Source organism: Aeromonas sp. R2-3 (assembly GCF_040908375.1).
GTDB classification, from domain to species: domain Bacteria; phylum Pseudomonadota; class Gammaproteobacteria; order Enterobacterales; family Aeromonadaceae; genus Aeromonas; species Aeromonas veronii.
The window spans coordinates 149,762-255,562 of sequence record NZ_JBFODP010000022.1 but is presented as its reverse complement, the minus strand read 5'-3'; the positions used below and the strand labels follow the sequence as shown (position 1 = coordinate 255,562).

Sequence of the window (105,801 nt, the reverse complement as noted above, 5' to 3'; positions counted from 1 at the left end):
CCTGATCCCATGCCGAACTCAGAAGTGAAACGCGGTAGCGCCGATGGTAGTGTGGCATTCGCCATGCGAGAGTAGGACACTGCCAGGCACCCAATCAAACAGCGATGTGAAGAATCACATCACTGGCTGCGAGGATGACACCTCACTGACGCGGCAAACAATTTAGCGCAAGCTAACCGAATGCGGAGCGGTAGTTCAGTCGGTTAGAATACCGGCCTGTCACGCCGGGGGTCGCGGGTTCGAGTCCCGTCCGCTCCGCCACTAATTTGAAGGCCTTCCCTGATGGGAAGGCCTTTTTGCTATGGGCGATTTTTGCCCAGAGCCCCCCAGATTTGTACACTCGGCGAACACCAAAGCCCAGTCTCACGACCGGGTTTTGATGTTTTTAGCCTGCTGGTGAGCTGCCGACATCCCACCACGATGGCAATACCTTCCCCTGTTGGTGTTCTTGCTACTGTTTCCACCTCTGTATCGCAGCACATCCCATCTTGGCGATATTGTTCCGCTGCGAGCTGATAGAGCTTGAGGATTAAATCAGGTCATCTTGCAACGGTACGTCATCGCTTCCGCTTGTTTGTTTAATTCCCGTGTTTGTTTATGGATTTATCCCATTAAAACAGTCTCTTATCAAGAATGAGCTGTTTTGTAGCAGGAATACCACACGAGATAAATGATAATCATTATTGTTTGAATGATCCGGTCGGGGTCGTTACAATGCGGGCTGATTAATAAAGTGCTTTTCAAATGAGCCTTTTCTAACACTGCGTCTGGCCGGATGCCAGGGCGTTGTAATGAGTGAAGTAAGGGAATACGTCACCTTCCTACTAATAATGTTCAGGCTAAAACATGACAATTTTGAAACCGAACAAGCTTGCCTTGCTGATCTGCTCCCTTCTTACGACCCAGGCCTATGCTGCCGAACAAGAGGTTATGGTCGTCACCGCTTCCGGCTTCCAGCAGAAGATTGAAGACTCAGCTGCCTCCATCTCTGTGATTACCCGTGAGCAGCTGGAGAAACGGGCATATCGCGATGTGACCGATGCCCTGAAGGATGTTCCCGGTGTTGTGGTGACTGGCGGTGGCAGCAGCAGTGATATCAGCATTCGCGGTATGGGGTCGAAATACACTCTGATGCTGGTTGATGGCAAGAAGGTGGATAGCCGTGGCACTCGCCCGAACAGCGATGGTCCTGGTATCGAGCAGGGCTGGCTGCCGCCACTGCAGGCGATTGAGCGCATTGAGGTCGTCCGTGGCCCCATGTCATCCCGTTATGGTTCCGATGCCATGGGGGGCGTGATTAACGTGATTACCCGCAAGACCACCGGCCTGGCCTGGCAGGGATCGGTTCATGCTGATTCTACCTTCCAGGAGAACAAGGATGCCGGCAACAGCTTCCAGACCGATGCCTATACCGCAGGTTCACTGATCGATGGCGTGTTGGGGCTGCGTTTCAACGGTCAGCTTGCCCATCGTGGTGAAGACAAATTTACCCAGGGTTTTGCCGAGCAGGAGACTCGCAGTGGTACGGCGGTGCTCAGCTTCAAGCCTGATGATCATAACCGCTTCGATCTGGAAGCCAGTCGTAGTCTGCAGGATCGGGATCGCACGGCCGGCAATTCGCTGGCTGCCAAGGCGAAAGATAGCCTTAACCGCTACGAGCGCACCAACTATGCGCTGACCCATGATGGCCAGTATGATTTCGGCTCTTCCAGCAGCTATCTGCAGCAGGAGACCAACACCAATCCCGGACGCCAGATGGAGCTCATCAACACCATCGCCGATACCCATACCCAGTTTATTCTGGGTGATCACTACCTGAGCGTCGGTGGTCAGTATCGCTATGAGGATTTGCACGATCAGGGCAATACCCTGAAAGTGGCCAACCCTGCCGAGCAGCTGACCCGCTGGAGTTGGGCGATGTTTGTCGAGGATGAGTGGTCACTCACGGACAGCTTTGCCCTGACCGGTGGCGCCCGCATGGATCGGGATCAGAATTATGGCTCTCACTGGAGCCCGCGCCTCTACGGCGTTTGGCATCTGGATGATAGCTGGACCCTGAAAGGAGGCGTATCGACCGGTTACCGCTCTCCTGACTTGCGAATGTCGGCGGCCAACTGGGGTCAGGTCACCGGTGGTGGCAGCCTGGATGGCATGCTGGTCGGTAACCCGGACCTCAAACCTGAGACCAGCGTGAGTGAAGAGATCGGCCTGCTGTGGAACGGTCATCAGGGCTTCAACGCCGGGGTTACCCTGTTCAACACCGACTTCAAGAACAAGATATCCGAAGTGCGTCGTTGCACCAGCAAGAGCGATCCCGCCTGTACCCTCAATGGTCACAGCTATGACTTCATCAGTGATCGGGTCAACGTCGACAAGGCGAACATGCGCGGTGTCGAGGGGATGATGGATTGGGCCATCAATGAGGATTGGTCGGTCAGCTCCAGCTACACCTTTACCCAGTCCGAACAGAAGAGCGGTCCGCTGGCGGGTCATGCCCTCAACCAGATGCCCCGCCACATGTTCAACGGCAGCGTAGAGTGGCAGACCACCGAGCAGCTGAGCCTCTGGTCACGGGTCAACTTCCGTGGCGAGACCTCCGAGTACCTGAGTCGTGTGAAGATGGCAGAGGGGACCCCTTCCTATACCTTCTTTGACATGGGCCTGGTCTACAAGGCCAACAAGCATCTGGATCTGACCGCAGGGGTCTACAACCTGTTCGACAAGACGGTGGATTACAGCAGTTATGGCACTGTGCTGGATGGTCGCCGCTACAACCTGGGCGTGACCTACAACTTCTGATAGGGAACCAGTCATGCGGCCGCCATCTTCCGATGGCGGCCGTTTTTATTGCGCGTCCGTCAGGGGACTATGCCTGATAGGGGGCGGCTTGCCAGGTATTGCGCCCCCGTCCCTTGGCCTGATACATGAGGGCGTCAGCCTGCCGTAGTAGCTGGTCGGCATCAGCCTGCCTATCTGCGGCGACCCAGACTGCCCCGGTGCTGATGGAGAGGGTCATCTCGCCGCTGCTGGTGTGCAGGGTTTGCCGGTTGATCTCCAGGCAGATACGCTCGGCCCACTCTTCTGTCTCTGCCAATGTGGCCAGCGGTAGCAGCAGGCAGAACTCTTCGCCGCCGATGCGGGCCAGCAGAGCCTCTTCGGGCAACAGGTTGGTCACAGTCGTGGCCAGCTTTTCCAGCAACAGATCCCCGATGCCATGACCAAAGCGGTCATTGGTCTCCTTGAAGTGATCCACATCGAACAGCAGCAGAGCACAGGGAGCCCCGCTTGCCAGTCGTTGCTCCATGGCGGGCATGAATGCCCGTCGGTTGAGCAGGCCGGTCAGGGGGTCGGTACTGGCTTGTTTCTCCAGTCTGGCGTTGGCGCGGCTCAGCTCGGCGGTGCGGCTGGCGACGGCCCGGCGCAGTTGCACTATGTAGGCCACCATGATCAACACCCCGGCAAGCAGTAGCCAGGGACCGAGATGGATGGGGTAGACGGTTTCGACATGCATCCATTTGCGGATGATCCGCTCCCGATCGCTCTCTTTTAACTTGGCGAACCCCTCTTCCAGCCGGTGTAACAGGGCAAGGTCGCCCTTTCTCACTGCAAAGCGGATCTGGTCGGTATAGAGGTGGCGAACCGGAATAAAGCGGGTGGGATCGTCCGAGGTATAGATGTAGAAGTTGGCGACCTGCAGATCGGCGATAAAGGCCTTTATGTCGCCCCGAAAGGCCGCCGCCAGCAGGGTGTCATTGTCGTCGAAGGTCTGCAGTCTGGTGCCGGGGAAGTAGCGTCTGGCGTAATACTCCTCGTAGCCACCGGCTACCACTCCGACCGTTTCATGGAGCAGGTAGTAATGTACATCGGTGCCGCGCAGTTCGCTCGAGAAGAAGAGTTGGGAGTCGAGCTGGGCGAGAGGCCGGCCATAGTCGAACAGTTTGTCCCGCTCCGGTGACCAGAGCAGTCCGGCGTGAACGTCCGCTTTCCCCTCATGGAGCAGGTCGAGGGAGCCTTGCCAGTCGACCAGCTTGAACTCGATCTTCTGGCCGGTCACCCGGGCATATTCACGCCACAAATCGATCAGCAGGCCATCCGGCTGGCCCGACTCATTGATATAGGAGAAGGGCTGCCAGGCTTTGGAGTTGGTAATGATGATCGGCTCTTCCGGGGCTTTGGCCCATGCAGGCAGGGCAAGGGCGAGCAGCATGAGCCCCCACCCGATACTGACTATGACTCCTGTCCTGGAAGAGGCCATCCTTGCTCCAATCCGTTGCCGTATATCGTCACGTGGTCACCGATTATCACCGTCTTTCTGATCGAAGAACAAGCGCTCAAATGATGAAGTTTGCATGATGCAAATGGCGCCATGACAAGGCTGGCGGATAGAGTAACTACTTACAGCGGCAGGCTGATCCGCGCCTCCAGTCCCCCCTGTGGCCGATTGAGCAGGGTCAGTTCGCCACCATGCTGATGCACCAGGGTACGGGCAATGGAGAGCCCCAACCCCACGCTGCCGGACTCGGTGTTGCGGGCTTCATCGAGCCGCACGAACGGCTTGAACACATCCTCCAGCCGCGCCGGATCGATCCCCGGCCCGTTATCGCAGACCCGGATCAACAGCTCTTCCTTGCGCCGCTCCAGCGACACTTCGGCGCTGCCGGCATATTTGATGGCGTTGCCGATCAGATTCTGCAGCACCCGGCGCAGGGTGTTGGCCCGGCAGGCGTAGACCTCTTTGCCCTCCGCCAGACAGGTGACCGGCTGGCCGGTATCGGCATAGTCATCGCACAGGCTGACCAGCAGGCTGACCAGATCCAGCTCGCGGGTAGCCTCTTGCTGCCCCTCCTCGCGGGCAAAGCTGAGGGTGGCCGCCAGCATCTGCTCCATCTGTTGCAGGGTCTGCTGGATGCGCTCCTTGTCCTCGCCATCGGCCAGAAACTCGGTGCGCAGCCGCAGGCTGGTGATGGGGGTGCGTAGATCGTGGGAGATGGCCGCCAGCATCCGGGTTCTGTCCTGCACGAAGCGGTCGAGCCGGGTGTGCATCCGGTTGAAGGCCTGAATCGATTCGCGGATCTCGGTCGGCCCCTCCTCTTTCAAGGGCTCGATATCCTCGCCCCGTCCTAGCCGCTCCGCATTGCCTGCCAGCTGCTTGAGCGGGCGGGTGGCACGGCGAAACAGCAGCACCATCAGTCCGATCACCAGACTGGCGACCAGCATCAGGTTGAAGGTGGTCTGCCACGACCAGCTGCCCGCCTCCTTGTCGACCAGCGAGCTGAACTGCAGCCAGCCCCCCTGCGGCAGTTCGATGGAGCCGTAGAGCCGCATATCCCGCGGCGGGGGCGGTCCCTTGCGATCCCGCATCATGCGGGCATGATGTTCCCACGCCTTGCTGCGCTGGGTATCCTCTTTCAGCTCGGCGCTGATCTCGACGGTGAGGCCGGGGGGATAGTTGAGGCGCGAGCGTACCAGTTGCTCGAAGCGGGGGCTGCGGTTATCCGGTTGCAGCGGCTCGTCGGAGAGGCGCAGCAGCAGGGTCTCGCTGCGGCTCGCTTTGAGGATCTCGTCATAGAGGGACGGGGGGGAGAGGGAGAGCAGCCTGACCACCGAGATGATCCGCTGCATGGCGTTGCGGCTGTTGACGAAGCCGAGCGCCTCCTCCCGATCCGTGCGGTAGATCTGGATGCTGAGTAGCTGGATCAGGATCAACCCTGCCAGCGCCACCAGAATGATCTGGCCGGTTAGCCCCTTGGGCCACATCCGTGCCCACAGTCGTCGCAAGTTGCCCACTGCTTAAACCTGCGTCACGTCGGCGGAGAACATATAGCCGCCACCCCAGATGGTCTTGATCAGCTCCGGATTCTTGGGATCCCGCTCCAGCTTGCGGCGCAGGCGGCTCACCAGGGTATCGATGGCGCGATCGAAGGCTACCGCCTCGCGGCCACGGGCCAGATCCAGCAGTTGATCCCGGCTCAGCACTCGCTGCGGGCGTTCCAGAAATACCTTGAGCAGATCGAATTCGGCGGTGGAGAGGCTCAGGCCCACCCCATCCTCATCGACCAGCTCCCGGCGATTGACGTCGAGCAGCCAGCGATCGAAGCGCAGATCCCGGGTCAGGGTTTCGGCGGCGGGTTGGTTATCCGCCTGGGTGCGGCGCATCACCGCCTTGATGCGCGCCAGCAGCTCGCGCGGATTGAAAGGCTTTGCCAGATAGTCGTCGGCCCCCATCTCCAATCCGATGATGCGGTCGGTCTCTTCCCCCATGGCAGTCAGCATGATGATGGGCAGGTTCGATTTGACCCGCAGCTCGCGGCAGAGGGTCAGACCATCTTCACCCGGCATCATCAGATCCAGCACCAGCAGGTCGAACTCCCGATCCTCCAGCAGTCGCTTCATCTCCTTGCCATCCCGGGCGCAGCTGACCCGCAGGCCGTGCTGTTCCAGAAAGCGTTTCAAGAGATCGCGGATCTCGCTGTGGTCGTCGACCACCAGAATGTGGGTGTTGCCCTGGTTCATGAATACCTCCCCTGCTTGGCGTTGGCCCGAGTATACGAAAATCCGCCCGGCGGTTTGTGTCAAAGTGTGCCAGATCCGCACGATGCCACACTCTGCTACAAAAAAGGGTGATGCTGGCAAAGTTCAGACACCGATAGGGTGTTTACTTGAGGGCAAGGCAAGAGCGCCGAACCAGAATCATCCCTACAGGAGATAGACCATGAAAAAGCTGACCAAAACCCTGCTGACCGCCACCCTGATCCTTGGCCTGCCGCTGGGCGCCTATGCAGCCAGTGAAGCAGCGTCCACTGGCCAGCCCGGTGCCATGGTGGATTGCCCGATGGACGGTGGTGGCATGATGGGTGGCAAACACCACGGTGGTCGCCACGACAAGATGGCTCGTATGCAGAACATGACCCCGGAGCAGATCCAGGCCAACTTGCAGCAACGTTATGACCGCATTGAAGATCCGGCCAAGAAGGCGGAGTTCATCAAGAAGCTCAACGAGCGTGCCGCCGGCATGACCAAGCACGCCGAAGCGATGAAGCAGTTCGCCGAAGCGAACCAGTAACAACGCCAGCTGTTATCAACCCAAGGGTGGCCGAGGCCACCCTTTTTGTGTTTACTGCGTTTAGCAGCAGATTGGTTGAACGCTGGTGATTGCCAATAAAAGAGGGGAGCCCAGTGCTCCCCCTCTTGCTATCTGTGCCGATGCGGGTGTTCAGCCCACTCCACCGGACGAGCGAACTTAGCCCTGAGCCTTGTCGGTCAGCTCTACTTTCTTGACGGTTTCGCCTTCGAACTTGATGACCACGTTTTTCTTGGCGGCGTCGGTATCTTTCAGCAGGGTTTTGGTGGTTTCTGCCAGCAGCGGAGAGGCCTTGTTCAGGGCATCCAGATCATAGGTCCACACTTCCAGACCGGATTCGGTCTTGGTGGTGGCAGGAGCGCCCAGCTTCTCTTTAATAGCCTGCTTGTTGGAGCCGCCTTCCTTGATATCCAGTGCCTTCTTGATGGCTTCGTTGGATGCGCTGTCCACTGCACCGGATACGGCGGTATTAGCTGCATCCTTGACGCTGCTGGTGACGCTGTCGGTCAGCGAATCCATCAGGCCGGCATTGGCAAACAGGGGCAGGGTGGTGAGGGCTACCAGCAAACTCTTTTTCATTTTCTACAGCTTCCATGGGTTCAATGAGGCGGCTATGAAATCAGCAAAGATATTAGGTGTCAAGTGAGGCACTCAATTAACATTTCTGTTAACTGGGTCTCATTTCTCACCAGCTGCAAACAGTTTTGGTATCTCCCGCACCAGCCAGCTTTTGGCCTTGCCCATGGTGTCTCGCCGCCAGGCCAGCACTACTTGCAACTGATGGCGATATTCGGGGCTGATCACCTTGAGCTGTCCGGCCCGGATGTCCTCCTCAATCCAGCTCTGTGGCATGGTGCCGACCCCGATTCCTGCCAGCAGGGCATCCCGTTTCTCCGTCATGGTGCTGACAGTGAGGCGCGGCTGCTTGTCCAGCAGGCGGTAGGTAAGTACCGGTTTGCGCAGGGCGGTATCAGCGACCGCGATGGCGCGGTAGCGGCGCAGGGTCTCGTCGGCCAAGGGTTCGGGTTCCTGATGCAGCGGATGATCGGGATGGGCGACGTAGAGCATCACCTCGTCCTTGATCACCTGATGCTTGATGCCGGTCATCATGATGTCCGGGTTGATGGAGGAGATAAGCAGGTCGGCGCGACCATCTTCCAGACACTCCCAGCTACCCGCCAGCACCTCGGCCCGCAGCCGCAGTCGGGTATCGGTCTGCTCGGCCAGCTTCTCCACCAAGGGGTAGAGGGCCTGCACCGGGACCAGCGCATCAACGGCGATGGTGATGTCGGTCTCCCAGCCACGGGCTAGCGCCCGGGTCTCGCCCACCAGATGTTCGGCCGCTTCCAGTAGCACCCGGCCGCGCTCCAGCAGCATGCGTCCCGCCGGGGTAAATTTGGTGCGGTGGCCGCTGCGGTCAAACAGCATGGCATCCAGTTCGTCTTCCAGCTTTTGCACCGTATAGCTCAATGCCGAGGGCACCTTGCCCAGCTCGTCGGCCGCCGCCGCGAAGCTGCCACGGCGGTCGATGGCGTCCAGCACCCGGATTGCCTCCAGGGTCAGCGCCCGTTCCTTGTTCGATTCCTTGGCCATTCCTCACCTTCAATTTTTTTGAATATGTTTGCCAGTTTATCTCGCTAACAAGTTAGGTCATGTCACTTTAATATTCAATCAACGCTTAGGCAGGAACGTCGAGCGGCCAAATATGCGGGTAGTTCCGCACTGTGACACTCCAAATCGGTCTGTCTGACGTCGGTGAAAGAACAACACACTATTTGAATAACCTCTTGCATGGATGCATTGATTCTGGCCGAAAAGGCCTTGGCAATGACATATAAAACAAGAGAGTGAATGAACATGAAAAACGTAATCAAGATGCTGGCTGTTGCAGGCCTGATGACCACTGGTTTCGCCCAAGCTTCCGTACCGGCTGACTTCAATGCCATGCCCGGCGTGCTGTTTGTGAACTGGAACGCCACTGCCGCAATGGATGGCAAAGCCAATCCGATGCTGGAAGTGCGTGACGAGTCTGGCGATCTGCTGGCATCAGTCCACGCCAATCTGACAGGCACCCAGCAGGTGCGGATCCCGAGCCGTACCCAGGGCAACCTGACCGTCAGCCTGGCTGACCAGAGCAGTGAATACCGTATTCCGTTCGGTATCGGTAGCGGCAAACAGCGTTAATCAACCGTCCCGGTAGGTGAGGAGCAGACCATGATGCAATTGAGAGCCGCAGAAGCGCGGGGCAAGGCCAACTTTGGCTGGCTGGACGCGCGCCACAGTTTCTCCTTCGGTCACTACTATGACCCGGAGTGGATGGGACACTCGGTACTGCGAGTGATCAATCAGGATCTGGTTGCGCCGGGTGGCGGATTCGCCACCCACCCTCACGCCAATATGGAGATCCTCACCTGCGTGCTGCAAGGCACCATAGAGCACAAGGACAGCCTCGGCCATGCCGAGCAGATCCCGGCAGGGGATTTCCAGCTGATGAGTGCAGGCAGCGGGATCCGCCACAGCGAGTACAACCCCTCGCAGACGGATCCTCTCTCCCTGTTGCAGATCTGGATCGAGCCGAACGAGTTCGGCACGCCACCCGGGTATCAGCAGAAGAAGATCGAGTCCAGACCGGGCATGACGCTGGTGGCGTCACCGGATGGCGAGGCAGGATCGCTGCGGATCCGCCAGCAGGCCCGCGTATGGCGGCTGGAACTGGCCCCGGGCGAGACGCTCGAATGGGCACTGGCTGGCCGACACGGTTACCTGCAGATGATTTCAGGGGAGCTGACCGCCAACGGTCTGGCTGCCCGACCCGGCGACGGGGTGCTCAGTCGTGATGAATACCGGTGGGAGCTGGTTGCGACCAGTGCCAGCCAAGCTCTGTTATTTGACCTACCCTGAAGCAGTCAGCGGTGATGTGACACAAACGAGGAATATGAAATGGACAAGATGAAAGATGTAGCGCTGCTGGCGGGTCGTGTACTGCTGGCGCTGATGTTCGTGATAGCTGGCTGGGGCAAGATCGGTGGTTACGCCGGCACCCAGGGCTATATGGAAGCGATGGGGGTGCCGGGTTTTATCCTGCCGCTGGTGATCCTGCTTGAGCTGGGTGGTGGCCTCGCCATCATGCTGGGTCTCTTTACCCGCAGCCTCTCCGTGCTGCTGGCCGGTTTCACCCTGATGGCTGCCTTTATTTTCCATTATCAGCCTGCAGAACAGATGCAGATGCTGATGTTTATGAAGAACGTCTCCGTCGCCGGTGGTTTCCTGGCGCTGGCGGCGGCCGGAGCAGGGGCTTTCAGTGTGGATGCCCGTCTCGGCAAAAACTGGTAATGCCCTGAAGAGTCAAGTTTTCCAATGCCTTTTGGCCGGTGCCCTGCACCGGCTTTTTTCTGTCTGCGTTTTCCGGATAGGTGAGGTGGCGCGTCAAATCTGCGGCCCCCCTCATGGTTCAGCGGTTTGCCCGCCTGCTGGCCACAAGTGCCTTTTGCATCTTATCCCCCGATCCCCGACAATTCCCTCTCTTGTGAAGTGACGGAAATGGCTCGCCTTTTCCCTCGCCCCCTCTCATCCACAGGCGGGAATTGCTCATGTTTACCCTCTACCACTCCAATCAGCTGGATCTGCTCAAAGAGCTGCTGGTGAGCCGCATCCGGCAGGCCCCCCTCTCTCACCCTTTCGATCGGGAGCAGATCCTGGTGCAGAGTCCGGGCATGGCCCAGTGGCTCAAGCTGGAGCTGGCCAAGGCCTTCGGCATCGCCGCCAATATCGACTTTCCGCTGCCCGCCAGCTTTATCTGGGAGATGTTCACCCGGGTGTTGGCGGATGTGCCGCGTCAGAGCCCCTACAACAAGGGATCCATGAGCTGGCAGCTGATGACCATTCTGCCTGCCTTGCTGGATCGCCCCGCCTTTGCCCCGCTCGCCGCCTATCTGGGTGGGGGAGATGAGGAGGATCCCGCCAAGGATCCCGAGCAGGTGCGGTTGTGGCAGCTCTGCCAGAAGGTAGCGGATCTCTTTGACCAGTATCTGGTTTACCGGCCGGACTGGATCGCCCGCTGGGAAGAGGGGGAAGGATTGAGTCAGGATCTGGCCGGGGTGAGCGGTCAGGATTGGCAGCCGGAGCTGTGGCGCGAGCTGGTGGCTCGCACGTTGGCGCTCTCTCCGAGCGGTTACCACCGCGCCAACCTTTACGAGGAGTTTATCCACGAGCTGGCGCGTACCGCCGATCTGCCGGGCAAGCTGCCGCAGCGGGTCTTTGTGTTCGGCATCTCGGCGCTGCCGCCGCGCTATGTGGAGGCGTTGCTGGCCCTCGGCAGTCGGTCGGAGGTGGAGGTGCACCTGTTCGTCACCAACCCCTGCCGCTACTACTGGGGGGATCTGCTGGATCGCAAGACCCTGGCTCGGCTGGAGAACAAGCTCAAACCCGGTACCGACATCGAGACATTGCAAGGCCCCGCCAACCCGCTGCTCGCCTCCATGGGCAAGCTGGGGCGCGACTACCTGCATCAGCTGATGGAGCTGGAGGTGCCGCAAATCGAGGCTTTCGTCGATATCGACGAAGTGGATGGCAAGGGCAATGTCAGCCTGCTGCGCGCCATCCAGAAGGATGTGCTGGAGCTGGCCGAGCGAGGCGCCGGTCAGTTCGATCTCGACAGCAGCCACCACAAGAGCCCGATCGATCCGGCGGATGGATCCTTGCAGATCCACGCCTGCCACGGCCCGATGCGCGAACTCGAGGTGCTGCACGACCGGCTGCTGGCGCTGTTCGAGCAGGACCCGACCCTCACCCCGAAAGATGTGGTGGTGATGATGCCGGATGTGAACAGCTACGGCCCCTACATTCAGGCGGTGTTTGGCGCGCGCGGTCAGATCCCGTTTGCGGTCTCGGATCGGGCGGCGAGTCAGGAGAGCCCCCTGCTGCAAAGCTTCCTCGCCTTGCTCAGGCTGCCCAATGCCCGCTTCGGGGCAGGGGAGCTGCTCGCCATTCTCGAGGTGCCCGCCGTGCTGCGCCGCTTCGAGCTGGATGACGACGAGTTCAACCAGCTGCGGGTCTGGGTGCAGGAGACCGGCATCCGCTGGGGGCTGGATGACGGCTACCCCGTCCGGTTCGATCTTCCGCCCATGTCCGGCAACAGCTGGCTGTTCGGCCTGCGCCGCATGCTGCTCGGCTTTGCCATGGGGGATGGCGAGCCGGTGGCGGGCATCCTGCCCTACGCCGATATTGAGGGTCAGCAGGGGCTGGCACTCGGCAAGCTCGCCTGGTTCGTCGACTCGCTGGCCGAGTTTTTGCCTCGGCTGCAACAGGCGCAGCCGCTGGCCGAGTGGAACGCCTGCCTGCTGGCGCTGCTGGAGCGCTTCTATCTGGCCGACGAAGATGAAGAACGTCAGCTTCAGCTTATTCGCAGCCAGCTGGTCGAGTGGCAGACCCGGCTTGGCGAGGCCCGTTTCGAGCAGCCCATCACCACCGATCTGTTGCAGGATTACCTCGGCAGCGTGCTGGGAGAGTCCCGCTCCAGCCAGCGCTTCCTCGCCGGTCAGGTCAACTTCTGCACCCTGATGCCGATGCGCTCCATCCCCTTCAAGCAGGTCTGCCTGCTTGGCATGAACGACGGCGTCTACCCGCGCACCCTGGCTCCCATGGGGTTCGATCTGATGGCAGTGGCATCGCGGCGTGGGGATCGCTCCCGTCGCGATGATGACCGCTACCTCTTCCTCGAGGCGCTGCTCAGCGCCCAGCAGGGGCTCTATATCAGCTATCAGGGCTTCAGCGCGCAGGACAACAGCGACAAGGTGCCATCGGTGCTGCTGGCGGAGCTGATCGACTATGTACGACAGGGCTTCGTGCTGGCGGGGGATGAGGATCTCGACGACGAAACCTCCGGCAAGCGGCTGCTCAACCACCTGATGGTGGCGCATCCGCTCACCCCCTACAGCCGCAACTACTTCTACCCGGAGGCGGGTTCGCGCCTCTTTACCTATGCCGCCGACTGGTTGCCCGCCCTCAATCCGGTGCGTGGCGCGGCCAACTTCCAGAGCGGCGAGCTGCCTCTCCCCCCCGAATGGGGCAAGGAGCAGGGGCTGGAGCTGGCGGAGCTGCTGCGCTTCTATCGCCAGCCCACCAAATATTTCCTCAACCGCCGTCTCAAGGTGTGGTTTGAGCTGAACGAAGCCAACATCGAGGACAGCGAGCCGTTCGAGCTGGATGGCCTGCAACATTACCAGCTGAAAGATCTGCTGCTCGATGCCCATCTGGCGGAAGGTGAAAGTACCGAGCGTCGCGAGCGGTTGCAGCTCACCGGCCTGTTGCCGCAAGGGTGGTTCGGCAGCCTGCTGCTGGACGATCTGGATGCCGAGATGGGCAAGCTGGCGGATCGGCTGCGGCCATGGGTTGCGGCCAATGAGTCAGAAAAGCAGGCGGTGGAGATCGATATCTCTCTCACTCAGGGCCAGCTGCAAGGGTGGATCGACACTCAGAAAGGGCGCTTGCTGGTGGTCAAACCCGGCAGCTTCAACGGCAAGGATCTGCTGTTGGGCTGGATCCAGCACCTCTGCCTCTCATTGAGCAGCGCCCCCGGCGACACCCTGCTGTTCGATGCCAAACAGAGTCTGCGGTTAGCCAAGCTCGCTGCCGATGAGGCGCGCCCCAAACTGGCGGCGCTGGTGGCGTGCTGGGCGCAGGGGATGAAGCGGCCGCTGCCCTTCTTCCCCAACACCGCCTGGGATTGGCTCAAGGCGATCGAGAAGGATCCCGACAAGCCGGAGGCAGCCGACAAGGCGGCCCTCACCCGTTTCAACGGCGGCTGGATGATCAATGGGGAGGGGCAAGACGTTTACGTCGCCCGCTGCTTCCCCGAACTCGATGACGAGGTGCTTGGTCAGTTGCAGGCGCTGGCCCGCGAACACCTGACCCCGCTGCTCAAGACCCTGGAGGAGCTGAAATAATGGCTAACCCGCTCAATACTCTGCGTTTTCCCCTCCACGGTGAACGACTGATCGAAGCCTCTGCCGGTACCGGCAAGACCTACACCATCGCCGGTCTCTACCTGCGCCTGCTGCTGGGTCACGGCCCGCTCATTGAAGAGGGCGCCGATGCTGGTCAGCCGAGTGCCCACGAGCGGCCACTCTCGGTGACCGAAATTCTGGTGGTGACCTTTACCGAAGCGGCCACCGCCGAGCTGCGCGGGCGGATCCGCGGTCGCATTCACGAGGCGCGCCTCGCCTTTATGCGCGGTCATAGCAGTGACACCCTGCTGGCCCAACTGCTGGCCGAGGTGGAGGATCACGAACTGGCGGCCCGTCGCCTGCTGGCTGCCGAGCGGCAGATGGATGAGGCGGCGGTCTTTACCATCCACGGCTTCTGCCAGCGGATGCTCAAGCAGAACGCCTTCGAGTCTGGCGCCCTCTTTGAAACCGAATTTCTCACCGACGACAGCCAGCTCAGGCTGCAGGCGGTGAGCGACTACTGGCGTGCCGAGTTCTATCCGGTGGATAAACCCCTCGCCAGCGCGGTGCGCGCGCTCTGGCCGAGCCCCGCCGCCCTGCTGCGGGAGATGGGCAGCTGGCTCGACAACAGCGAGCTGGAGATCCACCCAGCCTTGGGGGACGAGACCCTCGCCGCCCGCCATCAGGCGGCCATGAGTCGCATCGCGGCGGTGAAGAGCGAATGGCTGGCGCAAGGGGACGAGATCCGCCGCCAGACCGACGGCCAGATCAGCCGCTACACCGGCAAGAACTACGAAGGGTGGCTTGCCAAGATAGCCGACTGGGCGCAGGACGAGAGCAGTGGTTACGCCATCCCGAAGGAGCTGGAGCGCTTCGGCCAGACGGTGCTGGAGGAGAACCTCAAGAAGGGGGGCGCTGTGCCGACCCTGCCACTGTTCAGTCAGATCGACCAGCTGTTGGCGAGCCGCCCAGGTATTCGCGACCTTATCCTGCAGCGGGCGGCCAAAGTAGTGCGCAGCCGGATGCAGGCCAGCAAGCGCCAAGCCCATCAGCTCTCCTTCGATGACTTGCTCAAAGACCTCGACGGGGCGCTTGGCTCCAGCCTTGGCGAGCGGCTGTGCGAGCGGATTCGCGCCACCTATCGGGTGGCGATGATCGACGAATTTCAGGATACCGACCCCCAGCAGTACCGCATCTTCCATCGGCTTTACGGTGGCCACACCGACACGGCGCTGTTGATGATCGGTGACCCCAAGCAGGCCATCTACGGCTTTCGCGGCGCTGACATCTTTACCTACATTCAGGCGCGGCGAAATGTGAGCGCCCACTACACCCTCGGGCGCAACTGGCGCTCCAGCAGTGCGCTGGTGGGGGCGGTCAACGGCCTGTTCGAGCGGGCCAAGGATCCCTTTATCTATGAGGCGGATATTCCCTTCCTGCCGGTGGAGGCGCAGGGCAAGAGCAAGGCGCTGCTGCTCGATGGCGTCACCGCGCCCGTGCTCCACTGCTGGCAGCTGACCGGTCAGCCCACCTTCAATCGGGGGGATTACCAGAGCAAGATGGCCCGCGCCACCGCCGCCGAGATCCACCGCCTGCTGACCCTCGCCCGCGAGGGCAAGGCGCTGATCGGTGACAAGGCGGTAAAGGCCGGGGATATCGCCGTGCTGGTGCGCACCGGCGTCGAGGGCAAGCTGGTGCAGCAGGAGCTGGCGCGCCTCGCCATCGCCTCCGTCTACCTGTCGAACCGCGAGAGCGTGCTGGAACAGACGGAGGCGCGGGAGATCCTGTTGATTTTGCACGCCTGCCAGAACCCGAGCGAAGAGCGCAGCCTGCGGGCGGCGCTTGCGACCGTGCTGTTTGATCTGGATGCCAAGGCGCTCGATGGGCTGGCCAGCGACGAGCGAGCGTGGGAGAGCGCGGTGCAGGAGTTTATGGAGTACCGCAAGATCTGGCACCGCCGTGGCGTGCTGGCGATGCTGCGGGCCCTGCTGCACCGGCGCAATCTCGCCTCTTCGCTTTTGGCGAGCCCCTATGGCGAGCGGCGGCTGACCAACTTCCTCCATCTTGGCGAGCTGCTGCAACAGGTGAGCAGCGAGCTGGACGGGGAATATGCCCTGCTGCGCTGGCTGGGGGAGGCGGTGAGCCGCCCCAACGGGCAGGATGCGGAGCAGGTACTGCGCCTCGAATCAGAGCGCAAGCTGGTGCAGATCGTCACCATCCACAAATCCAAGGGGCTGGAGTACCCTCTGGTATTCCTGCCCTTTATCTGCAGCCATAGAACCGCCGAGACCCCGCTCTATCACGAGGCGGACGAGGCGGGCAATCGCACCATTCTCGATCTGACCGGCGCCGACTCGTCGCTCGCCGAAGCGGACAGGGAGCGCCTTGCTGAAGATCTGCGGCTGCTCTATGTGGCGCTGACCCGGGGCGTCTACGCCACCTGGCTGGGGCTGGCGCCGGTGCGGGCGGGGGCTGGCAAGTCGGAGAAGACCGACCTGCACCACACCGCCATCGGCTACCTGCTGCAAAAGGGCGAAGAGGGGGATGCACAGACGCTGGCGACCGCCCTCACCGAGCTGTCGCAGGCGCTGCCCGGGGTGGCCGTCGGTGAGCCCTCGCTCACCCGTCCGGCCCCGCTGCCGCCAGAGGAGGAGCAGCTGGGTGAGCCGCAGGTGCGCCACTTTAGCGGTTCCCTTGAGCGGGACTGGTGGATCAGCTCCTACTCCGGGCTGGCGGCGCAGGGTCATGGTCACAGCAAGGGCGTGCTGGCCAATCCCGGCTTCGATGACGAGGTGGTGACCGAGGCGGCTGTATTGGCTTCCGAGCAACCGGAAGAGGCGCCCCAGCCCTCCATCTTCACCTTCCCGAAGGGGGCGCGTCCCGGCACCCTGTTGCACAGCCTGTTCGAGACCATCGACTTTCAAAGCGCCGCAGGCGAGCCGTTGGCAGAGCATATCGCCAGCTTGTTGTTGCAAGACGGCTTCGATGAGAGTTGGGCCCCTGTGCTGCAACAGCAGGTGGAGGCGGTGCTCGATACCCCGCTGGAGACTGGCTTTGGCGAGCCGGTGCGGCTGCGGGATCTGGCCCCCGAGCGTAAACAGGTGGAGCTGGAGTTCTTCCTGCCCATGGGGCGGGTGACGGCACCGGCGCTGACCGCGCTCTGCCAGCAGCACGACCCGCTGTCGCGGGGCAACAAGCCGCTCAGCTTTGCCACCGTGCAGGGGATGCTCAAGGGCTTTATCGATCTGGTGTTCGAGTGGCAGGGGCGCTGGTATCTGCTCGACTACAAATCAAACCACCTCGGCATGAGCCCCGCCGATTACAGCCGTCCGGCGCTGGAGCGGGCGATGGCCGAGCACCGCTACGACCTGCAATACCAGCTCTACTCGCTGGCGCTGCACCGGCTGCTCACCTTGCGCCTGCCGGGCTACGACTTCGAGCAGCACTTTGGCGGCGTTTTCTATCTGTTCCTGCGCGGCATGCCACAGGGGGGCATTTTCCATACCCGCCCCAGCCGTGAACTGGTGCTGGGGCTGGATAAGTTGTTTCGCGAAGGCAGTGAGCTGCCAGCAGCGGGATCTCAAGCATTAAACGAGGTAGAGGCATGAGCGGCACCATGATCAGCACCGCGACCAGCGCAATGATGGTTGAACGGCTCAAAACACTGGCGCTGGCTGGCCGCATCCGCCAGCTGGATCTGCAATTTGCCAGGCTGGTGGCCGACCTTGGCGGCAGCCCCGAGCTGGTGCTGGGGGCTGCGCTCACCTGCTTCGAACTGGGGCGTGGCCATGTCTGTCTGCCGCTGGAGATGCTCGCTGCCGGATCCCTGCGCCCGTTCGGGCTGGATCCCCAGCAGAGCCGGGATCTGTTGCTGGATCTGGCGGATCCTGCCCGCTGGCCCGCTCTGTTTGCGGCTAGTCCCTTGGTTGGTACCGAGCAGGATGAGGGGCTCGCCCCGCGCTGGCCGCTGCGGCTGTGGCACGGTCGGCTCTACCTCACCCGCTACCACGATTTTGAACTGGGGGTGGCCCGCCATCTGCGCGCGTTGAGTGAACGCGCCGAATGGCCGGAGATTGCTCCCGCCCTGTCGCGGCTGTTTGCCCGCGACTACGGCCTCGTGTTTGGGGCGCTGCTCAAGGCCCGCCTCGCCCCCGACTTCTCGGCCCGCCACTTTATCGAGAAGTATCTGGATCTGGTGTTCCCCAATGAAGTGGATTGGCCCGCCATCGAGGCGCTGCTCGCCAGTGCGCAGGCGGCGAGCGACCTGAGCAAGCTGGATACGCTGGTGCCCGAGGCGCTCTGCTGCAACGGCCAGAAGCTGGCGGCGGCCACGGCGGCGGCGCGCCCCTTTGCGGTGATCTCCGGCGGGCCCGGCACCGGCAAGACCACCACGGTCGCCAAGCTGCTCGCCATTCTGGTGGAGACCGGCCTGCAAGCAGGCAAGGCGCCGGCGATCCGGCTGGTGGCCCCCACCGGCAAGGCGGCGGCGCGCCTGACCGAGAGTATCGGCTCTGCCCTGCAAGCCCTCGATCTGCCCCCCGAGTGGGTCGAAGCGATCCCCACCGAAGCGGGCACCTTGCACAGGCTGCTCGGGGTCATTCCGGGGCGCAGCCAGTTCCGCCACCACGCGGGCAACCCGTTGCACCTCGACTTGCTGGTGGTGGATGAGGCCTCCATGGTCGATTTGCCGATGATGGCGCGGCTGCTCGATGCGCTGCCAAGTCACGCCCGCCTGATCCTGCTCGGCGACAAGGATCAGCTCGCCTCGGTGGAGGCGGGGGCCGTGCTCGGCGATATCTGCAGCTTTATTGAACAGGGCATCAGTCCGGCGCAGGCGGATTGGCTCTCCCGCCAGACCGGCTACCGCTTGCAGGGCACGCCCGCGGGGGCCCCGGTGCGCGACAGCCTCTGTTTGCTGGCCAAGAGCTGGCGCTTTGATCAGCATTCGGGCATCGGCCAGCTGGCGCGCGCCTGCAACAGCGGCGATGCCACGGCGGTGGAATCAGTCTGGGGCATGGGCTTTAGGGATATCAGTCTGCATCCCTGGGCCGGGGAGGCCTACGACGCTCTGATTGCCCAGGGGGTGGCCGGTTATGGTAGCTATCTGAAGGCGGCCCGCGCGGGGGAGGCGCCTGCCGCCGTATTCAAGGCATTCAACAGCTTCCAGATCCTCTGCGCCCTGCGCGATGGCCCGTTCGGCGTGCTGGGTCTTAACGAGCGGCTCGAACTTGCCCTGTCGCGGGCTGGCCTGATTGCCCGCGATGGCGACTGGTATGCCGGTCGCCCGGTGATGGTGGTGCGCAACGACCACGGGGTCGGCCTCTATAACGGCGATATGGGGCTCTGCCTGCCCGATGAAACTGGGCGGCTTAAGGTATGGTTTGAGCAGCCGGATGGCACATTGCGGGCCCTGCTGCCAAGCCGTTTGCCGCCCCACGAGACGGTCTACGCCATGACCATCCACAAATCCCAGGGTTCCGAGTTTGCCCATACCGTGCTGGTGCTGCCCGACAGCCCCAGCCCGCTGTTGACCCGCGAGCTGGTCTATACCGGCATCACCCGCGCCAAGGCCCGCCTCGATCTCTACGGCGATCGCGCCCTGCTGGCCCAAGCGGTGCGGAAAAAGACCGAGCGTTATTCTGGATTGGCGGAGAGGTTGGGGGAGTGATTGATGAAACTTAAAAGAGTTTATTTGTGAAAAATATTTTTCTTTCATTTATAGGTATTCGAGGGTGGGACATGGAAAAATTAGACAAGTCATATTTTGATAAAGAGAAGGAATTTATTTGGCAAAGGTTGTCTGAGCTAACTCAAGAGCTGAACGGGAAAGCCAACTCGGAAGAATTGAAAGCTCTTGAAATGAGTGTGCCCGAAAGTTTAAAAGATGCGGCGCAATCATCTAGAAAAACGTCCGAGTATAGAAATAAAGCTCAGAAAGCCAAGGATGAGGCGGAGCAGGCCAAGAGTATTATTGATACTTTCAAGTCAGATTCAGAGTCTGCCTATGAACGTATTAGTGAGATTGATAGTTCTTCAGAACTAATCAATGTCAAACTTCAAACGTTACTAGCTAATGCTGATTCTAAGTATGAAGATTTAGTTACTGCATATGATGAGTCCACTGCGGCTATTGGGAAAATAAAAGCAATAACTCAAGAGCATGAAGCACTTGTTGAAACGGTTAACTATATTCATGACTATAAAGCTGAGTGCGACTCAAATCATGGCAAGATAAAAAACCTGTTATCCCAATCAGCAGCATTGAAAAGAGAGATTGATAATGTTCATGATGAGATATTTGGGTATGAAAGTACGGATGCTGGTAGTGAAACGACAACTAGGGTTGAAGGGCTCCGTGACAAATTAGCTAAGACATATAAAGAACTGCGTGCTGATTTGTCTACATTATCAGCTGATATTGAAGAGCATAAGTCGAAAACAAGTGTATTTTTAAAAGAGTTAAAGTCTGATGCTGAATTAAAGTATGACGAATATGTTACTAACTGCAATGAATCTTATGAGGATGTATTGCAACGAATTAGGAAGCTATTGCCACAGGCAATGACTGCGGGACTTGCATCTGCATACAATGATAAGATAGAGACAGAGATAGCAGAGCAAAATAAACATGAAACGTCCTTCAACAAGGCAATACTTTATCTTTTCCTTATATCGCTTCTTCCTTTTGCAGTAAACGCTTATAGATTGTTTGCTAGTGAGGATGACCTAGTTACGATTATAAAGGATACGCCGTATTTGCTAAGTGCAATGTTACCATTGTATATTCCTGTTTTATGGTTGGCATATACAACAAACAAGAGTTATAAATTATCTAAGAGACTTATTGAGGAATATACTCATAAAGGTGTTGTAAGTAAGACCTTTGAAGGGTTATCTCACCAGATTGATGAACTGGAGGACAAGGCTATATCTGAGGAGCTCAGGGTTAAACTTCTCTTTAACATCGTATCTGTAAATACAGAAAACCCAGGAAAGTTGATTTCAAATTATGATAAATCAGACCATCCACTTATGGATGCGCTTGATAAAAGCGCGCAACTTGCTGACGCAGTGACAAAACTTTCTAAGATCCCGGGTTTCTCTGCTCTTGCTAAGAAACTAGATGAAAAGGCGAATCAGATTGTTGCAGATAAAGCCGATAAAATTAATTCTGTTCTTGACTCTGGCGTAGATGGCGGTGGAAAAGAAGATGCAAAAAATATTGCATCGAAAGATTCACGTCCAGATCAGGCTGCATAATGGCATCTCGTATGTTGGGCTTCGCAGGCTCAGCACCAACCTACCGATTGTGTAGGTTGTGGCTGAGCGTAGCGAAGCCCAACGTTTACCGCGTAATCTCTTTTTTCCTCCCCTCATCCCCGACCCTTCTCCTCCTTTTTTAATCAACGGGAGAAGGGAGTAATGCCGTCACCGCTTTCCGATTACGCTTCGCTAATCGAACCTACATGGCTGGTGATCATATTACCGATGCCGCTTTATCCCCTCTCCCTCTGGGAGAGGGTCAGGGTGAGGGGAGCGGGTTGGCACAATATGCTGCACTTGGTCACCCCTCTTGCGCCGCCCGATTATTCCATCCCCCAAATGACTGAATCGTGAGTTAAATCCGGTAAATGGGGCGCGCTTGAGCCACACTTATGGCCACCCTGACTCAGCCTGTGCCGTGAGTGGCCGATAACCGGGGAAACGGTGGTGCGGTGGGGTTCTGGCTGACAGATCTGTTGCAATATGCCAAGGTAGCGCCTCACGACAACAGAGCGATTCCCCGTGGTGGCGCGGGGCGGAAGAACAAGGATAACTGCTATGGTGCAGGACAGTGACACGATCAGGATCTCGGATGTCAGCGAGGCCGTGGTGCATGGCATTCTGGAGGTGACCAGCGATGGCATCTGGGATTGGCATGCCAATACCGGTTTTGTCTATCGCAACCCCGGCTGGTACCGGATGCTGGGTTACGAGCCTCATTCCCTCGGCAATACCGTCTTCACCTGGGAGAACGTGATCCACCCCGACGATCTGGCGGCAGTGATGGCGAAGTTCGATCTCTGCCTGAGCGGCAGCGCCCATGAGTATCGCGCCGAGTACCGTTGCCGCTGCCGGGATGGCAGTTACCTCTGGATTGAGGATTGCGGCCGCATCATTGAGCGCAATCCCGACGGATCTGTGGCGCGGATGATCGGCGCCCATCGCGATATCCACGCCAGCAAGTTGTTGCTGGAGCAGCTGGAGCGGCGCAATCAGTCGCTGGAGCAGCAGGTTGCCGAGCGCACCGCCGAGCTGGTGCGACTCAACGAGGCGCTGCAACAGAAAGCCGAGGAGAACCGTCTGCTGGCAGAGACCGATGCCCTGACTGGCGCCGCCAGTCGCTATCGGCTGGAGCGGGCGTTGCAGCTGGAGTGTGAGCGGGCGCGCCGCTTCCATCAGCCGTTTACGGTGATCGCCATGGATGTGGACAACTTCAAGCAGATCAACGATAGCTATGGCCACAACGCCGGGGATCAGACTCTGATCAACATAGTGGCGCTGGTGCGCCGCCATATCCGCGAGATCGATCTGCTGGCCCGCTGGGGCGGTGACGAGTTTATGGTGTTGTTGCCCAACACCGGCCGCGAGGATGCGCTGGTGGTGGCGAGCAAATTTCAGGCATTGATGGCGAGCGAGCCCATCTGCCCCCACGCGCCCGCTACCATGAGCTTCGGGCTGGCGGAGTATCAGCAGGATGAGCAGAAAGATAGCCTGATGGTGCGCGCCGATCGGGCGCTCTATCAGGCCAAGCAGTTGGGTAAAGACCAGATCTGCTAACGCGGGGTACGGAAAAAGAGCAGTAAAAAGGGCCGCAGGTTTGAAACCGGCGGCCCTTTTGTATTGTGACTGACGCGGCGCGACTTAGAAGTGGTAGCGCAGACCCAGCTTGAAGGTATCCAGAGAGTAGTGCTCGTCACCCAGGCTCAGGGCGTCGAACTGGCGCTCGTAACCGATACCGGCAGAGAAGTGGTCGTTGAAGGCGTAGTCCAGACCGACTTCCAGATTGGGGTGTACCTTGCTCTTGGTTGCGCTCTTGCTTACCTGATCGCTGAAACCGAGGAAGGTGGCGTTGCCGACAACTTCCAATTCGGTGCGGGTGTAGGCGATACCCGGTTTGGCATAGGCGCTGAAGCCCCAGGCCAGCGGCTGGCTCAGCTTGGCGGCCAGGCTGATGCTGCGGGTTTCGATGGTGGTGTCGGCAAAGCCGCTTGCAATCGGGGAGGTTACCCAGGTCAGCTGATCCATCTGCTGGGCGTGCAAGCCACCTTCAACCGCCAGCCAGGGTTTGAAGCTGTAACCCACGATCAGGCTGCCGCCGTCGAGCTGGTCGTCGATCACTTTGGCGTCATAGGCGTCTTTGGCCGCACCATCGAGATCCATCTTGGAGGTAGTCAGGTCCAGACCTGCATACCAGCCTTCGGCATGGGCGCCGCCATTCATGGCCAGAGCAAGCAGGGAGAATGCGGCAATTTTATTAAACTTGTTCATGGATAAATAACCTTGTGTTGCGTGAACTGCGTGTGATTTATATTGCTCAATCCATGAAGCTTTTTATATTTCCGTCATCGCTCTGCTTTCACAGAGGGGCCGCAGTATAGTCAGCGTATTTCTGAATAACAAGAGAGTGATTTCCCCATTCTTCTAAATATGACTGGCTGCAAGCAGGGGCATTTTGTTTAATAAATGGTGTTATTAGAGTTTTAGCTTTATTGAGATTTAAATAATTAACCGGTGAGGCGAATGACAGGCTGTGAGTTTGGTTTTGATTCCATGCAATTGATTTATAACAACATTTTATTTTAATTCTAGAGTAACCATGATTAGCTGTCTAAAAATTGGCATCTCAGATGTCACTGATTGGCATCAGGTTCTTTTCGATGATTTTTTGAACGTATCACAAGGTGAAACCGTGAGAAAAAAATCTATCTTTTTGCCTGTTTTTTGCTCTTTTTGAGGTTTGGGATTGTTCCCATCGTGGCTTTTGGTGGTCTTTTGAGGCTGTTTATGCATGGGCCATGTTGCCCACCAGATACGCGGATGGGTTCTTGTGGGTGACTTTTCATTTCTCCCGGCAGCACTCGTTGGGGTGGGCATGAGGTGCGATAAGCAGATATGGGTCGTGCGGTCTGATTAATTTCGTTTGCTTATATATACAAGCTATTTAAAAGATAGGTTTTTGGAGTTTTAAATAACTTTCTTATATTCGTTTTTATATTTAATGAAGCTTTCCAAACAGGCCATTTAAATATATTGAATGGCAATAACACGATATTGATGGCCGTTTAGGATACCTTGCCAGAGCGGTCGTGGTGGCTGGCGCATCAGTGGGCGGCGGGTGGCCGGTGACACTTCCCCTTGCCGGGGCCCTTGACCTGACCTGCGAATTCAGGGAAAAGAAAAGGGCGGTGCTATCAGCGCCGCCCAATGCCAGGAAAGAGAAAAAACCTTACGGTTTAAAAGATAAAAATTTGGAAGCAAACAATCGATTTCTCAACCAGGAAGGGTCTTGAATTCGATACGTTTCGATTATGCGCGATGTTCTATGCAGCACTAGCAAAATGTTTGCGGGTTGAAAGATATGCACTGTCTGGTGTCAGATTTTGCGCCCTCATCGTTCAACTGGTCTGTCCTGATTGATGTTGTAGGCGATTTTTTCTCTAGGCTGTTTTTTCGGTGTCAATATCTGAGCCTTGAAGGTAAAAACAGGTCAGAAGCTGACTCGGCATAACCATGCAATGAAAGTGCGATAACAAGGAAGAGTGGCATGACCTACAGCCAGACCCTGGCCAACAATATTCTCGACACCCTGAAGAAGACCCTGACCGACAAGGGGATCCGCTATCAGACCCTGGCAGAAGCCATGGGTGTCTCCATCGCGACCGTGAAACGGATGATGAACAAGCCCTCGCTGCCGTTCGATACTCTGCTGGAGATCTGCCATCTGGTGGGGCTCTCGTTCGAGGAGTTGCTGGATCGCACTCAGGACGCCCAGAGCCGCCGCGCCGTCTTCACTCAGGAGCAGGACGAGGCGTTTCACAACGAGCCGGGGCTCTACGCCTTTCTCGCCAATATCTTCTGGCGCGACAAGACGCTGATCGATCTCAAGCGGGAGTACGGCCTGACCGATGCCTCCTGCTACCTCTATCTGCGCAAGCTGGAGAAGCTCGGCATTTTGCAGCTCGGTATCGACAACAGTTACCACTTCCTCATCAGCGAGCGGATCAGCTTCGAGCAGCACAGCCGTTTCGCCCGCCAGCAGGCGCGGCAGGCAATGTCGGTGCTGGGGGAGTATCTGGTGGAGAACATGCACAAGTCGAACAACTATATGGCGCTCTGCCAGCTGCACCTCAACGAGGGAGAGGCGATGGCGCTGATCGACCGGATGAAGGAGTACTGGCATCAGGAGATCAAGCTCAACCGCCCCGCCATCGGTCAGCAGGAGCACGCCAAGACCTACACCATGTCGCTGCAACTGGCTGACTGCGGCTACCAGAGCTTTGACGACATGATCCCCAATATCGACAACTGATCCCGGCGGATCCTGCGGGATCCGCTCTGTTGGAGTCTGGTTATTCCGTGAGTTGAACGGTCTGCGATCTGCTTGCGACCGGTTGCAGCGCCCGGTTATCGAGGCAGATGCGGATCGCCACTGTGCTCGACAGTGCTCTGGATATTTTCCCTAATCGGCGACCCGGGTTTGTTGCAGTTTGCCTGCGAGCGGCTGCAATGCTCGCGTATCCAGACAAATGCGGATGGCATCCGGCCGCCAGTGCTCGATATCGCAATCCACCAGACCACCACGCTCGTCATAGTTGACCCGCACCAGCCGCAGCACCGCGCTCCCCTCCGCCAGATTGAGGGCGCGGGCGATGGCGCCCCGCGCCGCCGAGGGGGTGATCTCGAGACTCGCCCCACCCTGGCCTATGCCATAGCGCTGCTGATAGAGCTCGGTGAGGGAGCTGGCCAGCGGTGCGCTGGCGATATCGGGAAAGCGGCTCGCCAGCAGGTGGTGGCTGACATGCAGCACCGGGCGGCCGTCGATCAGGCGCTGGCGGCGGATCTCATAAAGTGGGGTGAAGGGTTCCAGCCCCATCCAGCGGCATAGTTCGCTGCTGGCAAGTTCGCTGCCGTGGGCCAGCACCCGGGTTTCGGCGGTGCGTTGCTGCTCGCCGATCCACTGGTGAAAGTGGGTGTGGATGGCGGGATCGTAGGTGAGGCGGGGTGGCGCCACAAACCAGCCGCGCCGCTCGGCCCGGTAGATAAGGCCGTCCGCTTCGAGGCTGGAGAGCGCCTCCTTGATGGTGATGCGGGTGGTGGCGAAACGCTCGCTCAGTGCCCGTTCGGCGGGCAGCTGCTGCCCGGCCCCCAACTGGCCGCTGCCGATATAGCGGCGCAGAGTCAGGCAAATCTGTTCGCACTTGGAGGAGGAGCGGCCATCGGCCATGCTCTGTTCGTTCACTCTCTGCTCGCTCAATCTCGGCTCGGTCACACTCTTGTCCCTGTTGCTTATTCAGAAGGCGGGTGGCTGGCCAATCCCTTACTGGAATAGTCCAGCCTCACTCGGGTTCAGAGTTGTAACTGCTGTGGATGACAGCGCCATGACAGGGTGATTGTCATCAAACTGCCATCAAAGCGCCCCGCCACCGTCACAATTCCCCTCTAGCATCCCTCTCGAACCTTAACTGACCTAGTCCAGAGGGATGGGATGATGAAAAGCGTGATCGCAAGTGCACTGGCCATGGTGGCCATCAGCCAACCGTTGTTTGCCACAAATAGCTATGCAGCCGAAAATATCGCGGATCTCGAAAAGGCCGCCCGTGGCGAAGGCCAGCTCCACAGCATCGGTATGCCCGACAGCTGGGCCAACTGGAAGGATACCTGGCAGCAGCTGGGCAGCATCTACGGCATCAAGCATCAGGATACCGACATGAGCTCAGCGCAGGAGATCGCCAAGTTCGCCGCCGAGAAGGCCAATGCCACCGCCGATATCGGTGACGTAGGCGGCGCCTTCGGTCCGGTTGCGGTCAAGCAGGGGGTTACCCAGCCCTACAAACCCTCCACCTGGGCCGATATTCCCAACTGGGCCAAGGATGCGGACGGTCACTGGATGCTGGCCTATACCGGCACCATCGCCTTCCTGATCAACAAGGATCTGGTCAAGGCCGCTCCCACCAGCTGGCAATCCCTGCTGGGTGGCGACTACAAGGTGACCCTGGGTGACGTGGGCGTTGCCTCCCAGGCCAACAACGGCGTGCTGGCGGCAGCCTATGCCACCGGCGGCAGCGAGAAGAATCTGAAACCTGCACTGGAGCTGTTCGGTCAGCTGGCCAAGCAGGGCCGCCTCTCCCTGAACGATCCCACCATCGCCAATATCGAGAAGGGCGAGGTGGAAGTGGGGGTGCTGTGGGATTTCAACGCATTGAACTACCGCGACCAGATCGACCCCAAGAAGTTTGATGTGGTGATCCCGAGTGACGGCTCCGTCATTGCCGGTTACACCACCATCATCAACAAGTGGGCCAAGAACCCCAACGCCGCCAAGCTGGCCCGTGAATACATCCTCTCCGATGCCGGTCAAATCAACCTGGCCCGCGGCTACGCCCGCCCAATCCGCAGCAACGTGACCCTGCCGGATGATGTGAAGGCCAAGCTGCTGCCGGCCGAGCAGTACGCCAATGCCAAGCCGGTGCAGGATCACGCCGCCTGGGAGCAGAGCTCCAAAGCCCTGCCGCGCCAGTGGCAAGAAACCGTCATGATCAACATGCAGTAAGGGAATCCAGTGCAACACAAGGTGATAGTGGTACTTGTGGATGGTCTGGCAGCCGAGGTAGCCCACACCATGGGCTACCTCGGTGGCATGGTGGAGGCGGGGCGGGGCCTGCATACGACCCTGAGTGCTGCCCTGCCGTCTCTCTCCCGACCCCTCTACGAGTGCATCCTGACCGGCGTGCCGCCGGTGGTGAGCGGCATCACCCACAACGGGGTGAGTCGCCTCAGTCTGCATGACTCCATCTTCCATCTGGCCCGCGCTGCGGGCAAACGCACCGCAGCGGCGGCCTATTACTGGGTGAGCGAACTCTACAACCGCAGCCCCTGGCTGGCTGCCCGCGATCGCTTTACTCATGACGAGCAGTTGCCCATCCAGCACGGCTGCTTCTACTGGGATGACAACTATCCCGACAGCCATCTGCTGATGGATGGAGAATGGCTCAGAACCCAATATGACCCCGATTTTCTGCTGATCCACCCGATGGGGGTGGACGATGCGGGCCACAAGTTTGGCCTCGATTCCCGCCAGTACCGCAATCAGGCGCGCCGGATGGACAGCCTGCTGGCCGATCTGCTGCCCCAGTGGCTGGCGGAGGGGTATCAGGTGGTGATCACCTCGGATCACGGCATGAACAACGACCTGAGCCACGGCGGTACCCTGCCCGAAGAGCGCACCGTGCCGCTCTGGCTGTTTGGCGATGCCTTTATCGAGCGCTGGCCGGATGGGGTGGCGATTGCCCAGACCCAGCTCTGCGCCCTGATGGCCGATCTGCTGGGCATCCCCCACGACAAACCGGCAGCGCCACCGCTGCTCAAGGCCGCCTTTATGCGCGAGGTGCACTGATGATGCCTGCAACCACCGAGATCCTCGCGGATCAACCCGTGGCAACCAAGCAGAAGGTGCGTCGCCACTGGCTGCCCGCGCTGGTGCTGCTGCCGTTTGTCCTCTTGATGATCCTGTTCCAGCTCGCTCCCATGGTGTGGGTGCTGGTGGGCAGCTTTCAGACCCCCGATGGCTGGGGTCTCGACTACTACCGGGAGATTTTGAGCTCCCCCTTCTACCTGCAATCGTTCGGCAACTCGTTGCGCATTGCCGGTATCGCCAGTCTGGCGGGGCTTGCCATCGGCACCCTCGGGGCGGCGGCGCTGCGCCACAGCGGCGAGCGAGTCAAGCGGGTGCTGTTGGCCTTTGTCACCATGACCGGCAACTTCAGCGGGGTGCCGCTGGCATTCGCCTTCATCATCATTCTCGGCATCAACGGTGCGGTGACCCTGCTGCTGAAATCCTGGGGATTGATCGACGGCTTCAACCTCTACTCGGGCAGCGGCCTTATCCTCATCTACACCTACTTCCAGATCCCGCTTGCCCTGCTGCTGCTCTATCCGGCCTTCGATGCGCTGCAGGATGAGTGGCCGCAAGCGGCCGCGCTGTTGGGGGCGAGCAAGGGGCAGTATGTGTGGCATGTGGCGCTGCCGGTGCTGACGCCTGCGCTGCTCGGCACCCTGATCATCCTGTTTGCCAACGCGGTGGGGGCCTATGCCTCTGCCTACGCCCTCACCACCGGCAACTTCAATCTGGTGACCATCCGGGTGGCCAGTCTGGTCTCCGGCGATATCTTCCTCGAGCCCAATATGGCGGCGGCGCTGGCGGTGATCCTGATGGTGCTGCTGGGAGTGGTGACAGCCGCCAACCAGTGGCTGCTGAAAAAGAGCTATGTGAACAAGGGGCAATCCCATGCATGATTTGACGCCGCGCTGGCCCAAGTGGGTGCTGGGTGGGCTGGTCGCAACCCTGCTGCTGCCGCTGCTGGCTACCTTTCTCTACTCCATCTCCACCCGCTGGGGGGCGACCCTGCTGCCGGATGGCTTCACCCTCGACTGGTATCTCAAGCTGTGGGGCGACCCGCGCTTTCTGGCTGCATTTGGCCGCAGCCTCCTGGTCTGCTTCGCCACCCTGCTGCTGGGCACCCTGGTGCTGGTGCCGACCGTGCTGGTGGTGGCCTACTACTTCCCAAAGCTGGATCCCTGGATGAACCTGCTGATCCTGCTCCCCTTCGCGGTGCCACCTGTGGTCTCGTCAGTGGGGCTGCTGCAGATCTACGCCGATGGCGTTCTGCCCATCATCGGCACGCCGTGGATCCTGATCGGCACCTGGTTCACCGTGGTGCTCCCCTTTATGTATCGGGCGCTGGCCAACAGCCTGCAAGGGGTACCGCTGAAAGATCTGATGGATGCCGCCCACCTGCTGGGGGCGAGCAGCACCCGCGCCTTCCTGCTGGTGGTGATCCCCTGCCTGCGCAAGGGGCTGCTGGCAGCGCTGTTTCTCTCCCTCTCCTTCCTGCTCGGCGAGTTCGTGTTTGCCAACATGCTGGTGGGCACCCGTTACGAGACCCTGCAGGTCTACCTCTACAACATGCGCGCCACTTCGGGCCACTTCACCAGTGCGCTGGTGATGAGCTACTTCCTGCTGACCCTGCTGCTCACCTGGGCGGCCAACAGATTTCATCGGTGATCCAAGATGTTCCATTTAGAAGTCAATCAGTTGCACAAATCCTACGGCGATACGCCGGTGTTTGAGGGAATCGAATTCGGCATTCGCAAGGGGGAGCTGGTGACCCTGCTCGGCCCCTCCGGCTGCGGCAAATCCACCCTGCTGCGGGCGCTGGCGGGGCTCACCCCGGTGGATGGCGGTCAGGTGCGGGTGGCCGGTGAGGACATCACCTGGCAGGAACCCCAGAAGCGCGGCATCGGCATGGTGTTCCAGAGTTATGCGCTGTTCCCCAACATGACGGTGTGGGACAACGTTGCCTTCGGCCTCAAGATGAAACCCCAGCCGGGGCGGGAGCTGGCGGCCAGCGTGCAGGAGGCATTGGCGCTGGTGGAGCTGACCGGTTTCGAGCGCCGCTATCCGGCCGAGCTATCCGGCGGCCAGCGCCAGCGGGTGGCACTGGCCCGGGCGCTGGTGGTGCAGCCGCGGATCCTGCTGCTGGACGAGCCGCTCTCGGCGCTGGATGCCCGCATCCGCCGCAGCCTGCGCCAGCAGATCCGCGAGATCCAGCAGCGCCTTGAGCTCACCACCATCTTCGTGACCCACGATCAGGAGGAGGCGCTCACCATGTCGGATCGGATCTTCCTGATGAACAAGGGCTCCATCGTCCAGAGCGGCACGCCGGAGGAGATCTATACCCGCCCCGCCAGCGAGTTTGTGGCGGGCTTTATCGGCAACTACAACCTGCTCGGCGCCGAGCAGGGCAAGTCGCTGTTCGGCCCCCGTTTTCAGGGCAAGCTGGCGCTGCGGCCGGAGTCCATCACCCTGCTGCCCGCCGGGGCGACCAGCAGCGAACCCAGCCTGCCCGGCATCGTTCGCCAGCAACAGCTGCTCGGCAACGTGATCCGCTATCAGGTGGAGTGCGAGGCGGGGCTGTTGACGGTGGATTGCCTCAACCGCTCGGCTGGCGATCTGCTGGCCACCGGCAGTGCCGTGACCCTGGCGGTGGCCCGGGATCAACTCTGTGAGGTAGCATGAGGCCGCATTTCATTTCCATTTTTACTGCGAGGAGCGCCCATGGCACTGGCACTGTTTGATCTGGACGAGACCCTGATTGCGGGGGATTCCGCCAGCCTCTGGCTGGAGTACATGGTGGCCGAGGAGCTGGCCCCCGCCAGCATGATCGCCGAGGAGCAGGCCATGATGTCCCTCTACCATCAGGGCAAGATGGATATGCACCAGTACATGGCCTTCACCCTGCAACCGCTGGCGGGCAAGACGCGCCAGTGGCTCGACTCGCTCTGTGCCCGCTTTGCCGAGCAGGTGCTGCGCGAGCGCCTCTACCCCGAGGGGTTGGCGCGTATCGAATGGCATCGGGAGCGGGGCGACGATCTGGTGCTGATCTCCGCCTCCGGCGAGCATCTGGTGGCGCCCATGGCGAAGATGCTGGGGATGGATCACTGCGTTGCCATCCTGCTCGATGAGGAGGAGGGGATGCTGACCGGCCAGACCCGCGGCACCCTCAGTTTTCGCGAGGGCAAAGTGGCCCGCATCAACCAGCTCTTTGCCGGCAGGGACCACCTCTGGCAGGGTAGCTTTGGCTACAGCGACTCCCACAACGATCTGCCCATGCTGCGTGCGGTGAGCCATCCCCATGCGGTCAATCCTGCCCCCGCGCTGCGTCAGCAGGCCGGGGAGCTGGGCTGGCCGGTGTGGGAGTGGCAGCGCTGAGTCGCGCGCCACACAGGCTTAACGTGCGGCAAGAAGCACGAAAAACAAAGAGAGAGGCTGGAGCCTCTCTCTTTGTTTTTACTGACGACGTTGTGGTTGATGCCGGCGGCGGTGGCTACCCCTCGTTGGTTTGTTGCCGGGGCTCGCCAAAGGCGGGCACTTCCTCCTCGGCACTCTGGTGAGGGGGGTGGCGCAGCGGGAAGCAGATACGGTTTTTCCCCTCCCGCTTGGCTTGATAGACCCCCTTGTCGGCCAGCTCCACCAGCTCTTTGGCCGAGAGCCCGGAGCGGCTGAAGGCCACCCCGCCGCTGATGGTGATGGTGAGATCGGGTTCGCGCCACTCCAGCTGCTCCACCCCGAGCCGGAACGCTTCCAGCAGGGAGGGAAGCATCGGCTGCTCTTCGCCGTAACGGAAGATCAGCACCAGCTCCTCGCCGCCATAGCGGCAGAACCAGCCCCACTCGTGGAACAGATTCATGCCCAGCTTGCTCACCCGCTTGAGCACCACATCCCCTGCCTGATGGCCGTGGGTATCGTTGACCCGTTTGAAATCATCCAGATCGAACATCACCACCCCGAAGGGAGCGCCACTGTTGAGCTGCTTTTGCAGGCACTCGTCGAAGAAGCGACGATTGTAGAGCCCGGTGAGCTTGTCCTGATGGGCTTGCAGGCGGATCTGGGCAAAGTCCTGGCTGGCGGCATCCATCTCTTCATAGACCTTGGCCAGCTCCAGCATGCGGCGGCCGTTGTAGGCGATACCGCCGGAGCGGCTGGCGCGGATCAGCAGGGTGATCTCCCCCAGCATGCGGCGAAAGTAGCGTGACCAGAGCAGGGCCAGCAGCAGATAGAGAATGCAGGCGACAGCAATCATCAGCTGCACGTTGATGGAGACGCTGTCGATCACCTGTTGCATGCTGGCAGTCGGCTCGACGCTGAGCAGGATCCAGCGCTGCTCGGGGATGCGGTAGTAGGAGACCATCAGGCCGCTGGCATCATCGAGGAAAAAGCCCTGCGGCTGTTGCATCCGGGCCAGCCAGTCGGGGTGGGCGAGGGGTTTGAATACCCGTTCACGATCCGGATGGGCCAGCACCAGCCCGTCATGGTTGAGCAGGAGCTGATAGCCATTACCCAGATGGTGACTCTGAGCATGCCGACTGTTTAGCCAGCTGGCGAGGGGGGTGAGCTGGGTATCCAGCGAGAGTACGCCAACCCGCTTGCCGTCAGGATCTTCAATCACCCGGGCCAGCGCCATGGTGAGGGTGCCCAAGGTGTAGTCGTAATAAGGATCGGTCCAGACAATCTGTCCGGGATGGCTGGATGCCAGCAGATACCAGGGGCGGGTTCTGGGATCGAACTTCTCGTCGGCCTGCCAGGAGGGGTGGATCAGCATCTTGCGATGCTCGGTGCCCACGTAGACGTAATCGAGCTCCATCACCTTGTGATAGGCCTGCCACTGTTGCAGGTAGCGCTCGCCGTTAAGGATCTCCGGGCCGCTGAAATCCCGATAATTTACCTGCTGATAAATGAGCGTAAACTGGCGTTTGAGGGTCGCCAGATAGGGTTCGATCAGGGTATGGAAATACTGGGTGTTGCGAGCAATCAGGTTCTGTTGCTGCTCGTGGCGCAGGGTGCGCTCCATATGCAGGTAGTAGATGCTGCCGAGCAGCAACACAGGGATAAAGAGCAAGAGGAGGCCCAGCCGCATGCGGGTGATCAAAGACCAAGTGTTCTTGGGCTTGGCGGGGGACATGAACAGATCCTTTTCGTCTCGGGTGGCACCAGCATATATGATGCTGTGCGGCTCGTCTAAAGGCAGAAAATGAGATGTTTCCGATGTTGAACCACACTCTGCTCTCAATGATTCATTATGGCAGCATAGCGGTACTGATCCTTGCCCTCTGTGTCGAGTATCTGATATTTAGGCGCGGCCTGAACATGCTGCGAGTGCGCCGCCTGCTGCTGGCAGATGGGGTGGCGGCGCTGGCGCTCTTCTCCATCTTTACCACCGGGTGTCTGCTGGCCCTTGAGCATGCCAGCTCGGTGGCAGAGATCTTTGCCCATCCTGCCCACGGCCTCAAGATGGGGCTGTTTCTGCTGATTGTCGGCTCCCTCGTTTATCCCAGCCGCCTCTTCTATCGCTGGCGTCGCGCCCTGCGTCTGGGCAAGGCGCCGATGATCTCCATTCAGCAGCACTTCCGGGTGGTGTGGATCCTGCGGGGCAATCTGCTACTGATTGCCCTGTTGGCCGTGTTCACCAAGCCTTCTTTGCTGTAACACTCGCGGTGCTCAAAAGCAGTGCGATGCAGACGTGGAGAGCGAGAGCGAAGACAAAGAGTGGAGACAAGAGGATAGGGAGGCGGGTATCTTGGATCGGATAACCCGTCACGCGCCGATTTAAGGAAGAATCGCCATGCGCTCCAATCTGATGTTGCTGATGGCTGCCACCATCTGGGGTATGGGCTTTGTCGCCCAGCGCCTCGGGATGGATCACATGGGGCCCTATACCTTCAATGGCCTGCGCTTTCTGCTCGGCGCCCTCTCCCTGCTGCCGCTGCTCTGGTGGCTCAAATCCCGACAACCTGTTGCCGTCGCGGGCGACCATCGCCAACTGCTGATCGGTGGTGTGCTGGCCGGGCTGGTGCTGTTCTGTGCCGCCTCCCTGCAGCAGGTGGGGCTGCTCTATACCACTGCCGCCAAGGCCGGTTTCATCACCGGGCTCTACATCATTCTGGTGCCGGTACTGGGGCTGCTGCTGCGCCACAAGAGTGGTCTCAATACCTGGATCGGCGCCGTCATTGCGCTGGCCGGTCTCTATGTGTTGAGCGTCACCGACGAGTTCACCATCGGCTTTGGCGATCTGTTGCAGGTAGTCGGTGCTCTCTTCTGGGCTGTTCACCTGCTGCTGGTGGATCACTACTCCAACCGGGTTGCACCCATCAAGCTCGCCGGGGTGCAGTTCGTAGTCTGCGGCCTGCTCAGCCTTGCCACTGCTTTTGTTATCGAAACCCCGACTGTTAGCGGCGCCGTGGCCGGTTGGCAGGCGCTGCTCTATGCCGGGCTGGTGTCGGTCGGGGTGGGTTATACCCTGCAGGTGGTGGGGCAGCGGGGCGCTCATCCGGCCCACGCCGCCATCATCCTCAGTCTGGAGACCGTCTTTGCCGCCGTGGGTGGCGTGTTGCTGTTGGGTGAGACGCTGGATGAGCGCGCCATCGCCGGTTGCGCCCTGATGCTGGCGGGGATGCTTATCTCTCAAATCCGGCTGCGCTGGTGGTGGAAGTCGCGCCGGGACAAGGTGCCCGCGACCAAGTAAACCGCAGCCCGCTGCATAACAAAAACGCCCCGACAGTCGGGGCGTTTTGCATGGTGGCGATTTGGATCAGGGGCGCTGATCCAGCTCGCGCTCCAGCTCTACCGCCTTCTGACGGGCCGGATGGGTATTGAGGCGCTGCCAGTAGGCTTGCAGGTGCGGGAAGTGGGCCAGCTGACCACTTTGCGCCAGCAGATCCACCAGGAAGGAGTTCATGATGTCGGCGCCGGAGAGGCGATCCCCCACCAGATAGTGGCGATTCGCCAGTACCTCATTGAGGTAGCCCAGCACCTTGGCACACTCCGCCTTGGCGTAGTCCGGCAGGAAGCGCATCGGGCTGCCATCCTTGCGCACGAACATGTCGAGCAGCAGCGGCAGAATGCCCGAGCTCTCGGCAAAGTGGAGCCACTGCAGATATTCGGGATAGTCGGGGCTATCTGATGCCGGAGCCAGCCGCTCGGCGGCGTAGCGGGCAATCAGGTACTCGGTGATGGCGCCCGATTCCGCCAGCACCCGGCCGTCGAACTCGATGACTGGCGACTTGCCGAGGGGGTGGATGGCCTTGAGCTCGGGCGGTGCCAGAAAGGTGGCGGCATCGCGCTGGTAGGCTTTGATCTCATAGGGCTGGCCCAGCTCTTCGAGCAGCCAGATGATGCGCTGGGAGCGGGATTTGTTCAGGTGGTGCAGGACTATCATAACGACCTCGATTCGGTGGCAGGGTGAGGTATACGAGTGGGCGAGGGGGGCGGTTCACCGGCAGTAAAAAAAGAGCGGGCTGATGCCCGCTCCCTCGATGACTGACTCAGGCCTCCAGTGCCTGATCCAGATCCGCCAGAATGTCCTCGATCGCCTCGATCCCGACCGACAGCCGGATCATCTCGGGTTTCACCCCAGCCTTGGCCTGCTCCTCCTCGCTCAGCTGGCGATGGGTGGTGGAGGCGGGGTGGCAGGCCAGCGACTTGGCGTCGCCGATATTGACCAGCCGTTTGAAGATCTTGAGCGCATCGTAGAAGCGCACGCCCGCTTCATAACCATCCTTCAGCCCGAACGAGAGGATGGCCGAGGGGCGACCGGCCATGTACTTCTCTGCCAGCAGATAGTGGGGATGACCCGGCAGACCGGCATAGCTGACCCAGGCCACCTTGGGGTGATGCTTGAGGTGATTGGCGACCCGCAGGGCGTTATCCACGTGGCGCTCCATGCGCAGGCTCAGGGTCTCAAGCCCCTGCAGCAGCAGGAAGGCGTTCATGGGGGCCAGCGCCGCGCCGGTATTGCGCAGCGGCACTGTGCGCACCCGGCCGATAAAGGCCGCAGGTCCAAAGGCTTGTGTGTAGACCACACCGTGGTAGGAGGGCTCGGGCTGGGTGAGCTGGGGAAAGCGCTCGGCGTTATCCGCCCAGGGGAACTTGCCCGAGTCGACCACCACGCCACCCAGCGAGTTGCCGTGGCCGCCGACATATTTGGTCAGGCTGTGTACGACGATGTCAGCGCCGTGTTCGATGGGCTTGCAGAGTACCGGGGTGGCGACCGTGTTGTCGACGATGAGCGGCACACCACGGGCGTGGGCCGCCTTGGCCAGCGCGGCCAGATCGACGATGTTGCCCGCCGGGTTGCCGATACTCTCGCAGTAGACTGCCTTGGTCTTGTCGTCGATGAGGGCGGCGATGGCTTCGGCGCTGTCATCCTTGGCAAAGCGCACCTCGACCCCGAAACTCGGCAGCATGTGGGCGAACAAGGTGTAGGTGCCGCCATAGAGCTGGGGCGTGGAGACAATGTTGTCACCTGCGGCGGTCAGCGCCTGAATGGCGTAGGTGATGGCGGCGGAACCAGCCGAGACCACCAGCGCGGCGATCCCCCCTTCCAGCGCGGCCATCCGCTGCTCCAGCACATCGTTGGTGGGGTTCATGATGCGGGTGTAGATGTTGCCCGGCACCGCCAGATTGAACAGATCCGCCCCGTGCTGGGCGCTCTCGAACTCGTAGGCCACCGTCTGGTAGATGGGCACGGCGACCGCCTTGGTGGTGGGGTCGCTGGAAAAGCCGTGGTGCAGGGCCAGGGTCGCATCTTTCATCACACACTCCTTGTTGGATGTTGCTTGTCGCAGTTATAGATGGATAGACGTCCAATCTATCAGGCCCGTGGCCGATGTAAACAGCAAGATCCGGCAAAGCAATGTCGCCCGCAGGGGATGCGTGTCCCGAGTGGTTGGCATGGCCCGCACTCAGAGACGACGGCGATACTCCTTGTCATCGATCTGGTTCATATCCCACTGCATCAGGCGGTTGAGCTGCTGCATGGGATCCTCGATGAGCGGCAAGGGGCGTGGCAGGATCCGCTTGAAGTAACGGCGCAAGGTCTGCTGGATCCGGTTCGGTTTGATGGGGTTGGCGTGGCTCATGATGGTGCTCCTCTGCTGTGGTTCTCACGTTCGCCAGCAGTATTGAGCTAAAATGCGGAAGTAAAAACTGATGACTTATAGCAACAGGATTTCCTCTTTTATGCCGACCGGTCGCCTCTACCAGCAATTTCAACGACTCGCCCAGCTGCTTGGTAGCGACGAGCGGGAGATCAGCCTCGCCGAGGTGGCGGATCTGCTCTGCTGCACCCCGCGCAACGCTCGCTTGCTGCTGCGGCGGATGCAGGATCAGGGCTGGCTCAGCTGGTCGGCGGAAGCGGGGCGGGGACGGCGCTCCCGGCTCACCCTGCTCGACAGTCAGGAGAGCCTGACCCGGCGCCGCTTGCGGGATCTGCTCAGTCAGGGCCAGCTGGCGCAGGCGGTACGGCTGGCCGAAGATCGCCTCGATCTGCTCACCCCGCTGCTGATCGAACAGCTCGGTCAGGCCACCCGCGAGGGGCGCCAGATCCTGCGGGTGCCCTACTATCGGCCGTTGCCGCAGTTGCTGCCCACCGGCCCGATGCGCCGCTCCGAAATTCACCTGAGCCGCCAGATCTTCAACGGCCTCACCCGGCGAAATGAGGAAAATGGGGAAATCGAAGGGGATCTGGCCCACCACTGGGAGTGTCTAGGCCCCTGTCACTGGCGCTTCTATCTGCGCCCGGCGGTGCGTTTTCACCACGGTCGCGAGCTGGTGGTGGAAGATGTGATGGAGAGTCTGCTGGCCCTGCGGGATCGCCCGCTGTTCGCCCATCTGGGTCGGCTGGAGAGCCCCTGGCCGCGCACGCTGGATCTCTATCTCGACAGCCCGGATCCCTGGCTGCCCCACCTGCTGGCGGAGCCGGTGGCGACCATTTTGCCGCGGGAGCTGAAGGGGGAGGCGGGCTTTGCCCTGCAACCTGTGGGCACAGGCCCCTACCGGGTGGCCGCCAACGATCCCCTGCATCTTTGCCTTGCGGCGTTTGACGACTACTTCGGCCTGCGCGCCCTGCTCGACGAGATCGATATCTGGATGCTGCCGGAGCTGGCGGAGCGGCTGGAGACCCACCTGCAGCTGGGGCGCGACAGCCCTGAGCTCGGCACCATGCGCGGCGAATCGGAGCTGGAGTCGGGCTGCTACTTCCTGCTGCAGGACGATCGTTCCGGATCCTTGCAGGATCCCTCGCTGCGCCAGTGGCTGGGCCAGCTGCTCAATCCGGTGGCTCTGATGGGGCGGGTCGCCCCCGAGTTGCAACGGGGCTGGACCAGCGCCCTCGGCCTGCTGCCCCACTGGCGCGAAGCACTGCCCGCCCCCTTGCCCACACCGGCGCAGTTGCCGACGACCTTGGTGCTTGCCTGCTTCAACCAGCATCTGGAGTTCAACGAGTGCGCCAACGCCATGAGCAGCCTGCTGGCCGAACAGGGGATCCGGCTGGAGGTGCGCACCCTCGATTACGGTCGCTGGGTGAGTGGCGAGGATGAAGACGTGGATCTCTGGCTCGGCACCCTCAACCTCGAACATGCCGGCCCCTTTGCCCCCTACGCCTGGTTGCAGGGCACCCCGTTGCTGCGCAAGGTGTGGAGCAGTCAGCATGAGTTGTGGCAAGGGTTGATGCAGTGGCGGGCCAGTGGTGAGGAGCCCGGCCCCCGCGCCCTGCTGGCAAGGGTGCAGCAGCAGAGCTGGTTTGTGCCGCTGTTTCACCACTGGCTGGAGCTGGAGAGCCGGGTCGGCGTGCACGGGGTGCGGATGACGGCGCTCGGCTGGTTCGATTTTCGCAGCGCCTGGCTGCGGCCCGAGCCGACCCATCAACCCGCAGAGGCGCCATAGTTCGTCCAATTTCTGTCGCGGCTGACGAGTGCTCCGTGGCCGCTTGCGTGAAAGATCCGTAAATCGGCCGCTGCTGCACAGTTTGTGTCACGCCTCTGTGCCATGCTGTTTCAGGTTATGGACAGCAGAGCAAATGAGGAAAACGATGAGCAACAATTCAGACAGTTCCGCAGGAAAATGCCCGGTCATGCACGGGGGAACCACCTCCGTCGAGACGTCCAGAATGGAGTGGTGGCCGAAGAGCCTCAACCTCGACATTCTTCACCAACACGATACCAAGACCAATCCGCTGGGGGCCGGCTTCAACTATCGGCAAGCCTTGAAGGGGCTCGATATGGCGGCCCTCAAGCAGGATGTGACCGCCCTGATGACCGACAGTCAGGAGTGGTGGCCCGCCGACTGGGGCCACTACGGCGGCCTGATGATCCGCATGGCTTGGCACTCGGCCGGGACTTACCGCATCGTCGATGGTCGCGGCGGTGGCGGCAGTGGCAACCAGCGCTTTGCCCCCCTCAACTCCTGGCCGGATAACGCCAACCTCGACAAGGCCCGTCGCCTGCTGTGGCCCATCAAGAAGAAGTACGGCAACAAGATCAGCTGGGCCGATTTGATTATTCTGGCGGGCACCGTGGCTTATGAGTCCATGGGGCTCAAGACCTTCGGCTTCGCCTTTGGCCGCGAGGATATCTGGCATCCGGAGAAGGATATCTACTGGGGATCGGAGAAAGAGTGGCTGGCGCCCAGCGGCAAGCCGGGTGGTCGTTACTCCGGCGAGCGGGATCTGGAAAACCCGCTGGCGGCGGTGATGATGGGGCTTATCTACGTCAACCCGGAAGGGGTGGATGGCAAGCCCGATCCCTTGAAAACCGCGCAGGATATGCGAGTCACCTTCGCTCGCATGGCGATGGATGATGAAGAGACGGTAGCGTTGACCGCCGGTGGCCACACCGTCGGCAAGGCTCACGGCAACGGCGATGCCAAACAGCTTGGGCCCGAGCCGGAAGGGGCCAGCCTCGAGGAGCAGGGGCTCGGCTGGAGCAATCACCACAGCCGCGGCATCGGCCGCAACACTGTGACCAGCGGCATCGAGGGGGCCTGGACCACCCACCCGACCCAATGGGACAACGGCTACTTCGAGCTGCTGTTCAAGTACGACTGGTGGTTGCAGAAGTCACCGGCGGGGGCCCATCAGTGGGAACCGATCAATATCGCCGAAGAGGATATGCCGGTGGATGTGGAGGATCCGTCGATCCGCTGTAAACCCATGATGACGGATGCCGACATGGCGCTCAAATTCGACCCCGAGTACCGCAAGATTGCCGAGCGCTTCCGCGATGATCCGGCGTCCTTCTCCGACGCCTTCGCCCGCGCCTGGTTCAAGCTGACCCACAGGGATATGGGGCCGAAGAGCCGCTATGTCGGCCCCTATGTGCCGACAGAAGATCTGATCTGGCAGGATCCGGTGCCAGCCGGACGTGCCGATTATGACGTGGCGGCGGTGAAGGGCAGGATTGCCGCCAGCGGCCTCTCCATCGGCGAGCGGGTGAGTACCGCCTGGGACAGCGCCCGTACCTTCCGAGGATCCGACAAGCGGGGTGGTGCCAACGGCGCCCGCATCCGGCTGGCGCCGCAGAAGGATTGGTCGGGCAACGAACCGGCGAAGTTGGCGAAGGTGCTGGCGGTCTATGACAAGCTGGCGGCCGAGTGTGGCGTCAGCGTCGCGGATCTCATCGTGCTGGGGGGCAACCTCGCCATCGAGCAGGCTGCCCAGGCCGCCGGAGTGACGGTGAGCGTGCCGTTTGCGCCGGGCCGGGGGGATGCAACTCAGGCTCAGACCGATGTGGCCTCGTTCGAGGTGCTGGAGCCGCTGGCCGACGGCTTCCGCAACTGGCTGAAGCAGGACTATGTGGTGACGGCGGAGGAGTTGCTGCTGGATCGCGCCCAGCTGATGGGGCTCACCGCCTGTGAAATGACGGCGCTGGTCGGCGGGATGCGGGTGCTCGGCACCAACCACGGCGGTGCCGGGCACGGGGTCTTTACCGATCGGGTCGGGGTACTCAGCAACGACTTCTTCGTCAACCTGACCGACATGGGCTACCAGTGGCTGCCGAAAGCGAGCAATCTCTACGAGATCCGCGATCGCCGCAGCGGCGGGCTGAAGTGGACGGCCACCCGGGTGGATCTGGTGTTCGGCTCCAATTCGGTGCTGCGCGCCTATGCCGAGGTCTATGCCCAAGATGACAACAAGGAGAAGTTTGTCTGTGACTTCATCACCGCCTGGAACAAGGTGATGAATGCGGATCGCTTCGATCTGATCGGCTAGTCCCCAAGCCGTTTAGCTAGCTGCACCAGCCCCGCACAGCCAAGATGTGCGGGGCTTTTTACTGCCCGCTTTTCTGTGCAGCCCTACCATCCGCCGCGCTGCGACACCTGCTGGCCGGTATCGCAGGGCCGCTGGCATCCCTGTGCTTGGGCCAGCAGTATCATGTAACATGCTGATCCGCTGATGATGCCCGGCGGCCACCCATTGGCCACTGATGTCCCATGAACGGACAAGGACAGAAACAAAGAGACAAGGAGTCAACCCATGCTGGAAATGCAGATCCAACCCCGCTTTCAGGAGACGGATGCCCTCGGCCATATCAACAATACGGTGCCGGCGGTCTGGTTCGAATCGGCGCGAGATCCCCTGTTCCGGATCTTCTCCCCGGATCTGGATGTGCATAACTGGCATCTGATCATCGCGGGCTATACGGTGCAGTTCAAACGGGAGCTGTTCTACGGCCAGCCGGTCACCATCAAGACCGGCGTGCGCCGCATCGGCACCAGTTCCTTTACGGTCTGGCAGGAGGCCTGGCAGGGCGGCGAACTGGCCGTCACCGCCGAAACGACCCTGATCCATTTTGACTACCGGGCCCGCCAATCCCTGCCCCTGAGCGATGCTCACCGGGAAGGGCTGCGGGCCTGGCTGACAGAGAGTTAACCACGGGCCGGATGGCCCATCACAGGAGTGTTATGTACAACTCAATGCGCAACACAGCGATCGCGCTGACCCTGGGATTCTGCTCCCTTCCTTCTCTGGCCGCTTCTCTCGCCGAGCAGTTTACCCTGATGGAGAAGGGGGCCGAGAGCGCCCTCGATACCCGTCAATTCAGCCATGACGGCGTCGATATCAAGGCCTGGATCGATGGCGCCCCCGTCATCATCGCCGTGCCCATCATGAACGAGCTGGGCAAGCTGGAAGGGGAGAGCCGCTACTACTTCAAGGGCGGCAAGCTGTTCGGGGTCAAAGAGCCCGCCGCCCAGTTCGCCTTTGACGACAGCGGCAAGCTGACCCAGTGGCTGGACGAGAAGGGCCAGCCCGCCGAGTTCGTCAGCAAAATGAGCATGCAGCAGCGTCAGGAGTGGCTCACCAAGCGGGCCGCCGAGCTGAGCAAGCTGTTTGTGGTGAGCGCGGCCGAGCAGAAGGCGGCCAAGGGTGGCGTCAAGCTGAAGGGGGCGGATCTCGCTCACTGGCTCTGCAACGGCAAACTGATGGATCTCGCCCACGGCGACAAGGTGCTCTTCGAGCAGGATAAGCTGAAGATTGGCGAGCAGGGGATCGAGGGAGAGGTCTCCCTGCGTCAGGATAAGGGGTGGCAGGAGCTGAGCCTCAAGTGCGAAGTGCAGGGCACTCAGGTAACCCGCCTCACCTGGCAGCCGCTGCCGGGTGCCAACAAGCCGCAATAAGCGCAGTAGCAAGGGGCCCATCTCGGGCCCCCTTCTCATTCGGCTTGTGGTTCCCCCAGTTTGAGCCGGGTGAGAGCCTCGACCCGGCGCCACTGTCCGGGTTCGAACCAGCGGGCCAGCAGCTCCTGCTGCTGTTCGGCCCTGGCCTCGTTCGGCAGTTGCCTGAGCTCGGCCAGAAAGCCGCGGAGCTGCTCCTCGAACCCTTGCCGGTTCTGCTCCAGCTGGCGCATCCGATCCACCGCTTCCGGCCCCCCTGTCTCCAGCAGCAGAGCCTCCCGTTTGTCTGGCTCCATCTGCGCCAGCTCTTGCAACTCCTCAAGCAGACGGCTGTTGGCCTCCGCCTCGCGAAACCAGTCCGGTTGCTCCGCCAGCCAGAGATCCAGCTCGCTGGCCAACTGCGACTTGTCGCTGTCTCTTGCCTCCGCCAGCGCCCTGCGGCGCAGGGTCAGCTGCTCCATCAGCCGATCCTCGGCAAACAGCTGGGCCTGCTCCGCCGGGGTAAAGCTCTGCTGGCGCAGTTGCTCCCGCTCGTCAAACAGGATCTGCAAGCTGGTGAGGGAGATCTCGGTGGGCACCGTCAGGCTGCTTTGGGCGGAGACAAAGGTGCGATAGCGCGCCTGCAGGGCATCGGTGGCCTCCTGCTCGGGATCGTGCGGGTGGCTCTGTGCATGCATGCTGGCTTGAGCGGGGGATGAGTCTGCCGTCGGTGCAGTGGGCCAGAGCAACACCCCGCCAAGTAGCAGGGTGATTGCGCAGGGCACGACGAGCAGGGTGGCTATCTTCATAGTCCCAGCTCCTTGAGACGGTTGGCATGCTGGCGATAGAGGGTGACCGGATCGGTCTCGAACAGATGGTGGATGCCGAAGGACTGGTTCACCTCATCCAGATGGTTCATCCGGTAGTCGGTGCCGATCACCTTGCCGAGGTGGCTGCTGCAGACCCCGACCAGTCCGTCATTGGGCTCCTTGAAGAAGGCGCCGGTCAGCGCCAGCGCAGGATCCACCGGATCCAGCAGATTGGTCAGGTTGCCGCGCCCGCTCCAGGAGAAGTAGTAGACGCCGTTGCTGGCCTGCATCGGCCCCTCGCCGCAATAGCGGCTGGGCAGCCCCTCCGGGTAGCGCTGGTTGAACTGGCTGGCCCCCTTGCTGGTGAGGGCATCGAGGGCGGCGACCGGATCTTGCGGCAGTTGGCTCCCGCCCGAGAGCAGTGAAATCATGCCGGAGAGGGCGTGGGCCGCGGCGGCCGCCAGCTTCTCGGCGGCACTGCCGGGGGCGGCATTGGCCCGCACCAGATCGGCAATCTCGGAGCCGTAGTTGACGCCGCCGACGCTGGTGGCGGAGGCAACCAGCTCGGGGGCGACCGAGGCGACATAGCGGATGGTGGGGCCGCCGTGGGAGTGGCCGATCAGGTTGACCTTCTCGGCGCCGGTGGCCGCCAGCAGCAGCTCGACCTGGGCGAGCAGCTGTTCGCCCCGTTGCTCCGAACTGGCGGTGGCCGATACCTGAGCCACGTAGACTTTGGCACCATCCCGGCTCAGGGCCTGGGGAATGCCATAGAAGTAATCGACCCCGAGCAGCTTGTCGAAGCCGAACAGGCCGTGCACCAGCACTATGGGGTAGCGGGTCTGGGTGTATCCGCTGGCGTGTGCCAGCATGGGCAGGGTGCAGAGCAGCACCAGAAGCCATCTCTTCATCATCAGCATCCTTGTTGATTCGTGAGGAACAGATTGTGTGGCGTACTCCATGTTCGCCGGTGCCAGTATGGTGGCTGCTGACGGGAGAGGCTGTGAGGGGGATCGCAACTCGGGATTCAAAAGGGATTCAGGGGGCGGGCGGGGAGGCTGAACTCCCCGCCCTGCGGCTTATTGCCACTCCACCAGGTGATACTGCTTCTTGCCCCGGCGCAGCAGCAGGTAGCGGCCAAACAGCCGATCATCGGCACTCAGCTGTTCATCCTGCTTGATCACACCATTGAGGCTGATGGCCCCCGCCGCCAGCAGCTCGCGGGCGATGCGTTTGGAGTTCGCCAGACCGCAGCTGACCAGCAGGCTGACCAGATCCGTCTCGCCGCTGACGGTGCTGCACGGCATGCCATCCTGCGCCAGCTGGGCCAGATCGCTCTCGCCGAGGCGGGCCACATCGCCGCTAAACAGCAGCTCGCTGATGCGCTGCACCGCTGCCAGCGCCGCCTTGCCGTGTACCAGCTCGGTCAGCTCGTTCGCCAACACCTGCTGGGCCTGCTTGCGCCCCTGCCGCTTCGCGTCTTCCGCCTCCAGTGCATCAATCTCGCTCAGCGACATAAAGCTGTAGTAGCGCAGGAAGCGGTAGACATCCTCATCCGCGGTGCCGAGCCAGAACTGATAGAAGGCGTAAGGGGAGGTGAGCGCTGGATCGAGCCAGACCGCACCCCCCTCGGTCTTGCCGAACTTGGTGCCGTCTGCCTTGGTGATAAGGGGCAGGGTCATGCCGTGTACCTGCGCCTGATGGAGGCGACGGGTGAGATCCATGCCGCTGGTGATATTGCCCCACTGGTCATTGCCGCCAATCTGCAGGGTGCAACCGAGCCGCTGGTGCAGCACCGCAAAGTCGTAGGATTGCAGCAGAGCGTAGGAGAACTCGGTGAACGAGATGCCCTGATCCGGGCGAGCCAGCCGCTGACGCACCGATTCCCGCGCCAGCATGGCGTTGACCGAGAAGTGCTTGCCGATATCCCGCAGAAAATCGAGGGCGGACATCTGCCCCATCCAGTCGCCATTGTTGACCAGTTGCGGGGCCGACAGGCCCTCATCGGCGGGCAGCAGCGCCCTGATTTGGGCCGACAGGCTGGCGACCCAACCCTGCACGGTATCGGCACTGTTGAGGCTGCGCTCGGTCGCCTTGAAGCTGGGATCGCCGATAAGGCCGGTTGCCCCGCCCACCAGTGCCACCGGGGTGTGGCCCGCCAGCTGGAAGCGGCGCAGCATCAAGAGCGGCACCAGATGACCGATATGCAGGCTGCCGGCGGTGGGATCGAACCCGCAATAGACGGTGCGTGAGGTGGCAAGATGATCGGCCAGGGCCGCCGGGTCGGAATTCTGGGCCACAAGGCCGCGCTCGGTCAGCTCATCGAGCAGGTGGGGGTTGATCATGGGTTCTCCAACAGCAGGGGGGAAAGCCGTCATCCTCGCCGTTCTGGCCGGTGGCGGATATGTCCCCTGAGGGACAGTTTTGCCACTCTCGTGCTAGCATTCAGCCATAGCGGGGAATCGCTCCCCGTCACCGGAAACGTGCCACCATGACCCAGCCATTCACCACAGATGCCTTGACCCGCTGCATGACCGAGGTGGTCGATGCCCTGCACAGCAGCGCCTTTGCGGCGGCGCTGGTGCGGCTGATCCAGCAACAGGTGGCGTTTGATTGCGCCCTGCTGCTCGGGGTGGGGCAGCGGCCCGTCTACCTCTACGACAACCTCAACCATCAGCGGGCTCTGCTGTTTGATCGCTACCTCACCAGCCACTTCAGTCAGGATCCCTTTATGCAGGCGCTGGAGCAGGGCTTGCCTGCCGGCGTCTGGACCCTGGCGCAGGTCTCCCAAGGGCGGCTCGATCCCGAATATCGCCACCACTTCTATCAGGCCACCGGCTGGCAGGAGGAGGTGGGGCTGATCCTGCCGGTGCGGGACGGACTGACGCTGATGCTGTTTCTGGGGCGACTCGACAAACGCAGTACCCTCAGCCGTGACGAGCTGGCGAGGCTGGAGCAGCTGTTCCCGCTGGTACATTCGCTCTGTCGTCAGCAGTGGCGGCAGAGCCAGCCGCTGTTGGCCCAGAGCACTGTGCTGCCAGACAGCGCCAGCCTCAAGAGCGCGGTGGAGCTGGCGATGGCGAGTGTCGGGGGCGATAGGCTTACCCGGCGCGAGCGGCAGGTGGCGGAATTGCTGCTGCAGGGATTGGATACCGAGGCGATTGCCGCGGAGCTCGGGATTGGCAGCGGCACGGTGAAGAATCACCGCAAGCATCTCTATGGCAAGCTGCGGCTCGGCTCGCGGGCCGAGCTGTTCACTCTCTTTCTGAACCACCTCATTACGGCGCCGCTGGAGGCATCACAGGCGTCATCGGCGGGAGATAAAGAGAACCCGCCATAGGGCGGGCCGGGGTTACTCGAGGCGCGGGAGGGTGGGAGTGGTTTCGGGCAGGATACTGAGCAACTGGTAGCGCTTCATCAGCTGCTTGTATTCATCCCCCTGTTTGACCTTGTCCAGCGCTTGTTGCAGGCGGGCAACCTGTTGCTTGTCTGCCCTCAGGTTGAAGGCGAAGCAGTTGTCCTGCTCTTCAATGATCGCGACGGTGACAAAATCCTCGCTGGGGAAACCCAGCTCTTTGGCCTGATGGCGCAACATCACCTCGTTGCCCGCCACCAGATCGGTACGTGCCATGATGAGCTGGCGCACCACCTGATCCATACGCTCCACCGCCATCATATTGCCCGGGCTGATCCCGCGGTTGAGTAGCAACTGCTCCCCGACATCCGCCTGCATCACACCGATCTGCAGCTTGGCGAGATCCGCTTTGCTGGCCACTTTGGGAGCATCCTGCTTGCGGCCGACCAGCGCGACCCTGGAGTGGCTGATGGGGCAGACCCAGAGGAAGTGGGGATCCCGCTCCTTGGTATGTGCCGTGGTAAAGAGCACGGCCTCTTGCTGCTGGGTCAGCAGATACCAGCCGCGGGCCCAAGGCAGAAAGTGGATGGGGTGCTCAGGCTCCCCCATTTCACGCCACATCAGGCGCAGCAACTCGACCGCCAACCCCACAGGCTGACCATTTTTATCCTGGCCATTGAGCGGCATGTTCTGCTCCGAATAGTAGATAAGTGCCGGAGCCGGGAGCGCGATAAACAGGGCGAGAGAAGCGAGAGCAGGGAGCAGACGACGCATGATGCACTCCTTGTGCGGGTAGTTACCTAACAGTCTATGTGGCCTTTTCCATAACGTCATGATCCGGTAGCGGGATAAAAAACAGGCCACCTTGCGGTGGCCTGTCGGTTTATTTGAGCAGGGCTTCCATCTCTGCTTCTGCCTTGGCGCGAGCCTTGGCTTCCGCCGCTCTGGCGGCATCGGCGACGCTCTCTCCGGCCGTATGGGATGCGGCACTGACGGCCTGCCGGGCTGGTTCGACAACAGCCTTGGTTGCCTCTTGCGTCACGGTAGAGGTGGCACTGCTGACAGCCTGTTTGGCTGGATCGGCAACGGCCTTGGTTGCCTCTTGCGTCACGGTCGCGGCGGCACTGCTGACTGCCTGTTTGGCCGGAGCGACAACGGCTTTGGTGGCTTCCTGTGTCACGGCCGCCGCGGCACTGCTGACGGTCTGTTTGGTCGGAGCGGTAACAGCCTTGGTTGCCTCTTGCGTCACGGTCGCAGCGGCGCTGCTGACAGTCTGTTTGGCAGGAGCGGCAACGGCCTTGGTAGCTTCTTGTGTCACGGTCGCAGCGGCGCTGCTGACGACTTGCTTGGCAGGAGCGGCAAGGGCTTTGGTGGCTTCTTGCGTCGCGGTCGCAGCGGCACTGCTGACGGCTTGCTTGGCAGGAGCCGCAACGGCCTTGGTAGCTTCTTGCGCCGTGGTCGCAGTGGCGCTGCTGACAGCCTGTTTGGCAGGTGTGACAACGGCTTTGGTGGCCTCTTGCGTCACGGTGGCGGTGGCGCGGCTAACCGCTTGCTTGGCTGGCGCAGTGACAGCGGTGGTTGCAGTGCGGGTAAGAGCGGTCGTGCTTTGGCTCACAGCTTGGGTGGCCTGCCCTGTGGCGTTGGCGGCTGCGCCGCTGATGGCCTGGCTGGCGCTGTTGGTCAGCGAGCCAGTGACGCCGCGGGTCACTGTGCCCAGCGCGCTGCCAAGGGAGAAGGGGGAGGCGCCACTCTGACTGGTTGCCGTACCGGTCAGGGCATTGGCCGCCGGGGTGAGCTGGTTGGTGGGGGTCTGCCAGCCCTGCATGGCGGTTGGCCAGGTCGGTGCCGTGCCCGCCAGATTTTCGCCGAAGGTCAGGGTGGTGCCATCCCCTTTTTGCAGCAATACCGACATCTGGTTGGTTTGCGAGTTCCACACCATCCCCGCCTGCTTGGCGATATCCGGCACGGGCGCATACTCGGAGACCACATAGAAAAGCGGCCCCTCCTGCTGTAACTTGTCGGCAGTCTTGAGCAACTGCATGGTGCTGTCGTAATTAGGGCCAAGGATGGCGGTCATCCGATCCTTGATCAGGGGTTGTTCGAACAGATTGACCTCGTTCGGGTCAAAGCCGACCAGCGGCTTGAGCAGGGCCCACATCAGCTGGCTGGTGGGGCTCATCATCAGCAATGGGGCAACGCAGGCGGACAACATCAGGCTCAGGCAGGCCGCCTGAAGCAACGGCATGATACGCATTGGGATAATATCCAAATAACGATTTGATAAATAAGGTTATATTTTGTCAGGACGTGACAAATTCACCGGAAGTTTGCGCGTGGCAGCGAGAGACTGCCCGCAGGCGCTGGCAGGCTACCATATTGGTTCCACAATGCCAGCAGGCAGTATGATTGTCAGTCAAGTAAACCCCGGGGCTGGTCGATTCTTCGAGAGTGCCCCCCATCGCAACAGGATCCCTCTCATGAAAAATGTACTGCTCTGCCTGCTGGCCTCCCTCTGGCTCGCCCCCGCTCTGGCCGCGTCCAAAACCACTGTGGTGGGCGAGTCTGCCAGTCCCGAGCTGGTGTTGCCGCTGGGTTCATTGCCCGAGCGGGTCTGCTGGTTTGCGGATCAGAAATATTCCGAAGGGGCCCGCATTCTGCAGGGAGATATCTGGCTGGAGTGCGGCCCGCAGAACGACCTCGAGAGCAATGGCCCGTTGGCCTGGCGCTCTCCTGCGGTGGTGTTGCCTGCCACCCGGGGAGCAAAAGATCAGAAGACGATTTCCGTGGGTCAGTGAGGCTTTTCTTGATCCAGCTAAAGACATGGACGTGATCCCTGTCGCATAATGCAGCTCCTTTCTTCTCTTGGCTGGAACCTAAGAAATGGCTCGTCGCTCTTCCAATGCACAACGTCGTCGCAGTAGCTGGTGGTACAAACGCCTGTTGGCAAGGGAGCGGGAAGAGCGCGAAGCGCGTTCCGTCCGGGATTGATACAGCATTGAAAAACGGAGCCTCGGGCTCCGTTTTTGCGTTTATTACTCTTAGCAGAATAACAACGGGGGCCATCAGGCCCCCGTTTTGTTTTTGTAGAGTTTTCCTGCTTGCGGCTTAGCGCTGCAAGGCGGCCAGTGCCAGTTCGACCCGCTTGGCGTATTCGGGGTCGGCCTGCTCGAAGTGTTTGAGCTGGGCCGCGACGATGGCGTCATCCTCCACATTGATGAGGGAGCGGGCCAGGTTGGCGGCGAGCCGCGAGCGCTGCCCCTCGTCCATGATGCGGAACAGGTTACCCGGCTGGCTGTAGTAGTCGCTGTCGTAGTCACGGAAGTCGTAGTGCAGGGCGGCCCCTTCCAGACTCAGCGCCGGTTCGTGCTGCTCGCTCGGCTGCTGGGTGCCGAAACGGTTCGGCTGATAGTTGGGGCTGGCGCCGCCATTGCTGTCTGCCCGCATGGCACCGTCACGATGGGCACCGTGATGGAACGGGCAGCGCGGGGCGTTGACCGGCAGCAGACCGTGGTTGACGCCAAGGCGATAGCGCTGGGTGTCGCCGTAGGAGAAGAGCCGCCCTTGCAACATGCGATCCGGCGAGAAGCCGATACCGGGCACCACGTTGGCCGGGGTAAAGGCAGCCTGCTCCACATGGGCGAAGTAGTTGTCCGGGTTCTGGTTAAGCTCCAGCACGCCCACCGGGATCAGCGGGTAGTCGCTGTGTGGCCACACCTTGGTGAGGTCGAACGGGTGGATGTTGTAAGTCTGGGCGTCGGCCTCCGGCATCACCTGCACATAGACCTTCCAGCGCGGGAAGTCGCCCCGCTCGATGGCGTTGAACAGGTCCGCCTGACTGGTCTCCCGATCCTGCCCGACGGCGGTGGCGGCCTCTTCATCGGTGTAGAAGCTGTGGCCCTGCTCGGTCTTGAAGTGGAACTTGACCCAGAAGCGCTCGTTGGCGTCGTTGATAAAGCTGAAAGTGTGGCTGCCGTAGCCGTTCATCTCCCTCAGGCTCTTGGGAATGCCGCGATCGCTGAACAGTATGGTGACCTGATGCAGGGATTCCGGATGGCGTGACCAGAAGTCCCAGGCGGCAGTGGCGCTGCGCAGGTTGGTGCGCGGATCCCGCTTCTGGGTGTGGATGAAGTCAGGGAATTTCAACGGATCGCGGATGAAAAAGACCGGGGTGTTGTTGCCCACCAGATCCCAGTTGCCCTGCTCGGTATAGAACTTGAGGGCGAAGCCGCGCACATCGCGTTCGGCATCGGCGGCGCCCTTCTCACCGGCCACGGTGGAGAAGCGCAGGAATACAGGCGTCTGCTTGCCGATGGTGCTGAACAGATCGGCCTTGCTGAACGCTCTGATGTCGTGGGTCACGGTAAAGGTGCCGTAGGCGCCCGAGCCCTTAGCGTGAACCACCCGCTCGGGAATGCGCTCGCGGTCGAAGTGGGCGAGTTTCTCCATCAACCAGATGTCTTGCATCAGGATGGGGCCGCGCGGACCGGCGGTGAGGCTGTTGTTGTTGTCGACGACGGGGGCGCCGTTGGCGCTGTGCAGGGTCTTGTCAGTCATGGCTTCTCTCCTTGTTGATATGGGGCCAGCCTACGGATCTGCGCCGTGCTCGGCCAATGGGCCTTTCCTCGCCCTTTGATAGGCAAGACAAATGGGTGCAGGTGGGGGATGTGTAACCGCGCCGGATATTGCATGATGGTGGCTTCGAGAAGGAGCCTCATATGCAGATTACTATCCGTCATGCCGAACCCGCTGATGCCCCCGCCTTGCGGGATCTCTATTCCATGCCCAATGCTCAGGCGGGAACTCTGCACCTGCCCACACCTCCCCTTAGCCAGTGGCAGAAGCGGTTGGAGAGCAGTGATGTGGTCGCCTTGGTGGCGGAGGTAGAGGGGCTGCTGGTGGGCCAGATCTCCTTGCACGTAGAACCCAATCCCAGACGCAAGCATGTGGCCGGGATCGGCATGGGGGTGCGGGATGACTGGGCTGGCAAGGGGGTTGGCTCTACCCTGATGGCCGCGGCGCTGGATCTGGCCGATAACTGGCTCAACCTGCACCGGATTGAGCTGACCGTCTATACCGACAATGAGGCCGCACAGGCGCTTTATCGCAAGTTCGGTTTTACCGAGGAGGGGCGAGCCCGTGACTATGCCTTCCGCCAGGGGCGTTATGTGGATGCGCTCTATATGGCCAAAGTCTCGGGGGGCGCCAGTCGCTAACGGTATGGTCGATTATCAGGCCAGATTGCGCCCGGTGATCCGAGCGCTGGAGCAGAATCCCGATCTCTCCATTGAAATGCTGGCAAGCAGTGCCTGCTTGTCTTTCTACCATTTTCACCGGGTGTTTACGGCTGTGGCGGGGGAGACGCCCGGGGAGATGTGTCGTCGTCTGCGCATCCAGCGGGCAGCTTGGCAGCTCTGCTATTCCGATGCCAGTGTCACGGCCATTGCGTTGGGGGCGGGGCTCGCCAGCTCCCAGGCGTTTGCCAAGGTATTTCGCCGTTACTATGGTTGCACGCCGGGAGAGTTTCGCCGCGATAAGAGCAAGAATGGACACTTGATGAGCAAGGATGGACACGCACTTGTGCAGCCGAATCCTTATGCTGAGGGTCACTCATCAGCAAGGAGCAATACCATGAAAACCATCGAGATGGACGCCCGCACTCTGGCCTATATGCGTGTCACCGGCCCCTATGGCGAGGGGTATGACCCCGTCTGCAGCCAGCTGCATCAGTGGGTCAGCGCCCGCGGTCTGGAAGGTGGGGAGTGGATCTTCATCTATCACGATAACCCCGAGGTGACTCCGCCAGCCCAGTGTCGCACTGACATCGGGGTGACGGTGCCTGCGGGGACGGTGGGGATGGGAGCGGTCGAGATCCAGCTTATTCCCGCCGGTCGTTACGCCCAGTCCCGTTATCTTATTACCGACCGCAGCCAGTATGGCCCGCGTTGGCAGGAACATATCGGCGACATCGTTGCTGCCGGGCTGGAGTTTGGCAATGGTCCCTGCTTCGAGCTCTATCACAGCATGAGCGATGATCCTGTGCAGGACGATGTCAGCTTTTGCTCCAGCCTCAAGGGGTAGGGCACAACAAGACGCAAGGGATGGTACAGAACGTCGCGCAGAAACGAGAGAGCCGGACAGTGTCCGGCTCTTTTTATATCAGCGGGCGCTGATTAGCGCTGCAGGCTCTTCTGGGCGAACTTGGGTCTGGCATTCATGATCTGCTCCACCTGCTCGTCGCTCATCTTGCCACGCGACAGCCCCAGCACCTTGTAGGTGAGCAGCGGTCGGGCGGGCAGGGCGATCATCAGGGCGCGGATCTGGTTCTCGTCCTCTTTCTCGCGCGTCGGTTTGCCGTAGGCGTAGGTGAGGACGCCGGCATCCATCAGGTTTTTGACGGCGGGCTCGGTGATCGGCAGGTTTATGACGCTTTTGCGCTGCAGCACGAACTCGCGCAGCACCGCCTTCTCGTTGAAATCGAGGAAGCTGATCATCTGGGCCAGCTGATCCTGCTGGCGGCGTGCCTGCCACTCGTCACAGGCCCACTCCCAGGCGATCAGGAAGCCCTGACTGCAGAAGTAGGAGATGGCGATCAACATGCCGACACCCAGCCAGGCCGCGTGGGTCGTGGCCCACTGGCTGACGGCCCCCTTCATCAGTCCGGCCGGAAACAGCAAAATGATGCTGCAACAGAGCAACAACCAGACCATCATCCAGTTGAGGCGGTTCAGTTGATAGAAATGTTGGATCCACCGTTTCATTGTTCATCCTTCCCAAACTGTTGTGGATAGTGAACTACCTACAGCAATCGGTGTGCCAACAGCGCAATGACGGCGGGGGAGGGGAGGCTGGCGAGGTTACATTCCCTTACAACTTATTGAATGAGTTGTCATTAATTTGCCTTGTGAGGCGGCGGTCGAGTTGCTAAAAAGTCCCCTCAGTCATTGGGGAGTAGCAACCCGCCCTCATTCCGGGCCGGGCCCATGTCAACACTCTTGGATCCTCGTATCCATGGCATGGGCGGCGATAGGCACTATCGCTCTGCAAGACCTTTGGCCTCGATATGCACGCCAGCCGGGCGAGCCATGTCGGGTCCATCGGTTATTCTGCTCGCCTGGCGGTATCTATTATGTTGATTACCCTGCTGTTATTTCTCGTCTCTGCGGTCACCATCTACCTTGCCTGCGAATACTTCGTCAACGGCATCGAGTGGACCGGCCACCACTTCAAACTATCCCAAAGCGCCACCGGCTCCCTGCTGGCGGCACTGGGTACGGCGCTGCCCGAGTGCATCGTCACCCTGACCGCTTTGCTGATGGGCAACACGACCGCCCAGCAGGAGATCGGCATTGGCGCCGCCCTTGGCGGGCCGCTGGTGCTGGCGACCATCGGCTATGCGGCAGTCGGCCTCACCCTGCTACTTTGCATGAGTCGTACCGAACGGGCCATCGACGGCGAGGTGCAGCGCGATATTGGCCGGGATCAGCGCTGGTTTATCGGCATCTTTCTGGTGGCGACTGCGCTGGGGCTGGTCGCCTTCACCGGCAAGAGCTGGCTGGCCCCGCTCTTCCTGCTGGTCTACCTCGTCTATGTAAGGCGCGAGCTGAAACAGGCTGACAGCCACGAAGTCGAATTGCCGGAGCCCCTCAAGCTGGCTCCAAATGCCGGAATCCCGCCCCTTGGCAAGGTGTTGCTGCAGACGCTGGCTGCGTTGGTGGTGGTGGCGCTGGCTGCCCAGCTGTTTGTCCATCAGCTGGAGAGCATGGGCGAGCTGTTTGGCCTCTCGCCGGTGCTGGCGGCTCTGCTGTTGAGTCCGGTGGCGACCGAGATGCCGGAGCTGATGAACGTGCTGATCTGGGTGCGGCAGGGCAAGAACCGGCTGGCGCTGGCCAATATATCCGGGGCCATGATGATCCAGGGCACTATCCCCAAGGCGTTTTGTCTGCTCTTTACCCCCTGGCTGCTGGATGGTGCCATGATGGCCTCCTCGCTGGTGACGCTGTTGGCGGTCGGGTTGCTCTGGTGGGGGTTCAGAAAGGGAACCATGACCGCCGAGCGGCTGGGGCTGGTCGGTCTGCTCTATCTCGGTTTTTGCGGTTGGTTGCTGGTGAGCTGAAGCGGGAAGCACGGATATGAAAAAGCCCCCTTGGCAGGGGGCTTTGTTGTATCGGTTGGGGCGGTGCTTACAGCGCGGCGATCTCGGCCTGCTGGGCTTCCAGCTTGGTCAGCTGGAGACGGTAATCTTCCAGCTTCTCGCGCTCTTTGGCGATGACCGCTTCCGGCGCCTTGGCGACGAAGGCTTCGTTGCCAAGCTTGCCTTCGATACGGCCGCACTCGCCCACCAGACGGGCAACCTCTTTAGCCAGACGGGCCAGCTCGGCATCCTTGTCGATGAGACCGGCCATCGGGATCATCAGCTCGGTGGCACCGATCAGCTTCTTCACTGACAGCGGGGCGGTTTCACCGTCCGCCAGTACGCGGATGGACTCCAGACGAGCCAGGGACTTGAGGAAGGCCTCGTTGTCAGCGGCGCGCTTGGCATCCTTGGTATCGCACTGGAGCAGCACGTTGAGAGGCACGCTCGGTGCCACGTTCATCTCGGCGCGGATGTTGCGGATGCTGACGATGAACTCCTTCACCCACTCCTGATCCGCCATCGCGGCTTCGTCCACCTTGGCGGCGTCGAACTCCGGGAAGGCCTGAATCATGATGGTGTCGGCGTGTACGCCAGCCAGCGGGGCGACCGATTTCCAGATGGTCTCGGTGATGAACGGGATGATCGGGTGCGCCAGACGCAGCAGGGTTTCCAGCACGGTCACCAAGGTATGGCGGGCAGCGCGCTGCTCGGCCTCGGAACCCTTGGTCAGCACCGGCTTGGTCAGCTCCAGATACCAGTCACAGAACTGGTTCCAGATAAATTCGTACAGCACGCCAGCCGCGATGTCGAAGCGGTAGGTATCGAGGGCGGTACGGAAGTCACGGATGGCCACTTGCAGCTGGGACTGGATCCAGCGATCCGCCAGACTGAACTGCATTTCGCCACCGGCAAAACCGCAATCCTGATCTTCGGTGTTCATCAGCACATAGCGGGAGGCGTTCCACAGCTTGTTGCAGAAGTTGTTGTAGCCGTCCAGGCGCTTCATGTCCCAGTTGATGTCACGACCGGTAGAGGCCAGCGCGGCCAGAGTGAAGCGCAGGGCATCGGTACCGTGGGCATCGATCCCTTCCGGGAACTGCTTGGCTGTACGCTTGGCGATCTTCTCGGCCATCTGCGGCTGCATCATGTTGCCGGTGCGCTTCTCCAGCAGATCTTCCAGCGAGATACCGTCGATCATGTCGAGCGGGTCCAGCACGTTGCCCTTGGATTTGGACATCTTCTGGCCCTCTTCGTCACGGATCAGACCGGTGATGTAGACGGTCTTGAACGGGACTTGCGGCTGGCCGTTTTCGTCCTTGATGAAGTGCATGGTCATCATGATCATCCGGGCAATCCAGAAGAAGATGATGTCGAAGCCGCTCATCAGCACGTCGGTCGGGTGGAAGGTCTTGAGTGCCTCGGTGTTGTTTGGCCAGCCCAGGGTGGAGAAGGTCCACAGAGCGGAGCTGAACCAGGTGTCGAGCACGTCTTCGTCCTGACGCAGGGTGGTCACGGACGGGATGCTGTGCTTGGCACGCACTTCCGCCTCGTCACGGCCCACGTAGACATTGCCGGCGTCGTCATACCATGCCGGGATGCGGTGACCCCACCACAGTTGACGGGATACGCACCAGTCCTGAATGTCGCGCATCCAGGAGAAGTACATGTTTTCGTACTGCTTCGGTACGAACTGGATGCGGCCATCTTCCACCGCTTCGATGGCGGTCTTGGCCATCGGTGCCACGCGCACGTACCACTGGTCGGTCAGCATCGGCTCGATGGGCACGCCACCGCGATCGCCGTAAGGCTGTTGCAGCACGTGATCCTTGATCTCGTCCAGCAGACCCAGCTCTTCCAGCTTGGCCAGAATCGCCTTACGGGCGGCGAAGCGCTCCAGACCGGCGAACTCGGCCGGCAGGGCGGCGTCGTAGGCAGTGCTCGGGTTGCCGTTGGTATCGACCACTTCGGCCTCGGCACGCACGTGAGCGTCCAGAGTGAAGATGTTGATCATCGGCAGGCTGTGGCGCTTGCCCACTTCGTTATCGTTGAAGTCGTGGGCCGGGGTGATCTTCACGCAACCGGTGCCCTTCTCCATGTCGGCGTGTTCATCGGCGACGATGGGGATCAGACGGTTCACCAGCGGCAGCAGGATGTGCTGGCCGATCAGCGCCTTGTAGCGCGGGTCTTCCGGGTTCACGGCCACGGCGGTATCGCCCAGCATGGTCTCCGGACGAGTGGTGGCGACGATCAGGTAATCTTTGCCTTCGGCGGTCTTGGCGCCGTTGGCAAGCGGATAGCGCAGGTGCCACATGTGGCCCTTGATCTCACGGTTCTCCACTTCCAGATCGGAGATGGCGGTGTTGAGTTTCGGATCCCAGTTCACCAGACGCTTGCCGCGGTACATCAGGCCATCTTCGTAAAGACGGACAAACACTTCCTGCACGGCAGCGGAGAGACCCTCATCCATGGTAAAGCGCTCGCGCTCCCAATCCACGGAGTCGCCCAGACGACGCATCTGGCGGGTGATGGTACCGCCGGACTCTTCCTTCCACTGCCAAATCTTGTCGATGAAGGCATCACGGCCGTAATCGTGGCGAGTTTTGCCCTCTTCTGCAGCGATCTTGCGCTCAACCACCATCTGGGTAGCGATACCGGCGTGGTCGGTACCTGCCTGCCACAGGGTGTTCTTGCCCTGCATGCGGTTGTAGCGGATCAGGGTATCCATCAGGGTTTGCTGGAAGGCGTGACCCATGTGCAGGCTGCCGGTGACGTTCGGCGGCGGGATCATGATGCAGAAGGAGTCTTTGCTGGTGTCGCCGTGGGGCTTGAAGTAACCCTGGGCTTCCCAGTGCTGATAGAGCGCCTGTTCGATGGCGTTGTGATTAAAAGTCTTTTCCATGGTCTCGCCGTAATCTGGATGGATGGAGTCTGGTGTTGATTCTTTATGGATCAATTGGTTGCAGTCAGGGCTGCGCCGGATCCGGTGCGGCAAGGACGGGCGGATCCCTCATTTCGAGGGTATGGCCTGCCTGGCGATAGTGCTTGTAGCGCTCGCGGGCTTGCTGCTTTTGTGTTTCGTCAGTGGGGACAAAATCTACCACTTGAGCGAAGTGTCCTGCAAACAAAGGTGTCGCAATGGCCAGATTGATGAGGCGGGCGTAGCGCCGTTTCGGCGGCTGATAGCCGATCTCCACCGGGGCCATGCCGCTTTCGCCTTGCAGCTGGTGCGGCACGAAGCGCTCCGGTGGCAGTTGCCACAACAGCTCGTCCAGACGCAGGGCCTGGGCCTCATCGTTGCAGAACAGGTAGATATGGCCCGCCCCCCACGACTCGGCCGCAAGAGTGCAGGCCAGTCGCTCGACCGCAGAGGCCTGCGCGTCATCCTGTTCGCTCATCAGGTAAAAGGTCACTTGGCTCATCAGGTTGATCCCGTTTTGCGGTGACGGACTGTTGACCGCCTCATGAGGCTGACGGGGCGTTTCCCATCCGCAGCTCACTGATTCAAGAATGAAACAAGGAAGAGGCGGGCCTCTTCCTTGTGGTTCAGGGTAACGCCAACCCTTCCGATGCAGCCATCGGCAGGGGCCGGAGAGTTACTCTTTCTCTTCGATATCCACGCCAGCCCGGTTCAGCAGGAACTGGGTCAGCAGGGGCACCGGACGACCGGTGGAGCCTTTATCCTTGCCACTCTTCCAGGCAGTCCCGGCGATATCCAGGTGGGCCCAGTTGTACTTCTTGGTGAAGCGTGACAGGAAGGCGGCCGCGGTGATGGTGCCGGCCGGACGACCGCCGATGTTGGCCATGTCGGCGAACGGGCTGTCGATCTGCTCCTGATACTCGTCAAACAGCGGCAGACGCCAGGCGCGATCACCCGCCTGCTCGGAGGCGTTGAGCAGCTCGTGGGCCAGCGGGTTGTGGTTGGCCAGCAGACCCGAGGTGTGGTGACCCAGCGCGATGACGCAGGCACCGGTCAGGGTCGCCACGTCGATCACGGTTTCCGGATCGAAGCGGTCCACATAGGTCAGCGCATCACACAGCACCAGACGACCTTCCGCATCGGTGTTGAGCACTTCGATGGTCTGGCCGGACATGGAGGTGAGGATGTCACCCGGACGATAGGCGTTGCCACCCGGCATGTTCTCGCAGCCTGCCAGCACGCCGATGACGTTGATCGGCAGTTGCAGTTGGGCCAGCGCATGCATGGTACCGAGCACGGAGGCGGCGCCACCCATGTCGTACTTCATCTCGTCCATGCCGTCGGCCGGTTTGATGGAGATGCCGCCGGAGTCAAAGGTCAGACCCTTGCCGACCAGCACGATGGGCTTGGCATCCGGATGACCCTTGTATTCGATGATGGCCATCATGGCTTCGTTGTCGGAGCCGCGAGCCACCGCCAGATAGGAGTTCATGCCGAGTTCGGCCATCTCCTGCTCGCCCACCACCTTGGTGGTAATGTTGTCGTAGGCATCGGCCAGACGACGGGCCTGGGAGGCCAGATAGGCCGGGTTGCAGACGTTGGGCGGCATGTTCGCCACGTCGCGGCAGACCCGCACACCCTTGGCCACGGCCAGACCGTGAGCGATGGCTTTTTCACCAATGGTCAGTTCCCGACGCGTCGGCACGTTGAATACCAGCTTGCGCAGTGGGCGACGTGGCTCGGCCTTGTTGGTCTTGAACTGATCGAAGCTGTAGAGGCCCGCCTTGGTGGTTTCTACCGCCTGGCGCACCTTCCAATAGGTATCCCGACCCTTGACGTGCAGCTCGGTGAGGAAGCAGACCGCTTCCATGGAGCCGGTTTCGTTCAGGGTGGTGATGGTCTTGTTGATGATCTGCTTGTACTGGCGTTCGTCGAGTTCCCGCTCCTTGCCGCATCCGACCAGCAGTACGCGCTCGCTGAGCACGCCCGGTACTTGATGCAGCAGCAGCATCTGGCCTGGTTTCCCTTCCAGGTCGCCACGGCGCAGCAGCGAACTGATATAGCCATCGCTGATCTTGTCCAGTTGTTCGGCAACCGGAGAGAGGCGACGAGGCTCAAATACGCCGACTACGACGCAGGCGCTCCGTTGCTTCTCTGGACTGCCACTCTTTACACTGAACTCCATGGAATCTCCTACATCCTAAAGACAAAAGGCACCTTTTATTGAATAATGCGGTGCTTGTTGGGGTATCAGAGGCGGAGCGAACAGCCACAGGCTCCGCAGTTCAAACTGGTAAAAATCCAATATACGGCCCTATTTTTCAGGCATTCGACTAAAAACACAAGTTTACTTGGGAATGACTGTGATCGTTTTCCGATATTTGTTCAGGGAAACCCTGAAAACCCAGCTGGCAGTGTTATTCGTATTGCTGCTTATCTTTGTCAGCCAACAATTTATCAAGATCATCGGTGACGCCGCCGATGGCGAGGTGCCGACACGTCTGGTCTCCACCCTGCTGCTGCTCAACTTGCCCAATATGGCGCTGTTGATGCTGCCTATCAGTCTCTTTTTAGCCATTTTGTTTGCCCATGGTCGCCTCTACGCCGAAAGCGAGATGACGGTGATGCATGCGGTCGGCTTCAGCCACCGTTTCGTGATGCGCAGCGCCATGTTGCTGGCCTTGCTGACGGCGGTGGTTGCGGCGTTCAACACCGGCTGGATCGCCCCACAGGCCAAGGAGCGCGAGTATCAGGTGATCGACGAGTTCAAGGCGGATCCGGGTATCTCCTTCCTGCAGGCGGGCCGCTTTATGGAGCTCGACAAGGGGCGTCTGGTTGCCTATATCCAGGATTTGAACGACAACGGCTCAAAACTGCAAAAGATCTTCGTGCTGCAGCGGGCGGAGGGGAACAATCCTCCCTCGGTGGTGGTGGCGAGCGAAGGGGTGGTGACGGTCGATGAGAACGGTCTGCAGTGGCTGACTCTGATGGATGGTTCCCGCTACGAAGGGAACTTCTCCGGCAAACAGTTCCAGATCTCCGATTTTCGCGAATATGGTCTGGTGATCCGCCAGCAAGAGATGGAGCGTTCCAACCGCAAGGCTGCGGCCAAGCCGACCATGGAACTGTTCGGTACCCAGGACAACGCCATGATGGCGGAATTGCAGTGGCGTATCTCGCTGCCCCTCTCCATTCCGGTGCTGACCCTGCTGGTGGTACCGCTGGCGCGGGTCAATCCCCGTCAGGGGCGCTACGCCAAGCTGTTGCCGGCCATCATGCTCTATCTCTCCTACTTCCTGCTGCTCAGCGCCGCCCGTTCGGCCATTGACAGCGGTCGGCTGCCCTACTGGCCGGGGATGTTCCTGGTGCCGCTCGGTTACCTGCTGTTTATCGGCCTGCCCCTCAATCTGCAGGGCACCAGCTGGTGGAACGGGGTGAAAGGGCGCTATTTCAACAGAAAATCAGCATGATGCTGCAACATAGGAACTTCTGCTGATGTTTGGCATTCTCGATAGATATATCGGTAGGGTCATTTTCATGTCGATCCTGCTGTGTGAAATCACGCTGGTTGGCCTTGCGGCACTCATCAAGTATGTGGAGCAGCTCAAGTCGGTCGGTGACGGCAACTACGACATGATCAACGCCCTCTACTATGTGCTGCTCTCCATGCCCAAGGAGGCGGTGCTCTTCTTCCCGCTGGCCGCGCTGCTGGGTGGCCTGATTGGTCTGGGTCAGCTGGCGACCAGCTCCGAGCTGGTGGTGATGCAGGCGGCGGGTCGATCCAAGATCAGTATTGTAATGGCGGCGCTCAAGACGGCGATCCCGCTGATGATCATGGTGGGGCTGATGGGGGAATATGTGGCCCCCATCGCCAAGCGGATGGCCGATGACATCAAGGCGGGCGCGCTGTCCGAAGGTCGTCTGACGGTTTCCGCCTACGGGGTGTGGGCTCGCGATGGCAACAACTTCGTCAATATCAACGGGGTGCGTAACGATGGCGCCCTCACCGGCATCACCCTCTATCGCTTCACCCCCGAGCGCAAGCTGATCGACGTGGTGCAGGCGCAGGAGGGGGTGTTTGAGCGTCACCACTGGCTGCTCAAGCAGACCCAGGTTACCCGCTTCGACGACCCGGCGCAGATCCGCAGCGAGCAGCATGACAAGATGGAGTGGAGCTCGGAGTTGACGCCCAAACAGCTGGGGGTGGTAAGTATCGACCCCGAGAACCTCTCGGTCTCCGGTCTGCTCGATTACATCGGCTATCTCGATGCCAACAAGCAGGATGCCGGTCGCTACAAGCTGGAGATGTGGCGCAAACTGCTGTCACCGCTCTCGGTGGTGGCGATGATCCTGCTGGCCTCCTCCTTCATCTTCGGCCCGCTACGCTCGGTGAGCATGGGGGCACGGATGCTGATGGGGATCATGACCGGCTTTGCCGTCTATGTGAGTGATCGGGTGTTTGGCCCCATCAGTCTGGTCTATGCGGTACCGCCGATTCTGGCGGCTATCGCGCCCAGCCTGCTGTTTGGCGGCATCTCCTTCTACATCCTCAGCCGCAAGCAGTAATCCGCACGAGGTTATGAGGAAATGCAAAGAGGGCACCTGTTGGTGCCCTCTTTCGTTATTGCATTGATCCGGGATTACTTGTTCAACAATTCCAGATTTGCCTCTTTGCTCAGCACGATCACTTCGCACTCGGCCCAGATATCCTGAAACGCCCGTGGGCGCTGGCGGTTGAACAGGCACATCAGGTTGCCCAGACCAAAGGCGGCAGTGGCGAGACGGATCAGCGCCTGGGTAATACGGATATGGCTGCCATCCTCGTTCTGAATGCGCAGCCGCCAGGCGCGCATGCCGACGGTCTGGCCAGCGCGGGTCCAGAACCAGGTGTAGAAGCCACAGATGACGAAGGCGAGCCACAGGGTGTAGATCAGGCTCAGGTGGTGGCGGGTCAGCAACCAGACGGTATCTTCACCCGCCGGTACGCTTGCCATGCCGGTAACCAGCAGCAGCTTGGCGACACCCATGCCGATAAAGCCGGCGATGATCAGCAGCGAAGTCACCACCAGCGCATCATAAATCAGAGCGCCGAGGCGACGCAGCAGACCCGCTGACGGGTATGGCTGAGTGGCGGTAGAGGGGGATTTTTGTTGGACTTTTTTAGGCTTGGCCATCGTTTTTATTCCATTAAGATGATGGCGGCATTCTATGTAACTGGCCCCGCATCGGCAAGGCGTTGAATAAATGAACAAACGGGAGTGTTCAATCGAAAAACACCTTGCATGGCATCGCGCCATTCGTATAATCCCTCGCAGTTGCCCGGGTGGCGAAATCGGTAGACGCAGCGGATTCAAAATCCGCCGGTGAATAACCGTGTCGGTTCGAGTCCGACCCCGGGCACCATCAAATTCATGACAAAAGGCCATCAGCAATGATGGCCTTTTGTTTTTTGGCGTTCCTGCACATTGGAGCGTTACTGTTGAGCTGGCAGTGCTTCCCGTTACCTCTTGGTATCCCTTCTCTTTTCCCGCTCTCCATTATTTCCTTTTCTTGATGTGGCCGCTGACGGCATCACCGCCAGCGGCCTGTCTCTATTGCGGTTTTCTTTCATTTCCTTGCTACACAGTAGCATGGTCGCGCGCTATCCCAGCAGGGCAAACAGCAGGGTACCGAGGGTACCTGCGAGCGTCAGCGCTATGATGGCTCTGGGTGTGCCGTGCAGTTTGGTCCACATAAACAGGCTGGTGAGGGCGAGCAGCAGCAGGGCCAGGGCGGCGATATCGCCAAACAGCTGCCAGCCGAGGCCGGTGCCCATACCGCGGTGCAGCCGGTTGAGGCTGGCGGCAAAGTTGGCTTGCTGCAGGTCGGTACGTACCAGCAAGGTACCCTCGACATAGCTGGCGGCTACGCTCTGGCTGAGGGTAACGCCGCGCATTTCCCACTTGGCGGGCAGGGTGAGCGGGCCGTTCGGGGTGGGCAGGGTCTGGGCCGGGGTGATCATGGTTCGCCCGTCGGCAAAGGTATCGGGATAGCGCTGTTGCAGCAGGTTTTTCAGCTGCTCCGGGCTGGCAAGCGGCGTCTCCAGCACTATCTCTTCACTCGATTTGTCAGTGTGGGGGCCGGGGATGGGCAACACGGCACGGTGTTGCAGCCAGAGGCCGGTGATGCCGTACATCAGCATCAGGGCGAGGGTAAAAAAACCGGCCCAGGCATGGAGGCGGCGTACCCATTTGTTGTTGTGAAGGGGAACTCTTCTGCGTTTCATCGTGGTTGCTTCATAAAAAACTGGCCAGCAAGGGCTGGCCAGTCGGGGTGGTTGTCACAGAGATCAGAAACGGTAGGTACCGGTCAGACTCAGCTGGCGGGGCGTGCCCGGCATGATCTGGGTGGCACTGGTGGCGCTGACGAAGTACTCGTGGTCAGTCAGGTTCTCGGCGCTCAGCTCGGCTTCCCACTGCTGCCAGCGATAACCGGCGCGCGCATCGAAGCGGGCGTAACCGGGCAGTGTGGTGGTGTTGGCGTTGTCGGCAAAGCGATCGCCCACTGCCGTCACGCCGGTTTCACCGAACCAGCCCTGCTCGCCACTCTTGTAGCCGAGATAGAACTGGCCATTCTGGCGGGAGACGTTCATCGGGCGCTTGCCCTGCAGATCCGCGTCCGCCTTGACCTGCTCCGCATCCTGAATGGCGAAGCCGCCACGCAGGTAGATCTCGTCGGTCAGCTCGGCACGTGCGCTCAGCTCGACACCCTCGGTACGCTGCAGGCCGGTGAGGATCACCTTGGTGGGATCCAGCGGATCCTTGGTGCGCTTGTTGTACATCTCCAGTCGATAGAGGGAGAGAGTGGTCGCCAGCTTGCCGTTCAGCCAGTCACTCTTCACCCCCCCCTCGTAGAGGCGGGTGTGCTGGGGTTCCAGCCCGTTGTTCTTGTCACCCGGGGTGATGCCGATCAGCTCGCCGCCCACCGGAGTGAAGGTCTTGCTGTAGGAGGTGTAGAAGGCGTGATCCTCGAGGGGATTCCACACCAGACCGAGGCGCGGGCTCAGGCTGTTGACCGAGACGCTCTCCTCCTTGTTGAGGTCGTAGCGGCGACTGGTGACGGTGAAGTCATCACGGCGCAGCCCGCCCACCAGATGCCAGTCACCCAGGGTGAGCTGATCCTGCAGATAGAGGCCATTACCGCGCACCTTGTGTTTGGCGTCGCTGGAGAGCTTCATGGCGCCATTGTAGGTGGGCAGCGAGCCCGGATCGTAGAGATTGCCAGACGGGATGGCGGTGGCGTTCTGGTAGAGCTTGGGTGTGCGCTCCTGCCAGTTCTGCTCGAAGCCAACCAGCAGGCGATGTTCCACCGGGCCGGTCTGGAACAGACCCTCGGCCTCGGTGTTGCTGATCAGGTTCTTCGCTTTCAGATCCTGCTGCCAGCGGGAGCGGGTCACCTTATCCCCTTTGACGCTGGTGACATAGGTGTTGTCAAACTGGCTGTCGAGGGTGGAGTAACCGAGCTGCTGGCGCAACTGCCACTGATCGTTGATATCCCAGGAGAGGCGGGAGCGGGTGGATTGCGCCACGTCATCAATGAAGTCGCGGCTGGTATCGCTGTAAACATACTCTCGCGGCACATCGGCCGGACGGCCATTGACCCCGGGAATGCCGCGATCCGGGGTGCGGTCATGTTCGTTGCGCTCGTACTGCACCAGCAAGTTGAGGTTGTCGCTGATCTCCCAGTTGGCGGAAGGGGCCAGCAGAGTGCGCTTGCTCTTCACGCCGTTGCGGAAGCTATCTTTGTCCTCTTGCGCCATGTTGAGGCGCAGTTGCACCTGCTCACTCGCCTCACCATTGAGGTCGGCGGCCAGTCGCTGACTGTCAAAGCTGCCGACCCGGGCGGTGACGCTGGACTCCTGCCCTTTTTGCGGCTTCTTGCTGACTCGGTTGACGATGCCCCCCGTGCTGCCGCGGCCGTAGAGCACGGCAGCCGGGCCCTTGAGCACTTCCACCCGCTCGATGTTGCCGAGAGCCCGGGTGTACTGCATGTCGTCGCGGAACCCGTCGAGATAGAAGTCATTGCTGGCGCTGAAGCCGCGGATGTTGACCCCGTCGAAGCGGGTATCACCGCTGGCGTTGACCCCGGGAATGCCGCTCAGGGCTTCACTCAGCGTAGGTTGGCCGAAGGCGGTCAGCTCGCTGACTTTGACGCTGTCGATGGTCTGGGGAACCAGCTTGGCTGGCGTATTGGTACGGGTTGCGGTGGCAACTTCCTGATGCTGGGAGCGTTTGCCAACCACTGTCATGGTTTCATCGGTGGCCTGGGCAGTGAAGCCGGTGCCCAGCAGTGCCAGCGAGACCAGCGTTCTGCGAAAGTGAGGGTGCTGCATATTCAATATTGACTCTTTGGATGTCGACCTGACGGCTCGAACATATTGATTTAATTATAATTAGCCTGACCCGCTTAAGCGGGATGCCAATGATATTGATTTTCATTTGTCTGGCAAGGTGAAAATGGAGGGGGGCATTGGGGGCGGGTTGTGCGGTCGGGGAAGCACGGCTGAAAAGCAGAACCATTGCAGCAAACCGCGGTAATGAAACGAGAGCAAAAGGGTGTAGCGGAAGAGAAAGAGACAAAACGTGAAGAGCTATCCGGCCCGATGTGTCGGGCCGGATGGAGGGTTCAGTGGGTACGCAGCAGCCGGCGGGTGAGGGGCTGGGCCGCCAGCAGGCGATAGGCCAGCAGAGACGATCCCAGCAGCAGCGGCACCTTGGCAATCTCCCACAGGATGGATGCGCCCTGCGGGCCGAACACGAAGAGCCAGACCACCAGCATCATGTGCAGGCAGTAGATCCCGAGCACTTTGGGGGCTTGACGTTCAAGCCAGCTGCCCTTGCCCAACTCGGGGTTGGCCAGCAGCAGGCCAAACAGGCCGAGAGCCCAGGGAAGGGAGCCGAGCAGGAAGTCGTGGCGGGTGAGCGGCACTGCGGCGAAGTGCTGCAGCGCCCAGGCTTCACAGCCATAGAGCGCCACGCCCGCCAGCAGCAGTTGCCAGCCGGTGCGGGTATCCGGTTGCCACTGACGCTGGCGCAGCAGGGCACCAAGCGCCACAAACAGCAGGGAGAAGAAGGGGCCGTTACGGGTGAGCAGTGGCCACTCGGCACCCAGCAGCGGCTTGGCATAGGAGCCCCCCAGCAGCGCCAGCAGGTAGAGGCCAAGACCCAGCCAGAGGGCGAGCGCTGGTCTGCCAAGCCGGTAGCAGAGTGCCAGCAGAGTCACCGCCATGATCAGGGCTGGCAGGAACCAGAGGTGGATCATGCCGCCCACCAGCCAGCCATTGAGGGGGTCGCCGAGCTGGAATTGCCACTGCCCGCGCAGGGAGGCCAGATAGCCTTGCTGCACGGCATCCAGCGGATTGAACGGTACCAGCAGGTAGACCAGACTCCACACCAGCCAGAGCAGCAGCAAGGGGTGGCAGTAGCGCCAGGCAACGGTCAGCGGCGCTTCGCGGCTCAGTCTCGGCTGCAGAAAGTAACCGGCACAGAGGAAAAACAGCGGCACGGCAAAGCGGCATAACTGGTTGATGGTGCCGCTCAGCCAGAGCCAGGATCCACTTCCCCACAGGGCGGGATTGAACGGATTGGCGAAGGGGGATACGTGAATGGTCATCACGGCCAGAATGGCCAGTACCCGCCCGCACTCGATACTGGAAATACGCATGGTGGCTCGTCGTTACAGGGGTTGTGATGGCACGCTAAAATTCTTGCTGCTAGGTTACAACCAATTGATTCTATTAGTGTGAATCACACTGTTGAGTAGTTACGTTTTGTAACGGGATGGCGGAAGGTGTTACCTGTAACGGGAACTGGATCCCATTTTTTGGGCGCGCTCATGCAGATAAAAAAAGCGAGGCTGGCGCCTCGCTTGGTTGGGGATCTCGATCTTACTGGTGAGTCAGCATGCTGCTCTGGTTGGCGGCCAGGGTGGTTCTGCCCGAGCTCTCCAGCCAGGTTTTGATCCGCTTGGCATCGGCGACCCGATCGTTGGTGGTCTCGGCATTGAGCAGCACCATGATCACTGGCTCACGATTGACCTTGGTGCCCAGCACCAGACAGCGGCCCGCTTCGCGGATATAGCCGGTCTTGGAGAGGGTGAACTCCCATTGCCCTTCGCGGATCAGCCGGTTGGAGTTGAGGTAGTGCAGCTGGCGCTTGTTGGTGCGCACATAACTCTGCTCGTCGGTGGAGTACTGGCGGATCAGCGGATAGGAGGCAGCTGCGGCGGCGAGTTTGGCGAGATCCTGTGCGGTGGAGACATTGCGCGGGTTGAGCCCGGTACTGTCGGCGTAGCGGGTATTCCACATCCCCAGCATGCGGGCCTTGGCATTCATCGCCTCGACGAAGGCGCGCTGGCCGCCGGGATAGTGGCGGGCCAGCGCCGATGCGGCGCGGTTTTCAGAGGACATTAGGGCGATATGGAGCATTTCGGCGCGGCTGAGTCTGGAACCTATGGCCAGGCGCGAGCCGGTTCCCTTGATGCGGTCGATGTCGGCATTGGTCACGGTGAGCATTTCATTCAGGCGCAGGTTGGCATCCAGCACCACCAGCGCCGTCATCAGCTTGGTGAGTGAGGCGATGGGCATTACCCGGTTGCCGTTGCGCTCGGAGATCACCTCGCCGGTTCTGTGGTTGGCCACCACGAAGGCAGCCGAGCTGAGGTTAGGCACATCCCGTCGCTCGAGAAAGCCGCTGCTGCTCTTGCTGCTGGCGGAAAAGGGGTTGGCATGGGCACTGTCCATAGTGGCCGGCAACATTACTGCGCCAAGCAATAGGGGAAGGAGGGAACGCATCATCATGATCAGCTCTACCGGACGAAATACAGGGATATCTCGCTAAGTTATATGTCGTGAACTGGCGCTTCACAATCATTCTCACCTTGATATTGATAATTTACGGCGTTGAGCGCGCTCTGACGGCGAGGAGTGCGTAAAAGAGGTCTCTATGGAGTCTTTTTTTGCATTGAAACTATGGGCTGGCCGTGATGGTGAGCGGAAGCCAGCGCTAAAACAATCGGGACCAGAACGGTCCCGATTGGTATGGAGCATTGCCTGCCGGTTAGTGGGTATCTTCCTGCTTGATCTTGAAGCGCATGGCGATCACCACGAACAGCAGCGGGCCAATGATGGTCCAGACGCCGGTGGAGATATCGCCGGAGATAAAGGGGGCGACCACGGTAAAGACGTTGCCGAAGGCGACCAGGATCAGGCTGATGATGGTAGCCAGCAGCACCGAGCCCGCGCTCTTGAAGAAGATCAGGTCCTTGCCCAGCGCCGGGTTGTTGCGATAGCGATACCAGGCGTAGATGAGGAACATGTAGGGCAGGGTCATGCCGACGTTGGTCATGGTGATGATCAGCTCGTAGAGGGCGGCGGCCCCTTCCGGGTTGATCAGGGTAAAGATGGATTTGGCGGCAATGAACAGACAGACCACCCAGGCTTGCACCTTGAGGGCTTCAATGCGCACGCCATTCTCGTTCTCGCGCTGGAAACGCTCCGGCCAGAAGTAGCTCGGGGTGCCGGTGATGAACTGGCGCAGCGGCGCGTAGGAGAGGGCGATAAAGGCACCCAGATAGCTCAGGAACATGCCCAATCCGGCAAAGCGCATGAACACCTGTCCCAGCCACTCGCCACCGAGATGGCGCCCCAGCTCCAGCATGATGATGAAGAGGGCGGAGAGAGAGGTGATCCCCTCGGCCGGGAAGTCGCTCCAGCGCATGATGGAGCCGACCGCCAGAAAGCCGATGATGTAGCAGAGCACGATAAAGGCGCCGGAGAGGAAGATGCCGCGCTTGAGGTCGCGTTCGGGATCTTCCAGCTCGTCAGCCACCCCGGCCATCGCCTCGACCCCGCCGTAGGCGAAGATGGCGAATACCATAAAGCCGAGGAAAGGGATGATGTCGTTGAACGCGGCGTTGGGAGAGGCTGCCAGTGATGCTTCGGTGAGGGGCTCCTGCAGGGTCATGCCGCTCACCGCGAAGGTGAAGACGCCACCGACCAGCAACAGCACGTTGAGCGCCACCACGGAGAGACCGCCGATAGCCGCCACTTTGGCGAAGCGGGCGCTGCCCAGGGTGATGAGCTTGGTGACGGTGGCAACCAGTGCGATGGCGACTACGCCCAGAATAAAGGGGCCAAAGTCGATGCCGGTGCCCAGGGTGACCGGGATGACGGTGATGTCGCGGCCAAACAGCATGAAGGAGAGGGGCACCCACATGGAGAGCGCCTTGCCAAACATCCAGATGACGTAGGAGGCGAACCACATGGTCAGACCGATAAAGGCGAATCGGGTCGAGACCGAGTGGCGCATCCAGGTAAAGATGCCGCCTGCCTCTTTGCGAAAACCGGTGCCGAATTCGATCATCATCAAAATGAACGGGATGAAAAAGAACAGTCCGCCGATCACGAACATCGGAATGGCGGCATATCCCATGCGGTAAAAACCGATCCCGATATTAGTGACGCCAAATACCGATGTTAATATCATCAATATAAAGGCGCCCAATTTCAGCTTTTTTGCTGACATATTAAAAACTCCCTGATGGTGCTGGATTTAAAATAATCAAAAATTAAACGGACGAAACCGGACCCATTTATAACGCGGTAGCGCCATGCCATCTTGCTGTGGCGGGCGCGATCGGGTCATCTCTGACCGGGCTGGCTTACCCGTCAGGCGGCCAATGAATGTATGGGCGGAGCGGCATGGTCTGTGCCATGCGCGGTATTGGTCAGCATTGCTGAAAATTAACTGTGAACGATTTTATCATTAATGCTGCTGGGCAGATAAGTTTCCCGAATGAAGCTGTGGTTGAAATAAACAGACCTGCCAGTTAATTGATACGTTGCGGATGTAAACATTTACGCCCGGGCCGACACTTATTTCCATTATTGGTATTCGGCATATTTGGCGGAGTGAATTACGCCATCCTGCCTGATAAATGCGCCCCTATGGCGACAGCGCTTATCCTCCCAGCCGGGTCAGCAGCACGCCGCCGGTAATAATGGCCGCCGCCGTCAGCCGCATGCGACCGAGCGGCTCTTTCAGCAGCCAGACCGAGAGCAGCATGGCAAACAGCACACTGCTTTCGCGCAGAGCCGCGACCACGCCAATGGGGGCTTGGGTCATGGCCCAGATAACAATCCCGTAGGCGAGCAGTGACATAGCCCCTCCGGTGGCGCCAACCAGTGCATATTGACGGATCTGGCGCCAGGCGTTACGCCTCTGGTGGACGAGCAACACCAGCAGCATCGCCAGCCCGGTACAGGCAAAGAGCCAGAGGGTGTAGCGTACCGGTTCACCCCCTGCGCGGGCGCCGGCTCCATCCGAGAGGGTATAGGTCGCCGTGAACATGGCCGTGATCAGTGCTGCCCGAACTGCCTTGCTGTCAAGGCGCTGCTGCCCGCCTCGCCAGGCCATCAGCAAGACCCCCATGATCAGCACGCAGGCGCCGATGATGCCGCCGTAACCGGGGTAGTCCCCCAGCAGCAGGGCACTTAACGCCATGGCGAGCAGCGGGGCACTGCCACGGGCCAGCGGATAGATCTGGCCAAAATCGCCCTGATTGTAGGCATGGCTGAGAAACAGGCAGTAACCGATATGGAGCAGGACTGAGAGGCCGAGCCAGGGCAGCTCGGCAGCAGAGGGAAGCCCCATGGGCAGCAGCGCCACGGCGGCGATAAGCCCTGAGAAGATCGCCACCAGTGACACGCCCACCAGCCGCTCTTCGCCAATTTTGACCAGCGCATTCCAGCTGGCGTGAAGCAGGGCTGCCAGCAGAACGGCAAAAAAGACGGTGGTGCTCATGGGAAAGGGCTCTCGGGCGATGGGGGTCAACAGCATACCCGCCCGGAGCCTGATTGGCCGAGATCTTTATCAAGGCTTCGGCTTTTCGGGGCTCGCCTCCTGCGTGGTGGCGTTACCCAGCTGCCCCAGCACCAGTTTGGGATGGGGGTCGGTCTGCAGCGGAATATCCTGCAATTCTGTTCCCTGCTGATGGCGATGGATGATCCCGGCGGCCATCTTGCCCAGCGCCTCGTAGCTGCTGATGGTGCCAACGCTGCAGCCGTGTTCGACGAACAGCTCGGCACTGCAGATGGTAGGGATGGTGGCTGCGTTGAGCGCATTCAGCAAACGGGGGGCGATGGAGAGCAGATAGCTGTCTGCGGCCAGAAAGACGATGTCGTTTTTGGCATCCTGTTGCAGCCGCTTCAGTTCGTTGTCCAGCCGCCGTGGGTCAGGGGCCATTCGCCAGGTGACCATCTGCCACTGATAGCGTTTCGCTTCATTGAGCAGCATATCGGCCACCAGCAGGGTGTTCTGCTCACGGGGGTTGAAGGGTAGCAGCAGCCGTTTTCCGGTGGCCAGATGCTCGCTGGCGTTGGCCAGTTGCAGTGCCATCGGCACCATGTTGCTTACCCCGGCTACCATGCTGTTCTGGGCTTTGTCTTCCGAGAGGATGTCTGCCCCGACCGGATCGGATACCACGTTGAAGATCAGTGGCTTGCGGTTGGCCACCAGACTCTTGGTCATGGTGGTGGCGGTGGTGCCAAAAGTGTAGATGTAGTCGTATTCGGCCAGTTTCGGCAGCATCTGCTGGCGCAGCATGGTTGCCAGCGCCGTACGATCCTGATCGGCGTTATAGGTGGTGATGGTGGCCTGATAGCCAAGGCGGGTCAGCTCTGCTCGAAAGCCCGCTTCAGCTGCGGTTTCACCGCGCCACAGCACCATGGCGATAGAGAGGGCGTGAGCGGGAAGAGCCAGCAGCAACAGCAGGACGAAAAGCAGCCTGACCATGATCATCTCTCCGGCGATACATCTACTGTTGAGCCTAGGCCACTTTCTCCGGTCGTGAGCGACGCCCAGCAAAAAGCGCGATGGCAAGCCATCGCGCTTTGGGGATCCGCAAAACCTCGATTAGAAGTCGTAGCGGGCAGCCAGCTGGAAGTCATCCTTGTTGGCTGTCGCTTTGCCGGCAACGCTGTCCAGATTGTTGATGCGGTACTCGCCAATCACCCGCAGGTTCTTGTTGAATTTGTACTGGGCACCCAGGGTGTAGTAGTCAATGGCATCGGTTTTCTTGCCGCCAGTGACTTCCTGCTCCTGTTTGTTCCACAGGGCCATCAGACCGAAGCCGTTTTCGAAGTTGTAGCCCAGCGCGGCTTCCCAGCCGGTATGGTCGGTGCCACTTTGGACAAAGTCAGAGCCATCGGCATAGCTCAGAGCTGCATAGGCCGCCTTGTTGTCGAACTTGGCAGAGATCAGCCACAGTTTGGCGTCTTCGGTATTCTTTTCCTGACGTTGGCCAACGTTGTAGGCGGTACCCAAAGACAGATTGAACGGGAAGGTGTAAGCCACGGCTGCACCATAGGCTGGGTCAGCTGCGGAGGTCTTGTTGCTGCTCTTGTCTTCTTCTTGGCCGCCATCAAATTTGTAGCTGGCATCAAACTGGAAGCCATTGAACAGGCCGGAATACTTCAACACGGAACCTGCGCGGTTGGTGGCGAAGGTGTCAGTCTTGGCGCCCAGCGCTTCGTTGCCGTAGCCGTCGGAGAGGGAGACATCAGTCCAGTCGGCCAGGAAGCCCGGGGCCCCTTTCTGGCGACCGAAAGTCACAGTCCCCCAGTCAGCGCCGACACCGGCAAAGGCCAGACGGGTGCGCAGGTTGTCTGTGCTTCCATCTTTACCCAAGGTCTTTTCGCTGTCGTTGATGTACATCTGCACTTCGTACTGGGCCAGCGCCTTCAGACCGCTCTGGATCTGGGTCTCGGCCTTGGCACCGAAACGGACAAACTGGTTTGCCCCTTGCTTGGCGCTGTAATCCTTGGTGCCATTCGGATTGGCAGTATCGACGTTTTCTTTCTTGTCGCCGAAGAATTGGCCAGCGTAGATACGGCCATAGAGATCCAGCATGGAGGTGTCATTTTTGTACACTTCAACGGCTTGAGCCTGGAAGGCTGCGGTGAGAGCCAGTGCCACTACAGTCAGCTTTTTCATCTTAATCCCTTGTGGTGTTGCAAGCTTTTGTTTTGAAAACGGGCTCATGCTAGGCAGCGGGGATGACAGCGGGGTGACAGTTGGATGAAGAGTCGATGGCAATTGGGTTGCAATTGGATGAATTGGCTACATTCTTGCTCGCAGCGGCTACTTTTGTGCGCAAAGGTTTGCCCTTGTGGTAGAATGCCGCCCGTTTTCGAGCTCCATAGGTTGGATATGCGATGAGACGTGAACTGGCAATCGAGTTTTCCCGAGTGACGGAAGCGGCTGCACTGGCTGGCTACAAGTGGCTCGGACGTGGTGACAAGAATATCGCTGATGGGGCGGCCGTAGCGGCCATGCGCCACATTCTCAACCAGATCGAGATCGATGGTGAGATTGTGATCGGCGAAGGTGAAATTGATGAAGCGCCGATGCTCTATATCGGCGAGAAGGTCGGTACCGGACACGGCGACGCGGTGGATATCGCGGTCGATCCCATCGAGGGTACCCGCATGACAGCCATGGGTCAGGCCAACGCGCTGGCCGTGCTGGCGGTGGGCGACAAGGGTTCTTTCCTGAAAGCGCCTGACATGTACATGGAAAAGCTGATCGTCGGGCCCAAGGCCAAAGGCGCCATCGACCTGGATCAGGCTCTCGAGCTGAACCTGAAGTCCGTGGCCAAGGCGCTGGGCAAGCCGCTCTCCCGTCTGACCGTCATTACCCTGGCCAAGCCGCGCCATGACAAGGCGATCAAGGAGATGCAGGGGCTGGGCGTGCGGGTGTTCGCCATTCCTGATGGTGACGTTGCCGCCTCCATCCTCACCTGTCTGCCGGACAGCGAAGTCGACATGCTGTATGGCATCGGCGGCGCACCGGAAGGGGTGATCTCCGCTGCGGTGATCCGCGCGCTGGATGGCGACATGCAGGCCCGTCTGGTGCCGCGTCACCGCGTCAAGGGTGACAGCCCGGAAGTGCGTGCGCTGGGCGAGCAGGAAATTGCCCGCTGCGAAGCGCTGGGCATCGATGTCAACAAGGTGCTCAAGCTGGAAGACATGGCGAAGAATGACAACGTCATCTTCTCTGCTACCGGCATCACCAAGGGTGATCTGCTGGATGGCATCACCAGCGATGGCGTGATGGCGACCACCGAGACTCTGTTGATCCGTGGTAAATCCCGTACCATTCGTCGTATCAAGTCGATCCATTATCTTGAGCGCAAAGACAGCGTGGTACGCGATATCATCCTGTGATGATGGCTCGCTGAACCGGCTGTGTTGTCTGAAGCCCGATCGCCCGTGCGGTCGGGCTTTTTGTTGTGCGCCAGCTACGTTTGTGTCGCCGCTTCGGCTATGGTGGCTCAGACCGTCCCAAAGGAGTGGAGTCTATGGAGTGTCGTAGCGGCTGCGCTGCCTGTTGCATCGCCCCCAGTATCAGCAGTGCCATTCCCGGTATGCCAGATGGCAAACCGGCTGGCGTCCCCTGTATCCAGCTCGATAGCGCCCTTGGCTGCAAGATCTTCGGTCAACCGGAACGGCCGGCGGTGTGTGGCGGTTTTCGCCCCATGATGGATGTGTGCGGCAGCCACCGTGCCGAGGCCATCTGGCTGATCGGCGAGCTGGAACGGCTCACCACCTGACGAGGGCAGGGCGAAGAGATAAAAAAAGAGGCCGCATCATGCGGCCTCTCGCGTTTCTGTTTGCCGGGGATCAGACTCCCGCCAGTTCCAGTGCCTGACGATAGTACTCGTTGGCCTTGTTGGTGAGGCGGCGCTTGTCCATCAGCTGGCCGAGGGCGTGGTAGGCGGCGGCGCTCGGCGCCCGCTCCACCTCCTGCTCCAGCAGCTTCTGGGCATCGTCCAGCTGACCTGCCAGCAGATAGAGCTGGGCCAGTGCGGTGTCTACTTCCGGTTGCCCCTGCTGCTTTTGCAGCAGCGCCAGCAGCGGCTGGTAGCTGTCGAGTTTCAGCTTGGGCAGGCGAGCCAGCAACTGCGGCATCGGCTGTTTTCGCAGTGCCTCCTGCCACAGGGTGGCGGCCTCGCCATCGGCGCCCAGCTGGCGCAGCAGATCGCCGTAGCAGGCCAGCAGTTCCGGCTCGAGGCGCAGCTTGCGCGGCAGATCCTGCCATACCGCCTTGAGGGTCTCGAGGCTGCCGGCAGCCTGTTGCAGACGACCAGACCAGGCCTGTTGCAGCAGATCTTCTTCCTGTTTCGGGGTCAGCTTGCCCACCTTGTGCAGTGTCGGGATCAGGTCGCACAGGGCGCTCCAGTCCTGACGGGCCAGATGTACCTGACGCAGCTGATCCAGCACCATGGGGTGACGCGGGTTGAGGGCGTAGACCGACTCCAGCATCGCCAGCGCGGTATCGTACTGGCCCTGCTCGATCTGCAACTGGGTCTGGGTCAGGGTGAGCGCCAGCTCGGCTTTGGGATTCTCCTCCTGCGCTTTTTGCAGGTATTGATCCCGGCGGGCGTCGTCACCACGGGCCTGTGCCGCCTTGGCGGCGCTCAGGTAGTTGAGCAGCGGGGTGTCGCTGTTGCTGGCCCCCTTGATCATCAGCTTTTCAGCCTGACTGTAGTGCCCTTCGGCCATTGCCAAGGTGGCGGCGACGGTCTGTTGATTGGCCTTGCGGCGGCGGCGCGAGCCGTACCAGCCGAGGGTCTTGCGGCGCAGGCCGAATACCCGACCCAGCAGCCACTCGACGATCAGCAGGGCGCCGTAGAACAGCACGGCCAGGATCACCGCGCTGGTTACGGAAGATTCGATGGTGTAATTGCCAAGGGCAATCAGCACATAGCCCTTGTTACCGGAGGCTTGCGGGCCAAAGATCAGCCCTGCGACCATCACGGCGACCAGAATGATTATACGGATCATGGTGCCCTCCTCAGCTGCTGGCCAGAATGCGTTGCAGGCGTTCGGTCAGTACCTGCTCCAGCATGGCCTGGGTCTTGAACTGGGCCGGATAGTCGATCTGGATCTGCTCACCCTTGAGCTTGTCGATCTCGCCCTGCATGTAGCGGGTGGCGCTGTTGTCGGTGTCGAAATACTGGGTCAGCCAGCGTTGGGCCTTGTCCAGGCTGTCTTCGTAGAGCGCCTGCTGCTCGCGATAGACGGAGAGCTGGGCCTGCAACAGCTTGGTTTTGAGGTTTTCACGCAGGAAGATCTCCTGCTGCGGCGAGAGCAGCGCCTCGACCGCGCCATCGCGGCGACGGATGGTGACGAAGTTCTCGGTGAACTTGACCCAGTTCTTCTTCAGATTGCTCTCCCACTCGTCGGGATTGGTGCTGACCGCCTGATCCGGCTCGGCCTTGGCTTCCGGCATGCTGACGGTGGAGAGGGGCAGCAGCTCGATCTGGTCTGACAGCGCGGCCAGCTTGAGGGTCAGCCCCTCGCGGTCGATGCGCGGCATCCCCTTGAGCTTGGCGATATCCTCGGCCAGCGCCTTGCGGATCGGCATCAGGCTGGGGTCGTTGAGGGCGGCGATCCGCTCGTCGGCATTGCCGAGCAAGGTGATGGCGGAGACGAGGTCATGCTCCAGCCACAGTTTGCGGCCCGCCATCCGTACCAGATACTCGGATTCGGCCAGCATCCAGTCGTTGGGGCGCTTGTCATTCAGATCCAGTACCCGGTTCTGTAGACCCTGCATCTCCCCCTGCAGCCGCTGCTGGGTTTGATCCAGCGCAGCCAGCTGCTCGGCATCCTTGCTGCTGGTCTGGTCGATCTTGCTCAGGGCGCTCGCCAGCTGCTGCTTGAGCTGGGCCAGTTCGGCCTGCTGGGCTACCGCATTCTTGTGACCGTGCAGATAGAGACCGCCGGTCAGGCCAAGGGCCAGCAGGATGGCGACCCCTCCCAGTACTGCACCGGAGCGGCTCTTGCTGCCATTGACCACAGCGGTCGGCTGGGGTTTGACCTGGGATTCTTGTTGTTCTGTCATTCCATCTTCCTCAGTTCCAGAGCGGCCGTCAGGGCCTGGTTGGATGCACCTTGGGCAATCGTGATATGGATAAAGCCCGCAGCGCTGGCCATCTCGGCCACGCGCGGGCTGGGGACCACCAGCAGGTGGTCAAAAAGCCAGGGCCGCTGGTGGTCGGGAACCAGCTCCAGCAGCCGTTGCAGCAGTTCACCACTGGTAATGAGCAGGCTGTCCAGCCCCGCTGCCTGCCAGTGGTGGGTCAATCTGTCCCCGTCAAACTCGGGGTAGTGGCGCTCATAGGCCGCACAATAGTGCACCAGAGCACCGCGTGAGGCCAGCGTGCTGGCAATGAGATCCCGCCCGCCATTGCCGCGCAGGATCAGTACCCGTTTGCCTGCTATCTGCTGCAGGGCGGGCAGGGCCAGCAGCCCTTCGCTGCGCGGGTCATCCGGGCAACTTGCCGTGATGCCTATGGCTGCAAACGCATCTGCGCTGGCCTGACCCACCGCAAAGTACTCAATATGTGGCCAGGTCTGACCAGTTTGCAACAGAAAATCGTGTGCAAAATGAACAGCATGGATGCTGACGGCGATAACCGCGTCAGCACTGCGCAACAGGTCGGGCAGGAGAGGGAGTTCGCTGCCCGCCACGGTTTCCAGCAGCGGGCAGCAGAGTGGTGCATGACCGTGCTGGCGCAGCAACTGCACCAGCTCGGCGGCCTGGGCGGCCGGACGCACCACCAGCGGGGTCATGCGCGGTAGACCTCGGCCAGGATCTCGTCGGCACCGGCGGCCAGCAGGCGCTGGGCCAACTGCTCGCCGAGGGCCTCACCATCGGCCAGCGGACCGCGGATCTCGTCGCGGATCACCTGGCTGCCATCCGGGCTACCCACCAGGCCACGCAGCCAGATCTGCTCGCCGTCGACCAGTGCGTAGGCACCGATAGGAACCTGACATCCCCCTTGCAGGGCGCGATTCATGGCGCGCTCGGTCAGCACCCTGGCGCGGGTCTCGGCGTGTTCCAGCGGCGCCAGCAGAGCGTGCAGTTCAACATCGTCGAGGCGGCATTCGATACCGACGGCGCCCTGACCGTTGGCAGGCAGGCTCTGCTCCGGCTCGATAAAGGCGGTGATGCGGTGCGCCATCTCCAGTCGTTTCAGACCGGCGGCGGCGAGGATGATGGCGTCGTATTCACCGGCATCCAGCTTGGCGAGGCGAGTGTTGACGTTGCCACGCAGGTCGCGGATCACCAGATCCGGGCGGGCGGCGCGCAGCTGGCACTGGCGACGCAGGCTGGAGGTGCCGACCACGGCCCCTTGCGGCAGTTCGGCAATGGCCTTGAAACGGTTGGAAACGAAGGCATCACGGGGATCTTCTCGCTCGCAGATGGTGTGCAGACCGAGCCCCTCGGGGAACTCCACCGGCACATCTTTCATGGAGTGAACGGCGATATCGGCCCGCCCTTCCAGCATGGCGGTCTCCAGCTCCTTGACGAACAACCCCTTGCCACCGACCTTGGCCAGCGGGGTATCGAGGATCTTGTCACCCTGAGTGCTCATGGGCACCAGTTCGACCTGCAACTGCGGGTGCAGGGCTTCGAGCCGGTCTTTGACAAAGTTGGCCTGCCACAGGGCCAGCGGGCTCTTGCGAGTGGCAATTTTCAGGGTTCGGGCTGCCATATCAATCAGTTGTTTCATTTTTAGAAGGAAATCGATATTACCACCCTTTGCCCGGGCTTTCATGGCGGAGCCGGCAAAAGCGGGGCCAAGCTCAAAAATGCATGCTGAAAATGATTTTCATTAAGCAAGTGGTGTTGATTAATTCATTGAATGTATTGGAATTTAATGATTTCCCCTGATACTTGATGTGGTCATACCAGAAATAATCTGGCGTTTAGCTGAAGGCTTGTTTACCACCGCTGTTTGCATTGTTAACATGATCACACTTTTTTGACGTATCCCCCTTTTGGTGCGTCATTTTCACTTAGGTGATAGGCAGGGCATTGCAGGAACACATCGATACGCTGGTTGCGCGTTATGACGATATTACCCGTCTCAAGACGCAACGGGCGTTAGGCCTCATGAGTCGCTATGGGCAGCAGGTATTCCAACTGCTGCCTGTCATGCTGCACTTCAATCATCCCCTGCTGCCCGGTTATGTCTCCGGTGATGTCCCTCATGGCATCTGGAGCTTCAGCGCCACCGCCGAGCAGCAAGCCTTTATCGATGACCTCTGTCGCAACGCCAACTGTCAGAGTGGTCTTGCCACCCATGATCGGGCCATTCAGGGGCTCTACTCCATGGGCAGCACCTCCTCCATCGGTCAATGCTGTCACTCCGATCTCGATATCTGGGTCTGCCACGTGGCCGGTTTGTCGCAGGAGCGGCTCGATCTGCTGGAGCTGAAATGCCAGCAACTCTCCAAGTGGGCCGAACAGCGCGGGGTCGATCTCAACTTCTTCCTTATCCCAGAAGACAAGTTCCGCCAGACCAACGATGCCCAGATGCAGGGGGAGAGCTGCGGCAGTGCCCAGCACCTGCTGCTGCTCGACGAGTTCTACCGCAGTGCCATGCGTATCGCGGGCAAACGCTTGATCTGGTATCTGGTGCCCACCGAGTGTGATGATCACTACGATGCGTATGTGAACGAGCTGTTCGAGAGCGGCAAGCTCAAGCAGGACGACTGGCTCGATCTCGGCAGTTTTGAGCGTATTCCGGCCGAAGAGTATTTCGGCTCCGCCCTGTGGCAGCTCTACAAGGGGATCGACTCCCCCTACAAGGCGGTGCTCAAGTCGGTGCTGATGGAAGCCTACTCGCACGAGTATCCCAATACCCGCCTGCTGTCGATGATCGGTCGCGACTGGTTCCAGCACAACGAGGGGATGCACTACCGGCTCGACAACTACTGTCTGATGCTGGACAAGGTGACCAACTACCTCAAGTCCATCGGCGACATGGCGCGGCTCGATCTGGTGCGCCGCTGCTTCTACCTCAAGGTGTGCGACGGGCTCAGCCATCCCAAGGATGATCACTCCCCCGAGTGGCGTCGCGAGCAGATGAGCCAGCTGGTCTCCTACTGGGGCTGGAGTCAGGACAAACTTTATCAACTCGATCATCGCCATGAGTGGAAGATCGAAGAGGTGAAGATCGCTCATGCCGAGCTGCTGGAAGCCCTGATGCAGAGCTACCGCAACCTGATCCAGTTCGCCCGCCGCAACAACATCAGCGAGTCGATCAACCCGGAAGATATCGGCATTTTGTCGCGCAAACTCTACGCAGCGTTCGAGAGCCTGCCGGGCAAGGTGCAGCGCATCAACCTCAAGATCGCGCCGGATCTCAGCGAGCCGGATCTCAGCTTCGTGCAGGTGCCCCACGGTCGCCTCAACCGCGCCGGCTGGTATCTCTACAAACATTCGCTGGAGCCGGTGGACATCATTGGCCGCGCGCCGCTGGAGTTCAACGGCTACATCAGCAAGCTGGTCTCCTGGGCCTACTTCAACGATCTGCTGACACCCCAGTCGCGGGTGCACCTGTTCAATCAGGGCTCGGATCTGCACATCGACAATCTGCACCAGTTCTGCCGCGATCTCTCCGGCTGCTTCCCCGAGAAGTACCCGCTCGCTACCAACCTGGCCCTCAGTCGGCCGTGCGAGATCCGTCAGCTCTCCATCTTCCTCAATCTGGAGATGGACCCGACCAGCCATTGGGTCGGTCAGGTGATCGAGTTTGACGCCAACACCGTGGATGTCTTCTCGTTCGGTCGCAATCAGGAGTGTCTGGTCGGCTCGGTGGATCTGGTCTATCGCAACTCCTGGAGCGAGATCCGTACCCTGCACTTCCAGGGGGATGAAGCCGTGGTCGATGCCCTCACCACCATCCTCGGCAAGATGCATCAGGATGCCGCCGCCCCCGAGATGATCGAGGTGTTCTGCTACAGCCAGCACTTCCGCTCTCTGGTGCGCTCCCGCTTCCAGACCTTGGTGGCGGAGTGTATCGATCTGCGGCTGGCCCGCGACAAACAGCAGCTGGTCAAGACCATGGCCCTTGGCCGCGAGAAGTACGGCATCTTCTTCGAGCGGCGCGGGGTGTCGGTGAAGAAGCTGGAAAACGCCATCGATTTTTACCGTCACATCTCCCACAACAAGCTGGATCACCTGCCGCTGCGGCTCGACAAGACCCACAGCCAGCATCTGCCGAGCATCGTCGATGCCTACGCCAGCGAAGGGTTGGTGCAGTTCTTCTTCGATACCCGGGATGCGGGCACCAACATCTACATCCTCGATGAGGCGAACCGGGTGGAGATCTACCAGCACTTCGCCGGCAACAAGGATGAGCTGGTGGCGGGTGTCAACCGCTTCTATACCTCCAATCACGAGCGGTTCAGCGATGACGGTCAGTTCATCAACTTCAACCTGCCCCAGTACTACGAGATAGTACAAGTGAACGGCGAGCTGGATGTGATTCCCTATCGCAGTCAGGGCACTCTGCGCGAGCAGGTGCCGCCCACCCGGGAAGTGGGCTGACCCGCCAGTTGGAATCGCCATAAAAAACGGCCTGCAGATGCAGGCCGTTTGCTTTATCGGGTAGCTCAGGCCCCGAGGCGAGCCAGCAGCCAGCTGCGAATGTCGCCCAGCTGCGGACGACAGATCTCGTGACGCATCGGGTACTCGTGCCACTCGGGGGCGAGCCCGGCGCTTTCCAGCCGGTTCTTGGCATCCCAACCCAGCGACAGGCTCACCACATCGTCGTAGATGCCGTGCATGTAGCAGATGGGCAGGGTGCGAGCAGCCTCGCTTATTTCTCCGAGCAGCTTGTCGGGGGCGGCCAGATAGGTGGACATGCAGAGCAGGCCCGCCAGCGTTGCCTGAAAGCGCAGCGCGGTGAAGGAGGCAATCACCCCGCCCTGAGAGAAACCTGCCAGCACAATATGCTCGGGGGCAAACCCGTCGGCCACCAGCTGATCGAGCAGGGCGGCAATCTGGTCGGCCGATTCACGGACATGGGACTCAACGGCCCGCTCGGCGGGATCCTCGAAGCTCTTGATGTCGTACCAACCGCGCATCTTGTAGCCCATGTTAATGGTGATGGGGCGCTCGGGGGCATCCGGCAGCAGGTGACGTACCGGTAGCTCGGCGGGCAGGTCCAGCGCGTCCACCAGCGGGGCGAGACCGGCGCCGGAATCACCCAGCCCGTGCAGCCAGATCACCGCGTGACGGGCGCCCTGCGGGTGCAGGTCGATCATGGGAACACCACCTCTTCGCCCGCCTGGGCGGTGCAGGATTGGCTCAGCAGCGCCTTGAGCTCGTGGCCGAAGCGGTTGTCGATCCAGGTGTCACCCTGCAGTTCGAAGTGGAAGCCGTTCTCGCGGGTGGCGACCCAAATCTGGTGCAGTGGCTCCTGCTTGTTGATGATGACCTTGGTCTTGTTCTCGAAAGAGAGGGTCAATACGCCGCCGTTGCGTTCGCAGTCGATATCCGGATACCCCTCGTCGAGCGTGTCTTCCACATATTGGAAAAAGGCGTCTGTCAGGGCGTGATACTCGTGATCCTTCATCGGTTTATCCTGTTGCTTTTAACAATGTGAGTGCGATTATAGAGGGCCAAAAAATTTTTCGCAGCGAACCATTATGATCACTCAGTTCACCAAGTGTCTGCTTGCCACTCTTCTGTCCCTCGGGTTGGCCGCGTGCGGTCTGAAGGGGCCGCTCTATATGCCGCCCCCCGAGCAGCCACAGAGCCAGAGTACACCGCAAGCAGCACCGCCTGCGACCACTGAGGCTGCCACCGAGGCCGCGCCGCACTAATGCCGCACCCATTCTAGGAAGGAACCGCCCCCTTGGATCACTTTAACTACGACGCCGACGGCCAGCTTCAGGCCGAGCAAACCTCGCTGCAACAGCTTGCCGAGCAGTACGGTACCCCGCTTTACGTCTACTCCCGTGCGACCCTCGAGCGCCACTGGCACGCCTTCGACAAGGCCGCTGGCGATATTCCCCATCTGATCTGCTATGCGGTGAAGGCCAACTCGAACCTGGCGCTGCTCAACCTGCTGGCCCGACTGGGCTCGGGGTTTGACATCGTCTCCGGTGGCGAGCTGTCGCGGGTTCTTGCGGCGGGCGGTGATCCGGCCAAGGTGGTCTTTTCAGGCGTGGCCAAGAGTGAAGCGGAGATGCGCCTGGCGCTGGATAAAGAGATCCTCTGCTTCAATCTGGAGTCGGAGGCCGAGCTGGAGCGCCTCAATCGGGTGGCGGGCAGTATGGGCAAGAAGGCTCGCGTCTCGGTTCGGGTCAATCCGGATATCGATGCCGGTACTCACCCCTATATCTCCACTGGCCTCAAGCAGAACAAGTTCGGCATTCCCATCGAGCTGGCGCCAGCCATCTATCGCAAGGCGGCCGCGATGGCGAACATCGAGATCGTCGGGGTGGATTGCCATATCGGCTCGCAACTCACTGAATTGAATCCCTTTATGGAAGCGGCTGACAAGTTGCTGCGGCTGATCGACGGTCTGGCTGCAGAAGGCATTCATATCCACCATCTGGACGTGGGGGGCGGCCTTGGGGTCAACTACGGTTCCGAGCAGCCACCCCATCCGACCGAGTATGCCGAAGCGCTCAAGCAGAAGCTGGCGGGCCGGGATCTGACCCTGCTGTTCGAGCCGGGCCGTGCCATCGTCGCCAATGCCGGTGTGCTGCTGACCCGGGTCGAGTACCTGAAACCGGGCGAGACCCGCAACTTCGCGCTGATCGATGCAGGCATGAACGACATGCTGCGCCCCTCGCTCTACGGCGCCTGGATGAACATCATCGAAGTGGATAGTCGTGCCGGCCATGTTCCCGCGCTCTATGACGTGGTGGGCCCGGTGTGCGAGACCGGTGACTTCCTCGGCAAGGAGCGCACCCTGGCCATTGCCGAGGGGTCGCTGCTGGCGGTGCGTTCGGCCGGTGCCTACGGCTTTACCATGTCATCCAACTACAACACCCGTCCCCGTGCCGCCGAAGTGCTGGTGGATGGTGCCGAAGCACACCTGATCCGCGAGCGTGAGCAGTTGGCCGATCTCTGGCGCGGTGAGCACCTGCTGCCCTGATGGCGCAGGCTGGGACAATGATTTCATAACGGTTGACGGTGAGTTTTTACAGCCCTGACAGCACAGGAATGCACGATGTGGATAGATTGTTCCAGGATGCATGTGGCTTTGGACAACGACTTCATGGCGCTTGGCGACCCTTGGTTCGGTGAATTTTTACAGCCCTAACAGCACAGGAATGCACGATGTTGATAGATTTTTCCAAGATGCATGGCTTGGGCAACGACTTCATGGTGGTGGATGGCGTCACCCAGAAGGTATTTTTCAGCAATGACGTCATCAAGAAGCTGGCAGATCGCCACTTCGGGATCGGCTTTGACCAGCTGCTGCTGGTGGAGCCGCCCTATGACCCTGAACTCGACTTTCACTATCGCATTTTCAATGCCGATGGCAGCGAGGTGGAGCAGTGTGGCAACGGTGCCCGCTGTTTTGCCCGTTTCGTGCGTCTCAAGGGGCTGATAAACCGGGATCGCATCGCGGTCAGTACCGCCCGGGGTCGCATCGTGTTGCAGCTGGAGGGGGAGAACCAGGTCACGGTCAACATGGGGGTTCCCCAGTTTGAGCCGGGCAAGATCCCGTTCCGGGCCCAGAAGGCAGAGAAAACCTATCTGCTGCGGGCGCAGGAGCATACCGTGATGTGTGGCGTGGTCTCCATGGGCAATCCCCACTGCGTCATCGAGGTGCCTTCGGTCGCCGATGCGCCGGTCGAGACGCTCGGTGCCATCATGGAGCGCCACGAGCGTTTTCCCGAGCGGGTCAACGTTGGCTTCATGGAGATGGTCAATGCCACCGAGATTAAGCTGCGTGTATTCGAGCGGGGCTGTGGCGAGACCCTGGCCTGCGGCACCGGTGCCTGTGCGGCGGCGGTGATTGGCATCAGTCAGGGCAAGCTCAAGGAGCGGGTCACCGTCAGTCTGCCGGGCGGCAAGCTGACCATCGCCTGGAAGGGGCCGGGCCAGCCGGTCTATATGACAGGTCCTGCCGAGCATGTGTTTGACGGCCAGATAGAGGTTTAGCCGATAAAGGTTCAGGTACGGGGGGCGTTGGCCCCCTTTGCCCATGATGTCGGGGCAGCGAGCCCCATTTCTCTGATGGATCAACCAATTTATGAGCGAACTCAAACGGCAGGAGCAATCGGTGGATGAAGCCACTGTGCTGGAGTACCTGGCCCGTTATCCCGAGTTTTTCCAACGCCATGCCACCGTGCTGGACCGGATCCGCATTCCCCATGAACGCAAAGGGTCGGTCTCGCTGGTCGAGCGTCAGCTGGAGCGTCAGCGCGAGCGGATCGAACAGCTGGAGCAGGAGATCACCGAATTGATGGGGATCGCCAGCGAGAACGAGCGGATCTTCCGGGTCTATGCCGATCTCTACGGCGAGCTGTACGGTTGCCAGACCCTGTTCGAGGTGAGTGCCGTGATGGGCAAGGCCTTTGTCCAGCGGCTGCGCCTGACCGGGCTGCGGCTCTGGCTCAATCCCAAGAAGTTTGCCCTGAGCGGGCCCGAGCAGCGCTTTCTGGCACAGGGCAAGCAGCTCGAATCCCTGCTGGGTCAGCGTCTGCCGGGGCAGGATTACTACTTTGGCCGCTTGAGCCAGAGCGAGAAGCAGGCGCTGTTTGGCCACGATGTGCTGGTCAACTCGGTGGCCCTGATGCGGCTCGGCGATCTCGGTGTGCTGGCCTTCGCCAGCTCGGATCCCGGCCACTTTACTCCCCACAACGACACCCTGCTGCTGGGCCAACTGGGGCGCCTGCTGCAACTGCGTCTGCCCGAGTTGACTCATGGCTAGAACACCGGCCAAAGCTCCCGTCGTCGCACCGCCACTGCCTGCGGCACTGGCTGACGAGCTGGCGGCCTTTATCGAATACCTGAGGGTTGAGCGTCAGCTCAGCCCTCATACCCGCAATAACTATCAAGCCCATCTGGAGGCGATGACCGCCGAGCTGGTGGCCCTCGGGCTCACTGACTGGGGTCGGCTCGAGGCGAGTCAGGTGCGCACTCTGGTGACCCGGATGCACAAGGGAGGCCTTGCTCCTCGTTCCCTTTCCACCAAGGTCTCGGCCCTGCGCAGCTATTGCGACTGGCAGGTGCGGCAGGGGCGACTGACCGCCAATCCGGCCCGTGGCATCGTCACCCCGAAACAGGGGCGGCCGCTGCCGAAAAACCTCGATGTGGACGAGATGCACCAGCTGCTCAACATCACCGACGAGCAGGATCCGCTGGCGGTGCGGGATCGCGCCATCATGGAGCTGATGTACTCCTCAGGGCTGCGTCTGGCCGAGCTGGTGGGGATCAATCTGGTGGATCTGAAGCTCGACGACCGCCAGCTCAAGGTGACCGGCAAGGGCTCGCGGGAGCGGGTGCTGCCCATCGGCCGGATGGCGGTCGAGTGGCTGCAGAAGTGGCTCAAGGTGCGCCCGCTGCTGGCCGGGGATGAGAGCGAGGCGCTGTTTGTCTCCAGCCGCAAGCAGCGGCTGTCGGCCCGCTCGGTGCAGGCCCGCCTCGATGGCTGGGGCAACAAGCAGGCGCTCAACGCCCACGTCCATCCCCACAAGCTGCGCCACAGCTTCGCCACCCATATGCTCGAGTCTTCCGGCGATCTGCGGGCAGTGCAGGAGCTGCTGGGACATGCCGACCTCTCCACCACCCAGATCTATACCCACCTCGACTTCCAGCATCTGGCCAAGGTCTACGACAGCGCTCACCCCAGGGCCAAGCGTGACCCGGATGCGCAGGATGATGAATAACGGGCCCTGAGCACCGTTGCAGAGGAGAGTCCATGCACTTCTATCGCCGCTGGCAGCCGGTTGCTGCCATCTCGTTTGACCTCGATGACACCCTCTATGACAACGGCCCCGCCATCGTGCGCGCCGAGCAGTGGATGCTGAGCCATCTGCGTAGCGAATATCTGGCTACCGCGATGCTCGACAAGCCGCGCTGGCTGGAGTTAAAACGCGCCGTGTTGCTGGCCAACCCCGAGCTGCGCCACGATGTCAGCCTGGCGCGTCAGCAGACCATCCGTACCGCCATGGTCGAGGGGGGGATGGCCGACCAGCAGGCCAGCCGCGAGGCGGAGCAGGTCTTTGCTGCGTTTCTGGCAGAGCGCTCGAAGATCGAGGTGAGCGAGTCCACTCATCAGCTGCTGGCCAGACTGGCCGAACGCTACCCGCTGGTGGTCATCACCAACGGCAATCTGGATCTGGCGCAGGCAGGGCTGGATCGCTACTTCACGCTGGTCTGCAAGGCTGGGGCGGGCGCCAGAATGAAACCGGCACCGGATATGTTTGAGCAGACCCGCAGTACCCTCAAGCTGCCAGCAGAGCGGATCCTCCATGTGGGGGATCATCCCGAGACCGATGTGCTGGGTGCCCGTTTGCACGGCTTTCGCGCCGCCTGGCTCAACGAGCGGCAGCAACCGTGGCAACAGCTGCAACTGTTGCCGGACGTTGAGCTGATGGCACTGGAGGAGCTGGCCGAGCTGCTGCTCTGATGGCGCTGGCGGATGGCCACGCTCAGGCGGCAATGATTACCGGTAGATGGCTGTTACAGGTAACCATCCAGGATCACTATTTGCGACAAACCAGCCCGAGCAGGGTGTAGCGGTCGCGCTGGTTGACGCGGCAGTAACTGATACCGACGGGCAGCGCCTGCTGCAGGGTGATGGCGCTGTTCTGATAGCGGCAGACCAGATAGAGGGGGCGCAGGCTGCTATCGAGCTGGCTCCAGTAGTGGATCTCGTCGCTGTCGCCATTATCCGGTTTGAGTTGGGCCAGTTCGGCAGGATCTCCGTCGAACAGGGCCAGATTATCGAGCCGGTGGCTGAGGGTTTCGTCCGGTTTGCCATCGTCATTGCGAGTGAACGCTTGCCAGCCCTGCTGCGGGGTCAGCAGCTGCTGGCGAGTCTCGATGGTGGCGGGACAATCAAATTGCAGGCTGGCGGCAAGGGCCAGGGTAGTCAGTAACATGGCTGCGGTTCTCTCTTCACGTCCTCAATACGATGCCATGCTACGTCATCTTCCGCCGAACAGCTTCATCAGTTTATCAAGCAGATCAAGCTGTTGTGGTGGTTGCTTCATGGCTTCCGCCTCCCGCTCCAGCAGCGCCCGCTGCTCCTGCTGGCGGTCGCTCAGCACCCGGTAGAGGGGCTCGACCAGCGACTCGCGCTGCATCACCAACTCCTGAAACATTGCCTGATTGATGCGATAGGTTTCGACGGTGGCCACCGCCCGCACCGTGAAGGAGCTGGGCTCGCCGGTGAGCAGGCTCAGTTCGCCAAAAAAGTCTCCCGCGTTGAGCGTACCAAGCTTCAGCTCTCGCCCTTCGACATTGACCACCATCTCGGCTTCCCCTTTGACCAGTACGAACAGCCAGCTGGAGACATCTCCCTGCTCCAGCATGATGTCGCCGCTGACGAAGGGGGCGAACTTCACCTGATCGGCCAGCTGAAGCAGCTCATTCTCCTGCAACATGGCAAACAGCGGCAGCTTGCGCAGGGTATCGGTTCGTTCGGCGGTGTGGCGCTTGTGGCGGGCATCCAGATGCTGCTTCTCCTTGGCCATAAAGACGTTGAAGATCGGCGGGGTGAGGCGGCGATCGTTGCGGCGCAGGGCGGCATCGATCAGGCTGCGCACCATGGAGTCGGTCGGATCGTCGCGAGCCAGGTCAGTGAGCCAGTAGCGCACCGCATAGCGGGCGATGCCCCCCTCGACATTCATCAGCAGGCAGTCCGGTTGCGGATGCTTGGCGACACAGGGGAGCTTGGTCTCCCGCAGGGATTTCTCGATCAGCGCGATGATCTGGGTCGGCAGGGTATCCAGGGTCAGATCGAACCAGACCCAGCGCCGCCACTGCAAGGGTTCGCCACGGCGACGCCCGAGCACGGTGAAGCGCTGTTTAAGCAGGTGGCTGTTGGGGATGACGACTGTCTCCCAGTTGCGGGTCTCGATGGTGGTGGCACGCCAGTTGATCTCCACCACCCGGCCCTGGGTGGTGTCGACTTGCAGCCAGTCACCGATGGCGATGGAGTTGTCGAGCTGAATGGAGACCCCGGCCAGCAGGTTGCCCAGGGTGTCCTGCATGGCGAAGGCGATAACCGCGGTGATGACCGCCGAGGTGGTGACTATCTCTCCGAGCGCCATGCCGGAGGCGTAGAGGCGAAACAGACCCCAGCCGATATAGCCGATGGTGATGACGATATCGGCGATGATCCGCGGGATCCGCACATGGCAGAGGGGGAGCAGAAACTCGAACAGCAGGATCCCCCATATCTTGACCAGTATCAGGCCGGCTAAGAGGGTGGAGATCTCGATCAGCAATTGATGGGGCAGCGGCAGTTTGAACCAGCCCCCTTCCAGCTGGATCAGCAGGATCACCACCGCGCTAATCATCACGAAACTGAGCTCGGAGAGCAGCTCCCGTCGCTGTCCCGGACGGCGCCAGAAGTGGATCAGCATCAGGGAGAGGGTGAGCAGGGTCCAGAACGGGTGTTCGCCAATCCAGATCAGCGTCGGTAGCGCGGTGAGGTTTTCGCCAGCCATAGCAGCACCTTATTGTGGTTTTATTTCCAGCATAGCTGCTGCGGCGCGGGGAAATGGTGCGTTGGGGCGGCAATTTATTTATCCTGTGCAGAACCGGGCAAAGGAGTGCGATTGAGTGAAATTTTCAAAGAAAATCATCTGTTTGATGGCTCTGTTGCCATTGGCGGGCTGCGACCTGCTGGCCGAGAAGTATCGGGTCGAATTCCGGGATGGCTCCTGGCGTGAAATAGCCATTACCCCCTTCTCCAGCGAGGCGCGCTGGCGCGAGGGGTGTGCCACCGGCGAGGTGCTGAGTGATATGAAGGTGCCCATCAAGCGGGGTGACACGGTCAATGGTCGTGAGCAGTTGCTGATCGGTGGTGAGAAGTTCGAGCTGGATGACAACAACCTCTACCGCAGCAACGGCATGGTGTTTGGCCATTCGCCTGACCATATCCAGCGCGGGCTCAAGGGGATGGATATCTGCCGTACCCTGCGCCCCGAGCGGGGCGGACTGCCCAAGCTCAAGGCGCGCGGGTTTGGCGACTGAATCGATGAGGGATTAACTCGCTGCCATCAATGCACAGCGCTGGCGGCAGGCATCGCCAAAGGCTTGAAATATCTTGATGGAGTGGGGGTTTTCATTGGCCTTCCACTCCGGATGCCACTGCACTGCCAGCAAAAAGGGTGACAGTGCGGGGGCATGAAGTGCCTCGATCAGCCCATCTTCTGCGTGGGCCAACGGCTCCAGATCCTTCCCCAACCGGTTGATGCCCTGTCCATGCAGGGAGTTGACCGGAATCTGTTCTTCCTCCATCAGTTCGGCAAACCAGCTGCCGGGCAGCAGTTTGATCTGATGGCTCGGCCCATACTGCTCGTCGACCGGATCGTCGGCATCCTCCCGGTGATCGTCATAACCCGGCTCGTTATAGACCTTCTGATGGATGTCTCCCCCCAGCGCTACGTTGATCTCCTGCATGCCGCGGCAGATCCCGAGGATCGGTAAGCCACGGGCGAGCGCCCCCTTGATGAGGGGCAGATCGAACAGGTCGCGATCCCTGTCTTGCTGTTTTTCTGGCGTGAGGTTCTCCTGACCGTAGAGGGCCGGATCGATGTTGGAACCGGCGCCGCTCAGATAGACCCCATCGGCGAGATCCAGATACTGCTCCAGATCGGCGGTGCCGCAGCAGGTGGGTACCAGCAGCGGGACGCAGCCGCTTATCTCCACCAGCGGCATGATGTATTTGTGGGTCATCACCTGATAGGCGTGGCCGTTGCGGGGCTGGGCCCCCATGGTCATCAGCACGACAGGTTTACGGGGAGCGGGAGGCTGGGGATTTGGCATAGGGCACCTTGATTATCCTTGGCGTTGAAGTCTCATCCTGCGCCTTGGGCAGGCCCTTGCAAACCGGCAGGGCAAGGGCATGCCTCAAGGCATGGTCATGGGATCCCGCGTCGGGCCGGGTGGCAGAATCGTTGGTCAGCCTGGGCAGCGACAGCCTGGATCCTCTCTTCAGTCTGCCAAGGCCGTTCAATATGTCAAACAAAATGATGCTAAATTGTTAACGGGTTTATCTTGAACTGCTCTTAAGCGGCGATTTAACGGGGTTGTTGAGATGAGCTGTTATGGTTGGGGTAGCAAAATGGTGGATATATTAAACGCGCAGGGATGGCGGGGGATATGGAGAGGAAAAGGCATCAATAGAAGCACGCCTCCGCAAGGGGAGGCGTGTTTCGGGGGTCACAGCAGGTCTTCGATCTCGCCGCGCAGATACTGGTACATCTCGCGGTAGGCGACCGGCGGCTTGTTCAGCTCCCGCTCCTTGTTGGCGGAGCGGATCAGCTGGCGCAGCTTCTGGCGATCCAGCTCGTGGAACTGGGACATCAGCTCGTTGAGGGCGCTGTCACCTTCGGTGATCAGGCGCTCGCGCCACTGCTCCAGCCGATGCAGGCGTGCATTCACGGTGGAGTGACGGTTCTTGATGATGGAGAGCGCTTCGGCAATCGGCTCGATATCGCGGCTGCGCATCAGGCGGCCGATGAACTGCAGATGGCGACGGAAGGACTCATCCTTCTTCGGCTTGAGTTTGCGACCCAGCTCGACAGCTTCTGCAAGCTCTTCATCCAACGGGATTTTTTCCAGCTCGCTGTGGCTGAGGGAGACGATCTCTTCCCCCATTTTCTGCAATGCTTCGGCATCGCGCTTGAGCTGGCTCTTGCTGGGGCCCCAGTCTTCGAACTCGTTGTCGTCTTGATATTGACTCATCGGTCTCTTGATTCCTGTCATTCACGTTTGGCGGATATGTTACCAGCTTCTCCCGCTGGGCGCAGGGGTCTGATATGCTTACCCCCCTTTCCTTCTTTCATACAGATGTGAGTTATGGATCAGCAAGACCAAATCCGCCAGGATCAAGCCCATCTCGAGGCCGTGGTTGCCGAAGCCCTGGAGATAGCCAAAGGACTGGGCGCCTCGCTGGCCGAAGTCTCCATCAGCAAGCAGACCGGGTTGTCGGTGAACACCCGGGGTTGTGAACTGGAAAGCATTGAATTCAATAAGGATGGCGCCCTCGGTATCGCCGTCTATCGCGATGGTTGCAAGGGTTCCTCCTCCACCACGGATCTGAGTCCGTCGGCCATTCGTGCCGCCGTCGAAGCGGCCATCGAGATTGCCCGCCACACCTCGGCCGATGATTGCGCCGGTTTGGCGGACGCCGAGCTGCTGGCCTGGGATGCCCCCGATCTGCAACTGTGCCACCAAATCGAACTGGATCCCCAACGCGGCATCGAACTGGCCATCGAGTGCGAGCGGCTGGCGCTTGGTCGCGATGCCCGTATCAAGCACTCCGACGGCGCCGGTTTCTCCAGCCATCTCGGCATCAAGGTCTATGGCAACAGCCACGGCTTCGTCAAAGGTTATGCGGCATCGCGCAACTCACTGAGCTGCGTGCTGATCGGCGAGCAGGATGGCGATATGCAACGGGATTACGGCTACTCCTCCAGCCGTACCCTCGACGGGCTCTGGAGCCCGCAGCGTATTGCCGATGAGGCGGTGGAGCGTACCGTCTCCCGCCTCGGCGCCCGCAAGATCTCTACCCGCCATGCGCCTGTGCTGTTCCACCCTGACACAGCCTCTGGCCTGTGGGGCCATCTGGTGATGGCCATCAGCGGTGGCAACCTCTATCGCAAGTCGAGCTTCCTGCTCGACAAATTGGGCAAGCAGATCCTGCCCGAGTGGCTCACCATTCAGGAGTTCCCCCACCTGCTTGGCGGGCTCGCCAGTACTCCGTTTGATGGGGAAGGGGTGCGTACCCGCGACATGGATATCATCCGTAACGGCGAGCTGATGAGCTGGCTGCTTACCTCCTACTCTGCGCGCAAGCTGGGGCTGACCACTACGGGTCACGCCGGTGGCATCCACAACTGGCAGGTCTCCAATACCGGCCAGGATTTTCAGGGCATGCTGCAAGAGATGGGCACCGGTCTGCTGGTGACCGAGCTGATGGGGCAGGGGGTCAATATCGTCAATGGTGACTACTCCCGCGGCGCCGCCGGCTTCTGGGTCGAGAATGGCGAGATAGCCTATCCGGTCGAGGAGATCACCATCGCCGGCAATCTGGCCGAGATGTTCAGCCATATCGTGGCGGTGGGCTGTGACGAAGATGAGCGCTCCAGCCTCAAGACCGGCTCGGTGCTGGTAGAGAATATGAAGCTGGCGGGTCACTGATCCCGGTTTCAACAGAACCGAAACCATGAAAAAGGCCCCCTCGCCAACGCGAGGGGGCCTTTTTATCGGCCTGCGATCAGGGGGCGATCAGCCCTTGATGCGCTCGATGCGGCCGCCCAGACCCTGCAGCTTCTGCTCGATGTCTTCGTAGCCACGGTCGATGTGATAGATACGGTCGACGATGGTGGAGCCTTCGGCCACGAAGCCGGCCAGCACCAGACTGGCGGAGGCGCGTAGATCGGTCGCCATCACCTGGGCACCCTTGAGCTGCTCGGTGTCACGGCAGATAGCCACATTGCCCTGCAGTTCGATGTCTGCACCCATCCGTACCAGTTCGGGAACGTGCATGAAGCGGTTCTCGAAGATGGTCTCGGTGACCATGCCGGTGCCTTTGGCGACGGCGTTCAGCACAGTGAACTGTGCCTGCATGTCGGTCGGGAAGGCCGGGTAGGGGGCAGTCTTGATGGTGACCGGCTTGAGGGTGCGGCCAGTCATGTCGAGGGTGATCCAGTCTTCACCCTTCTCAATCAGGGCGCCAGCCTCTTCCAGCTTGACCAGTACCGCTTCCAGCAGGGTCGGGTCGGTCTTGCGGCAGGTAATCTTGCCGCCGGTGACCGCTGCGCCCACCAGGAAGGTTCCGGTTTCGATGCGGTCAGGCTGCACGCTGTAGTTGCCGCCGTGCAGACGCTCGACACCGTCGATGGTCAGGGTGTCGGTGCCCGCACCCTGGATCTTAGCACCCAGGGTATTGAGGAAGTTGGCCAGATCGACTACTTCCGGCTCGCGCGCGGCGTTTTCGATCACGGTGCGGCCATCAGCCAGGGTCGCAGCCATCATCAGGTTTTCGGTACCGGTCACGGAGACCATATCCATCAGGATGTGGGCGCCTTTCAGGCGACCATCGACACGGGCCTTGATGTAACCATCTTCGATGGTGATCTTGGCTCCCATCAGCTCCAGGCCGTGGACGTGCAGGTTGACCGGACGGGCACCGATGGCGCAACCGCCTGGCAGGGAGACATCAGCCGCGCCGAAACGGGCTGCGAGCGGGCCCAGCGCCAGAATGGAGGCGCGCATGGTCTTCACCAGCTCGTAGGGGGCGACGTGGTTGTTCACCGCACCGGTCAGCACGGTGACGTTGCCGTTGACCTTGGTGGTCGCGCCCAGCATCTCCAGCAGCTTGATGGTGGTGCCCACATCTTTCAGGCGCGGCACGTTGGAGAGGTGTACCTCTTCATCACAGAGCAGGGTCGCGAACAGGATCGGCAGCGCGGCGTTTTTGGCGCCGGAGATGGTCACTTCGCCGTTGAGAGTACAACGACCATCGATTTTGAATTTGTCCATTTTTACTTCGTTACCAAATCAGGAGGGCAATAGGAATTTACGTTCGCGTTTCCACTCGGCGTCGGTGAACGCCTTGATGGAGAGGGCGTGAATGGCGTTGCTGGCGATCTTGTCCATCAGCGGGGCATAGATGGCCTGCTGCTTCTTGACCCGGCTCATGCCGTCAAACATGTCACCGACGGCGATCACTTGGTAGTGACTACCGTCCCCTTTGACATGGACTTCGGACAATGGCAGAGCCTCAAGGAGTATCGCTTCAATTTCAGAGACTTGCATTATGCGTCCTCAGTTGTGAGCGGGGTTGACTGAAACAGCCCGGCCACCCCGTAGAGGTTGGCCAGGGTATAGAAATCACTGGAGGCGCCCACCAGTTGCGGTGTGGCGCCTCGCGCTAATACAGCTTTGGCCCATTTGACCAGCAGGGCCAGTCCGGCAGAGTCGAGGGTGGTGACGCCGCCGAGCTCGAGCTGGTCGTCCTGCCACCATTCGGCGCGGCGTTGCCACAGGTCATTGACCTGTGGCGCCTGCAGCTCACCGCTGAGGGTCATGGTTTGAGTACCAGCGGCTTGGCGTTGTGTTCGCGCAACTGGGCGATCACCGCATCGATGCCGTTCTGGCGGATCAAACCGCCGAGCTCGCTCTGTTTGGCGGAGAGCAGGCTGATCCCCTCTGCCACCATGTCGAAAGCTTTCCACTCGCCGGTCTTGTTGTTCTTGCGCAGCTTGAACTCAAGGAAGATGTCCGGCTTGCCGGCCTCTTTCACGCTGACGTTGACGGCGGTGATGTTGCCGCTGGGAGCTTTGCCCGGCTCGACCTTGACGGTCTGCTTGTCAAAATGGGCCAGCGCATCGGCGTAGGAGCTCACCATGTACTCGGTGAACACCTCGACGAAAGCATTGCGCTGCGCTTCGGTGGTCTCTTTAATCTGGTTGCCAAGCACCTTGTAGGCGGCGAAGCGGTTGTCCACATAGGGCAGCAGCTCTTCGCGGATGATTACCCGCAGGTGATCCGGATTGCTTTTCACCTGGGCCTGATCGGCTTTCAGGCGGGCAAAGGTCTGCTTGGCAGCCTGATCCACCAGCGCATTGGGGTCGGTGGCATCGACTGCGGCCTGGGCAGACAGGGAAAAGAGCATGCTGGTCATCAGACCCAGCAGCAGGGCGATTTTCTTGAACATGATTACTCCTTCTTGCTGTCTGATTTGCTGTCGGAGGATTGGCTGTAGAGGAACTTGCCAATCAGATCTTCCAGCACGATGGCGGATTTTGTGTCTTCAATCAGGTCGCCATCCTTGAGCATCTCGGTGCCCATCTCCTCATCGCTGAAGCCGGGGGCCAGACCGATGTACTGCTCGCCGAGCAGACCGGAGGTGAGGATGGAGAGGGAGCTGGTATCGGCAAACTCGCCAGCGCTCTTTTGCATCATCAGGGTCACTTCGGGCACCTGGGTTTTCGGGTCCAGTACGATGTCGCTGACCCGACCGACCACCACGCCGCCGACCTTGACCGGCGAACGGACTTTCAGGCCGCCGATATTATCGAAATGCGCGCGCAGGGTATAGGTTTCTCCTTCCGGTTTGAAGCTCAAACCGGCCACTTGCAGGGCCAGTGCCAGAATGGCACCGATGCCAGCCAGCATGAAGGTGCCGACCAGGAATTCTACTTTGCTGAACTTCATCTTTACCTTATCCAAACATGACTGCAGTGAGTATAAAATCCAGGCCGAGCACGGCGAGGGATGAGTGGACCACAGTTCGGGTCGTGGCCTGACTGATCCCGGCCGAGGTCGGCTTGGCATCATAGCCGTTAAAGAGCGCAATCCAGGTGACCACCAGGGCGAAAATCAGGCTCTTGATGGCGCCCTGCATGATGTCTTCATGCCAGTCGACGGAGGCCTGCATGGCAGACCAGAAGCCCCCTTCGTCCACGCCGAGCCAGTCCACGCCGACCAGCTTGCCGCCGAAGATGCCGATCAGGCTGAACATAAAGGCCAGCAGCGGCATACTGATGACGCCAGCCCAGAAGCGGGGGGCAACCACCCGGCGCAGTGGGTCGACCGCCATCATCTCGAGGCTTGAAAGTTGCTCGGTGGCCTTCATCAGGCCGATTTCAGCGGTCAGGGCCGAACCGGCACGGCCGGCAAACAGTAGCGCCGTGACTACAGGACCCAGCTCCCGCAGCAGGGAGAGGGAGACCAGCGGTCCCAGGCTCTGCTCGGCGCCGAAATCCTTCAAGACGTTGTAACCCTGCAGCGAGAGCACCATGCCGATGAACAGGCCGGAGACCAGAATGATGGCTACCGACTGTACGCCCACCACATACAACTGCTGGACAAGCAGCGGGAAGTGCTTTCGCGGTTCGGGTTTGCCCGCCAGCGCATGGAACAACATGATGGTGGCGCGACCGACGGAGCTGATAAACCGCACTCCGACCCGCCCCAGCTTGCTTATTTGACTTATCAACATCAGAGATCCTGTAGCAGATCGCCTGCCGGAAAATGAAACGGAACAGGACCATCGGGCAATCCTTTGAGGAACTGCTCGACTTCGGGATTGTGCTCCTCGCGCAGTTGGTCCGGCGTGCCGTGCGCCACCACCTTGCGATTGGCAATGATGTAGGCGTAATCGGCGATGCTCAGCACCTCTTTCACGTCGTGGGTGACGATGACGGAGGTGATACCGAGGGCATCGTTCAGCTCCTTGATCAGCTTGACCAGCACCGCCATGGTGATGGGGTCCTGCCCGACAAACGGCTCGTCATACATGATGAGGTCGGGATCGAGCGCAATTGCCCGAGCCAGCGCCGCCCGGCGCGCCATGCCGCCGGAGAGCTCGGAGGGCATCAGTTTCGCCGCGCCGCGCAAGCCCACCGCCTGCAGCTTCATCATGACGATGGTGTGGATCAGCTCCTCTGGCAGGCCGGAGTGTTCCCGCAGCGGGAAGGCCACGTTGTCGTAGACCGTCATGCCGGTAAACAGGGCGCCGCTCTGGAACAGCATGCTCATCCGTTTGCGCACTTCATAGAGGCGCGAACGGGAGAGGGTGGGGATATCTTCCCCGTCAAACAGAATGTGACCGGACTCCGGCTTGAGCTGGCCACCGATCAGCCGCAGCAGGGTGGTTTTACCGATGCCGCTCGGGCCCATGACGGCGGTGACCTTGCCACGAGGAATGGTCAGGTTGATCCCGTCATACAACAGCCGATCTCCGTGACTGAAGGTCAGATCGGAGATGGTGATCAGGTCATTGTTCAAACAATTGTCCATCCGGTGTAAATGAGGTGCGAATTTTATGGGGTAGTCTAGGTCTAAGCAACAGCAAGGAACAACTATTGAACAGGCTGCAAGCCCATTTGCACGACAGTTTTCTGTAACAAAGTGCGTCATTGAGAGCGGGACTTGCCATCCGATTCGCTTATCCGGACAGACTTTTTTATAATCCCGCAGCTAATTTCGGCCCGGAGCTGTGTCTTTATGTCTGTAAAGCCTGAGAAAGTGTCTGAACTGTTCGATTTTCGTCGCAGTGCCCGCGCGGTGCTGGACACAGAAAAGCAAGCCATTGATGGACTCTATCAGTATCTGAACGACGCCTTCGACAAGGCGTGCGAAATGGTGCTGCGCTGCGGTGGCAAGATAGTGGTCACCGGCATGGGCAAATCGGGCCATATCGGCAGCAAGATCGCCGCCACCCTCGCCAGCACCGGCACACCGGCCTTCTTCCTTCACCCGGGAGAAGCGAGTCACGGCGATCTGGGGATGATCTCCAGTGGCGACCTTATCATCGCCATCTCCAACTCCGGTGAGAGCGACGAAATCCTGGCTCTGCTGCCGGTACTCAAGCGCCGCGGCATTCCGCTCATCTGCATGACTGGCAATCCCGCCTCCACCATGGCCAAAGAGGCCAACGTGCATCTGTGCATCAAGGTGGAGAAAGAGGCCTGCCCGCTGGGTCTGGCACCCACTTCCAGTACCACTGCAACCCTGGTGATGGGTGATGCCCTGGCAGTGGCTCTGCTGGAAGCGCGCGGTTTTACCGCCGATGACTTCGCCCTCTCTCACCCGGGCGGGTCGCTCGGCAAGCGTCTGTTGCTGCGGGTTGGCGACCTGATGCACAGTGGCGAGCTGTTGCCCCAGGTGGGGATAGATGCCACCATCAGCCAAGCGCTGCTGGAAGTGAGCCGCAAGGGGCTCGGTATGACGGCGGTGGTCGATGGCAATGGCCTGCTGGCCGGGCTCTTTACCGATGGCGACCTACGCCGCATTCTTGACCAGCAGATCGATATCCATCACACCCCCATCAGCCGCGTGATGACGGCCAACTGTGTTACCGTAGGTCCAGAGATGATGGCTGCGGAAGCCGTCAAGCTGATGGAAACGAGAAAAATCAACGGATTACTGGTAGTGGATGAAGAGAAGCGCCCGCTCGGCGCCTTCAACATGCACGACCTGCTGAAAGCCGGAGTAATTTGATGCAAAACGTACCGACCCTCTATGGTCCGGTGACGCGCAGCCAGTTTGAGAAGGCGGCGCAAATCCGCCTGCTGGTGTGCGATGTGGACGGGGTGCTCTCCAACGGCCTCATCTACATGGGAAACAACGGCGAAGAGCTGAAAACCTTCTGCACCCGTGATGGTGCGGGCATGCGAGCACTGCTCAATGCCGGGATCGAGATCGCCATCATCACCGGGCGCAACTCTCGTATCGTCAGCGATCGGATGAAAAGCCTGGGTGTGGCTCACGTGGTGCAGGGGGCTGATAAAAAGCTGCCTCACTTCGAAGCGCTGCTGGCCAAGCTGGGGCTGACTGCTGAACAGGCCGCCTATATGGGCGATGACACCATCGATCTGCCGGTGATGGCCGCTTGCGGCCTGGGTATCGCGGTGGCCGACGCCCATCCGCTGGTGCTGAGTCGTGCCGATATGGTGACCCGGCTTGGCGGTGGCATGGGCGCGGTGCGCGAGGTGTGTGACCTCATTTTGCAGGCGCAGGGCCACGACGATTATCAGCCCGAGGCCTCGGTATGAGCAGACAGACCCTGTTGTTTGCCCTGCTGTTTCTGGTCGCGCTGGTTGCCTGGCAGTTGGGCAAGGTTGAGCTGGTGCCGGAGAGCGCCGTCAAAATCGAAAACTATCAGCCGGATTTTGTCGCCAAAGATCTGGTGACCACCCGTTTTGATATCAACGGCAAGCGCACCGAGCGGCTGGAGTCGACCTACGCCGAGTATTATCAAATCCTCGAGCAGGCCACCTTCGACAAGCCGGTGGTCTACATGTATGACGATCAGGGTGCCGCCGAGTGGAAGGTGACCGCCGAAACCGGCGTGCTCAACACCGGCGACAACGTCATCCTGCGGGACAAGGTGCATCTGGATGGTCTGCTGCCCACCTCCTTTATCTCCACACTGGATACCCCCTATCTGGAGCTGGATCTGGTGACACAGGATGTGCGCAGCAACCGGGAAGTGAACATTCTGGGTCGGGATTTCCAGACCCAAGGGGTTGGCCTCAAGGGCCATCTGGACCGCAAATATTTTGAGTTACTGGATCAAGGCCATGCCATCTATTTCAATGAAAAACGCTAATCTGGCCCTCGCAGCCCTGTTGTTGTGTGGTGCGGTGACCGCCAAAGAGTCCGACTTTGCCGAGAAGGTTTACGTCGATGCCGTCAAACAGGTGGCCGAGATGCAGGACAACCGCATCACCTTCGAAGAGGACGTGACCATCAATCAGGGCACCATCCGGATCAAGGCTGACAAGGTGGTAGTGACCCGTTCCGGCGAGAAAGGGGCCGAGGTGATGACTGCCTACGGCAAGCCCGCCACCTTCTTCCAGATCCTGGATAACGGCAAGCCGGTCAATGCCCACGGCAATACCATCCGCTACGAGCTGAAGAACCGGCTGGTGACCATCACCGGCAACGGCCAGCTCAAGCAGGAAGATAGCCAGGTCAATGGCGATCTGATCCGCTACGACATCGTCAAACAGAAGATGATTGCCGAGAGCAAGAGCCCGAGCCAGCGGGTCAAAACCGTGTTCCTGCCTGATCAGGTAGAGAATTTCGACAAGCCCGCCGACCAGAAGAAGCAGGGAAAATAAGCCATGGCAGTGTTAAAAGCAGTGGGTCTGCAGAAGAGCTACAAGCGCCGCATGGTGGTGAGTGACGTCAGCCTTGAAGTGGGCACCGGCCAGATTGTCGGCCTGCTCGGCCCCAACGGGGCGGGCAAGACCACCTCCTTCTACATGATCGTGGGGCTGGTACAGCGCGATGCTGGCCTCATCACCATCGATGATCAGGACATCAGCCTGCAGCCCATGCATGTGCGGGCGCGCAATGGCATCGGTTACCTGCCGCAGGAGGCCTCCATCTTCCGTCGCCTGTCGGTGTTCGACAACCTGATGGGCGTGATGCAGACCCGCAAGGGGTTGAGCCGTGAGGAGCGTGAGGACAAGGTTCAGCAACTGCTGGAAGAGTTCAACATCACCCACATTCGCGACAACCTGGGTCAGAGCCTCTCCGGCGGTGAGCGCCGTCGGGTCGAGATCGCCCGTGCGCTGGCGGCCGAGCCGCGTTTTATTCTGCTGGATGAACCCTTTGCAGGGGTTGACCCGATTTCTGTGATAGACATCAAGAAGATCATTCAGCATCTGAAAGATAGAGGCCTTGGCGTCTTGATTACCGACCACAACGTCAGAGAGACTCTGGACGTATGTGAGAAGGCCTATATCGTCAGCCACGGCAAGATGATTGCCGAAGGTGCACCGGCTGACATCCTTGCCGATGAGCAGGTCAAGCGCGTCTATTTGGGCGATCAATTCAGTCTATAGTAAGGGGGCATGCCTTCATTTCCTTTGACGAGTGCCTCGCTGAACATAAGGATATCCCGACGTAGATGAAGCCGACATTACAGTTGCGTCTCGGTCAGTCCCTGACCATGACGCCGCAATTACAACAAGCGATTCGTCTGCTCCAGCTCTCCACTCTGGAACTTCAGCAGGAAATTCAGCAAGCGCTCGAAAACAACCCTCTGCTGGAGCAGGAAGAGAGCGAGGCGCAAGAGACCAGTCCGGAAGCGCCGGTCGATGCCAGCCAGCTGGATTCCAGCGATGCCATGGCCCAAGAGCAGATGCCGGATGAGTTGCCGGTGGATACCACCTGGGACGAGGTTTACTCTGCCGGCACCGCCCAGAGCGCGGGCCCCATCCACGATGGGGAAGATAGCGTCTATCAGGGAGAGACCACCGAAAACCTGCAGGATTATCTGTTGTGGCAGATGCGGCTCACACCGTTTAGCGATGTGGATGCCGCCATCGCGCTCGCCATCATCGATGCCATCGACGAATCCGGTTATCTGACCGTTGCGCTGGAGGATATCCAGGCTGCCGTCACCAGCGATGATGTAGAGGTGGAACTCGATGAGGTCGAGGCGGTACTCAAGCGGGTGCAGCACTTCGATCCGGTCGGTATTGCTGCCCGTTCTGTGCAGGAGTGTTTGATCATCCAGCTGGATCAGTATGACCCGCAGACCCCCTGGCTCAACGAGGCCAAAGAGGTGATCCTCGAGCACATGGAGCTGCTCGGCAACCGGGATTACCGCACCCTCGCCCGCAAGACAAAACTCAAGGAGAGCGACCTCAAGGAGGTGCTGGATCTGATCCAGCTGCTGGAGCCGCGTCCCGGCAACGGCATCATCCAGAGCGACTCCCAGTACGTGATCCCCGACGTCTCCGTGGTCAAGAAGGGCAGCAAGTGGGTGGTCGAGCTCAATCCCGACTCCGCCCCCCGCATCCGGGTCAACGAGACCTATGCCGCCATGGCCCGCAACGCTCGCAGCAGCACCGACACCCAGTTTATTCGCTCCCATTTGCAGGAAGCCAAGTGGTTCATCAAGAGCCTGGAAAGTCGCAATGACACCCTGCTGAAAGTGGCCAGTTGCATTGTCGAGCAGCAACAGGGCTTTTTCGAGTATGGTGAAGAGGCGATGAAGCCCATGGTGCTCAATGACATCGCCGAAGCGGTAGAGATGCATGAGTCGACCATCTCCCGGGTGACGACCCAGAAGTACATGCATACCCCCCGTGGTATCTTCGAATTGAAGTTTTTTTTCTCCAGCCATGTGAACACCGAAGGAGGAGGAGAGTGCTCATCGACCGCAATTCGCGCGCTCATCAAGAAGCTGGTCACGGCAGAGAATCCTGCCAAGCCGTTAAGTGATAGCAAGATCGCGGATTTGCTGGCCGAACAGGGTATTATGGTGGCGAGACGCACGATCGCTAAGTATCGCGAATCCTTGTTTATCCCACCTTCCAATCAGCGCAAACGCCTGGTTTAGGCAAACAAAAGGATGATGTTATGCAAATTAACCTGACCGGACACCATGTCGAGATCACCGAAGCTCTGCGTGATTATGTGAATAACAAATTTGCCAAACTCGAGCGTCACTTCGACCACATCAACAATGTTCATGTGGTGCTTAGCGTGGAAAAACTGAACCAGATAGCGGAAGCCAAATTGCATGTCAGCGGTGGCGAAGTGTTTGCCAACTCTGAACATGCCGATATGTATGCTGCGATAGACACCTTGCTCGACAAGCTGGACAGGCAGATCATCAAGCACAAAGATAAGTTAAATAAAAAATAACCATGCAACTTGAACACATACTGAGTCGGGACTGCACCAAGAGTGCAGTCCCTTGTACCAGCAAGAAACGCGCCCTCGAGATCATCAGCGAGCTGGCCGCCGAACGCCTTGGCACCTCCCGTCAGGCGCTGTTTGAATGCTTGCTGGCCCGCGAAAAAATGGGTAGTACCGGGATCGGTGCCGGTATTGCGATCCCCCACGGTCGCATTGACGATGAGTTCCCGCCAACCGCGATCCTGATGACCTTTGCCGACCCTATTCCTTTCGACTCCATCGACAATCAACCGGTTGACCTGCTGTTTGCCTTGCTGGTGCCGGAAAGCGAGTGCAAGCAGCATCTCAAGACCCTTTCTCTGATGGCTTCCAAGCTGGGTGACAAGGCGGTTTGCCGCCAGTTGCGTCAGGCAACCAGCGACGAAGAGCTCTATCAGATCATGACCTCGGCCTGACAGCAGGCCAAGGATGAGACACCCGTTTTGGCGTGAGGGAACAAGATGCAGTTAATCGTGGTAAGTGGACGTTCGGGCTCCGGTAAAACGGTAGCCCTGCGAGTGCTGGAAGATCTGGGTTACTACTGTGTGGACAACCTGCCGGTCAACCTGCTGCCCCAGCTGATTGTCTCGGTGGAGAGCCAGTACGACAAGCTGGCGGTCAGTATCGATGTGCGCAACCTGCCGAGCGATCCGGAGAAACTGGAAAATCTGCTGGCACAGGTGCGCAATGAGGGGCGGGTAGAGTTCTCCAGCTTCTTCTTCGACGCCGACAACGGCACCCTGCTCAAGCGCTATGGCGAGAGCCGCCGTTTGCACCCCCTCTCACGCAACAAGCTGTCGCTGGATGAGGCGATTCGGGAGGAGACCCACCTGCTGGCGCCACTCTCCTCGACTGCTGACCTGCGTATCGACACCACCACCCTCAGCATTCACGACCTGAGCGAGCTCATCAAAACCCGGGTACTCGGCAAGAAAGAGAACGAGCTGGTGCTGGTGTTCGAGTCGTTCGGCTTCAAGTACGGCATTCCCAAGGATGCCGACTTCGTGTTCGATGCCCGCTTCCTGCCTAACCCGCACTGGATCCCCGAGCTCAAGCCCTTCAC

Annotated in this window: 97 protein-coding genes, 2 tRNA genes, 1 rRNA gene and 1 riboswitch (1 of these 101 running past the window's edge); of the genes, 53 read left to right on the top strand and 47 right to left on the bottom strand. The window is 60.4% G+C overall.

Annotated elements, in window-relative coordinates:
• The 3 genes from rrf to AB5Z02_RS11770 form a co-directional block, all read left to right on the top strand.
• Positions 1-88 (top strand): 5S ribosomal RNA (gene rrf, locus AB5Z02_RS11780); the annotation flags it as partial.
• 96 nt (positions 89-184) lie between these two features.
• A tRNA-Asp gene (locus tag AB5Z02_RS11775) sits at positions 185-261 on the top strand.
• A gap of 585 nt (positions 262-846) precedes the next feature.
• On the top strand, positions 847-2,799 hold the full coding sequence (locus tag AB5Z02_RS11770) for a ligand-gated channel protein (protein ID WP_231720062.1): 1,953 nt from the start codon (positions 847-849) through the stop codon (positions 2,797-2,799).
• Between the two features lie 67 nt (positions 2,800-2,866).
• On the opposite strand, the gene AB5Z02_RS11765 is transcribed toward AB5Z02_RS11770, so the two are convergent.
• The 3 genes from AB5Z02_RS11765 to AB5Z02_RS11755 form a co-directional block, all read right to left on the bottom strand.
• Positions 2,867-4,255 (bottom strand): transporter substrate-binding domain-containing protein, encoded by a 1,389-nt coding sequence (locus AB5Z02_RS11765; protein ID WP_368216040.1) that lies wholly within the window; start codon positions 4,253-4,255, stop codon positions 2,867-2,869.
• 140 nt (positions 4,256-4,395) lie between these two features.
• Entirely contained in the window at positions 4,396-5,757 is a 1,362-nt protein-coding gene (locus tag AB5Z02_RS11760; protein ID WP_047435114.1) for an ATP-binding protein, read from the bottom strand.
• A 33-nt stretch (positions 5,758-5,790) separates the two neighbouring features.
• The gene (locus tag AB5Z02_RS11755; RefSeq protein WP_279490065.1) at positions 5,791-6,513 is read right to left on the bottom strand and encodes a response regulator; all 723 of its coding nucleotides are present in this window, start codon (positions 6,511-6,513) and stop codon (positions 5,791-5,793) included.
• 199 nt (positions 6,514-6,712) lie between these two features.
• Between AB5Z02_RS11755 and AB5Z02_RS11750 the strand changes: the two genes are divergently transcribed.
• Entirely contained in the window at positions 6,713-7,063 is a 351-nt protein-coding gene (locus AB5Z02_RS11750) for a hypothetical protein (protein WP_279490066.1), read from the top strand.
• Positions 7,064-7,240: 177 nt separating this feature from the next.
• On the opposite strand, the gene AB5Z02_RS11745 is transcribed toward AB5Z02_RS11750, so the two are convergent.
• Positions 7,241-7,660: a hypothetical protein gene (locus AB5Z02_RS11745; protein ID WP_005355310.1), complete on the bottom strand. Its 420-nt coding sequence runs from the start codon at positions 7,658-7,660 to the stop codon at positions 7,241-7,243.
• A gap of 99 nt (positions 7,661-7,759) precedes the next feature.
• Positions 7,760-8,674: a LysR family transcriptional regulator gene (locus tag AB5Z02_RS11740; protein WP_231720059.1), complete on the bottom strand. Its 915-nt coding sequence runs from the start codon at positions 8,672-8,674 to the stop codon at positions 7,760-7,762.
• Between the two features lie 258 nt (positions 8,675-8,932).
• On the opposite strand from AB5Z02_RS11740, the gene AB5Z02_RS11735 reads away from it, so the two are divergent.
• The 8 genes from AB5Z02_RS11735 to AB5Z02_RS11700 all read left to right on the top strand — a co-directional run bounded on the left by AB5Z02_RS11735 (position 8,933) and on the right by AB5Z02_RS11700 (position 22,845).
• Positions 8,933-9,265: a hypothetical protein gene (locus AB5Z02_RS11735; protein WP_013723379.1), complete on the top strand. Its 333-nt coding sequence runs from the start codon at positions 8,933-8,935 to the stop codon at positions 9,263-9,265.
• A gap of 30 nt (positions 9,266-9,295) precedes the next feature.
• The gene (locus tag AB5Z02_RS11730) at positions 9,296-9,982 is read left to right on the top strand and encodes a pirin family protein (RefSeq protein ID WP_005336514.1); all 687 of its coding nucleotides are present in this window, start codon (positions 9,296-9,298) and stop codon (positions 9,980-9,982) included.
• 39 nt (positions 9,983-10,021) lie between these two features.
• Entirely contained in the window at positions 10,022-10,414 is a 393-nt protein-coding gene (locus AB5Z02_RS11725) for a DoxX family protein (RefSeq protein WP_231720058.1), read from the top strand.
• A 257-nt stretch (positions 10,415-10,671) separates the two neighbouring features.
• The gene (gene recC / locus AB5Z02_RS11720; protein ID WP_368216039.1) at positions 10,672-14,025 is read left to right on the top strand and encodes an exodeoxyribonuclease V subunit gamma; all 3,354 of its coding nucleotides are present in this window, start codon (positions 10,672-10,674) and stop codon (positions 14,023-14,025) included.
• Positions 14,025-17,633 (top strand): exodeoxyribonuclease V subunit beta, encoded by a 3,609-nt coding sequence (gene recB, locus AB5Z02_RS11715; protein WP_368216038.1) that lies wholly within the window; start codon positions 14,025-14,027, stop codon positions 17,631-17,633. Before recC ends, recB begins: the two co-directional genes overlap by 1 nt.
• Positions 17,630-19,693: an exodeoxyribonuclease V subunit alpha gene (gene recD / locus AB5Z02_RS11710; protein WP_368216037.1), complete on the top strand. Its 2,064-nt coding sequence runs from the start codon at positions 17,630-17,632 to the stop codon at positions 19,691-19,693. Before recB ends, recD begins: the two co-directional genes overlap by 4 nt.
• Before the next feature lie 26 nt (positions 19,694-19,719).
• Positions 19,720-21,285: a hypothetical protein gene (locus tag AB5Z02_RS11705; protein WP_338773387.1), complete on the top strand. Its 1,566-nt coding sequence runs from the start codon at positions 19,720-19,722 to the stop codon at positions 21,283-21,285.
• A 561-nt stretch (positions 21,286-21,846) separates the two neighbouring features.
• Entirely contained in the window at positions 21,847-22,845 is a 999-nt protein-coding gene (locus AB5Z02_RS11700) for a sensor domain-containing diguanylate cyclase (RefSeq protein WP_236287753.1), read from the top strand.
• Between the two features lie 84 nt (positions 22,846-22,929).
• Here the strand turns inward: AB5Z02_RS11700 and AB5Z02_RS11695 are convergent, their stop codons facing one another.
• On the bottom strand, positions 22,930-23,556 hold the full coding sequence (locus tag AB5Z02_RS11695; RefSeq protein ID WP_021231774.1) for a porin family protein: 627 nt from the start codon (positions 23,554-23,556) through the stop codon (positions 22,930-22,932).
• Between the two features lie 1,276 nt (positions 23,557-24,832).
• Here AB5Z02_RS11695 and AB5Z02_RS11690 point away from each other — a divergent pair.
• Positions 24,833-25,597: a helix-turn-helix transcriptional regulator gene (locus AB5Z02_RS11690; protein ID WP_005336490.1), complete on the top strand. Its 765-nt coding sequence runs from the start codon at positions 24,833-24,835 to the stop codon at positions 25,595-25,597.
• Between the two features lie 150 nt (positions 25,598-25,747).
• On the opposite strand, the gene AB5Z02_RS11685 is transcribed toward AB5Z02_RS11690, so the two are convergent.
• Positions 25,748-26,512 carry a UTRA domain-containing protein gene (locus AB5Z02_RS11685; RefSeq protein ID WP_368216044.1) on the bottom strand — a complete coding sequence of 255 codons (765 nt, stop codon included), beginning with the start codon at positions 26,510-26,512 and terminating at the stop codon, positions 25,748-25,750.
• Positions 26,513-26,776: 264 nt separating this feature from the next.
• On the opposite strand from AB5Z02_RS11685, the gene AB5Z02_RS11680 reads away from it, so the two are divergent.
• The 6 genes from AB5Z02_RS11680 to AB5Z02_RS11655 are packed head-to-tail and all read left to right on the top strand — an operon-like array spanning position 26,777 to position 32,056.
• Positions 26,777-27,838: an ABC transporter substrate-binding protein gene (locus AB5Z02_RS11680; RefSeq protein WP_005355254.1), complete on the top strand. Its 1,062-nt coding sequence runs from the start codon at positions 26,777-26,779 to the stop codon at positions 27,836-27,838.
• Positions 27,839-27,847: 9 nt separating this feature from the next.
• Entirely contained in the window at positions 27,848-28,681 is an 834-nt protein-coding gene (locus tag AB5Z02_RS11675; protein WP_362785539.1) for an alkaline phosphatase family protein, read from the top strand.
• A complete protein-coding gene (locus AB5Z02_RS11670) occupies positions 28,681-29,580 on the top strand; it encodes an ABC transporter permease subunit (RefSeq protein ID WP_362785536.1) in 900 nt (299 codons plus the stop codon). The genes AB5Z02_RS11675 and AB5Z02_RS11670 overlap by 1 nt, the downstream gene beginning before the upstream one ends.
• The gene (locus AB5Z02_RS11665; protein ID WP_068978631.1) at positions 29,573-30,349 is read left to right on the top strand and encodes an ABC transporter permease; all 777 of its coding nucleotides are present in this window, start codon (positions 29,573-29,575) and stop codon (positions 30,347-30,349) included. Before AB5Z02_RS11670 ends, AB5Z02_RS11665 begins: the two co-directional genes overlap by 8 nt.
• A 6-nt stretch (positions 30,350-30,355) precedes the next feature.
• Positions 30,356-31,363: an ABC transporter ATP-binding protein gene (locus AB5Z02_RS11660; protein ID WP_201958417.1), complete on the top strand. Its 1,008-nt coding sequence runs from the start codon at positions 30,356-30,358 to the stop codon at positions 31,361-31,363.
• 39 nt (positions 31,364-31,402) lie between these two features.
• A complete protein-coding gene (locus tag AB5Z02_RS11655) occupies positions 31,403-32,056 on the top strand; it encodes an HAD family phosphatase (protein WP_236382193.1) in 654 nt (217 codons plus the stop codon).
• Positions 32,057-32,171: 115 nt separating this feature from the next.
• Here AB5Z02_RS11655 and AB5Z02_RS11650 read toward each other — a convergent pair whose 3' ends face one another.
• Entirely contained in the window at positions 32,172-33,806 is a 1,635-nt protein-coding gene (locus AB5Z02_RS11650; RefSeq protein ID WP_368216036.1) for a diguanylate cyclase, read from the bottom strand.
• A gap of 83 nt (positions 33,807-33,889) precedes the next feature.
• On the opposite strand from AB5Z02_RS11650, the gene AB5Z02_RS11645 reads away from it, so the two are divergent.
• Positions 33,890-34,330, top strand: a complete 441-nt coding sequence (locus AB5Z02_RS11645) for a DUF2214 family protein (protein ID WP_111901590.1) — start codon at positions 33,890-33,892, stop codon at positions 34,328-34,330.
• Positions 34,331-34,466: 136 nt separating this feature from the next.
• Entirely contained in the window at positions 34,467-35,366 is a 900-nt protein-coding gene (locus AB5Z02_RS11640; protein WP_005356804.1) for a DMT family transporter, read from the top strand.
• Between the two features lie 66 nt (positions 35,367-35,432).
• Here AB5Z02_RS11640 and AB5Z02_RS11635 read toward each other — a convergent pair whose 3' ends face one another.
• The 3 genes from AB5Z02_RS11635 to AB5Z02_RS11625 form a co-directional block, all read right to left on the bottom strand.
• Positions 35,433-36,059, bottom strand: a complete 627-nt coding sequence (locus AB5Z02_RS11635) for a glutathione S-transferase family protein (protein WP_368216035.1) — start codon at positions 36,057-36,059, stop codon at positions 35,433-35,435.
• A gap of 106 nt (positions 36,060-36,165) precedes the next feature.
• A complete protein-coding gene (locus tag AB5Z02_RS11630) occupies positions 36,166-37,434 on the bottom strand; it encodes an O-acetylhomoserine aminocarboxypropyltransferase/cysteine synthase family protein (protein ID WP_368216034.1) in 1,269 nt (422 codons plus the stop codon).
• A gap of 150 nt (positions 37,435-37,584) precedes the next feature.
• Complete coding sequence (locus AB5Z02_RS11625) at positions 37,585-37,761, bottom strand: hypothetical protein (protein ID WP_005355239.1); 177 nt, start codon at positions 37,759-37,761, stop codon at positions 37,585-37,587.
• Positions 37,762-37,861: 100 nt separating this feature from the next.
• Here AB5Z02_RS11625 and sgrR point away from each other — a divergent pair, with 100 nt between their 5' ends.
• The 4 genes from sgrR (at position 37,862) to AB5Z02_RS11605 (ending at position 43,294) form a co-directional block, all read left to right on the top strand.
• A complete protein-coding gene (gene sgrR / locus AB5Z02_RS11620) occupies positions 37,862-39,565 on the top strand; it encodes an HTH-type transcriptional regulator SgrR (protein ID WP_368216033.1) in 1,704 nt (567 codons plus the stop codon).
• A gap of 145 nt (positions 39,566-39,710) precedes the next feature.
• On the top strand, positions 39,711-41,888 hold the full coding sequence (gene katG / locus AB5Z02_RS11615; protein WP_368216032.1) for a catalase/peroxidase HPI: 2,178 nt from the start codon (positions 39,711-39,713) through the stop codon (positions 41,886-41,888).
• A gap of 264 nt (positions 41,889-42,152) precedes the next feature.
• Complete coding sequence (locus AB5Z02_RS11610) at positions 42,153-42,548, top strand: thioesterase family protein (RefSeq protein ID WP_005336457.1); 396 nt, start codon at positions 42,153-42,155, stop codon at positions 42,546-42,548.
• A 44-nt stretch (positions 42,549-42,592) separates the two neighbouring features.
• Positions 42,593-43,294: a hypothetical protein gene (locus tag AB5Z02_RS11605; RefSeq protein WP_368216043.1), complete on the top strand. Its 702-nt coding sequence runs from the start codon at positions 42,593-42,595 to the stop codon at positions 43,292-43,294.
• 35 nt (positions 43,295-43,329) lie between these two features.
• Here AB5Z02_RS11605 and AB5Z02_RS11600 read toward each other — a convergent pair whose 3' ends face one another.
• From AB5Z02_RS11600 to tyrS, 3 genes are all read right to left on the bottom strand, one after another.
• A complete protein-coding gene (locus AB5Z02_RS11600) occupies positions 43,330-44,079 on the bottom strand; it encodes a lipase secretion chaperone (protein WP_368216031.1) in 750 nt (249 codons plus the stop codon).
• Positions 44,076-44,987 (bottom strand): triacylglycerol lipase, encoded by a 912-nt coding sequence (locus AB5Z02_RS11595; RefSeq protein ID WP_031227935.1) that lies wholly within the window; start codon positions 44,985-44,987, stop codon positions 44,076-44,078. The genes AB5Z02_RS11600 and AB5Z02_RS11595 overlap by 4 nt, the downstream gene beginning before the upstream one ends.
• Before the next feature lie 168 nt (positions 44,988-45,155).
• Entirely contained in the window at positions 45,156-46,421 is a 1,266-nt protein-coding gene (gene tyrS, locus AB5Z02_RS11590) for a tyrosine--tRNA ligase (RefSeq protein WP_368216030.1), read from the bottom strand.
• A 146-nt stretch (positions 46,422-46,567) separates the two neighbouring features.
• On the opposite strand from tyrS, the gene AB5Z02_RS11585 reads away from it, so the two are divergent.
• Complete coding sequence (locus tag AB5Z02_RS11585) at positions 46,568-47,416, top strand: LuxR C-terminal-related transcriptional regulator (RefSeq protein ID WP_368216029.1); 849 nt, start codon at positions 46,568-46,570, stop codon at positions 47,414-47,416.
• 12 nt (positions 47,417-47,428) lie between these two features.
• On the opposite strand, the gene AB5Z02_RS11580 is transcribed toward AB5Z02_RS11585, so the two are convergent.
• Together AB5Z02_RS11580 and AB5Z02_RS11575 are read right to left on the bottom strand one after the other, a co-directional pair.
• The gene (locus tag AB5Z02_RS11580; RefSeq protein WP_368216028.1) at positions 47,429-48,205 is read right to left on the bottom strand and encodes a substrate-binding periplasmic protein; all 777 of its coding nucleotides are present in this window, start codon (positions 48,203-48,205) and stop codon (positions 47,429-47,431) included.
• Positions 48,206-48,314: 109 nt separating this feature from the next.
• On the bottom strand, positions 48,315-49,685 hold the full coding sequence (locus AB5Z02_RS11575) for a hypothetical protein (RefSeq protein WP_368216027.1): 1,371 nt from the start codon (positions 49,683-49,685) through the stop codon (positions 48,315-48,317).
• 223 nt (positions 49,686-49,908) lie between these two features.
• Here AB5Z02_RS11575 and AB5Z02_RS11570 point away from each other — a divergent pair, with 223 nt between their 5' ends.
• Complete coding sequence (locus AB5Z02_RS11570) at positions 49,909-50,226, top strand: YnjH family protein (RefSeq protein WP_021231798.1); 318 nt, start codon at positions 49,909-49,911, stop codon at positions 50,224-50,226.
• A gap of 310 nt (positions 50,227-50,536) precedes the next feature.
• Here the strand turns inward: AB5Z02_RS11570 and AB5Z02_RS11565 are convergent, their stop codons facing one another.
• Entirely contained in the window at positions 50,537-51,985 is a 1,449-nt protein-coding gene (locus AB5Z02_RS11565) for a catalase (RefSeq protein ID WP_368216026.1), read from the bottom strand.
• Between the two features lie 161 nt (positions 51,986-52,146).
• On the opposite strand from AB5Z02_RS11565, the gene AB5Z02_RS11560 reads away from it, so the two are divergent.
• Entirely contained in the window at positions 52,147-52,644 is a 498-nt protein-coding gene (locus AB5Z02_RS11560) for a GNAT family N-acetyltransferase (RefSeq protein WP_368216025.1), read from the top strand.
• Between the two features lie 4 nt (positions 52,645-52,648).
• Entirely contained in the window at positions 52,649-53,509 is an 861-nt protein-coding gene (locus AB5Z02_RS11555) for a GyrI-like domain-containing protein (protein WP_368216024.1), read from the top strand.
• A gap of 92 nt (positions 53,510-53,601) precedes the next feature.
• Here the strand turns inward: AB5Z02_RS11555 and AB5Z02_RS11550 are convergent, their stop codons facing one another.
• Positions 53,602-54,189 carry a superinfection exclusion B family protein gene (locus AB5Z02_RS11550; RefSeq protein WP_041210085.1) on the bottom strand — a complete coding sequence of 196 codons (588 nt, stop codon included), beginning with the start codon at positions 54,187-54,189 and terminating at the stop codon, positions 53,602-53,604.
• Positions 54,190-54,362: 173 nt separating this feature from the next.
• Positions 54,363-54,469, top strand: a riboswitch (yybP-ykoY riboswitch).
• An 88-nt stretch (positions 54,470-54,557) separates the two neighbouring features.
• Here AB5Z02_RS11550 and AB5Z02_RS11545 point away from each other — a divergent pair.
• Positions 54,558-55,544 carry a sodium:calcium antiporter gene (locus tag AB5Z02_RS11545; protein ID WP_368216023.1) on the top strand — a complete coding sequence of 329 codons (987 nt, stop codon included), beginning with the start codon at positions 54,558-54,560 and terminating at the stop codon, positions 55,542-55,544.
• A gap of 67 nt (positions 55,545-55,611) precedes the next feature.
• Here the strand turns inward: AB5Z02_RS11545 and AB5Z02_RS11540 are convergent, their stop codons facing one another.
• The 3 genes from AB5Z02_RS11540 to pepA form a co-directional block, all read right to left on the bottom strand.
• Positions 55,612-58,464, bottom strand: coding sequence for a valine--tRNA ligase (locus tag AB5Z02_RS11540; RefSeq protein WP_368216022.1), 2,853 nt, complete (start codon positions 58,462-58,464; stop codon positions 55,612-55,614).
• 64 nt (positions 58,465-58,528) lie between these two features.
• Complete coding sequence (locus tag AB5Z02_RS11535) at positions 58,529-58,984, bottom strand: DNA polymerase III subunit chi (RefSeq protein WP_368216021.1); 456 nt, start codon at positions 58,982-58,984, stop codon at positions 58,529-58,531.
• Positions 58,985-59,158: 174 nt separating this feature from the next.
• Positions 59,159-60,667, bottom strand: a complete 1,509-nt coding sequence (gene pepA / locus AB5Z02_RS11530) for a leucyl aminopeptidase (RefSeq protein WP_005336423.1) — start codon at positions 60,665-60,667, stop codon at positions 59,159-59,161.
• 172 nt (positions 60,668-60,839) lie between these two features.
• On the opposite strand from pepA, the gene lptF reads away from it, so the two are divergent.
• Both lptF and lptG read left to right on the top strand, forming a co-directional pair.
• Positions 60,840-61,952, top strand: coding sequence for an LPS export ABC transporter permease LptF (gene lptF / locus AB5Z02_RS11525; protein WP_162515121.1), 1,113 nt, complete (start codon positions 60,840-60,842; stop codon positions 61,950-61,952).
• Positions 61,953-61,977: 25 nt separating this feature from the next.
• Positions 61,978-63,048 carry an LPS export ABC transporter permease LptG gene (lptG, locus tag AB5Z02_RS11520; protein ID WP_021231808.1) on the top strand — a complete coding sequence of 357 codons (1,071 nt, stop codon included), beginning with the start codon at positions 61,978-61,980 and terminating at the stop codon, positions 63,046-63,048.
• A gap of 74 nt (positions 63,049-63,122) precedes the next feature.
• On the opposite strand, the gene AB5Z02_RS11515 is transcribed toward lptG, so the two are convergent.
• Positions 63,123-63,656, bottom strand: coding sequence for an RDD family protein (locus AB5Z02_RS11515; RefSeq protein ID WP_368216020.1), 534 nt, complete (start codon positions 63,654-63,656; stop codon positions 63,123-63,125).
• Between the two features lie 143 nt (positions 63,657-63,799).
• Here AB5Z02_RS11515 and AB5Z02_RS11510 point away from each other — a divergent pair.
• Positions 63,800-63,885: transfer RNA gene (locus AB5Z02_RS11510), tRNA-Leu, on the top strand.
• A 238-nt stretch (positions 63,886-64,123) separates the two neighbouring features.
• On the opposite strand, the gene AB5Z02_RS11505 is transcribed toward AB5Z02_RS11510, so the two are convergent.
• From AB5Z02_RS11505 to AB5Z02_RS11470, 8 genes are all read right to left on the bottom strand, one after another.
• Positions 64,124-64,789, bottom strand: coding sequence for a PepSY-associated TM helix domain-containing protein (locus tag AB5Z02_RS11505; RefSeq protein WP_331461713.1), 666 nt, complete (start codon positions 64,787-64,789; stop codon positions 64,124-64,126).
• Between the two features lie 21 nt (positions 64,790-64,810).
• Positions 64,811-66,853, bottom strand: a complete 2,043-nt coding sequence (locus AB5Z02_RS11500; RefSeq protein WP_368216019.1) for a TonB-dependent receptor — start codon at positions 66,851-66,853, stop codon at positions 64,811-64,813.
• Positions 66,854-67,146: 293 nt separating this feature from the next.
• Complete coding sequence (locus tag AB5Z02_RS11495) at positions 67,147-68,184, bottom strand: acyltransferase (protein WP_368216018.1); 1,038 nt, start codon at positions 68,182-68,184, stop codon at positions 67,147-67,149.
• 223 nt (positions 68,185-68,407) lie between these two features.
• Entirely contained in the window at positions 68,408-69,319 is a 912-nt protein-coding gene (pbpG, locus tag AB5Z02_RS11490; RefSeq protein WP_005336410.1) for a D-alanyl-D-alanine endopeptidase, read from the bottom strand.
• A gap of 259 nt (positions 69,320-69,578) precedes the next feature.
• Positions 69,579-71,045 (bottom strand): glutamate/gamma-aminobutyrate family transporter YjeM, encoded by a 1,467-nt coding sequence (gene yjeM, locus AB5Z02_RS11485; RefSeq protein WP_368216017.1) that lies wholly within the window; start codon positions 71,043-71,045, stop codon positions 69,579-69,581.
• A 435-nt stretch (positions 71,046-71,480) separates the two neighbouring features.
• Entirely contained in the window at positions 71,481-72,359 is an 879-nt protein-coding gene (locus AB5Z02_RS11480; RefSeq protein WP_368216016.1) for an EamA family transporter, read from the bottom strand.
• Positions 72,360-72,392: 33 nt separating this feature from the next.
• On the bottom strand, positions 72,393-73,313 hold the full coding sequence (locus tag AB5Z02_RS11475) for an ABC transporter substrate-binding protein (RefSeq protein ID WP_231720016.1): 921 nt from the start codon (positions 73,311-73,313) through the stop codon (positions 72,393-72,395).
• Positions 73,314-73,433: 120 nt separating this feature from the next.
• A complete protein-coding gene (locus AB5Z02_RS11470) occupies positions 73,434-74,513 on the bottom strand; it encodes a porin (protein ID WP_005355196.1) in 1,080 nt (359 codons plus the stop codon).
• A 221-nt stretch (positions 74,514-74,734) separates the two neighbouring features.
• Here AB5Z02_RS11470 and glpX point away from each other — a divergent pair, with 221 nt between their 5' ends.
• Positions 74,735-75,745 carry a class II fructose-bisphosphatase gene (gene glpX / locus AB5Z02_RS11465; RefSeq protein WP_005336386.1) on the top strand — a complete coding sequence of 337 codons (1,011 nt, stop codon included), beginning with the start codon at positions 74,735-74,737 and terminating at the stop codon, positions 75,743-75,745.
• 134 nt (positions 75,746-75,879) lie between these two features.
• Positions 75,880-76,131: a YkgJ family cysteine cluster protein gene (locus AB5Z02_RS11460; protein WP_005336384.1), complete on the top strand. Its 252-nt coding sequence runs from the start codon at positions 75,880-75,882 to the stop codon at positions 76,129-76,131.
• Between the two features lie 70 nt (positions 76,132-76,201).
• Here the strand turns inward: AB5Z02_RS11460 and AB5Z02_RS11455 are convergent, their stop codons facing one another.
• Genes AB5Z02_RS11455 through hemC form a run of 4 tightly spaced genes read right to left on the bottom strand, consistent with a single transcriptional unit; the run spans position 76,202 to position 80,082 of the window.
• The gene (locus AB5Z02_RS11455) at positions 76,202-77,365 is read right to left on the bottom strand and encodes a heme biosynthesis HemY N-terminal domain-containing protein (protein WP_231720013.1); all 1,164 of its coding nucleotides are present in this window, start codon (positions 77,363-77,365) and stop codon (positions 76,202-76,204) included.
• 10 nt (positions 77,366-77,375) lie between these two features.
• Complete coding sequence (locus tag AB5Z02_RS11450) at positions 77,376-78,425, bottom strand: uroporphyrinogen-III C-methyltransferase (protein ID WP_076495577.1); 1,050 nt, start codon at positions 78,423-78,425, stop codon at positions 77,376-77,378.
• On the bottom strand, positions 78,422-79,156 hold the full coding sequence (locus AB5Z02_RS11445) for a uroporphyrinogen-III synthase (protein ID WP_213387569.1): 735 nt from the start codon (positions 79,154-79,156) through the stop codon (positions 78,422-78,424). Before AB5Z02_RS11445 ends, AB5Z02_RS11450 begins: the two co-directional genes overlap by 4 nt.
• Positions 79,153-80,082 (bottom strand): hydroxymethylbilane synthase, encoded by a 930-nt coding sequence (hemC, locus tag AB5Z02_RS11440; protein ID WP_139495464.1) that lies wholly within the window; start codon positions 80,080-80,082, stop codon positions 79,153-79,155. The genes AB5Z02_RS11445 and hemC overlap by 4 nt, the downstream gene beginning before the upstream one ends.
• 323 nt (positions 80,083-80,405) lie before the next feature.
• On the opposite strand from hemC, the gene AB5Z02_RS11435 reads away from it, so the two are divergent.
• On the top strand, positions 80,406-82,925 hold the full coding sequence (locus tag AB5Z02_RS11435; protein WP_368216015.1) for a class I adenylate cyclase: 2,520 nt from the start codon (positions 80,406-80,408) through the stop codon (positions 82,923-82,925).
• Positions 82,926-82,990: 65 nt separating this feature from the next.
• On the opposite strand, the gene AB5Z02_RS11430 is transcribed toward AB5Z02_RS11435, so the two are convergent.
• Together AB5Z02_RS11430 and cyaY are read right to left on the bottom strand one after the other, a co-directional pair.
• Positions 82,991-83,644 (bottom strand): alpha/beta hydrolase, encoded by a 654-nt coding sequence (locus tag AB5Z02_RS11430; RefSeq protein WP_120416089.1) that lies wholly within the window; start codon positions 83,642-83,644, stop codon positions 82,991-82,993.
• Positions 83,641-83,955 carry an iron donor protein CyaY gene (cyaY, locus tag AB5Z02_RS11425; protein ID WP_069554181.1) on the bottom strand — a complete coding sequence of 105 codons (315 nt, stop codon included), beginning with the start codon at positions 83,953-83,955 and terminating at the stop codon, positions 83,641-83,643. Before cyaY ends, AB5Z02_RS11430 begins: the two co-directional genes overlap by 4 nt.
• Positions 83,956-84,028: 73 nt before the next feature.
• Here cyaY and AB5Z02_RS11420 point away from each other — a divergent pair, with 73 nt between their 5' ends.
• The 6 genes from AB5Z02_RS11420 (at position 84,029) to AB5Z02_RS11395 (ending at position 88,977) form a co-directional block, all read left to right on the top strand.
• Positions 84,029-84,205 (top strand): lipoprotein, encoded by a 177-nt coding sequence (locus AB5Z02_RS11420; protein ID WP_019444858.1) that lies wholly within the window; start codon positions 84,029-84,031, stop codon positions 84,203-84,205.
• A 32-nt stretch (positions 84,206-84,237) separates the two neighbouring features.
• Positions 84,238-85,488, top strand: coding sequence for a diaminopimelate decarboxylase (gene lysA / locus AB5Z02_RS11415; protein WP_335817905.1), 1,251 nt, complete (start codon positions 84,238-84,240; stop codon positions 85,486-85,488).
• A 185-nt stretch (positions 85,489-85,673) separates the two neighbouring features.
• Positions 85,674-86,504: a diaminopimelate epimerase gene (gene dapF / locus AB5Z02_RS11410; RefSeq protein WP_005336371.1), complete on the top strand. Its 831-nt coding sequence runs from the start codon at positions 85,674-85,676 to the stop codon at positions 86,502-86,504.
• A gap of 91 nt (positions 86,505-86,595) precedes the next feature.
• Positions 86,596-87,276, top strand: coding sequence for a DUF484 family protein (locus AB5Z02_RS11405; RefSeq protein ID WP_231720009.1), 681 nt, complete (start codon positions 86,596-86,598; stop codon positions 87,274-87,276).
• The gene (gene xerC / locus AB5Z02_RS11400) at positions 87,269-88,234 is read left to right on the top strand and encodes a tyrosine recombinase XerC (protein WP_231720008.1); all 966 of its coding nucleotides are present in this window, start codon (positions 87,269-87,271) and stop codon (positions 88,232-88,234) included. Before AB5Z02_RS11405 ends, xerC begins: the two co-directional genes overlap by 8 nt.
• 32 nt (positions 88,235-88,266) lie before the next feature.
• The gene (locus tag AB5Z02_RS11395) at positions 88,267-88,977 is read left to right on the top strand and encodes an HAD-IA family hydrolase (RefSeq protein WP_368216014.1); all 711 of its coding nucleotides are present in this window, start codon (positions 88,267-88,269) and stop codon (positions 88,975-88,977) included.
• Between the two features lie 76 nt (positions 88,978-89,053).
• Here AB5Z02_RS11395 and AB5Z02_RS11390 read toward each other — a convergent pair whose 3' ends face one another.
• Together AB5Z02_RS11390 and AB5Z02_RS11385 are read right to left on the bottom strand one after the other, a co-directional pair.
• Complete coding sequence (locus tag AB5Z02_RS11390) at positions 89,054-89,452, bottom strand: STY0301 family protein (RefSeq protein ID WP_005336367.1); 399 nt, start codon at positions 89,450-89,452, stop codon at positions 89,054-89,056.
• 45 nt (positions 89,453-89,497) lie between these two features.
• Complete coding sequence (locus AB5Z02_RS11385; RefSeq protein WP_021231830.1) at positions 89,498-91,024, bottom strand: cyclic nucleotide-binding domain-containing protein; 1,527 nt, start codon at positions 91,022-91,024, stop codon at positions 89,498-89,500.
• A 145-nt stretch (positions 91,025-91,169) separates the two neighbouring features.
• Here AB5Z02_RS11385 and AB5Z02_RS11380 point away from each other — a divergent pair, with 145 nt between their 5' ends.
• Entirely contained in the window at positions 91,170-91,553 is a 384-nt protein-coding gene (locus tag AB5Z02_RS11380) for a hypothetical protein (RefSeq protein WP_040069030.1), read from the top strand.
• Positions 91,554-91,565: 12 nt separating this feature from the next.
• Here AB5Z02_RS11380 and AB5Z02_RS11375 read toward each other — a convergent pair whose 3' ends face one another.
• Positions 91,566-92,348, bottom strand: a complete 783-nt coding sequence (locus AB5Z02_RS11375; protein ID WP_368216013.1) for a gamma-glutamyl-gamma-aminobutyrate hydrolase family protein — start codon at positions 92,346-92,348, stop codon at positions 91,566-91,568.
• A 396-nt stretch (positions 92,349-92,744) separates the two neighbouring features.
• The gene (gene yjgA, locus AB5Z02_RS11370; protein WP_005336359.1) at positions 92,745-93,269 is read right to left on the bottom strand and encodes a ribosome biogenesis factor YjgA; all 525 of its coding nucleotides are present in this window, start codon (positions 93,267-93,269) and stop codon (positions 92,745-92,747) included.
• 114 nt (positions 93,270-93,383) lie between these two features.
• Between yjgA and pmbA the strand changes: the two genes are divergently transcribed.
• Positions 93,384-94,727 carry a metalloprotease PmbA gene (gene pmbA, locus AB5Z02_RS11365; protein ID WP_368216012.1) on the top strand — a complete coding sequence of 448 codons (1,344 nt, stop codon included), beginning with the start codon at positions 93,384-93,386 and terminating at the stop codon, positions 94,725-94,727.
• A gap of 87 nt (positions 94,728-94,814) precedes the next feature.
• Here the strand turns inward: pmbA and murA are convergent, their stop codons facing one another.
• Genes murA through mlaF form a run of 7 tightly spaced genes read right to left on the bottom strand, consistent with a single transcriptional unit; the run spans position 94,815 to position 99,335 of the window.
• Positions 94,815-96,071, bottom strand: a complete 1,257-nt coding sequence (gene murA / locus AB5Z02_RS11360) for a UDP-N-acetylglucosamine 1-carboxyvinyltransferase (RefSeq protein ID WP_005336355.1) — start codon at positions 96,069-96,071, stop codon at positions 94,815-94,817.
• Between the two features lie 18 nt (positions 96,072-96,089).
• The gene (gene ibaG / locus AB5Z02_RS11355) at positions 96,090-96,347 is read right to left on the bottom strand and encodes a BolA family iron metabolism protein IbaG (protein ID WP_005306001.1); all 258 of its coding nucleotides are present in this window, start codon (positions 96,345-96,347) and stop codon (positions 96,090-96,092) included.
• Positions 96,347-96,619, bottom strand: a complete 273-nt coding sequence (locus tag AB5Z02_RS11350; protein ID WP_005336352.1) for a lipid asymmetry maintenance protein MlaB — start codon at positions 96,617-96,619, stop codon at positions 96,347-96,349. Before AB5Z02_RS11350 ends, ibaG begins: the two co-directional genes overlap by 1 nt.
• The gene (locus tag AB5Z02_RS11345; RefSeq protein WP_005336350.1) at positions 96,616-97,248 is read right to left on the bottom strand and encodes a phospholipid-binding protein MlaC; all 633 of its coding nucleotides are present in this window, start codon (positions 97,246-97,248) and stop codon (positions 96,616-96,618) included. Before AB5Z02_RS11345 ends, AB5Z02_RS11350 begins: the two co-directional genes overlap by 4 nt.
• A 2-nt stretch (positions 97,249-97,250) precedes the next feature.
• Positions 97,251-97,748 (bottom strand): outer membrane lipid asymmetry maintenance protein MlaD, encoded by a 498-nt coding sequence (gene mlaD / locus AB5Z02_RS11340; RefSeq protein ID WP_005336348.1) that lies wholly within the window; start codon positions 97,746-97,748, stop codon positions 97,251-97,253.
• Positions 97,749-97,755: 7 nt separating this feature from the next.
• A complete protein-coding gene (gene mlaE, locus AB5Z02_RS11335) occupies positions 97,756-98,535 on the bottom strand; it encodes a lipid asymmetry maintenance ABC transporter permease subunit MlaE (RefSeq protein WP_005336345.1) in 780 nt (259 codons plus the stop codon).
• Positions 98,535-99,335, bottom strand: a complete 801-nt coding sequence (gene mlaF, locus AB5Z02_RS11330; protein ID WP_005336343.1) for a phospholipid ABC transporter ATP-binding protein MlaF — start codon at positions 99,333-99,335, stop codon at positions 98,535-98,537. The genes mlaE and mlaF overlap by 1 nt, the downstream gene beginning before the upstream one ends.
• Positions 99,336-99,542: 207 nt before the next feature.
• Between mlaF and AB5Z02_RS11325 the strand changes: the two genes are divergently transcribed.
• The 9 genes from AB5Z02_RS11325 to rapZ form a co-directional block, all read left to right on the top strand.
• Positions 99,543-100,538, top strand: a complete 996-nt coding sequence (locus tag AB5Z02_RS11325) for a KpsF/GutQ family sugar-phosphate isomerase (protein WP_100652505.1) — start codon at positions 99,543-99,545, stop codon at positions 100,536-100,538.
• Positions 100,538-101,092 carry a 3-deoxy-manno-octulosonate-8-phosphatase KdsC gene (gene kdsC / locus AB5Z02_RS11320; RefSeq protein ID WP_101530526.1) on the top strand — a complete coding sequence of 185 codons (555 nt, stop codon included), beginning with the start codon at positions 100,538-100,540 and terminating at the stop codon, positions 101,090-101,092. The genes AB5Z02_RS11325 and kdsC overlap by 1 nt, the downstream gene beginning before the upstream one ends.
• A complete protein-coding gene (gene lptC / locus AB5Z02_RS11315) occupies positions 101,089-101,649 on the top strand; it encodes an LPS export ABC transporter periplasmic protein LptC (protein WP_005336338.1) in 561 nt (186 codons plus the stop codon). Before kdsC ends, lptC begins: the two co-directional genes overlap by 4 nt.
• A complete protein-coding gene (gene lptA, locus AB5Z02_RS11310) occupies positions 101,636-102,163 on the top strand; it encodes a lipopolysaccharide transport periplasmic protein LptA (protein WP_040068817.1) in 528 nt (175 codons plus the stop codon). The genes lptC and lptA overlap by 14 nt, the downstream gene beginning before the upstream one ends.
• Positions 102,164-102,166: 3 nt before the next feature.
• Positions 102,167-102,892 carry an LPS export ABC transporter ATP-binding protein gene (lptB, locus tag AB5Z02_RS11305; RefSeq protein WP_005336333.1) on the top strand — a complete coding sequence of 242 codons (726 nt, stop codon included), beginning with the start codon at positions 102,167-102,169 and terminating at the stop codon, positions 102,890-102,892.
• A 65-nt stretch (positions 102,893-102,957) separates the two neighbouring features.
• Positions 102,958-104,397 (top strand): RNA polymerase factor sigma-54, encoded by a 1,440-nt coding sequence (locus tag AB5Z02_RS11300; RefSeq protein WP_368216011.1) that lies wholly within the window; start codon positions 102,958-102,960, stop codon positions 104,395-104,397.
• Positions 104,398-104,417: 20 nt separating this feature from the next.
• On the top strand, positions 104,418-104,705 hold the full coding sequence (hpf, locus tag AB5Z02_RS11295) for a ribosome hibernation promoting factor (protein ID WP_005336323.1): 288 nt from the start codon (positions 104,418-104,420) through the stop codon (positions 104,703-104,705).
• A gap of 2 nt (positions 104,706-104,707) precedes the next feature.
• The gene (ptsN, locus tag AB5Z02_RS11290) at positions 104,708-105,154 is read left to right on the top strand and encodes a PTS IIA-like nitrogen regulatory protein PtsN (RefSeq protein ID WP_005336322.1); all 447 of its coding nucleotides are present in this window, start codon (positions 104,708-104,710) and stop codon (positions 105,152-105,154) included.
• Positions 105,155-105,199: 45 nt separating this feature from the next.
• Positions 105,200-105,801, top strand: partial view of an RNase adapter RapZ gene (rapZ, locus tag AB5Z02_RS11285; RefSeq protein ID WP_236295907.1) — the 5' portion only. It continues 265 nt past the right edge of the window; only the first 602 of its 867 coding nucleotides appear in the window; its start codon is at positions 105,200-105,202; its stop codon lies beyond the right edge, outside the window.

Excerpts from the sequence above, each read along its gene's own strand:
- AB5Z02_RS11770 (WP_231720062.1), top strand. The coding sequence starts at position 847 with ATGACAATTTTGAAACCGAACAAGCTTGCCTTGCTGATCTGCTCCCTT.
- AB5Z02_RS11765 (WP_368216040.1), bottom strand. The coding sequence starts at position 4,255 with ATGGCCTCTTCCAGGACAGGAGTCATAGTCAGTATCGGGTGGGGGCTC.
- AB5Z02_RS11760 (WP_047435114.1), bottom strand. The coding sequence starts at position 5,757 with ATGTGGCCCAAGGGGCTAACCGGCCAGATCATTCTGGTGGCGCTGGCA.
- AB5Z02_RS11755 (WP_279490065.1), bottom strand. The coding sequence starts at position 6,513 with ATGAACCAGGGCAACACCCACATTCTGGTGGTCGACGACCACAGCGAG.
- AB5Z02_RS11750 (WP_279490066.1), top strand. The coding sequence starts at position 6,713 with ATGAAAAAGCTGACCAAAACCCTGCTGACCGCCACCCTGATCCTTGGC.
- AB5Z02_RS11745 (WP_005355310.1), bottom strand. The coding sequence starts at position 7,660 with ATGAAAAAGAGTTTGCTGGTAGCCCTCACCACCCTGCCCCTGTTTGCC.
- AB5Z02_RS11740 (WP_231720059.1), bottom strand. The coding sequence starts at position 8,674 with ATGGCCAAGGAATCGAACAAGGAACGGGCGCTGACCCTGGAGGCAATC.
- AB5Z02_RS11735 (WP_013723379.1), top strand. The coding sequence starts at position 8,933 with ATGAACATGAAAAACGTAATCAAGATGCTGGCTGTTGCAGGCCTGATG.
- AB5Z02_RS11730 (WP_005336514.1), top strand. The coding sequence starts at position 9,296 with ATGATGCAATTGAGAGCCGCAGAAGCGCGGGGCAAGGCCAACTTTGGC.
- AB5Z02_RS11725 (WP_231720058.1), top strand. The coding sequence starts at position 10,022 with ATGGACAAGATGAAAGATGTAGCGCTGCTGGCGGGTCGTGTACTGCTG.
- recC (WP_368216039.1), top strand. The coding sequence starts at position 10,672 with ATGTTTACCCTCTACCACTCCAATCAGCTGGATCTGCTCAAAGAGCTG.
- recB (WP_368216038.1), top strand. The coding sequence starts at position 14,025 with ATGGCTAACCCGCTCAATACTCTGCGTTTTCCCCTCCACGGTGAACGA.
- recD (WP_368216037.1), top strand. The coding sequence starts at position 17,630 with ATGAGCGGCACCATGATCAGCACCGCGACCAGCGCAATGATGGTTGAA.
- AB5Z02_RS11700 (WP_236287753.1), top strand. The coding sequence starts at position 21,847 with ATGGTGCAGGACAGTGACACGATCAGGATCTCGGATGTCAGCGAGGCC.
- AB5Z02_RS11695 (WP_021231774.1), bottom strand. The coding sequence starts at position 23,556 with ATGAACAAGTTTAATAAAATTGCCGCATTCTCCCTGCTTGCTCTGGCC.
- AB5Z02_RS11690 (WP_005336490.1), top strand. The coding sequence starts at position 24,833 with ATGACCTACAGCCAGACCCTGGCCAACAATATTCTCGACACCCTGAAG.
- AB5Z02_RS11685 (WP_368216044.1), bottom strand. The coding sequence starts at position 26,512 with ATGGCCGATGGCCGCTCCTCCTCCAAGTGCGAACAGATTTGCCTGACT.
- AB5Z02_RS11680 (WP_005355254.1), top strand. The coding sequence starts at position 26,777 with ATGAAAAGCGTGATCGCAAGTGCACTGGCCATGGTGGCCATCAGCCAA.
- AB5Z02_RS11670 (WP_362785536.1), top strand. The coding sequence starts at position 28,681 with ATGATGCCTGCAACCACCGAGATCCTCGCGGATCAACCCGTGGCAACC.
- AB5Z02_RS11665 (WP_068978631.1), top strand. The coding sequence starts at position 29,573 with ATGCATGATTTGACGCCGCGCTGGCCCAAGTGGGTGCTGGGTGGGCTG.
- AB5Z02_RS11660 (WP_201958417.1), top strand. The coding sequence starts at position 30,356 with ATGTTCCATTTAGAAGTCAATCAGTTGCACAAATCCTACGGCGATACG.
- AB5Z02_RS11655 (WP_236382193.1), top strand. The coding sequence starts at position 31,403 with ATGGCACTGGCACTGTTTGATCTGGACGAGACCCTGATTGCGGGGGAT.
- AB5Z02_RS11650 (WP_368216036.1), bottom strand. The coding sequence starts at position 33,806 with ATGTCCCCCGCCAAGCCCAAGAACACTTGGTCTTTGATCACCCGCATG.
- AB5Z02_RS11645 (WP_111901590.1), top strand. The coding sequence starts at position 33,890 with ATGTTGAACCACACTCTGCTCTCAATGATTCATTATGGCAGCATAGCG.
- AB5Z02_RS11640 (WP_005356804.1), top strand. The coding sequence starts at position 34,467 with ATGCGCTCCAATCTGATGTTGCTGATGGCTGCCACCATCTGGGGTATG.
- AB5Z02_RS11635 (WP_368216035.1), bottom strand. The coding sequence starts at position 36,059 with ATGATAGTCCTGCACCACCTGAACAAATCCCGCTCCCAGCGCATCATC.
- AB5Z02_RS11630 (WP_368216034.1), bottom strand. The coding sequence starts at position 37,434 with ATGAAAGATGCGACCCTGGCCCTGCACCACGGCTTTTCCAGCGACCCC.
- AB5Z02_RS11625 (WP_005355239.1), bottom strand. The coding sequence starts at position 37,761 with ATGAGCCACGCCAACCCCATCAAACCGAACCGGATCCAGCAGACCTTG.
- sgrR (WP_368216033.1), top strand. The coding sequence starts at position 37,862 with ATGCCGACCGGTCGCCTCTACCAGCAATTTCAACGACTCGCCCAGCTG.
- katG (WP_368216032.1), top strand. The coding sequence starts at position 39,711 with ATGAGCAACAATTCAGACAGTTCCGCAGGAAAATGCCCGGTCATGCAC.
- AB5Z02_RS11610 (WP_005336457.1), top strand. The coding sequence starts at position 42,153 with ATGCTGGAAATGCAGATCCAACCCCGCTTTCAGGAGACGGATGCCCTC.
- AB5Z02_RS11605 (WP_368216043.1), top strand. The coding sequence starts at position 42,593 with ATGCGCAACACAGCGATCGCGCTGACCCTGGGATTCTGCTCCCTTCCT.
- AB5Z02_RS11600 (WP_368216031.1), bottom strand. The coding sequence starts at position 44,079 with ATGAAGATAGCCACCCTGCTCGTCGTGCCCTGCGCAATCACCCTGCTA.
- AB5Z02_RS11595 (WP_031227935.1), bottom strand. The coding sequence starts at position 44,987 with ATGAAGAGATGGCTTCTGGTGCTGCTCTGCACCCTGCCCATGCTGGCA.
- tyrS (WP_368216030.1), bottom strand. The coding sequence starts at position 46,421 with ATGATCAACCCCCACCTGCTCGATGAGCTGACCGAGCGCGGCCTTGTG.
- AB5Z02_RS11585 (WP_368216029.1), top strand. The coding sequence starts at position 46,568 with ATGACCCAGCCATTCACCACAGATGCCTTGACCCGCTGCATGACCGAG.
- AB5Z02_RS11580 (WP_368216028.1), bottom strand. The coding sequence starts at position 48,205 with ATGCGTCGTCTGCTCCCTGCTCTCGCTTCTCTCGCCCTGTTTATCGCG.
- AB5Z02_RS11575 (WP_368216027.1), bottom strand. The coding sequence starts at position 49,685 with ATGCGTATCATGCCGTTGCTTCAGGCGGCCTGCCTGAGCCTGATGTTG.
- AB5Z02_RS11570 (WP_021231798.1), top strand. The coding sequence starts at position 49,909 with ATGAAAAATGTACTGCTCTGCCTGCTGGCCTCCCTCTGGCTCGCCCCC.
- AB5Z02_RS11565 (WP_368216026.1), bottom strand. The coding sequence starts at position 51,985 with ATGACTGACAAGACCCTGCACAGCGCCAACGGCGCCCCCGTCGTCGAC.
- AB5Z02_RS11560 (WP_368216025.1), top strand. The coding sequence starts at position 52,147 with ATGCAGATTACTATCCGTCATGCCGAACCCGCTGATGCCCCCGCCTTG.
- AB5Z02_RS11555 (WP_368216024.1), top strand. The coding sequence starts at position 52,649 with ATGGTCGATTATCAGGCCAGATTGCGCCCGGTGATCCGAGCGCTGGAG.
- AB5Z02_RS11550 (WP_041210085.1), bottom strand. The coding sequence starts at position 54,189 with ATGAAACGGTGGATCCAACATTTCTATCAACTGAACCGCCTCAACTGG.
- AB5Z02_RS11545 (WP_368216023.1), top strand. The coding sequence starts at position 54,558 with ATGTTGATTACCCTGCTGTTATTTCTCGTCTCTGCGGTCACCATCTAC.
- AB5Z02_RS11540 (WP_368216022.1), bottom strand. The coding sequence starts at position 58,464 with ATGGAAAAGACTTTTAATCACAACGCCATCGAACAGGCGCTCTATCAG.
- AB5Z02_RS11535 (WP_368216021.1), bottom strand. The coding sequence starts at position 58,984 with ATGAGCCAAGTGACCTTTTACCTGATGAGCGAACAGGATGACGCGCAG.
- pepA (WP_005336423.1), bottom strand. The coding sequence starts at position 60,667 with ATGGAGTTCAGTGTAAAGAGTGGCAGTCCAGAGAAGCAACGGAGCGCC.
- lptF (WP_162515121.1), top strand. The coding sequence starts at position 60,840 with ATGACTGTGATCGTTTTCCGATATTTGTTCAGGGAAACCCTGAAAACC.
- lptG (WP_021231808.1), top strand. The coding sequence starts at position 61,978 with ATGTTTGGCATTCTCGATAGATATATCGGTAGGGTCATTTTCATGTCG.
- AB5Z02_RS11515 (WP_368216020.1), bottom strand. The coding sequence starts at position 63,656 with ATGGCCAAGCCTAAAAAAGTCCAACAAAAATCCCCCTCTACCGCCACT.
- AB5Z02_RS11500 (WP_368216019.1), bottom strand. The coding sequence starts at position 66,853 with ATGCAGCACCCTCACTTTCGCAGAACGCTGGTCTCGCTGGCACTGCTG.
- AB5Z02_RS11495 (WP_368216018.1), bottom strand. The coding sequence starts at position 68,184 with ATGCGTATTTCCAGTATCGAGTGCGGGCGGGTACTGGCCATTCTGGCC.
- pbpG (WP_005336410.1), bottom strand. The coding sequence starts at position 69,319 with ATGATGATGCGTTCCCTCCTTCCCCTATTGCTTGGCGCAGTAATGTTG.
- yjeM (WP_368216017.1), bottom strand. The coding sequence starts at position 71,045 with ATGTCAGCAAAAAAGCTGAAATTGGGCGCCTTTATATTGATGATATTA.
- AB5Z02_RS11480 (WP_368216016.1), bottom strand. The coding sequence starts at position 72,359 with ATGCTGTTGACCCCCATCGCCCGAGAGCCCTTTCCCATGAGCACCACC.
- AB5Z02_RS11475 (WP_231720016.1), bottom strand. The coding sequence starts at position 73,313 with ATGGTCAGGCTGCTTTTCGTCCTGCTGTTGCTGCTGGCTCTTCCCGCT.
- AB5Z02_RS11470 (WP_005355196.1), bottom strand. The coding sequence starts at position 74,513 with ATGAAAAAGCTGACTGTAGTGGCACTGGCTCTCACCGCAGCCTTCCAG.
- glpX (WP_005336386.1), top strand. The coding sequence starts at position 74,735 with ATGAGACGTGAACTGGCAATCGAGTTTTCCCGAGTGACGGAAGCGGCT.
- AB5Z02_RS11460 (WP_005336384.1), top strand. The coding sequence starts at position 75,880 with ATGGAGTGTCGTAGCGGCTGCGCTGCCTGTTGCATCGCCCCCAGTATC.
- AB5Z02_RS11455 (WP_231720013.1), bottom strand. The coding sequence starts at position 77,365 with ATGATCCGTATAATCATTCTGGTCGCCGTGATGGTCGCAGGGCTGATC.
- AB5Z02_RS11450 (WP_076495577.1), bottom strand. The coding sequence starts at position 78,425 with ATGACAGAACAACAAGAATCCCAGGTCAAACCCCAGCCGACCGCTGTG.
- AB5Z02_RS11445 (WP_213387569.1), bottom strand. The coding sequence starts at position 79,156 with ATGACCCCGCTGGTGGTGCGTCCGGCCGCCCAGGCCGCCGAGCTGGTG.
- hemC (WP_139495464.1), bottom strand. The coding sequence starts at position 80,082 with ATGGCAGCCCGAACCCTGAAAATTGCCACTCGCAAGAGCCCGCTGGCC.
- AB5Z02_RS11430 (WP_120416089.1), bottom strand. The coding sequence starts at position 83,644 with ATGATCGACCTGCACCCGCAGGGCGCCCGTCACGCGGTGATCTGGCTG.
- cyaY (WP_069554181.1), bottom strand. The coding sequence starts at position 83,955 with ATGAAGGATCACGAGTATCACGCCCTGACAGACGCCTTTTTCCAATAT.
- AB5Z02_RS11420 (WP_019444858.1), top strand. The coding sequence starts at position 84,029 with ATGATCACTCAGTTCACCAAGTGTCTGCTTGCCACTCTTCTGTCCCTC.
- dapF (WP_005336371.1), top strand. The coding sequence starts at position 85,674 with ATGTTGATAGATTTTTCCAAGATGCATGGCTTGGGCAACGACTTCATG.
- AB5Z02_RS11405 (WP_231720009.1), top strand. The coding sequence starts at position 86,596 with ATGAGCGAACTCAAACGGCAGGAGCAATCGGTGGATGAAGCCACTGTG.
- xerC (WP_231720008.1), top strand. The coding sequence starts at position 87,269 with ATGGCTAGAACACCGGCCAAAGCTCCCGTCGTCGCACCGCCACTGCCT.
- AB5Z02_RS11395 (WP_368216014.1), top strand. The coding sequence starts at position 88,267 with ATGCACTTCTATCGCCGCTGGCAGCCGGTTGCTGCCATCTCGTTTGAC.
- AB5Z02_RS11390 (WP_005336367.1), bottom strand. The coding sequence starts at position 89,452 with ATGTTACTGACTACCCTGGCCCTTGCCGCCAGCCTGCAATTTGATTGT.
- AB5Z02_RS11385 (WP_021231830.1), bottom strand. The coding sequence starts at position 91,024 with ATGGCTGGCGAAAACCTCACCGCGCTACCGACGCTGATCTGGATTGGC.
- AB5Z02_RS11380 (WP_040069030.1), top strand. The coding sequence starts at position 91,170 with ATGGCTCTGTTGCCATTGGCGGGCTGCGACCTGCTGGCCGAGAAGTAT.
- AB5Z02_RS11375 (WP_368216013.1), bottom strand. The coding sequence starts at position 92,348 with ATGCCAAATCCCCAGCCTCCCGCTCCCCGTAAACCTGTCGTGCTGATG.
- yjgA (WP_005336359.1), bottom strand. The coding sequence starts at position 93,269 with ATGAGTCAATATCAAGACGACAACGAGTTCGAAGACTGGGGCCCCAGC.
- pmbA (WP_368216012.1), top strand. The coding sequence starts at position 93,384 with ATGGATCAGCAAGACCAAATCCGCCAGGATCAAGCCCATCTCGAGGCC.
- murA (WP_005336355.1), bottom strand. The coding sequence starts at position 96,071 with ATGGACAAATTCAAAATCGATGGTCGTTGTACTCTCAACGGCGAAGTG.
- ibaG (WP_005306001.1), bottom strand. The coding sequence starts at position 96,347 with ATGCAAGTCTCTGAAATTGAAGCGATACTCCTTGAGGCTCTGCCATTG.
- AB5Z02_RS11350 (WP_005336352.1), bottom strand. The coding sequence starts at position 96,619 with ATGACCCTCAGCGGTGAGCTGCAGGCGCCACAGGTCAATGACCTGTGG.
- AB5Z02_RS11345 (WP_005336350.1), bottom strand. The coding sequence starts at position 97,248 with ATGTTCAAGAAAATCGCCCTGCTGCTGGGTCTGATGACCAGCATGCTC.
- mlaD (WP_005336348.1), bottom strand. The coding sequence starts at position 97,748 with ATGAAGTTCAGCAAAGTAGAATTCCTGGTCGGCACCTTCATGCTGGCT.
- mlaE (WP_005336345.1), bottom strand. The coding sequence starts at position 98,535 with ATGTTGATAAGTCAAATAAGCAAGCTGGGGCGGGTCGGAGTGCGGTTT.
- mlaF (WP_005336343.1), bottom strand. The coding sequence starts at position 99,335 with ATGGACAATTGTTTGAACAATGACCTGATCACCATCTCCGATCTGACC.
- AB5Z02_RS11325 (WP_100652505.1), top strand. The coding sequence starts at position 99,543 with ATGTCTGTAAAGCCTGAGAAAGTGTCTGAACTGTTCGATTTTCGTCGC.
- kdsC (WP_101530526.1), top strand. The coding sequence starts at position 100,538 with ATGCAAAACGTACCGACCCTCTATGGTCCGGTGACGCGCAGCCAGTTT.
- lptC (WP_005336338.1), top strand. The coding sequence starts at position 101,089 with ATGAGCAGACAGACCCTGTTGTTTGCCCTGCTGTTTCTGGTCGCGCTG.
- lptA (WP_040068817.1), top strand. The coding sequence starts at position 101,636 with ATGAAAAACGCTAATCTGGCCCTCGCAGCCCTGTTGTTGTGTGGTGCG.
- lptB (WP_005336333.1), top strand. The coding sequence starts at position 102,167 with ATGGCAGTGTTAAAAGCAGTGGGTCTGCAGAAGAGCTACAAGCGCCGC.
- AB5Z02_RS11300 (WP_368216011.1), top strand. The coding sequence starts at position 102,958 with ATGAAGCCGACATTACAGTTGCGTCTCGGTCAGTCCCTGACCATGACG.
- hpf (WP_005336323.1), top strand. The coding sequence starts at position 104,418 with ATGCAAATTAACCTGACCGGACACCATGTCGAGATCACCGAAGCTCTG.
- ptsN (WP_005336322.1), top strand. The coding sequence starts at position 104,708 with ATGCAACTTGAACACATACTGAGTCGGGACTGCACCAAGAGTGCAGTC.